We start from the raw sequence: 112,824 nt of genomic DNA, 5'->3' as shown, positions 1-112,824 counted from the left end.
CTCAGCCGGTCCTGTGGGGGTCCGGCCGGCGAGCAGGCTCGAGCATTCGAGAACCATGAGGTGGCCGACGCCGGCGGCCTCGGCGGTCAGCTCCACGCCCGGAAGGGCCGCGGCGCGGACGAGTTCGTCGTAGGCGTCGGAAAGACGTGCAAGTTGCGGTGATGCGAGATTGAGGACGTCGTGAACTGCGATGAAGTGCTGCCAGCGGCGTGCTTGCCGACGGGCGCGCCACCGGGGTGTAAGAGTCCAGCACGGTCCATAGAACGTCAGTGCGCAGCCGATCGCGCCGATAACGCCGAGAATCACGTTGTGCATCGCAAAGGCTGCGCCAATGGTGGCGAGTCCCCCGACGAGTGGGCCCTTGCTCTGCGGGCGGCACGCATTCGGATCGGCGGCAGCGCAAGGCACCTCGACCCGCTCCAACCTTTGCCCCGAGCGGATCGGTAGCACGGCAAGCCGCATGCGATCCTGCACATTTCCAGGTTAGACCGCCACGTCGGTTGCGACCTCGGGACAGCAACATTGAGGGTGGAAATGTTCAGGGGCGTACGGGTTTCGTGGTGCCGTAGGCGGTGCGGAGGGTTACCTCGAGCACCGCTTGCTGCTGTTCGGGGGTTAGTGCCCGGGGCGTGCCCAGGGACGCGGCGTCCAAGTACAAGGTGCAGGCCCATTCCAGGAGGAGGGCGTTGTCGACTGCCTCCTTCAGGGATGAGCCCAGGGTGACTGCGCCGTGGTTGGAGAGGAGGGTGGCTTGTTTGCCGGTGGAGAGGGAATCCAATACTGCGGCAGCTAGTTCCGGGGTGCCGAACGGGAAGAACGGAACTACCGGAGTAGCTCCGCCCAGGGGGAGCTGTTGGTAGTGGAGGACTGGGAGTTCACCGAGTACACAGGCGACCGCGGTGGATTTGGGGGCGTGGGTGTGGACTATCGCCGTGGTGGGCAGGGTGCGGTAGATGCCCAGGTGGAGTTCGAGTTCCGAGGTGGGGGCGAAGTCGCCGGATACGACCTCGCCGTTCAGGTCGACGATGGTGACCTGGTCTGGGGTCAGGTCGGCCAGGACTGTGCCGGTGGCGGTTATCGCTACTCGGTCGCCGAAGCGGAGGCTGACGTTGCCCGCGGTGCCGATCAGTAGGCCGGCGGTGGCCAGGTGGCGGGAGGCTTCGGCCACCTGGGAGCGTTCCGGCTGGGCATAGGGCGGCATGCGGTCAATCTACGAGATCTTGGATTGGGCTCGCATTCTTGGACCGCTTGCGCGCCGTGGGCGCTCTGATGTCAGTTCGCGTGCCAAGTGACGGCCTGGTCGAGATCTGCTCGGGTGGTGCGGAATCCGTTTGCGGCGTGGTCGGGGTCTGGGTAGCCGAAGGAGATGCCGGCGATGATTTGGCGGTGGGCGGGGATCGAGAAGTACTCGTGGAGGAACGGGGAGTACGTCGCGAGGGCTGCTTGTGGGGCGGTGGCTATGCCGAGGCTTTGGGCGGCCAGGAGGAAGGACGTGAGGTAGAGGCCGCAGTCGACGGCGCCGTAGACGCCGAGGTCGGATTCCGTCGTGAGGATGGCTACGTGGGGTGCGTCGAAGAGTTCGAAGTTGCGGAGCATTTGGCGGAGGGTGCCTTCGTGGTCGCCTCGGGGGACGCCTACGGCCTGGTAGAGGGCTGCGCCGCATTCCTTGCGGCGCTCGCGGAAGATCCCGTTGTAGGACGCCGGGAAAGGGATGTCCGTTTGGGCGGGGGTGCCTTCGATGTGGTCCAGCAACGCCTTTCGGAAGTTGCCGGTGGCGTCTGTGGTTTCGGTGATCGTCAGGTGCCAGGGTTGGGTGTTGCACCAACTGGGGGTGCGTTGGGCCAGGGTGAGGATGGATTCGATGGTGGCGCGGGGGATCGGGTCGGGGCGGAAGGCTCGGCAGGTGTGGCGGTCGGCCAGCAGTGATTCGAGGGTGGTGTAGCGGTCTGGCATGAAGGTCCCCTTTGTGAGCGGTCTCGTTTTGAGACCGGAGCAACTTGGTCTCATATTAGGACCGAATCGGTAGGATTGGTAGATGCGGTATGAGGAGCTGGCCGAGGAGCCCTGTTCGATTACGCGGGCGCTGGTGGTGTTCGGGGATCGGTGGACGTTGCTGATCCTCAAGGCGGCGTTCTCGGGGGTGCGGCGGTTCAATGGGTTTCAGTCCTACCTGGGGATCAGCAAGGGGCGACTGCTGGATCGGCTGGACCGGCTGGTGGAGCATGGGATTTTGGTGAAGCAGGCCGCGGAGACCGGGGCGCACGAGGAGTATCGGCTCACGGATAAGGGACACGATGTGTATCCGATTCTGATGGCGTTCCGGGATTGGGGAGACACCCATATGGCGCCGGACGGGCCACCGGTGTACTACCGGCATCGGGATTGTGCGGGGGAAGCGCACGTGCACCTCGAATGCGACCGGTGCGGAGTCGAACTCACCGCTCGGGACGTGACGCCGGAGGCCGGGCCGGGACTCACCGTCGATGCGGGGGAGTGACGGGCTGGTTATGGTCGGAGAGGTGTCCGGTGTGATAGTTCGGCCCACTACGGCCGATGATGAGAAGTTTTTGTGGGCAATGCTTTTCGAGGCCTCCCACGCGCGAGACCAAGGAATGTCGACCCCGGACGAGTTGCGGGAAGTACCGGCGCTGACTCGGTACGTCGAAGGGTGGGGGAGGCCCGGGGATATCGGCGTGGTCGGCGGCATGGACGGCGTGCTGTTGGGTGCAGCCTGGGTGCGGGTGTTCGACGCCGAGGAAGCCGGTTACGGCTATGTCGCGGAGGGGATTCCGGAGCTGGCCATCGGGGTGGCGCCGGAGAGCCGCGGATTCGGGATCGGCACCACCGTGTTGTCCGCACTGCTGGACAATCTGCGCCCGGTCTACCAGGGCGTGAGTTTGAGTGTGCGACTGGAGAATCCGGCGCGGAAACTCTACGAGCGACTGGGGTTCGTCGACGTCCCCGACTCCGAACACCGCAATCGCGCCGGATCCACCAGCGTCACCATGTACACGGTCTTCGACGCGGACTAGTTGAAAGGCCCTTCGGCCATGAACCGCTGCAGGTAGCGGGCGAACGCCGCCGCCTCCCCGGCCGGCCACGCGCCGAGGCTGTCGGTGATGCGGGCGGCCAGGCGCCGGCGCAGTTCTGCCACCGTACGGTTGCCCTCGTCGGTGAGAACCAGCAAGGACGCGCGGCGGTCGGTCGGGTCCGGGTCGCGGCGGATCAGGCCCGCTTCCTCCAGTCGGGTCGCCCGGCGGGTGACGCCCGAGCGGTCGAGGCCCACTTCCGCGGCCAGGTCGGCAGCACTTCGCGCGCCGATTCTGGCGAGGGCGCTGAGGATCGGATAGGTCAGTTCGTCGACCGATTCGCCGAGCCCTTCGGTGAGTGCGCTGTAAAGCTGGGTGCGGGTCGTGCGGCGGAGCAGGACGCCGAGGGCGTCGGCGATCTCGTGGCCTACTTCGTTCTCCATGCCACAACAATAGCGTGCGCGGCGCACGCATTGTGTGCTACGGTCCTCTAGAAGCGTGCGCCACGCACGCATATAGAGAAGAAGGAAGATCATGAACGACACCCGCATCGACGCCGCCCTCACCGACCTGCTGTTCAACTCCGAACTGTCCCTCGACGAGGCCATCGACCGGCACTTCGCCCCCGACTACCGCCAGCGCACCGACGGCAGCTGGGCCGACCGCACCGAATTCGCCGACCACATCGCGCATCTGCGCACCGTCGTGGCCGGCGGCTCCGTCGAGGTACACGAAGAACTGTGCAGCGGAACGAAATACGCCGACCGGCACACGGTGCAGGTCACCAAGAAGGACGGCTCCACCGTGCGCACCGAGGTCTACGTCTTCGCCGACCTGGCCGACGACGGCCGCTTCCGCCGCATCGAGGAGGTCACCCTCATGCTCGAGGGCGCCGAAGCCGACCGGAACCTCGGCAGCGCTCGCTGATACCCGCCGGACCGGCTGACCGCTACGGGAGATCGAAAACGAGGCGGCCCGGCGCGAGATAGTCGTCGGGATCGAGAAGCATCCGGATCTCCGGGCGCGTCTCCTCGGGCAGGCGGGCGAGTTCCTCGTGCAGCGGCGTGCGGAACGCCTCGCCGCGGGCGGTCATCACCGGAAACCAATTGTCGTGATGATTGGGGACGAACACCTTGGGACGCAACGCCTCCACATAGCTGCGCGGATCGCGGAGACCGTTGGTGAACTGGTTGAAACCCTGGATCGCGCCGATATGGACATCCGAGGCCGGAAGGGTGCGCAGCACATCGAGGACGTGCGGCGCCTTGTCCAGCAGCGGGCCGGAGGAATCGTGCCAGGTCAGCACGAAGTTCTCGGTGCGGAACTGGTAGAGCAGCACGCCACCCTCGGGCGCGACCAGATTGCGGGCCAGATGGCCGGCATCGCCGAGAGTCGGTGGGTGCGTGCGAATATCGCAGAGGCACGGGCGAGGACGCACCGGCGCCGAACCGTCGGCGCTCTCGTCACGGGGCGTGCGGGCGGAATGCACGTGCCGCACCGCGGTCACCGACAAGCCCGGCGCGAGTTCGAAATCGAAGCGGTCACCGGGAGCGGTCTCGTCGGAACCCAGTTCCTGACAGGACAATTCAGCGCCACCGACCTGCTTGCGTGCGGTCGCGCAGTGCGAGGGGGTGCCGTGTAGCACGGCGCCACTCGCCAGCGTGATCGGGCCCGCGTCGGCGGCATGGTCGAAATGGCCGTGGCCGATGAAGATTCCGGCCGGAGCGAGGGCGGCCACCTCGGTGGGCGTGGTCGGCACATAACCGGACGTCACGCCGCGCGGCACCCACGCATCGAGCAGCAGCACCGTACCGCCCAGGGCCACAGCGAAACTCGCGCAGCCGAACCAGGAGACGATCACCTGATCGGAACGCACCGCGCCGGTTTCGGCGTCGACGGCGTCCGGGCCGAAGAAGCGCCGCCGGGCGGCAATGGTGTCCGCCAGGGTGGGGCGGGGGAGCGGCGGCGTGGCGAAGCGACCGGTCAGGGCGGACAGGCCGTCGGTGAGAGGGCTGCTCGGCACGCGGATCCCCTTGCGTCGATATGGCGGCGGACGACCTGCCCGCCGGACTGTATTCTTCCCCGGCTCGACCGGTGCTGTCACTCCTGGTCGACGCACGGCGGTCACCCCAGGGCGCGCGAGCCCTCAGCGCACGATCTTGCTGAAGGTCAGATGCGTGACGGCCGGGGATGATTCCATTCGGCTGCATTCGTAGCCCGGTAGTCGGCCCAGGCCGTCGTACAACCGCTCGCCCCCGTCGAGCAGGATCGGCACCTGTGCGAGGTGCATCTCGTCGACGAGCCCCGCCAGCAAGTACTGCCGGACGGCGGAGGCCCCGCCGCCCAGTCGCACATCCCGCCCGCCTGCTGCGACGAGGGCATGTTTCAGAACAATGCCCAGTGGATCGTCGGTGAAATGAAAAACAGTGCCGCCCTCCACAATCAGGTCCGGACGGGGGTAGTGGGTCAGTACGAAGACGTCGTGATGGAAGGGCGGGTTCGGTCCCCACCAGCCGGGCCACGACAGATCCTGCCAATCGCCTCGTGCGGGTCCGAACATGTTGCGCCCCATGATGGTTGCGCCGATATTCGCGTCGCCCGCCTCCGCGTGATCCTGGTCGGTGCCGCGCTCACCGGTCGGAGCATGGCCGAGCAGAAGACGCCCGTAGTCGGTGTCGAAGAGCCAGGTGTGCAGTTCCTCGCCGTCGATACCGAGGGGATGATCCGGGCCTTGCGAGGGTCCGGCGACATAGCCGTCGAGCGATACGGACAGGTTGTGGACGCGAAGTTTCGGCATGATCCGCTCCTGACCGGTGGCGATGGCCCGCAATCTCTCTCAGCGTAGAAGACCTTGCGCGGCGCCGACCGCGTTATGAGGGCGGCGGGGTGGCGGCGGGCTGGAAGGTGTCCGCGCTGTGCGCATCCGTGCGATCCAGGCTGTTCGCCGCCGAGACCTGGCCGCTGACAAAGCCCTCGAGGGTCTTCGCCATGGCGTCGGTGCCGGCGAGGATATTGTCCCGGATGGTCTGATAGCCCGGTTTGCCGTCCGATCCGCCGGCGAAGTTGTGACCGTATTTGTCGTCGCCCCAGGGGCTGCCGCGGCTCGCCAGCCGTTGCTTCAATCCGGTCAGCGCGGTCTCCACGCTGTGCTGGATATCCGCGGTCTTCCTCGACGCCGCCCGCAATGCGGCGGGGTCGACCTCGACCTTGTCGGCCATCAGTACTCCTGTTCCGCTCGTGCGTCGATATCGCACAGCATCCATCGGATGAGGTTGTCGAGCCGTTCGACGATCGCGCGGCGGCTCGCGCCCACCGCCACCGGATTGTCCTGTTCGATGACGTAGCGGCCGTCGTCGGCCAGATCGCGCCACAGCAGGGACCATTCGGTCACGCCGCGTGGTCCGAACACGGACCGGCCCTGGCGGATCGTGATCTCCCCGGCGCAGTCGGCGAGCGTGGAAAGGAAAGCGCGGCTGCGCATTTCGGACTCGTAGTCATCGTCGTCATCGCGGGCCCAATCGGCGGCGGCATGGGCCGTGCGGTCGAAGTCCAACGCGATCGCGAGGCCTCCGCCGGGTTTCGCTTCCGGTAATCGGGCGACCAGGTTCGCCGCCAGATCGTGCGGATCGCATTCGATGATGCTGAAACCGCCACTGTGCCAGATGCTTTCGCCCGGGATCTGGGACACGATGCAGGCGCGAGCGCTGCGCCGTGCGCCGAGCAGGCGGATGCACTTCTCCGGATTCTCGGGCTCGGCCTCGCACCAGCCGTGCACCGTGATGAAAACATCGGGGCCGGAAATGGTTTCGGCAATACCCTCGAATTCGAAGGGCAGGCTGCCGGCCAGGTGCTCGCGGGCTTCGTGCAGCTCGCGTTGATAGTCGTCGTCGTGTTCGGTGCGGCTGGTGAAGGTGAACGGGTCCGGCAGCACGCCGCCGGCGAATCGATCGCACAGGACCTTGAACTCGATATCGGTGAAGTCCCAGTTCACGGCTCGATCACCGGCCTGCTCTTGGCGAGGGCGGGGCCGATCGCCTCATCCAGATTCGCCACGGAATCGAGATACTTCGCGCGGCGGTACTCGGATCGTCCGCCTCCCGGTGCACCCCCGCCCATCGGCGCTCCACCCATGGCTCCGCCACCCGCCATCCCGCCGGCGCCGCCGGAGTCCAGTCCGGCGCGCGGAAACAGTCGCGTGTCGGAGCGGCTCGCCGCAGCGTCCCCGGCCGTGTCCGCGGCGGGAAACGTCACGGGTGCATGCGGTTCCGGCGAGCCACCGCCGGGGTTGCCGCCCGGCAGGCCCGCGCCCGGCCCGTCGCCGCCCGGCAGACCCAGGCTCGCCGGGGCGGCGCCCGGTATGCCGGACGGGTCCAGGCCGAGCAGCTGCGCCAGCTCGTCGAGCTTGTCGGGTGACTGCCGGATCTGCGACATCAGCTGATCGATCTGGTCCTTGGGCAGGCCGAGCAGTTCGGCGACCTTGCCGGTATCGCCGGATTGCAGTGCGCCATCGAGCTGTTTCAGCGTCGAGGTGAACTGCGTCAGGTTGGCGCCGGGGCCCAGCGGCGAACCCGGTCCGCCGGGGATCCCGCTCATCGGATTCGACCCGATCGGGTTCGCGCCGAGCAGTGAACCCAGCAGGCCGGTCAGCGCGGAGAGGCCACTTCCACCGGAATTGCCGGTACTCGAAGGGATTCCGCCGAGCGGCGAGCCCGGATTCGGGAGCCCGGGAAGCGACCCCGGAGCCGTCCCGTTCGGCATGGTCGTGGGCAGCTGCGGGACGGAAGGAGCAGGCGGCCCCGAATCCGGCAGCGCGGCATTCGAACCCGGCGGCATGGTCGTCGACGGGACCGCGGGCGCCGGCGTCGATGAGTCGTCCGGGACGCTCGCCGGAATCGACTGAGCCGGAGGGCCGGATTCCGGCGGTAGACCGGCCGAAGGCACGGCGGGCGCGGAGCGACTCGCCTGCGAGGGGGCCGCGGAACCCGGGCTCGGGGGAGCATAGGCCGGGGCGCCCAGCGTATCGGGCTGTGCCGGAGCGTTGTCCGGCCCGCCGGTCGCGCTCCCCGGCGGTGAGGGCGGCGTGGTCGCGGGCGGGCTCGCCGGTGGATTCGGTGTCGGCGGGACCGGGTCCTTGACCTTCGGGCCCGGCACCACCGGCAGCACCGACGCCGAATTCTTCACGCCGGTCGCGTAGTACTTGTCGTAATGCTCGCGGTAGGTGTTGAGCGCCGCCACGCTGCTGGTGCCGGCGTGGACCGCGTACCCGGGCATGTACACCCCGGGCTGGTCCGGTGGCGGCTCGGCGGAGTGCGGCATCATGCGCGCCGTGTCGAACATCCACTCGGAGGTGTAGGTGAGGTTCGCGCCGATCGCCGACATGGCGTCCACGAGTGGTTGCGCGTCCGCCGCATACTGTTCGACCGCCGCCTGTGCGGCCGCCGACCCGGTGCCCTGCCAGTCGTTCGTGAGCGTGGACACCGTATTCGTGTAGTCACCCAGCCGATCGGACAGCTGCCCGGCGATCCACTTCCAGATCGAGCCCGCCTCCGCGATCGGGTCGGGTTTCATGGCTTGACCGAGATCGTAGAGCGGACGCCACAACCGGGATTCCTTGCTCTCGACATGGATCGTGATGGTCTCCTTCGTACCGGCGAAATTCTTGACGGCATCGGGAAAATCGCCGCCGCCCACCGCCTGCACGCTCGGCGGGGCGGCGCCGAGGTCGCCCGGAGTGGTGGGCACCGCGATCGAATCCAGTTTGTCGAACTCGGATTTCGACGCGTTCTCGGCCGCGAGATAGTTCTTGCCCGCGGCGCGGAACGTATCGGCCATATCCGTCAGCACGTGCGTGTGAATGTCCACGACATCGCGCAGCGCGGAACCGCGATCGGTGAACGCCTGCGCCAGCAACAGGCCGGAAGGCTGGCTGCCGATCTGATCGATGTGATCAAGCCTGTTGTCCACCAATATCTTCCGGAAGGCGAGCAGTTCACCGACCAGATCGGCGGCGGCCCGGGCCCCCTTCTCCGCCGCGTCCGCGGTGAACCGGAGCTGTCCGGTCTGGGCCTGCTCCTTCAGGTCGGGCCACCCGGTCCTGTCGGCGGTCGGGTCGTCCTTGTCCTCTGCTGTCACGGGATCCTCACGAAGTCTGCCCACCGGCCGCGGCCGACGAATCTGTTGTCATGGTGAAGGGAATGTCCGGGCTCCCGGCCTGGCCACCGGCGGGAGGCTGGGCGGAGCCGGGCAGCCAAATGTTCGCCGCGGGGGCAGCGGGCGCCGCATACGAGGCCGGCCAATTCGTTTGATCCCACTGCGGTTTCGGCCGGGTCTTGCCCTTCATGTCCTCGGGCTTGCCCATGGTGTCGGCTATGGGCGTCGCCGACTGCTGCGCCGCCGGCGCCGTCGAGGGCGCGGGGCTGGCGTTGGCCGAGTTGTGTACGGAGGGAGCAGGGCTGGCGTTGGCCGGGTTGTGCACCGAGGGCGCGGGGCTGGCGTTGGCCGGGTTGTGCACGGAAGGCGCCGGACCGGCCTGTGCGGCGGCTTGGACGGTGGGCGCCGGATCCGTATGAGCCACAGGGGAACCAGGTGACGCGGCCGGGCCCGCCGCCGGGCGCGGGGTGGGTGTCTCGCCGCGCGGACCGAGGGGGTTCATCTCGATCGGCGCGCCGGCGCCGGTGGTTGGCGTCCACTTTCCGGCGGTGAGTGGCCGCCCGCCGCTCGCGGGGATCTTGTCGAGCATGAACCCGCCGCGAGCCATGCCGGTCAGGCCGTTGCGGGCCATGCCGCCGACCCAGCTTGCCGGATTGCTGAAATCCCAGTTGCCGGTGACGATCCCGGCGCCCACGCCGCCGGTCGCGGTGCTGACGGCGCCGACGACGGTGCCGACGACGAACCCGCGGGCCGCGGTGCCGAAGGGCATCTTCGCGAAGGCCGCTCCGGTCAGCTTGTCGAACAACTTGCCGCCGAACTCGCCGACCAGCCGGCCGCCGATCGTGCCGAACACCGACCCCAGCACCGACGCGCCGATCTCGGTGCCGTTGATCGCCCGCCGCTCGCCCGCCACCTTCTGGAAGCCCTGCACGGGCAGGTCCATCAACACCGAGATCAGTGCCGATTCGAGCGCCTTCACGGCATATGTGCCGACGAACTTCGAGATGCCGGCGCCGACACCCATCTTGACCAGCCCGGATTCGATGAACTTGACGAGCCGATCCTCCAGCACCCGCAGGATCGACTTGGTGGCCACGATGGCGGCCTCCTCCACTATCGCCGCGGTCACCGGAAACACCCACGCCCACAAGATCTCCACGGCGAGCGCGGCCACCGAGGCGATGGCCGCGGCCTTGGTGGCCTGGATATCCGAGGCCGTGTCGAATACCGAGGTGGAGATCTCCTCCATCGCCTGGGCGAGGGCCGCTATGGACCGGTCTCCGGTGTGGAGTCCGTCGAAGGCCGCCGAGATGGCCTCGATGCCGTCGCCGGCCGGATACGCCGCCAGCGCGGCCTTTTTGGCGTCGTCGATCTTGGGCAGCAGGACGCGCAGGGCGGCCGCGGTGTCCCGCCAGTCGTCGGACATGAAGAACATGTGCTGTTCGTCGCCGTCCGGCCAGGTCGAGCCCACGATCCACCACAGCCAGCGCAGGCCCTCGGGCCACTGCATCGTCGGTGTGTAGGTCATGCGGTGCCCCGATCACCAATCCTGGTCGGAGACAAGGGAACCGGAGGCGGGTTCCGGGGCGGCCGGTGCGGATACCCGGACGTCCATGCGCGCGGGTGGCGCCGGGGGCAGCAGGAAGCCGAAATCCGGTGCGCCCTCGACGATCTCGGAGAGTTTCGGCAGGCGCGCTCGCTCGGTGCGGATCGGCGCCAGCAGTTCTTCGCAGCGGCGCCGTACCTCGGTGGCGGCGGCCTGGACCGCGGCGGTCATGGCGGCGGCGATATCGGGGTATCGAATGTCGGCGATATCGTCGGCGAATTCGGTGTGGATGAGCAGTCCGTCGGCGTTCACGGTCACCCGGATTCGCTTGTCGCAGGCGGTTGCCGTGGCCGTCAGTTCGGCGCGGCGGCGCTGCGCCTCGGCCAGTGCGTGCAGCTGCTGGGTGAATCCGTCGAGTAGGACTGCGGCATCATTGCGCAGCTGTTCGTTGGCCACTGTTCCTCCACTGTCGTGCGGGTGTTGCGCAGCTCAGTGCACGCAGGTGAATTCGCGATGGCGCGGAGGGAAACTCGTTCGCAGAACTATCATTTCCGGCTCATGCGAAGATGTAATCGCAGTCATGCGCAAGTAGCCGAGACCTTGCCGTTGCCATCGGCAATCGATCGGTGAATGTCGGAACCACACCGTGACCAAGCGGTCTGCAAATGTTCAGCCCCTTGTTAAACATCCGGCGTTGCATCGATGTCAGTGGTAGCTGAACGAAGGCTGCCGGTAGGGCAATTGGGGGCCCGTCATGTACACAGACGTGCATGTGGCCGCGCAAGATCGCGAAGACCACAAGTACACGATGCGCATCAGCCGGCTGGCGATCGACAAACTCGGCATCCGGCTGTACGACCGAGTCTCGGCGGTCCTCGCCGAACTCATCGCGAACTCCTACGACGCCGACGCCACCGAGGTGGAAGTGCTGCTGCCGTGGGGGGTCACCCTCGCCGGAACCGTCCGTGCCGCAGACGAACCCGCCTACGAGATCCACGTCTCCGACAACGGGCACGGCATGACGGCCGAGGAGGTCAACGAGCACTATCTGATGGTCGGCTCGGATCGCAGGGTCCGCACCGGCTCCGATCTCTCCCGCGATCGGCGGCGGCCGGTCATGGGGCGCAAGGGAATCGGGAAACTCGCGGCATTCGGCATCTGCCGCACCATCGAGGTGGTGACCGCCGGCAGCAACGACGGAGATCGGACCGCGCAGGGCTGGCCGGTCGCGCACATCGTGATGGATCTCAGCGACATGCTCTCCGACACCGAGAGCGACTACTACCCGAAACCCGGTGCGCTGGACGGAACTTTCAGCCACAAGCGCGGGACCACCGTCATCCTGCGCAACTTCTTCCGCAAGCGGGTCAATTCCGGCACCGAACTGAGCCGGCAGCTGGCGTCGCGGTTCGGCATCGAACGCTCCGATTGGCGGGTCGAGGTGCGCAACACCATCGGCTCGGAGAGCTTCACGCTCAGCGATCTGGCCATCGACGTGATGGAAGAGACCCGCATCGACGTCGGCCGGGTGCCGGTGCGGTTCGGCCGGAACTACCTGCCCATGTCCGGGTGGATCGCTTACTCGAAACAGCCCTACCGGGACGAAGCGATGGCGGGCGTGCGCATCTACGCCCGCGGCAAGATCGTCGCGCAGACACGGGATTTCGGGATTCCCGCGGGCTTCACCGGCGAGTTCAAACTGCGCTCGTACCTGGTCGGCGCGATCCACGTGGACTGGCTGGACGACGAAGAGGACCTGGTCCGCTCCGATCGCCAGGACATCATGTGGAACTCCCCGCGCGGTGAGGCCCTCGCGCAGTGGGGGCGGGCGCTGATCAAGGAGATCGGCAGGCTCGGTGAGAAATCCATCCGGCGACGGGTGTGGGAGGAGTTCGTGGACCGCTCCCACATTCACGAAACCCTGGAGGCCATCGCGCCGGGCGACCGGTTGTTCCGGGACTCGGTGCTCGATGCCGCGCGAATCCTGGTGGCGCACAAGGATCGTGCGTCCATGGACGATCCCTCGCACATCGAGAACATGCTGCGGCTGGCGCTGTCGCTGGGCCCGCAGCGCAGTCTGCTCGAGACGCTCAAGGAGATCGCCGAGGACGCCGATCCCGAATTGGATGTGGTGGTCGCATTGTTCGAGCGGGCCCGCGTGGCCGAGATCTATTCGCTCGGTCAGATCGCCAGTGAACGCGTCGCCGTGGTGGACCGGCTGCGCGCCCTCATCGACGATCGGCGCTCCCTCGAACGCCCCTTCCAGGAGCTCATCGAGAGCGCGCCGTGGCTGCTCGCGCCGGAGTGGACGCCGCTCGGCATGAACGAATCCCTCAAGCGGGTGCGTGCCAGCTTCGAACGCTGGTACACACAGAAATTCGGCACCCCGCTGACGACCACCACCATCGGCAGCGAGAAGCGGGAACCGGACTTCGTGCTGCTGCACGACTCCGGCGAACTGTGGATCGTCGAGATCAAGCGCATGGACTACCACCTGACCGACACCGAATACAACCGCGCGGTCAACTACCTCTACGAGCTGGACCACTTCCTCGAAGAGAACCCGCGCATCGGCGCCCAATTCCCGCGCCGCCGACTCACTTTCATCGTCGACCACATCGACCGGCTGGGGCCCGCCTCGCTGTCCTCCCTGGTCAGCGACCAGCGAGTGGACCGCCGCACCTGGCGCGAACTACTCGACTCCACCCTCCGAGCCCACCGCGACTTCCTCGAACGCGTCTACTCCATGCGTGGCGCGGACGAAGAGCCGCAAGAGGGTAGCGCCCGCGCCGGATGAGCGGGCGCGGGAAGGATTTGCCCCGGGGGTAAGGGCGCGGCCGAGGTGCGCGGCCGCAGACCGGGTGACGGCGCTCCGGCCGTCACCCGGGCCCCGGGGCCCGCCCCGCCATGGCCGGCCGTTGCCGGGTCACCTGTCGGCGGGCGATGGCCACACTCGATCTCGCCGCGTCTCCTCGGCTTTACGTAGCGGTGTGCCGAATCGTCCTGCGTCGGGAGATGTCCCGCGCTGATGTGCGGGTCGCACCGTGGGGTGCGAGGAGTCCAGCCCTGGGTGAGTGCACAGGTGATTCATGCACGTGACACCATGGGTCGCGGCGCTGATGCGGTCGCGGGCGCCCGGACGGTCGAGAAGGTTTGGAGAATGGTGCACGGCACGGTGAAGTGGTTCGACAGCGAGAAGGGTTTCGGTTTCATCCACCCGGATAGCGGCGGACCCGACGTGTTCGTGGAGTACACCGCCGTCGAGGGGGAGGGCTTCCGGTCGCTCGCCGAGGGGCAGCGGGTGGAATTCGAAGTGCGCCGCAGCAAGCCGGGTCCGGAGGCCGTGACCGTCCGCGTCATTGCCTCAGCCGACGTCTGAAGAACTCCTCCGACAGCAGGCGCGCACGATCCCGGCCGGCGATATCGTCCTCGGTGAATCGCATTGCGGCCTGCGTGAACTCGTTGCCGATGAAATCGGTGATCGGCGCGGGGACCGTGCCCGACCCCATTTCGCGGGTGCGGGATTTCAATTCCGTCAATTCGGTCACCGAGTCGCGGAAATCGGCCGGCAGTTCGCATTCCTCGAGCAAGGTCGGAAGATGCATGGGCGCCACCGCTTTATCGGGATGTTCGGTGAGCCAGCGCAAGGCCATGGCCGGCCGCAGCGAATAGAACACCTTCTTCAGCGACCGGCTGGAATCGAACAGCCGCCACTGCCGGCGGCCCAGATGCAGATAATGCCGCGCCACCCGGTTGCGATCCGCGACCGCGTCGGCGAGCTCGCGTAATTCATCCCGGAATTCCGGACTCCCGCGGTAGACGATCGGCGACATCACCCATTCGATGAGTACCGCGTTGCCCGCCACCAGGAGTCGCAGCGCCTTCACCAGATCCCAGCCGTTCACATCCAGCAGGCCGATCAGCGGCGTCTCGATGACATCGCGGCCGGGCCACGGGGTCAGGTAGTCGTCGAGGGGCCGGAGGTAGACGAACCTGCAGTCATAGTCCGAGTCGGGGGAGGGGAATCCCCATGCTCGGCTGCCGCTTTCGATGGCGAGCAGCACGGTGACGCCGTGCTCGCGCTCGATCCGGTCCAGTTCGCCGTCGATCGTCGCGACCACCGCTGGGTCCATGGACGAGGGGATGGAACGCAAGGTCATGGACGGTGAGGCTAGCCGCAGCGCGGCGGCCGGTCCACGCGATAGCCACTGCCTATGCCCCTGAAAGTAGGGGCGTGATTTGCCCGTTATAACGGAGTACTCAGTGCCGCATATGAACTGGCGCACACAATCCAAAGACTGTGTGCTGCATCACATCACGCTATCGACTCGTAACGATCACGAAATGCACCCCGATATGCCGGTTGTCAGACAGTTCGATCAAGTATTTGCAAGGAAGGCAATCTCATGATCCCCGTTATCATTGACACCGGTTCCGCTGCCCTCAACGGCGTTCTGAGCACCGGCAGTGCCGCGCTGAACGGCCTGCTGAGCACCCTGTGGACCGGCTCCTTCGGCGGCTGATTCGCTGATTGTCGACAAATTCGACTTCTGAAGACCGGCCTCGGACCCGCAGCTCCGAGGCCGGTCTTTTGCTGTGTCCATAGCAATTCAATTTCGCTTCCGATGCACATGATTCGCTGAGTGTCGGCTCAATCCGATTGCCGTGCTTTCATTCCGGCGGCGCGCGACGCTCCGAGTTGATCCTGGGTTGCGACCACCCCGCGCCGGCGTCGCCGCCGCCCGCTGTCGGATCGCCTGCCGCCCGCCGCGCGCAACCGCCGTCAAATCTGGGCGCCCGACCAGAAAATTCCTGGGATGTATACGATTCCCCAGGTCAACGCTTTGATGGCATCTGCCTACCAGGCGGTAAAGCGCCCCGATTTCCCGCCCATTAAGCTGACGCCCGTAAATCCCGGATCTCTTCCACAGGAGTACCCCACAGTGAGCCAAGCAGGCCGTCCTGTTGTTCTGATCGCCGACAAGCTCGCCCAGTCGACCGTCGACGCGCTCGGCGACGGCGTCGAGGTTCGCTGGGTCGACGGCCCCAACCGACCCGAGCTGCTCGCGGCCGTTCCGGAAGCCGATGCGCTACTGGTGCGTTCGGCCACCACCGTCGATGCCGAGGTGCTGGAAGCGGGCAAGAACCTGAAGATCGTCGCCCGCGCGGGCGTCGGCCTCGACAATGTCGACGTGCCGGCCGCCACCGAGCGCGGCGTCATGGTGGTCAATGCCCCCACCTCCAACATCCACACCGCCGCCGAGCACGCCGTCACCCTGCTGCTCTCGGCCGCCCGGCAGATCCCCGCCGCCGACGCCACCCTGCGCGAGCACACCTGGCAGCGCAGCAAGTTCAACGGCGTCGAGATCTTCGGCAAGACCGTCGGCGTCATCGGCCTGGGCCGCATCGGCCAGCTCTTCGCCCAGCGTCTCGCCGCCTTCGAGACCAAGGTCATCGCGTACGACCCCTACACCTCCCCGGCCCGCGCCGCCCAGCTGGGCATCGAGCTGCTGACGCTGGACGAGGTGCTCGAGCGCGCCGACTTCATCTCCATCCACCTGCCGAAGACGCCCGAGACCAAGGGCATGCTGAACGCGGAGACGCTCGCCAAGACCAAGAAGGGCGTCATCATCGTCAACGCCGCCCGCGGTGGGCTGATCGACGAGCAGGCGCTCGCCGACGCCATCACCTCGGGTCACGTGCGCGCCGCCGGCATCGACGTGTTCGAGACCGAACCGTCCACCGACAGCCCGCTGTTCGAGCTGCCGCAGGTCGTCGTCACCCCGCACCTGGGCGCCTCCACCGCCGAGGCCCAGGACCGCGCCGGCACCGACGTCGCCAAGTCCGTGAAGCTCGCCCTCGCCGGTGAATTCGTGCCGGGCGCGGTCAATGTGCACGGCGGCTCGGTCAGCGAGACCGTCGCCCCGTGGCTGGAGATCGTGCGCAAGCAGGGCGCCCTGCTCGGCGCCCTCGCTGACGAGCTGCCGGTCAGCCTGGAGGTCCAGGTGCGCGGCGAGCTGTCCTCGGAAGCCGTTGAGGTGCTGGAACTTTCGGCCCTGCGCGGCGTCTTCTCGGCCTTGGTCGAGGACTCTGTCACCTTTGTCAACGCCCCGCAGCTGGCCAAGGACCGCGGCCTGGCGGCCACCGTCACCACGGTGACCGAGAGCCCCACCCACCGCAGCCTGGTCGACCTGCGCGCCGTGTTCGGTGACGGCCGCACCCTGAACGTGGCCGGCACCCTGACCGAACCGCACCAGGTGCAGAAGATCGTCAACATCAACGGCCGCAACTACGACATGCGCGCCGAGGGCCTGAACCTGGCCGTCCTCAACTACGAGGACCGCCCGGGTCAGCTGGGCCGCCTCGCCACCCTCCTCGGTGACGCGGGCATCGACATCCTGGCCGCGCAGCTCACCCAGGACCTGCACGAGCCGGGCGCCACCGTCATCCTGCGGGTGCAGGAAGACGTGCCGGCCGACGTCCAGGCCACCATCGCCGAGGCCGTCGGCGCGTCCAAGGTCGCCCAGGTCAACCTGGACTGATATCCCGGCCCGGGAAAGTCATTGCCGCCGAGCCCCCTTCCGCAGTACTGCGGAAGGGGGCTCGGTCCTTATTTATCCGTGTAGGGCGCGCCGTCACCGGTTTTCTCCGATCATTGACCGATGAGAGGTAAGACGCCGCCGACGGAGCCGCTGACCGCGCGCGAACGGCGCAATCTGCTGGTCGGGTCCGCGATCATGGTCGCGGTGCTGGCGGTCGGTGTGGTGGCGTGGCTGGTGCTCGATCATCGGCCGAACTACAGCCGATCCGGAAACGGTTGTGTCACAGTGCAGTTCGCCGGAACCATGGGCGGATCGCAGGAACATGCCTGCGGGGACAAGGCACAGCGGTGGTGCAAGTCCGAATACGCCGAGCAGGGTGCGGAAGCCGACCGGGTGCAGGCGCAGTGCCGCCTCGCCGGAATCCTCCCGTCCCAGTGACTGAGAACGGTTTGCCCTGGTGGCAGCCCCTAAATCCGCACCGGCTAGGGTGACGAACGGACTCACCCAGATCCGAACGGAGCATGAATTCATGAAGCTGGCTGTCATCCCCGGCGACGGTATCGGTCCCGAGGTCATCGCCGAGGCCCTCAAGGTTCTCGATGTCGTGGTGCCGGGTGTCGAGAAGACCGAATACGACCTGGGTGCCAAGCGGTTCCATGCCACCGGTGAAATCCTCCCGGACAATGTTCTCCCGGAACTCAAGCAGCACGACGCCATCCTGCTCGGCGCCATCGGCGACCCGTCGGTGCCGTCCGGCGTGCTGGAGCGTGGCCTGCTGCTGCGCACCCGCTTCGAGCTGGACCATCACGTCAACCTGCGCCCCTCCAAGCTGTACCCGGGCGTCACCAGCCCGCTGGCCGCCAACCCCGACATCGACTTCGTGGTGGTACGCGAGGGCACCGAGGGCCCGTACACCGGCACCGGCGGCGCGATTCGCGTGAACACGCCGCACGAGGTCGCCACCGAGGTGTCCACCAACACCCGCTTCGGCATCGAGCGGGTCGTGCGCTACGCCTACGAGAAGGCCCGCCAGCGCCGCAAGCACCTGACCCTGGTGCACAAGACCAATGTCCTCACCTTCGCCGGTTCACTCTGGTTGCGCACCGTGCAGGAGGTTGGCGCCGAGTACCCCGACGTCGAAACCGCTTACCAGCACATCGATGCCGCGACTATCCACATGGTCACCGACCCGGGCCGCTTCGATGTGATCGTCACCGACAACCTCTTCGGCGACATCATCACCGACCTGGCCGCCGCCGTCTCCGGTGGTATCGGCCTGGCCGCCTCCGGCAATATCGATGCCTCCGGCGTGAATCCGTCCATGTTCGAGCCCGTCCACGGCTCGGCCCCCGACATCGCCGGCCAGTCCAAGGCCGACCCCACCGCCGCCATCCTCTCGGTCTCCCTGCTCCTGAACCACCTCGGCAAGACCGAGGAAGCGGCCCGCATCGAGGCCGCCGTCGCCAAGGACCTCGCCTCCCGCACGGCTCCGGCCTCCACTGTGGAAGTCGGCAACCGCATCGCCGCGGCGGTCTGAATCATCTGAAGGCAAACTGCCCTGCGCTTGAAATCCATTCGGGTGCAGGGCTTTCCGTGTAGCGCAGCGGTCAGTGGACGCGGGTGGGTCGTCCGGGACTTGAACTGTTGGGCAGGCAGGCTCTGTTCCGGTCGACGGGATGCTTCTCGGACGGCGCTCATTCCCTGATTGCTGCTATAGCATCGGGAGGTGTCCATCCGTCCCATGGGACGGATGGACAACCCAAAATCACTACTTCATCCTCAAAGCTTGGTCCACAGCGCTGCCACGCCGTTAGACCGCAGGAGGTTCCGATGACCGGTCGGCATACGGCCGACGAGATCGGCTTCGGCCCCTACACTGTCCTGGATCTGCACGAACTTCCAGAGGACGGTAAGGGTTTCGAGCTCGAGGACGGGTGGCTGATCGAGGTGGCAGCGGGGGCTCGGCACAACTGGATCGCTCGGCGACTGGCCCGGATCATCGAGGCTGCGGCGGCCGAGGCTCGGGCATCAGTGCTGGTACTCGACGGCGGCGAGTGGGAGATCAGTACGCCGGCCGGGGTGCGAAAGCCCGACGTGCTCGTCCTGCCCAAGGATGTCGGCCATGCTGCCATCGTCGACGAACGCCCCAAGTTGATTCCGGGGACCGAGCTGCTGCTGGCCGTCGAGGTCATTTCGGCGGGAAGCTCGAGCGAACGTACGGATCGTGTTCGCAAGGTGCGTGAGTACGCGGCGTTGGGGATTCCGGAGTACTGGATCATCGAGCATCAGCCTGAGATTCGTGTGCACCGATCGGTCCTGGAAGGCGGCTCGTACGGCTGGGAGACGGCCGTGGCGGAGGGTGCCGAGTTCGTGGCGGACCTGGACGCGGACAAGTCGATCCATATCACCTTCGATCCCGCAGCGCTCATCGAGTACTGAGATATCGCAGTATCTCTGTGGCTGGACTCTGTTCGGGCACAGGGGTTTTCTGTATGGCGGGGGGCGGGGTGGTGTGATTCGTGAGTGGTATTGCGAAACCACCTGGGGCAGTGAGACATATCGCACCATTGCATTCGGATGCGAAAACGTAACGGGGGCAGACATTCCGGATTTGCGGAGTATCAGCACACGGCGGCGGGCCCCTGCGCGCGGTCTGCGTGCGGGGGCCCGTGGCTGGGAGGTTCCTGTCAGCGGGAGTCTCTGGGGACCAAAGGGATCGCGGCCGCGGCTATGACGGCGGCCAGGACGTAGGTGATTGAGAAGCCTGCCGCGGTGATGAGGGCACCGAAGACGGGGGCCACGGCGGCCATGGCCAGATTCTGGCCGGTGTTCTGAATGCCCAATCCGCGGCCCGACCAGTATGGTCCGGCGATCTCGGCTACCGCGGTGAAGGCCAGGCCGTTATCGGTGACCGTGATGACCGAGGCGGCGATCAGGATGGGGACCGCCAGCCACCACCAGTGCGCCCAGGAGGTGAAGCCCAAGGCGGCCATGGAGATTGCGGCCGCGACGGCGACGATCCGCAGCGGGCCCAGGCGGCTGCCCACTTTGTCCGACCATTGGCCGGCGCCGATACGTCCGGCGGCGCCCAGGAATTGGATGGCGGTCATCAGCGCGCCGGCGGCCGGTAATGACCAGCCCAGGTCACGATGCAGCCACAGCAGGGCGAAGGTCCACAGGGTGCCCTGCGGGATCACCAGTAGCAGCGAGACTGCGTGAATGCGCCACAGGGTGGAATCACCGCGATAGGGATTAACGGGACGGCCTGTGTCGCCGGTGATTTCGGGCCGGGGCGGGTCCACGATGCCGATCAGGCAGGCGATCGCGCCGACACCGGCCATCACCGCCGGCACCAGAATGGCCGTCGAGAACCCGTGTGCCGCAGCGACAGCCGGAATGGTCAGGGCCGCGATGCCGACGCCCAGCGGCTGCGCGGTCTGCCGGATACCCAGCGCCAGCCCGCGCCGATGCGCCGGGAACCAGCCCACGATGACGCGCCCGCTGGCGCCGTTCGTGCTGGCCGCGCCCAGACCACCGATGAACAGCAATGCCCCCAGCGCAACGTAGTTCGTCACGGTGGCGGCGGCGACGCCCGCGATCAGCATGATGACCGGACCGGCCACCAGCACCTTGCGCTCGCCGATGCGATCCATCACGTAACCCCAGGCGATCAGCGTGCACACCAGCCCCACGGTGGGCATGGCGACCAGCAGACCGGCAGTGGCCAGCGACATTCCGCGTTCGGTCAGGGCCGGTAGCAGGAAGGGCGTGCCGTTGATGAAGACCGCGCTGGCGGCCTGTGAGAAGACGCCGAGGCCCAGCATGGTCCACCGTCTGGTCGTGCCGATCTGCGTCACGGTGGCCATGGCCCTCACCTCATGTCTCACTATATGGAACTGATGTCTTATAGTTTGAACATCGGGCCCCACGTTACACCTGAGGCGCATGGTGATTTCAGTGGCACGCTGTCTATTTGCTCACACTCCATATCTGATCTTGTTCGGGCCCTTGCGGAGACTGAGTTGCCTTGCGTATAAGTCCTTTCCACATTTCCGGCGACCCGATGCGGGCCGGTATGCCACCGGTCCCCGGAGGCATGCGGCGCACCCCGGCCCGGGCCCGCGCGCCGGCTCCCGCGCCCCCGCGGTCGGGTGCGTTCGGGCAGGTCGAAGCCGGTCGATAGGATGCTGACCATGCGCCTAGGTCGAGTTGCAAGCCCAGATGGAGTCGCTTTCGTCAGCGTCGAAGGCGACGGCGATCAAGCCGTCGTCCGGGAAATCGCCGAACATCCGTTCGGCACGCCGACGTTCACCGGTCGCAGCTGGCCGCTCGCCGATGTGCGCCTGCTCGCCCCGATCCTCGCCAGCAAGGTGGTGTGCATCGGCAAGAACTACGCCGCACACGCCGCGGAAATGGGCGGCCCCGCCCCGGCCGACCCGGTCATCTTCATGAAGCCGAGCACCTCCATCATCGGCCCGAACGCCTCGATCGTGTTGCCGCCCAGCTCTTCTCAGGTCGACTACGAGGGCGAACTCGCCGTGGTCATCGGCCGCCCCTGCAAGGACGTGCCCGCCGCCCGCGCCAATGACGTGATTCTCGGCTACACCGTCGCCAACGACGTCACCGCGCGGGATCAGCAGAAGTACGACGGCCAGTGGACCCGCGCCAAGGGCTACGACACCTTCTGCCCGCTCGGCCCGTGGATCGAGACCGCACTGGACCCTTCGGATCTGGAGATCGTCACCGAGCTCGACGGCGAGGTGAAGCAGCGCAGCCGCACTTCACTTCTCCTGCACGATATTCCGAAGCTGATCGAATGGGTATCCACCGTGATGACCCTGCTCCCGGGCGATGTCATCCTCACCGGCACGCCGGAGGGCGTCGGCCCGGTCAAGGAGGGCCAGACCGTATCGGTGACCGTCTCGGGCATCGGCACCCTCACCAATCCCGTTGCCGCCAAACGCTGATCGAGAGAGAGAAATGACTGACGTCCGGGTCCGATTCTGCCCGTCACCCACCGGCACACCCCATGTCGGACTGGTCCGCACCGCCCTCTTCAACTGGGCGTACGCGCGGCATCACGGCGGCACTTTCGTTTTCCGCATCGAAGACACCGACGCCGCACGCGATTCCGAGGAGTCCTACGCCGCGATTCTCGACGCGCTGCGCTGGCTCGGCCTGACCTGGGACGAGGGCCCGGAAGTCGGCGGCCCCTACGGCCCGTACCGGCAATCACAGCGTCGTGACATTCATCTCGATGTCGTGCAGCGGCTATTGGCGGCCGGGGAGGCCTACGAATCCTTCTCCACGCCTGAGGAAGTCGAGGCCCGGCACAAGGCCGCCGGCCGCGATCCCAAACTCGGCTACGACAATTACGACCGCGAGCTGACCGCCGAGCAGATCGCCGCCTACCAGGCCGAGGGCCGGGGCGCGGTGGTCCGCCTGCGCATGCCCGACCACGACCTCACCTGGCACGACCTGGTGCGTGGCGAGACCACCTTCCGCGCCGGCGTGGTCCCCGACTTCGCACTCACCCGCGGTAATGGCGATCCGCTCTATACGCTGGTTAACCCGGTCGACGACGCGATGATGAAGATCACCCACGTTTTGCGCGGCGAAGATCTGCTCTCGTCCACCCCCCGGCAACTCGCCTTGTACGACGCGCTGAAACGTATCGGGGTTGCCGAGTTCACGCCCGAGTTCGGACATCTGCCGTTCGTGATGGGGCAGGGCAACAAGAAGTTGTCCAAGCGTGATCCGGAGTCGAATCTCTTCCACCATCGCGACCGCGGGTTCATTCCGGAGGGTTTGCTGAATTATCTGGCGTTGCTCGGCTGGAGCATCGCCGATGATCATGATCTGTTCTCCATGGCGGAGATGGTGGAGGCCTTCGATATTGCGAAGGTTAATTCGAACCCGGCACGTTTCGACCAGAAGAAGGCCGATGCGCTGAACGCCGAACATATTCGGTTGCTGACCCCGGGTGATTTCGCTCACCGGCTCCGGGAGTTCCTCACCGGCCAGGGTCATATCGGCGCCGAGATCGACGAGAAGCTGTTCGAAACGGCGGCTGATCTTGTTCAGACCCGCATCGTCGTTCTGAGTGATGCATGGGATCTCTTGAAGTTCCTGTTCATCCGCCCCGAAGAGTTCGTCATCGACGAAGCCGCCAAGCAAAAGAACCTCGGCGCCGACGCCGGACCCGTTCTGCAAGCGGCGGTAAAGGCGCTGGAAGGCGTTTCCGAGTGGACCGCGGCCGCGCTCGAAGAAGCGCTCAAGACCGCGCTGATCGACGAACTGGGCCTCAAGCCGCGCAAGGCGTTCGCGCCCGTCCGCGTGGCCGTCACCGGCTCGCACATCAGCCCGCCGCTGTACGAGTCCCTCGAACTGCTCGGCCGCGAGGTCTCGATGGACCGCCTGAACGCCGCGCAGACGCAGACGGCCTCGAACTAGCGTCCTAAAACAGTCCCTGACCAGCCGATTTGTATATGACCGGTACCGGCCTGCTAATCTTCTTCTCGGTTCGAACGAGGCCGGGAAGCACTCACAAGGTGCAGGCCGAGTGTCCGGATCATTGGGGTATGGTGTAATTGGCAACACAGCTGATTCTGGTTCAGCCATTCTAGGTTCGAGTCCTGGTACCCCAGCTGCGAGCGCCGAAAGGCGCTCGATTGTTGTGAAGCCCAAGCGGTTACGCAACTCCTGGTCCCGTCGTCTAGCGGCCTAGGACGCCGCCCTCTCAAGGCGGTAGCGCGGGTTCAAATCCCGTCGGGACTACAAAAGCGAAGGCCCCCAGCAATGCTGGGGGCCTTCGCTTTTGCTGTCCTCTTATTTGCCGGTTACGGTGCTGCCGCCCAGCGGCATCGCGGGCATGCCGAGTTTGCGGTGGTCCCAGCTGCGGGTGCGCTCGGGGACGATGCGAATGGCCACGCGCTTGTTCAGCATGGCTTCGACATACGGCCTGGCGTCTTCGCTGTAGGGGCCGGTGTAGCGCTCCCACACACTGATACCCACCTTGAACAGGGCGTCCGGATCGTCGACCACCTCGGCGTGGCCCTCGATGGAGACGCCGCGCAGCTGGTCGTAGGTGTCGCCGGTTTCAACCATCACAGTGACGCGGGGATCCCGGCGCAGGTTCACGGCTTTTTGTGACTTCGCCTTGGTCTCGAACCAGATTTCGCCGTCTACCAGGGCGTACCACATGGCGGTCAGGTGCGGGCGGCCGCCGGCGCTCAGTGTGGCCAGCGTGATGACGCGATTGCTCTCCAGAAATTCGCTGATCTCCTGGTCGGACATCACGATCTGAGCGCGTTGATTGACTCCCATGAACCGACTGTAATTTACGCCGTATGAGCCCGGTCACAGGGTGGGAAAACCGCCGCTGAGGCCGCTGTTACCGCTGTTACCGCTGAGACCCACCCCCGAGTGTGCCCCGAGGGTGGAACGCCCGTCAGAGGCGCTTGTGGAGGGCGTCGGCGGCGGCCACCAGGTCGGCGGCCCAGCGGGCGCCCGGTCGGCGGCCCATGCGGTCGATGGGCCCGGATACCGAGACGGCCGCGACCACCGCGCCGGCGGCGTCGCGGACGGGGGCGGAGACGCTGGCCACGCCCGCGGCGCGTTCGGCGGCGCTCTGGGCCCAGCCGCGGCGGCGGACCTCGGCCAATGCGCGTTCGCCGAACACGGCCTCGGGGAGGACCGTGCGCTGGAGTTCGGGATCAGCCCAGGCCAGCAGGACTTTCGCGGCGGAACCGGCGGTGAGGGGGAGGCGGGCGCCGATGGGGACGGTGTCGCGCAGGCCGGCGGCGGGTTCCATGGCGGCCGCGCAGACCCGGGAATTGCCGTCGCGGCGGTAGAGCTGGACGCTCTCGCCGGTGATCTCGCGCAGGCGCGGCAGGATGGTGGCGGCGGCGTCCAGCAGCGGGTCGCTGGCGGTTGTCGCCAGCTCCGACAGGGCCGGGCCGGGACGCCACAGGCCCTGGCTGTCGCGGGCCAGCATCCGGTGCACCTCGAGGCCCACGGCCAGGCGATGGGCGGTGGCGCGGGGCAGGCCGGTACGGGTGCACAGCTCATTGAGGCCGCAGGGTTGCTCGGCTACCGCGTGCAGGACCGCCATGGCTTTGTCCAGAACCCCGATGCCGCTATGCTGTCTCATAGAACGATATTAGCGTCTCACATGTCGGGAAATGCAAACCGGGCTCACCCGCCCGCACCGCACCCGGTCCGATCGAGGCGCGAGCCCCCGCGTCACAGCCCGATGCGGGTTTGTCTATCGAGAGGTGATGGAGATATGGCCGACCGGCCACGCACTCTGGCGGAGAAGGTCTGGGACCAGCACGTCGTCGTTCGCGGCGAGGGTGAGGGCGCGAACCGCGAACCCGACCTCATCTACATCGACCTGCACCTGGTGCACGAGGTCACCAGCCCGCAGGCCTTCGACGGCCTCCGCGCCGCCGGCCGTCCCGTGCGCCGGCCGGATCTCACCATCGCGACCGAGGACCACAACGTCCCCACCATCGATATCGACAAGCCGATCGCGGATCCGACTTCGCGCACGCAGGTCGAGACGCTGCGCCGCAATTGCCAGGAATTCGGTGTGCGCCTGCACCCGATGGGCGATATCGATCAGGGCATCGTGCACGTGGTCGGCCCGCAGCTGGGCCTGACCCAGCCGGGAACCACGGTGGTGTGCGGTGATTCGCACACCTCCACGCACGGCGCGTTCGGCGCGCTGGCCATGGGTATCGGCACCTCCGAGGTGGAACACGTACTGGCGACACAGACTCTGTCGCTGCGCCCCTTCAAGACCATGGCCATCAATATCGATGGCACATTGCCCGACGGCGTCACCTCCAAGGACGTGATTCTCGCGGTCATCGCGCAGATCGGCACCGGCGGCGGTCAGGGCTATGTGCTGGAGTACCGCGGCGAGGCCGTGCGCGCCATGTCCATGGAGGCCCGGATGACCATGTGCAACATGTCGATCGAGGCCGGCGCCCGCGCGGGCATGGTGGCTCCCGACGAGGTCACCTATGAATTCCTGAAGGGCCGCCCGCACGCCCCGCAGGGTGCGGACTGGGATGCGGCCGTGGCCGCCTGGGACGCGCTGAAGACCGAGGAGGGCGCGGAATTCGATGTCGAGGTGCATCTCGACGCCTCGGCGCTGACCCCGTTCGTCACCTGGGGCACCAACCCGGGACAGGGCCTGCCGCTGGGTGAATCGGTGCCGGACCCGGAGCAGATCTTCGACGAGAACGAGCGTGCGGCCGCCGAGAAGGCGCTGCAGTACATGGATCTGAAGCCGGGTACGCCGCTGCGTGAGGTGCCGGTGGACGCCGTTTTCGTGGGTTCGTGCACCAATGGCCGGATCGAGGATCTGCGGGCCGTCGCGGACATTCTGCAGGGCCGACAGGTCGCGGACGGTGTACGCATGCTGATCGTGCCCGGTTCCATGCGGGTGCGCCTGCAGGCGGAAAAGGAGGGCCTGGGCGAGATTTTCACGGCCGCGGGCGCGGAATGGCGCCAGCCGGGATGCTCGATGTGCCTGGGTATGAACCCGGATCAGCTTTCGCCCGGTCAGCGCTGTGCCGCGACCTCGAACCGGAACTTCGAAGGGCGCCAGGGCAAGGGCGGTCGCACGCATCTGGTTTCGCCGCTGGTCGCGGCGGCGACGGCGGTGCGCGGAACCCTGTCCTCACCTGCGGATCTGAACTGATCCCGGGCTTTTCCCGGGCATTCCAGGTCAGCCGCAGCCAGCCCTCTTCGGCCACAACAGACTCAGGAGAATCACGATGGAAGCCTTCAAGGTCCACAAGGGGATCGGCGTTCCGATGCGCCGATCCAATGTCGACACCGATCAGATCATTCCGGCGGTGTATCTGAAGCGCGTTACCCGAACGGGTTTCGAGGACGGCCTGTTCGCCGCATGGCGGACGGATCCGAACTTCATTCTGAACGTCGAGCCCTACAACCGGGCCAGTGTGCTGGTCGCCGGTCCGGATTTCGGTACCGGATCCTCACGTGAGCACGCCGTTTGGGCCTTGAAGGACTACGGGTTCCGGGTGGTCATCTCCTCCCGCTTCGCCGACATCTTCCGCGGGAACGCGGGCAAGGACGGCCTGCTGACGGCTCGGATGGCGCAGAGCGATGTGGAATTGCTCTGGAAGTTGCTCGAGGAACAGCCCGGTTTGGAATTGACGGTGGACCTCGAGACACGCACCGTGGCGGCCGGAACGGTCGTGTTGCCGTTCGATATTGACGACTACACGAGGTGGCGTCTGCTGGAAGGGCTGGACGACATCGGGCTGACTCTGCGGCACGAGGGCGAGATCACCCAGTTCGAAAACGCAAGGCCGACATGGAAACCCGCTACCATTCCGGCCCGTATTTCGCAGACGTAATCATTGATGGCGGTTAGCTGAACACCCTCTAACCCGGTAGCTGGGCGTGTGCCATGTCTCATCAAAATAGGCGTGGCACATAGACTCTTGCCCGGAAAGGGTTTACCGTGGTACCTAGTCGGTCCGACGACGGGCCATTTAGTCTGCGGAGGATTCAATGAACAAGGCGGAACTGATCGATGTTCTGACCGAGAAGTTGGGTACTGACAGGCGCACCGCTACTGCTGCAGTCGAGCAGATGGTAGACACGATCGTGCGTGCTGTGAACAAAGGTCAGAGCGTCACCATCACGGGATTCGGTGTCTTCGAACAGCGTAAGCGGGCCGCGCGTGTTGCTCGTAACCCCCGTACCGGCGAAACCGTCAAGGTGAAGCCGACTTCGGTGCCGGCCTTCCGTCCCGGCGCTCAGTTCAAGGCGATCATCGCCGGCAAGCAGAAGATCGCGTCGAGCGGCCCGGCCGTGAAGCGTGGTGTGGCTGCCCCGGTTTCGGGCAAGGCGGGTGCGAAGAAGACCACCGCCAAGAAGACCGCCAAGAAGGCAGCGACGAAGGCTCCGGCCAAGACCACGGCCAAGAAGGCGGCTTCCAAGGCTCCGGCCAAGAAGGCCACCGCCAAGAAGACGACTGCTGCGAAGAAGGCCACCACTGCAAAGAAGGCCCCGGCCAAGGCCACTGCCGCCAAGAAGACCACTGCGGCCAAGAAGGCCCCGGCCAAGAAGGCCGTGAAGGTCACCGCCAAGAAGACTGCGAAGAAGGCTCCGGCCAAGAAGACCGCCGCCAAGCGCACTGCCCGTCGCTGACGAGCAAGCGGTCTGTGCGCCTCTGATACAGAGCGCATTGCCCGTCCCTGACGGGTTTTCGACGCAGGACGACATGTGAGACGGCCCGGCATCGCCGGGCCGTTTCGCATGTCAGGGGCCGGAAATGGCCGGGCCGCGCGGGAATTCGGCCGCCGCCGGAAGCGGATGATCCCGGTGAACGAGATACGTTCTTCTCAGTTAGCCGGAAACGGTCGTGAAACCCCGTGTGCCAACCGGTTATTACCGGGATTCTCTCCGCGAAAATCGCTATGGCCGAATATCGGTGGGAGCGAGCGCCTTATCCAGGTGATCCGCCGCCACCAATCGCCCCCGGTGCAATGACAGCACCCAGACACTGCCCTTGCGATTACGCGCCGGCGGCAGCGTGACGCCGTCCATGGCGGCCCACCACTCCACCAGATCCGGAATCACCTTGCCCTGACTGCAGATCACCCGCACCGAGTGCTCATCGACCAGCTCACGGGCCCGTTTCCGGGCCGTGTCCGGCGCTGCCGCATAACCACTTTCGGAGAACAGCGGCTCCAATTCGATCTCGGCGCCGAGCTGTTCGGCCAGCGGGGTAACGGTTTGGACACAGCGGGCCGGTGGGGCGGAGACGATTTCGGCCGCGCCGAAGGCGAGCAGGTTCGGCACCAGCTCGCGAGCCTGTGCGCGACCGGCCTTTTCGAGCGGCCGCTCGTCGTCGTCACCGGCGAATCGGTCCTTACGGCCCGCCTTGCCGTGCCGCACGAGCAGCAGCGTGGAGGTCTCGGCCGGGAGGCGCAGGAAATTGCGGAGGATGGTGCGATCCATGGGGTAGGAGACCGCGTCCATGACGCCGTGCGGGGTCTGCCAATCCAGCACGTCGACTTCCGGATTCGGCTCGAACTCGCCGTCGAGGACGCGGGCCGCCCAGTAGTCCACCCGCTTGAGCTTGCGATGCCCGGTGACCGGATACGTCACATGGCCGAGATAACGACCCAGGCGCGAATTCAGGCCGGTTTCCTCGGTCACCTCGCGGGCGGCCGCGACCACCGGGGTCTCGCCGGGATCCAATTTGCCCTTGGGCAGCGACCAGTCGTCGTACTTGGGCCGGTGCACGAGGGCCATCTCGGGTTCGCCGTCCGGGCCGGGGCGCCACAACACCGCCCCCGCGGCAAGGATATTGGCGGTGACCCGGGGGTCGGTATATCTGGCAGCGGGGGCGGTGTCGGGTCTGCTCACTGGTGATCCGGCCGTCGCAGTCGCATGAGGTATTCCTGATGGTCGCGAATGTCCTCGCCGGCCACGGCGGGATCGGGCTGGGCCTGCCAGCCGCCGTCGGCCTGCAGCACCCAGCAGCGGGTGTTGGGGTGCAGGGCGGAGTCGAACACCTGACCCAGCCGATCGGCCAGCTTCGGATCCTTGACCTGGGCCAGTACTTCCACGCGCCGGTCCAGATTCCGGTGCATCATGTCGGCGCTGCCGATCCAGTACTCGTTCTGCGCCTGGAAATGCAGCACGCGCGAATGTTCCAGGTAGCGGCCGAGAATCGAGCGCACCTCGATATTCTCGCTCATCCCGGGCACGCCGGGGCGCAGGCCGCAGATTCCGCGCACCACGATCTGCACCGGCACGCCGGCCTGGGAGGCGCGGTACAGCGCGTCGATGACCTGTTCGTCGACGATGGCATTGGCCTTCAGCCGGATTCGCGCGTCCTTGCCCTCGGCGGCGAGCTGGATCTCGCGGTCGATGCGCTCGATGATCCCGGCCCGCACGCCGATCGGCGCCACCAGCAGATTGCGGTAGTTGGCCTTTCGGGAGTACCCGGTCAGCGAGTTGAACAGGTCGGTGAGGTCGGCGCCGATCTCCGGTGCGGCCGTGAGCAATCCGACATCTTCGTACAACCGGGCGGTCTTCGGATTGTAATTACCGGTGCCGATGTGGCAGTAGCGACGGATGGTGGCTCCTTCGCGCCGCACCACCAGGCAGGTCTTGCAGTGTGTCTTGAGGCCGACGAGGCCGTAGACCACGTGCACGCCCGCCTGTTCCAGCGCCCGCGCCCATTTGATGTTGGCCTGCTCGTCGAAGCGGGCCTTGATCTCCACCAGGGCGACGACCTGCTTACCGGCCTCGGCGGCGTCGATGAGCGCGTTGACGATGGGGGAGTCACCGGAGGTGCGGTACAGGGTCTGCTTGATGGCCAGCACCTGCGGGTCGGCGGCGGCCTGTTCGATGAATCGCTGCACGCTGGTGGAGAAGGAGTCGTACGGGTGGTGCACCAGCACATCGCCCTCGCGCAGGGCGGCGAAAACGTTTCGCGGCGTTTCCCGTTCGCCGAAGGCGGCCGGGGTGGCGGGTACGAACGGGGCGTCCTTGAGCATCGGCCGGTCGACGCCGTACACCTGCCACAGGCAGGACAGGTCGAGCAGGCCGGGCACCTGGATGACGTCGGCGGGATCCACGTCGAGTTCGCGCAGCAGCAGATCGAGCATGTGCTCGGTCATATCGTCGGAGACTTCCAGCCGCACCGGGGATCCGAAGCGGCGCCGGGCGAGTTCGCGTTCCAGGGCCTGCAGCAGGTCCTCGTCGCGGTCCTCCTCGACCTCCAGATCGGCATTGCGGGTGATCCGGAACGAATGCTGTTCCACCACTTCCATTCCCGGGAACAGCTGATCCAGGTGGGCGGCGATCAGCTCCTCCATGGGGAGGAAGGCGGCCATGTTGGTGGCTTGTGCCGCAGCGGATTCCCGCACCGCCGAATCCCGGCTGGCGTGCTGGGCGGCCTCGCGGGCGGTCGGGGTGCGGCGGACCCGGACGAAGCGGTCCACATTGTCGGGCACCTTCACGCGGGCGAAGTGCTCGCCGCCGGTGGCCGAATCCTTCACTGTCACGGCGAGATTCAGGCTCAGGCCGCTGATGTAGGGGAACGGGTGCGCCGGGTCCACCGCGAGCGGGGTGAGCACCGGGAAGACCTGATCCTGGAAATACCCGGAGAGACGCTGCTTCTCGGTGTCGTCCAGGTCGGTCCAGCGGATGATGGCGATGCCCTCGCCGGTCAGGGCGGGCAGCACCTGATCGAGGAAGACATTGGCGTGTCGCACCGCGAGCTTCTGGGTGCGCTCGGCGATCATCTCGAGCTGCTCGGTGGGGGAGAGCCCGTCGGCGGAGCGCACCGACAATCCGGTTTCCGCGCGGCGCTTCAGGCCGGCGACGCGGACCATATAGAACTCGTCGAGGTTCGACGCGAAAATGGCGAGGAATTTCGCCCGTTCGAGGAGCGGCTCCGATTGATCCTCGGCGAGGGCGAGCACGCGGGCATTGAAGTCGAGCCAGCTCAGTTCCCGGTTGACGTACCGATCCTGGGGCAAACGCGTCTGCGTGGCTGGGGTGGGCGCCGGGGTTGCCGCGGGCGGTGCCGCGGGTAGCAGCGGCGATTGCTTGACGGTATCCGTATCGCTCACTCTCACGATCATTCCTTATGTCGCGGGTGGGGTGCCGAAGTGACACCGTCCATTGCAGCGCAGATCACGCCCGGTCAGCGAACTGAAGACCGGGCGCTGTGCACATCTTCCTTTGCTTGACACGCCCGCGACACGCCGATTTCATTCAGCAGCGCGCGGGTTGCCTCCCCAACGCCGAGCGCGACGGCGCGCTCGAGATCGACAGCGGTGTCGACGTCCTGACGCAGACCCGGCCATTCGCCGAGCAATTCGATCGCGCCGGCGGCAATGTGCCGCCGGGCCGAATCCCGGCCGAACAGCGGATCCAGCGACTGTGGATCACGCGCCAGCAGGGCCACCGTGCCGCTGCCCTCGTGATCGGCCACCACCGCGCGCGGCTGCGTCGCGGCGGCCAGCACCTCGGCCAGTTCCTGCGGGCGCATGGCGGGCAGATCCGCTTGCAGGGCAAGCAGATCGACGGTGCCGTGGCGCTCCCGGACCGCCGCCGCCCCGGCCGCCAGCGCGGCATTCAAGCCGCCGTGGCCGTTGCGGGTGAATTCCGTTGCGGGCGGCTCGGGATGCACCTGGGCGCCCAGCCGGTGCACCAGCTCGGCGACCGTGGGATCGGGGGTCACCACGGTGACCGAGGCGATCCCCGGGGTCGCCACCGCGGCGGTCACGGTGTCGGCGAGCATGGCCAGTACCAGCCGCGGCCGCTCCTGCGCGGGCAGGTGATCGGCCAGCCGGCTCTTGGCGAGCCCGAGATTCTTCACAGCGATGATGGCATGCACGTGCGTACCGGCCCTCCTGGAACCATTCGTGTCACTGCACCCAGCCACGCGCATGCCGGAAATCTTCCCACCCGAAAGTGTCCGGTGTGTGAGCGGTGTCGGGATCGGCGGAGTCGGTGCACGTGCGCGACCTATATTGATCTGATGGCTAGGGCAGCGGTACTGGGAGCGGGGTCATGGGGGACCTCCTTCGCGAAGGTGTTGGCGGAAGCGGGAACCGAGGTCACCATGTGGGCCCGGCGGCCGGAGGTGGCGCAGACGCTCGCGAACGAGCATCGCAATCCCTGGTATCTGCCGGATGTCGAACTGCCGCCGATCGCGGCCACCCACGATCCGGCGGTCGCGCTGGACGGGGCCGACATCGTGGTGCTGGCGGTGCCCTCGCAGTCGCTGCGTACCAATCTGGCCGAGTGGAAGACCCTCATTCCGGGTGATTCGACGCTGCTGAGCCTGGCCAAGGGCATCGAAACCGGCACCCTGCTGCGCATGAGCCAGGTGATCGCCGAGGTCACCGACGCCGATCCGAGCCGGATCGCCGTGCTGTCGGGGCCGAATCTGGCGCGGGAGATCGCCGAGCGGCAGCCCGCCGCCACCGTGGTCGCCTGCACCGACGCCGGGCGCGCGGAAGCCGTGCAGCGGGCCAGCGCCACCGGCTATTTCCGGCCGTACACCAATACCGACGTGATCGGCTGCGAGATCGGCGGCGCCTGCAAGAACGTGATCGCGCTGGCCTGCGGCATCGCCTCGGGAATGGGCTTGGGCGACAACTCCGTTGCCAGCCTGATCACCCGCGGACTGGCCGAGATCATCCGGCTGGGCGTGGCGCTCGGCGCGGAACCGGTGACCTTCGCGGGCCTGGCCGGGGTCGGCGATCTGGTCGCCACCTGCACCTCGCCGCTGTCGCGCAATCGGTCCTTCGGGCATGTGCTGGGCGCCGGCGGGACCATGGAGACCGCGCAGCAGGCGACTCATGGCCAGGTCGCCGAGGGTGTGAAGTCGTGCACATCGGTGCGGGCGCTGGCCGAGAAGCACGGCGTGGAAATGCCGTTGACCACGGGTGTGCACGGGGTCTGCCACGAGGGTCTGTCCGCGGCGGATGCGGTCGGGCAGCTGCTGGGCCGCCGGCTGAAGTCGGAGTAGCCGCCGCCGCGCGCCGGGATGGCCGCCGAATAGCACGGCATAACACGGCGGTCCGGTACGACCGTGTAACACTGCCGCCGCACCCGACCGGGTACGGTTCCCGGCATGACCAACAGGATCCGGGTGGCGGTGGTTTTCGGTGGCCGAAGCAACGAGCATGGCGTCTCGTGTGTCTCGGCCCGGACCGTACTGGGGAACCTCGATCCCGAACGCTACGAGGCGGTGCCGATCGGCATCACCCGCGACGGCACCTGGGTGCTCGGCAACGGCGACCCCCGCGCCCTGAGCCCGCAGGGCCGGGCGCTGCCCTCGGTGGATGCCACCGGCGCCGCGCTGACCCTGTCCGCCGATCCGTCGCGACCGGGCAGCCTGGTGCCGCTGGACGGGGCCGAAACCGTGCTCGGCAGTGTGGATGTGGTGTTCCCGGTGCTGCACGGCGCCTTCGGTGAGGACGGCACGCTGCAGGGCCTGCTGGAACTGGCCGGGCTGCCGTATGTCGGGCCCGGCGTCCTGGCCAGTGCGGCCGGCATGGACAAGGAGTTCACCAAGAAACTCCTTGCGGCCGAAGGACTTCCGATCGGCGATCAGGTGGTGCTGCGGCCCGGGGTGCAGACCCTGTCGGACGAGGACAAGCAGCGCCTGGGACTGCCGGTGTTCGTGAAGCCCGCCCGCGGCGGATCCTCCATCGGCATCACCAAGGTGGACGGCTGGGACGCGCTCGACGCCGCCATTGCCATTGCCCGCCAGCACGATCCGAAGGTGATCGTGGAGGGCGCCATCGTGGGCCGCGAAGTCGAGTGCGGCGTACTGGAATTCCCGGACGGCCGGGTGGAAGCCAGTGTGGTGGCGGAGATCCGGATGCCCGAGGAGACGCCGGACGGCCCGGAGTTCTACGACTTCGACACCAAATACCTCGACGACGTCTGCGAGTTCGACGTCCCCGCCAAGCTGGACGACGATGTGTCGCTGCAGATCCGGGAACTCGCGGTGCAGGCGTTCCGCGCCCTGGACTGCCAGGGCCTGGCCCGCGTCGACTTCTTCGTCACCGAGCAGGGCCCGGTCATCAACGAGATCAACACCATGCCGGGCTTCACCTCGATCTCGATGTACCCGCGCATGTGGGATGCCGCCGGCATCGACAATCGCACGCTGGTGAGCACCCTCATCGAAACGGCGCTGGCCCGGGGCACCGGGCTGCGCTGACGGCTCAGTTGGGCAGGGGGTTCGGGTCCAGCGGCTGCTCGGGGATGGCCTTGCCGATGGCGTCCGAAACCTCTTGCAGCGGAGTCGCTCCGGCATTGTCCGGCGTGGTCAGCGCGATATAGGTGCCGCGGTCCACGGCCCACCAGGTGCCGGAGGTGACGCCGGTGGTCTGGTCCCGCACCTCGAACCAGCTGACCCCGTTGACCACCTGCAGCGGCGAGGCCTTGTTGAACTCCAGGGGGCGTTCCAGGCCGCAGCGCAGCACGATGCTGTTCCCGCCGTCCGGCAACTGCCACGCCTGGGTGGCGGGCGGGGCGGGCTGCACCAGTTCGGATTTGGTGTAATCGCCGATCTTGTCCGGCAGTCCGCCCATCAGGGTCGTGCACTGCGGGCCGTTCGCGGCCGGGGCGGACACCGCGCCCAGCGCGAGCGGATCCCGCGAGGGATGCCGGTTGGCCAGCACACCCATCACGAGCACGCCGACGACCAATGCGACGGGTAGCGCGATAGCGGTGGCGATCAGCGCGGGCGACCGCTTACTCGAGTACTCGGCGTCCGCATCCTCGGTCGCGGCCTCGGGGGCGTCCGAAGTCTTCGCGCGGGTCTGCTTGTCGTCGACCGTGTCCCCGGCCTTCGCGGCGTCGATCGGTTCCTGCCCGCCCGCTGCTCCCGCGCCCTCTTCCTGGTCGGGCGTGCTCGGTGCTGCTGCGTCGCTGCCGCGGGTGTCGTTGCTCATCCGGTTGCCGGTCCCCGATCGTGCCGTGCCGGGGCGCACGCGTCCCGGCTGGTGGTCGTCGATTTCGGGTTCGAGGGTACCGTTTCCGGGTCAGCCGTCCGCATCACACTCTGTCCCGAGGAGACCGTCATCACCGCCAGCAGTCCTGCCCGCACCGTTCGCGAGCTCGGGGAGTTCGCGCTGATCGCGCGCATCAATGCGGGGCGCACCCAGGCCCCGGGCGTGCTGCTGGGTCCCGGCGACGACGCGGCGGTGGTGGCCGCGCCGGAGGGACGGTTCGTGGTGACCACCGACATGCTGGTGCAGGACCGGCATTTCCGGCTGGACTGGTCGAGTGCGCGGGATATCGGGCGCAAGGCGATCGCGCAGAATGCCGCGGACGTGGTGGCCATGGGTGCGGTGCCGAGCGCGTTCGTGGTGTCGCTCGGGTGCCCGGCCGACACCGCCGTGGATTTCGTCACCGACCTGGCGGACGGCATGTGGGAGGAGGCGGCGCGGGCGGGCGCGTCGATCGCCGGCGGGGATATGGTGCGCAGCCCGGTGCTGATCGTTTCCGTGACGGCCTTCGGTGACCCGCGGCGCGCGCCGATCAAGCGGTCGGGTGCGCGCGTGGGGGACGTGGTCGCGGTGGCCGGGAAGCTCGGCTGGTCCGGGGCGGGCCTGGCGGTATTGTCGGCCGTCGCCGCGCGGCCGGGCGGGGCGAGCGTCGCGCCGGTCGATCTCGGAGAGTTCAGCGAGTTCGCCGATGTGGTTGCCACGCACCGGGTTCCGCAGCCGGTGTACGACGCGGTGCTGGATTTGCCGGATGACGTGGAGATCACCGCGCTCACCGATGTCTCCGACGGCCTGCTGGCCGATCTGGGGCATATTGCCGAATCGTCCGGTGTGGCCATCGATCTGGCGGCCGCGGCGCTGCACGATCCGGGGCTGGATGCGGTGGGCAAGGCGCTGGGCGTCAACCCCCTTGACTGGATTCTGGCGGGCGGTGAGGATCACGCGTTCGCCGCGACCTTCACCGATTCGAGTGATTTGCCGGAAGATTGGACGGTCGTCGGCCGGGTCGCCGCAGGCGCGGGCGTGACGGTGGATGGAACCTCTCGGTCCGGACCATCCGGTTGGGAATCCTTCGCATAGCAGGCCCCGGTTCCGCCGTGAAACTCGACACGATAAGTTTTCCCGACATGGGCGCCAAACCACTGTCGGAGGTCATAGATACGGGCTGGGCCGAGGCCCTCGAGCCGGTGACCGACCGCATCGCCGCGATGGGTGAATTCCTCCGCACCGAAAACGCCGAAGGGCGTGGCTATCTCCCCAAGGGGGAGAACGTGCTGCGCGCCTTCCAACGGCCGTTCGACAAGGTCCGGGTCCTCATCGTCGGCCAGGATCCGTACCCGACCCCCGGCCATCCGATGGGCCTGAGTTTCTCGGTGGCCCCGGATGTTTCGCCGGTACCGCGGAGCCTGGGCAATATATTCTCCGAGTACACCAAGGATCTCGGCCTTCCGACGCCGTCCAACGGTGATCTGTCGCCGTGGTCCGATCAGGGCGTGCTCATGCTGAACCGAGTCCTGACCGTGCAGCCCGGCCAGCCGGCCTCGCATCGCGGCAAGGGCTGGGAAGCGGTGACCGAGCAGGCGATTCGCGCCTTGGTCGCGCGGGAGCAGCCCATGGTGGCGATCCTGTGGGGACGCGATGCGTCCACTCTGAAGCCCATGCTGGGCGCTACGCCCTGCATCGAATCGGCCCATCCGTCACCGTTGTCGGCGTCGCGGGGGTTCTTCGGATCCCGTCCGTTCTCCCGTACCAACGAATTGCTGGGTACCCTAGGGGCCGCGCCGGTGGACTGGCGTCTGCCCTAAACGCGTAACCGTTGACCTGATTCAGGAGCATGTACATGCAGAAGAAGACTGCCCGTGGTGTTTTCGTCGCGCTGGCCGCGGGGGCCGCGCTCGCCGCTGTTCCGGCCGCCGCCAATGCGGAGCCGCTGACACTGGCGCCCGCCCCCGCGGAGACCGCCCCGCAGGCCGCCGCGCCGGTGGGGAGCCTGTTCGATACCAACAGCGTGAGCGGGCTGTCCTCCAATGTGACCTCGCGGGTCGCCTGCATCTTCCAGTCGATCAGCCAGAATGTGGACTGCATCAACGGCCAGAACTAGGCCCGGCGCAGCATCCGCACTTGTGCTGCGGGAGTGAAGGCTTCGACTCGGCGCGCGCCGTCGAGTTCGAAGCCGTTCTTCTTGTAGAAGGCCTGTGCGCGGGGGTTCTCCTCGAACACCCAGAGTGAGGTGTCCTCCGTCCGCGACAGCACCGCGTCCATCAGATCCTGCGCCACTCCGGTGCCGTAGTAGGCGGCGCGCACATACATGGCATTGAGTTCCTGTGCGGCGGGCGGGCTTTCCTCCCGGGCCGGGCTGCTACAGGCGAAGCCGATGACGATATTGTCGGCGACCGCGACCACCATGCGGCCTGCGGATTTGATCCGGATGCGTTCCCATGCCTCGGCGCGCCTGCCGATATCGAAGGCGTCCAGCATGTCCTGGGGCACCAGGCCCTGATAGGCCTCACGCCAGCAGGCGACGTGGCAGGCCCCAAGACTGTAGGCGTGCACTGCCGCCAGCGGGACGACATTCCAGTTACGCAATTCCGCCCCCGAGTGGTCGATCGTTCCGGGCACAAGCAAAAGCCCCGGACCCATTCTGGGTGCCGGGGCTTCTGAGGTGAAGCTGATTAACCGCGGACGACCTTGCCGGCCTTCAGGCAGGAGGTGCACACGTTCATGCGGCGGGTGTTGCCGGGGGCAACCTGCGCGCGCACGGTCTGGATGTTCGGGTTCCAGCGACGGTTGGTGCGCCGGTGCGAGTGCGAAACCGACTTACCGAAGCCGGGGCCCTTGGCGCAAACGTCGCAGACGGCAGCCATAGTCGCGAGCTCCTTCATGTCATGTGGGGACGCGCTGCAAGATATACAGCGTGTCCGAAATCTAATGTCTTGGACGTGCCAGCCAGTGGATCACTGGCGACGCTGTGCCGATTCCGACAGAGTGCGGTATCAGCTGCCGCGTCAGGCAACCCTGCAAGAGTAACCAACCTGTATCGGCGATGTCCAATTGCCCCCTGCGCGGTGACCGGTGTGCGGCGGCTCGCCGGTGGTATTCGCTACTCGAATGCCAGGTGACGGCGCGATGTCGGGGTGCACGACTAGGCTGGCGGCCGGGGTTTGTACAGCTGTGTGGCCGGAAGGCCCGGTGTGGCGGAAGGACGGTGACGGTGCCCGGGGTAGGGGATGCGCTCGACGGTACTGCGCTGCTGCGCTGGGCTCGGCTCAGCCTGGCCGCCCTGGAACGCCACCGCGACGAGATCAACACCCTCAACGTCTTCCCGGTCGCCGACTCCGACACCGGCACCAACCTCCTCGCCACCATGCGCGCGGCCGTCCGCGCCGGCGAAGCGGCGGTACCGGCCGCGGTAGGTGATGGTGATCACGTTCGGTCCGGCCACCCGGGTGTGCCCGGAGTGGCCGTGGCCGCGGATGATCCGCTCCACGTGGACGTGACGAAACGCGCTGCGGGTGCCGGCGAGGCCGTATCGACCGGTGATCAGGAGGTCGTGCCGACCGGTGATCGCACGCTCTCGGCCCGCGAGATCGCGGCGGCGATGGCGCGGGGCGCGACGGCCGGGGCACGGGGGAATTCGGGGATCATCCTGTCGCAGGTGTTGCGGGGTATTGCCGACGCGGCGGCCGATGGGCCGTTGAGTGAGCGCACCTTGCGGGTCGGGCTGCGGCGGGCGGCACGGTTGGTGCGGGAGGCGCTGAGTTCTCCGGTCGAGGGGACGATGCTCACGGTGCTGGATCGGGCTGCCGAGCGGGCGGCCGATTGCCCGGAGCATTCGCTCGAGGCGGTGGCGCTGGCCGCGGCGGATGGTGCGGCGAAGGCTTTGGGGGAGACGCCGGCGCAGTTGGGGGTGTTGCGCGAGGCGGGTGTGGTGGACGCGGGGGCGCGTGGATTGCTCGTGCTGCTGGATGAACTGGTTGTGATCTCGGGTGGGGTCGCGCCCGCTCGGCCCGCATACGCGCCGGTGTCGCCGTCGACCGCGGGAACGCGCGGGCGGGAGTCCGGTGCCGCGGGCCTCGGTGGCGTGGCCCGGCCGGGCGGGACGGTGCCGGCCCTCGGCGGCGGGGGGCGTGCGGCGGAGCTGGATCGGCCGGGTGGCTCGGATGTGGTTGCGGGCGAAGCGAATTCGTGGGTGGCTACGCCGCAGTACGAGGTGATGTTTCTGCTGCGGGAGACCGATGAGGGGCGGACCCGGCGGCTGCGGGATCGGCTTGCGGAGCTGGGGGATTCGGTGGTCGTCGTCGGCGACGGGGCGGGTGGCTGGTCGGCGCATGTGCATTGCGCGGATGCCGGGGCCGCGGTCGAGGCCGGGATGGCGGCGGGGATATTGAGCGGTATCCGGATCGAGTGGCTGGCGGTGTCGGCGCATGCGGCGGCCGGTGATCGGGGGATTCTGGCTGTTGCCAACGGAAGCGGGGCCGTGCGGTTGTTCGAGGATGCGGGTGCGGCGGTGCTGGAGGGGGATGTGACTGCCGAGGCGCTGCTGGCGGCGATCCGGCGGATGTCGCAGCGCGAGGTGCTGGTGCTGCCGAACGGGGCGCTGCCCGCGCACGAGCTGGTGGCGGTGAGTGTGGCGGCCCGTGACGGTCAGCGCGATGTGCTGATGCTGCCGTGCGGGTCGATGGTGCAGGGGCTGGCGGCGCTGTCCATGCACGATGGGGGCCGGATGGCGGTGGACGACGCGTTCGCCATGTCGGAGGCCGCCGCCGGAACCCGTTGGGGCGCACTGCGGATCGCGCCGGAGCGGGCGCTGACGATTGTCGGCACCTGTGCGGCGGGCGACGGTCTGGGTTTGGTGGGGCACGATGTGGTGGTGATCGATTCGGATGTGCGGGGCGCCGGGCGCACGCTGCTGGATCGAATGCTGGGCCTCGGCGGGGAATTGGTGACGATGCTGGTCGGCGCCGAAGCGCCGCAAGGGCTTTCGGAAGAGCTGGCGGACCATGTCGCCGCGGCCTTCCCGGGCGTGGAGGTGGTGGTGTATCCCGGCGGTCAGGCCGGTGATCTGGTGCAGATCGGGGTGGAATAGATGGCGACACTGGCTGATCGGCTCGACTACGTGCTCGGGGTGAAGGCCGCCGAGCCGCTGGGCGAGGCGTTCGACATGCAGACCGTGGAGGATCTGCTGCGGCACTATCCGCTGCGCTATGCCACCCAGGGGCAGCCCCTCACCGAGGAGGCGCCGGAGGAGGGGCAGCACATCACCGTGATGGGCCGCGTCACCAAAACCGAACTGCGGCCCATGAAGAACCGCAAGGGCAGCCTGCTGAAGGTGGCCCTGGACACCGGCGACGCCCGCCCGGTGGAGATCACCTTCTTCAATGGCGACAAGGTGCGCTACCTGGTCAAGGAGGGTGTGCGCGCCATGATGTCGGGCACCGTGCACTGGTGGCGCCCCGACCGCTGGAACCTCTCGCATCCGGACTATCTGATCCTGCCCGATAAAGAGGACGGCTCGATCGAGAACCTCACCTCGGTCCGCGGCGGCGGCGCATTGCGCGGGCTGGCGGCGAGCGCGAAAGGCGCGGGCGGCGTAGATGTCTCGTTCTTCGAGCGGGAGTTCATCCCGGTGTATCCGGCCACCGCGAAGGTGCAGAGCTGGGATCTGCTGCGCTGCGTGCGGCAGGTGCTCGATCAGCTCGACCCCATCGACGATCCGCTGCCCGAATCACTGCGCACCGAGCACGACCTGCTGCCGGTATCGGACGCCCTGCGCCTGATCCACCTACCCGAGCACAAGGCCGATATCGAACAGGCCAGGGGCCGTTTGCGTTTCGACGAGGCCCTGGCCCTGCAGCTGGTGCTGGCCGAACGCCGCCACCAGGTGGAGGGCCGCACCGCCAAGCCGTGTGTCCCGCGCACCGACGGCATCGCCGCCGCGTTCGACAAACGGCTGCCGTTCGAGCTGACCGAGGGCCAGCGCACCGTCATCGACGAGATCTCCGCCGACCTGTCCCGCAGTCACCCCATGCATCGGCTGCTGCAGGGCGAGGTGGGTTCCGGTAAGACGATCGTCGCCCTGCACGCCATGCTGCAGGTGATCGACAACGGTCAGCAGTGCGCGCTGCTCGCCCCCACGGAAGTGCTTGCCTCGCAGCACTTCCGGTCCTTGAAGAACATGCTCGGCGACCTCGGCTCGGCCGGTGAACTGGGCGCCGCGGATCTCGCCACCAAGGTGGTGCTGGTGACCGGCTCCATGTCCGCGGGCCAGAAGAAGGCGGCGCTGCTGGACGCGGTCACCGGTGAGGCCGGTCTGGTGATCGGCACGCACGCGCTGATCCAGGACAATGTCGACTTCTTCGATCTCGGCATGGTGGTGGTCGACGAGCAGCACCGATTCGGCGTCGAGCAGCGGGATGCCTTGCGCGCCAAGGCCAAGAACGGCATCAGCCCGCACCTGCTGGTGATGACGGCGACCCCGATTCCGCGCACCATCGCCATGACGACGCTCGGCGATCTGGAAACCTCCGTCCTCACCCAGCTACCCCGGGGCCGTTCCCCGATCACCTCGAAGGTGGTGCCCGCCAAGGTGAAACCCGCCTGGGTGGACCGGGCCTGGGAACGCATCCACGAGGAGGTCGAGGCGGGCCGACAGGCGTACGTCGTCTGCTCCCGCATCGGCGACGACGAGGAGAACGGAAAAGCGAAGGGCCGCAAGAAGGCCGAGGAGGAGAAGGAGGGCCCCACCACCCACTCCGCCCTCGACATCTACGAACTCCTCCGTACCGGTCCCTTGAAGGATCTGCGCGTGGGTCTCCTGCACGGCCGCCTCCCCTCCGACGAGAAGGACCGTGTCATGCGGGCTTTCAACGACGACGAGATCGACGTCCTGGTCTGCACCACGGTCGTCGAGGTCGGCGTCGACGTCCCCAATGCCACGGTCATGGCCATTGTCGATGCCGACCGCTTCGGCGTCAGCCAGCTCCATCAGCTCCGCGGCCGAGTGGGCCGGGGCAAGCACGCCGGCCTGTGTCTCCTGATTACAGAGACCAATCCGGTCGGTACCGCCATGGCCCGCCTGGAAGCGGTGGCGGGCACCACCGACGGCTTCGAACTCTCCGTTCTCGACCTGCGTCAACGCCGTGAAGGCGATGTCCTGGGCTCCGCCCAGTCCGGCACCGCCCGTAGTCTCCGCCTGTTGTCCCTCCTGGACGATCTCGAAGTCATCACCGCCGCCCAGCAATTGGCCCGCGAAGTGGTCGAATCGGATCCCGGTCTGGAGAACCATCCGGGCCTGGCCCGCATGATGCATGCCGCGGTCGACGGCGAACGCCTGGAGTACCTGGCCAAGTCCTGACCGTACCGCTGGAGGTGGATCGGCCGACCTCCTCCAGAGGTATGCGGTCCCTACTCCGGGGCGGGATGCCCTGGACCACACTGTGGCCCGAGCTGCGTGCACAATAGCCGGCCGGTGGGGCCGGCCCTACGCACTCGACGGAGTCGAACGGGTTCCGGCCACGGCCAGGCGGCCCGTGGTGAGGACGCCGGCGAAAGCGGCTGCGATCAAGAGCATCGGCCACAACAATTGCTGGGCGAAGGTCATGCCGCCGAGGATCGCTACGGCGATGACCATGCCGGATTGGCGACTGGTGTTGAGGAGGCCGGCGGCGGTGCCGGCTACCGGGGCAGGGCTGAGGTGCATGGCGGCGGCGCTGAGGGATGAGGCGAGAACGCCTGCGGCGTAGCCGATCAGGGCGGTGGGGGCCATGGCGGCGACGAGGTTTCCGCTCAATGACAGGACCGCGGAGGCGGTGGCGCCGATCAGGCCGAGGGCGGCGGTCAGGACGATAGCGCGGTCACGCCGGGATGGGTTGATGATCAGGGCGGTGACGTTGCCGAGGAACCAGCTGATGCAGCAGACCAGGAGGACGTAGCCGGTGTGTTCGGCGGTGAGGCCGTGTTTGCGTTGCAGGAAGAGGGCCAGCACCAGCAGGGAGCCGTAGGAGGCGAATTGGTAGCAGCCGCCGGCCAACGCCACCAGGAGATACGGTTTGTTGCGGGAAAGCTCGGGTGGCACGGTCGGATTCGTGGAGCCGAGTTCGATGCGGAGCAGGCCGGCGGCCGCGAGGACGGCGAGCACGGCGGCCGCGGCGAGGAGCCAGGCAGGCCATTCGCCGTGGCGGCCTTCGATGAGGGCTGCCGCGACGGCGGTGAGCAGGACGCAGAGCAGAATCTGGGAGGCCGGATTCACCTTGCGCCGCACGGTTTCCGGCGCGTCGGAGAAGCGGCGGAGCATCCAGAGGGCGATCAGGCAGATGGGGACGTTCACCGCGAACATCCAGCGCCAGCCGAGGTAACCGGTCACCAGGCCGCTGAGCAGCGGCGAGGAGGCGATGCCCACGCCTCCGACCACGCCCCAGGCGCCGATCATGCGGGCGCGGCGTTTCACGTCGGGTATGCCCTTGCCGAGGATGGCGAGGGTCATGGGCAGGGCGAAACTGGCGCTGGCGCCCTGCAGGATTCGCGCCCCGATCAGTTCGGGGCCGGTGGTCGCGGCGGCGCAGAGGGCCGAGGCGACCAGGAAGACGGTCAGCGCCAGCTTGTAGACCTTCGCCGCGCCGAGGCGGTCACCGGCGGCGCCGGAGACCATGAGGAACACGCACAGCGGAATGGTGTAGCCGTCGAGGAACCATTGGCCCGAGCCCGCCGAGGCGTGCAGTTCGCCGGTGATGGTCGGCAGGGCGACATTGACCGCCGACGCGTCGAAGGCGACCAGGAAGTTGCCGATGCTGACGGCGATCACCCCGGCGAGGCCGAGCTGGGCGGGTAGCGGGGGAGCGGAAGTGCTTGTGGCACTGCCGGACTCGGTGAGGTGGCGGATCTCGGTCATGATCGCTGTCCCCTGGCGAGTAGTTCAGCGGGTAGTTGCGAGGCGTAGATGGTCCGGTGGATGGGTGTCGGTACTCCGGCTGCCCGGCCGAAGCGCAGCACCGCGCCGTTCTGGTACTCCAGTTCGGAGGGCCGCCCGGCCGCGAGATCGCGTTGCATGGACGAGGTGGTGTCGGGGCTGAATCCGAAGTACACCTTCATCATCCGATCCACATCGTGCTCGCCGAGTGCGATGCCGCGGGCCCGCGCCACGTCCAGCACCTCCACCATGGCCGCTCGAACCAGTTCGGCGGTAGTGGGTTCCGTGCGGGTGATACCGACGGGTTGCCGGGCCAGCGCGCCGACACCGCCGTAGGAGGAGATCAGCATCAGTTTGCGCCACAGCGTGGCCTCGATATCCGCGGAGCGGGTGACACCGATCCCGGCGGCCGCGAGTGCCGCGGCAACCGCATCGTTTCGCTGACGGGCCGCGCCGGATTCCGTTGCGAGCGGACCGATCTCCACGGTGGCATGCGCTCCCAGACATCGCACCGCCCACGGCCCGACCCGCTGTGCGATGACCACGCAGGTGCATCCCAGAATCGCTTCCGCCCCCAGCGACTCGGCGAGATCACTGCCCGCCTCGACGCCGTTCTGCACCGGCAGCACGGTCGTGTCCGGTCCCATCAGCGGCCGCAGCGCCACCGCCGCCTCGGCCACCTGCCAGGCCTTGACCGCCACGACGATCAGGTCCGCGGGTCCGGCGTCGCCGGGCACCGCCGCGACCGCGCGCACGCCCGGCGCCGGAATCTCCACGCCCCCATGCCCGAGCACCAGTGGTCCGGCCGCCGCGGCCGTGACGGTGTCCGCCCGGCCGACGACGGTGACCCGATGCCCGGCGCGGGCGAGTACGGCCGCGAAGTACAGCCCCATCCCGCCCGCACCGAAGATCGTGATGTTCATCAGGCCACTGCAGCCTCGACGTCGACCGGATCGTGGGCGTCGATCAGGCGCGGGGAGAATTCTCGATCTCGAAGAGCTTCCAGAGCGAAGTGCTGAACTTCGTCCAGCCGGACCATATCCCGGTAAAAGTCCTCGATATTCTCGACCAGTTCATCGAATTCCCTCTGCTTGCGCTCGAACAGTTCGTCCATGTGTGCGGCGAGCCGCTGGTACACGTCGTTGACGTAGTCGTCGTCGGCGAGGACCCGGGGATCCATGCCGCGTTCGGCGAGGATCTGCCGGATGTAGGTGGGGAACAGGCCGATCCGGTTGAGGAAGTAGTCGACCGGTCGCGCCACGCCCAGGTAGTCCGGGACATTGACGATGCCCGCGTTCTCGTTGCGGACCAGGAAGCCGCTGACGGGACGGTAGGGGCTGGGCGAGGTCAGGAAGACCACCTCGGACAGCCGGGCCGCCTCGCTCAGCTTCTCGATATCGAGGGCGCCGTCGGTGACGCCGATATTGTTGTCCTCGAAAGTGGCGGCGATGCTTTCGATCTCGGCGAGCCCGGCCCGGTTGCCGACACCGGCCACACCGCCCTCGATCATCTGGAAGCCGTGGAACACCGAGGTCAGCGAGTTGGCGGTGCCCAGCCCGCGGTCATCGTGGCCGTGCAGGTAGAAGGTGAAGTCGGGATTGTCGTGCACCAGGTTGGCGGCCAGCACGGCGGTGGCGTCGGGGACCAGGGTGCCGACCGAGTCGTTGATCCGGACCAGTGAGATGCCCTGCTGCCGGCAGCGTTCGATCTGCCGGTTGAGGTGTGCGTACTTGTCCTCGTCGACGGTGATCGAGAAGGCGTTGAGCAGGCTGGACCGCAGCTTGCGCACGCCGATGCCGTGCAGTCGTTCCACGACGCGCTCGAAAAGCTGGTGCTCCGAGTCGATTTCGATCATGCCGATGCTGACGTAGATCTCGCTCAGGTATTCCGGCGGCAGTTCCTTGGCCAGCTGCTCGATGAGCGGCTCCCAGGTCTTGAGCGTCAGGTTGAACGAGAACTGTGCGGCGTCGGGGATCCGGCCCACCAGGAATTTGTCGTCCAGCACCGAGCGCACGAAGGCCGGTTCGGTAATGCCCGAGCCCACGTCGATATCCGTCACACCGGCATTGGTGACCGCTTCGATGAGCGCCAGCTTGCCCTTGTCGCTGGCGCCGTAGGGGGCGCGCTCACACCCTTCGCGAATGGTTTCGTCGGAGATCGCCTTGATGGAGAAGTTCTGGTAACGCGGCTGGTGGCCGGCAGGGAAGGTCAGCACAGCATTGCTCCTTGTGAGAGTGATGGGTGGAGATTCCGAAAGTCAGTGCGATACAGCTTCTTCGGCGCCCACTCCGGTGAGGGCTCGCACTTCCATTTCGGCGTATTTGCCGTCGTCGCGCTCCTTGGAGAGCAGCGCGCCGAGCGCACCCAGCAGGAACGAGGCCGGGATCGACACCAGGCCGGGATTCTGCAGGGGGAACCAGTCGAAGTTCGCGTGCGGGAACATCGCCTTGGCATTGCCGGATACCGCGGGCGAGAACGCGATCAGCGCCACCGCGATCCCGCCGCCGCCGTAGATGCTCCACAGCGCGCCGCGGGTATTGAACCGTTTCCAGTACAGCGAGTAGAGAATGGTCGGCAGATTCGCCGAGGCCGCGACCGCGAAGGCCAGCGCCACCAGGAAGGCCACATTCTGGTTCTTGGCCAGAATGCCGCCGGCAATGGCGATCACGCCGATGACGACCGAGGTGATCCGGGCGACCCGGACCTCCGCGTTCTTGTCGTCGATCCGATCCTTCTTGATGACGTTCGCATAGATGTCGTGGGCGAAGGACGCCGACGCCGTGATCGTCAATCCGGCCACCACCGCGAGAATGGTGGCGAACGCGACCGCCGACACGACGCCGAGCAGCACCGGTCCGCCCAATTCCTGTGCGAGCAGCGGCGCGGCGGCATTCTCCTTCCCGGGTGCGGCATTGATCTTGGCCGGGCCCACCAGAGCGCCTGCGCCGTAACCGATCACCAGGATGAACAGGTAGCAGGCGCCGATCAGCCCGATGGCCCAGACCACCGACTTACGGGCCTCTTTCGAGGTCGGCACGGTGTAGAAGCGCATCAGGACATGCGGCATGCCCGCGGTGCCCAGGACCAGTGCCAGGCCCAGTGACAGGAAGTCGAGCTTGGAAGTGGCGCTGGCGCCGTACTTTCCGCCGGGGGCGAGCAGGTTCGCCCCCTTCGGTCCGCCATTGTCCACGGCGCCCTGCAGCAGGTGCGAGAAGTCGAAGTTGTATTTGCCGAGCGTCCACGCGGCCATCCCGGCGGCGGCCGCGATCAGCAGGACGGCCTTGATGATCTGCACCCAGGTGGTGCCCTTCATGCCGCCGACCAGCACATAGATGATCATGACCACGCCGACCACGGAAATGACCACGGCCTGCCCGGCATCGCCGGAAATGCCCAGCAGCAGCGACACCAGAATGCCCGCGCCCGCCATCTGCGCCAGCAGATAGAACAGGCTGACGGTGATCGTGGAAGTGGCGGCCGCCGCGCGCACCGGCCGCTGCCGCATGCGGAAGGCGAGCACGTCGCCCATCGTGAATTTGCCGGTATTGCGCAGCAGTTCGGCCACCAGCAGCAGCGCCACCAGCCAGGCCACCAGGAATCCGATGGAATACAGGAAGCCGTCGTAACCGTAGACGGCGATCGACCCGGTGATGCCGAGGAAGGTGGCGGCCGAAAGATAGTCGCCCGCAATGGCGATACCGTTCTGGCGGCCGGTGAAGGCCTGCCCGCCCGTGTAATAGTCCTTGGCGGTACGGGATCCGCGGCCGGCCCGGAACACCACGATCAGCGTGACCGCGACGAATACTCCGAAGATGCCGATATTGAGGGGCACATTGCTGCCCTCCAGTCCGGAATTCACCACCGGCCCCCGTCCACGTCCTCGCGGATCCGGTCCGCGAGCGGATCCAGATTGCGGTGGGCGTACCGCACATACAGCCCGGTGATCGCGAAGGTCGAAACGAACTGCAGCAGCCCGAAAACCAGCCCGACGGTGATATTGCCGGCCAGCTTGACCGACATGAAGCCGTGCGCGTAGTCACCCAGTACGACATAGAGCAGATACCAGCCCAGGAACAGCCCGGCCACGGGAAAGACGAAGCCGCGCAGGCTGCGTCGCAGCAGATTGAATTCGGGGCTGGCGTGTACGCGGGTCCATTCCTCGGATTCCGCGAGCTCCCGATCGGTGCTCGTCACCGGACCTCCCTGGCGAGCGTTTGTGATTGACATGAATCACGCTAGGAAAATCCGGAAAGGCCCGGAACAGTTGACCGACGAACCGTCAGCGGCTGCGACGAGTGGTCCGTGAACGACCGTTCGGCCGCGACGAACGGTCATCCTCATCCAGGTGCAGCCGCAACATGGCAGACAGCGCCCCGGCCGGCGGGAGACCCAGCAGGGACACCCCGATCATGGTGCCGAACGCCAGCGGAACCGACAGCGGCGCAGGCTGTGTCGCGAGCACGGCCGGCCAGCCGGACAGCGACGGCGCCAGCACCGTCACGCCGATGGCCGTGGAGGAGACCAGCAGTCCCACCAGCACCCCGGCCACCGCGCCCGCCGTCGTCAACCGCGCCCACCAGATACCGAGCACCAGCAGCGGCGAAAACGTCGACGCCGCAACGGTGAACGCCCACGTCACCAGAATCCCGGCATCGAGGCGGGCGGCCGGCAGCGCCAGCAGCAGCACCGCGGCCGCCGACAGCACCACGGTGACCCGCAATCGGCCCAGTCCACCGGTGCCCAGATCGTGTGAGATCGCGCCGGAGACGGCCAGCAGCAGCCCGAGCGAACTCGTCATGATGGCGGCGAAGGTGCCCGCGGTGAGCAGGGCGGTGAAAAAGTGCCCCTGCCAGCCGGTATCGACATGCATGGGCAACGCCACCACGACGGTGTCGGTCTCACCCGACAGGTACAGCTTCGGCACCAGCACCCCGCCGAGCACGCCGTAGATGCCGGGAAACATGTAGAACAGCCCGATCAGCGGAATGGTCAGGGCGGCGGTGCGGCGGGCGGCGCGACCGTCCGGGCTGGTGTGGAAGCGCATCACCATATGCGGCAGCCCCATGGTGCCGAGCACGGTCGCGAACAGCACGGCCAGCGTGCCCAGCAGCGGATACCCGTAATTGCCGACATCGAACAGCGGCCGCTGCCAGGTGGGACTGCCCGGCACGTCGAGCCCGGTGAGGTGCGGGGTGGGCGCACCGGCCGGGAAGATCACCGTCTGCCCGGCATGGAAGTGCTGCCCGCCCGCCCGCACCTCGTCCCGGAAGACCACCGTCGTGGTGCGCGGAAAGTGGCTGAACTCCACCGGATGCAGCGCCTGGGTGCGCACCGCCGCGCCGACGCTCACCAGCAGCCAGATCGCCGGGACCACGAAAAACGCCACCTTGAGCACGAATTGGAAGGCCTGCACATAGGTGGCCGCCCGCATTCCGCCCAGCGCCAGCGTGACGCTCACCGCCGCCGCGGCCAGCGCCACCCCCACCCAGTACGGCGTCCCGCTCACCACACTGAGCACCAGGCCCGAGGCCCGGAACTGCGGCACCAGGTACAGCGTGCTGATCACCAGCACCACCACCGCCGAAAGCCGGCGCAGCGCCGGCGATCCCAGCCGGGCCTCGGCGAAATCCGGCACCGTCAGCGCCCCCGAACGCCGCATGGGCGCGGCCACCAGCACCAGCATGAGCACATACCCGGCCGCGAATCCGACCAGGTACCAGAGCGATCCGACGCCGTCCTTCACCACCAGCCCGGCCGCGCCGAGGAAGGACCCCGCCGACAGGTACTCACCCGAGACCGCGGCCGAATTCACCAGCGGCGGCATGCGCCGCGACGCCACCAGGAAATCCGAGGTCGTGCGCATGGCCGCCACCCCGCGCAACCCGATCAGCAAGGTCGCCAGCATCACCCCCGCGGCAGCCACCACTCCGACCATCAACGACCCCGCTCCACCGCCTCCGCACGCCGCAGCTGCCAGCCGCCCAGGGCCGCCAGCGCCGGATAGGGCAGCAGCCACAACATGATCCACGACACCGGAATATCGAACACCCGCACCCGATCCAGGCCGGGAAAGACGCTGAGCGTCACCGGAATACCGATCAGCAGCACCGCCAGCAGGGCCAGCGCGGGAATCGCCCGCCGCCGCTGCGCGCGGTAATTACGCAGGGCCCGGTCGGTATCGGTCACCGCCGGCAGGGTGAGCTGCCGGGGCGGGCGGCGGTGGCCGCGGGCCTGCGCCAGGCGGGTCTGCGGGCTCATCACGGTGGCGCGGCGGGCCATCACGGTCGCCCGTTCTCGGTGCGGCGGGCCGCGTGCAGCAGGCGCTCGCGCAGTTCGCGGGCGTGCCGGCGGCTGACGGGGACATCGCCGAGCTCGGTGCAGGCCCGCAGCCCGTGCACGGAATCGGTGCGCAGTTCCCGGATGGCGTCCACGGCCACCAGGAAACCCCGGTGGGTGCGCACGAATCCGGCGCTCTCCCAATACTCCTCGAGCCGGGAGATGGGCATGCGCACCAGGTGCGCGCCGGAGGCGGTGTGCAGCTTCACGTAATCACCCTGGGCTTCCACGAATTTCACCTCGCTGCGGCGGATATAGCGGGTGCGGCCGCCGCTGTCCACGGGCAGCGCGGACATGGCGTCGGCGAGATCGGGGGACACCGTCGTGACCGGGGCCTCCGGCAGCATGCGCAGCACCTTGGCGAGGGCGGCCGAAAGACGTTCGGCGCGTACCGGTTTGAGCAGATAGTCGACCGCGCCGAGACCGTAGGCGGCCACCGCGTGCCGGTCGTGGGCGGTGACGAAGACGATGATCGGCGGGTCGGACAGCCGGCCCAGCAGATTCGCCAGCTCCAGCCCGTCCAGGCCGGGCATCGAGATATCCAGGAACACCGCGTCGAAACGCTCGTTCTGGATGCGCCGCAGAGCGTCCAGCGTGGTACCGGCGGTGGCCGCCTCCTCGATCTCGGGGGCCTCGCGCAGCAGCCGGGTGAGGTCCGCCAAGGCGGACGGCACATCGTCGACCGCCAGGACGCGCAGGCGGGGCACGGTTCTCGTCATGACGGCAACACTCCCGGCTGGGACAGGGGAACCCGGACCAGCACCCGGGTCCCGGCATCGCGCTCGGTCTCCACGACCAGCCCGTACCAGGGCCCGTAGGCGGTGCGCAGCCGCCGGTCCACATTGCTCAAGCCGACCCGGCCGGTGGCCTTACCGGCCAGCAACGCCGCCACCTCCGCCGGGGCCATGCCCACCCCGTCGTCCTCCACGCTGATCACGCAGTCGCCATTGCGGGCCTCGCCCTGTACCTGCACGGTGCCGCCGCCACCGAGCGGTTCGAGGCCGTGCCGAATGGCGTTCTCCACCAAGGGTTGCAGCACCAGATACGGCAGCGGCACCGCCAGTACGTCGGGCACGACCCGGATCTGCACCTGGAGTCGCTCACCCATCACCGCCCGCTGCAATACCAGATAGGTCTCGATGGCCTCGAATTCGTCGGCGACCGTGGTGTATTCGCCGTGCCTGCCCAGGCTGTAGCGCGCGTAGTCGGCGAAGTCCAGGATCAGATCGCGCGACAGTTCCGGATCCGACCGCACCGACGAGGCGATCACCGTCAGCGCGTTGTACACGAAATGCGGTGACATCTCCGCCCGCAGCGCCCGCAGCTCCGCGCGCGCCGCCTCCTGCGCCGCGACTTCCAGCCGCCCGCGCTCCAGCGCGTTCTCCACCAGCCAGGCGGCCTCGCGCACCGCCTTGCCGGCGCTCGGCCCGTCCACCACGAGGACTCCGGTCACCTCGTGGTCGACGATCAGCGGTACCGCCGCCAAACCCGGCTTCCCGGTGAACCTTTCACTGTGCAGGGCCGCCGCCGCCAGTTCCAGCGCGGCCGCCTCGTCCACCGGCTGACCCGACCATTCCACGTCTCCGGACAGGCCGGCCAACCCCACCGCATGCACGCCGAGCAGCCAGCGCAATCGACGCGCGGCCGCCCGCCCGCCCGCGCCGGCCGGGCCTTCGCTCAGATGCACGGCCACCTGCCGTGCGACGCTCAAAACCGCGATCGGATCGACGGGTCCGTCCCGTCGCAACCAAGTCGGCACGTCGGTGACCCCCTAGCCGTCGACCCCGAACTTCGATCATAGATCGACCGCACCAACCGGTCCACCGCAGGGAGAACTCGGAAGATGTTGCTACCGAACATCATTCACCGAAGATATATTTCCCGTGCGCGAAATTCGGACGGGTGTGGCGGCGCCCGCGTCCCCGATCGTGTGTCCAGGCGCCGCGAACGGGTTCACACCTCGAGGTCTTCTTCGATGCCCTTGAGCCGGTGGCGGGCCAGCGCCAGGTTGGCGCGATTCCGATCGAGGGCCAGATAGAGGAACAGGCCCTTGGACTTGCGGCCCGTCATCGGGCGGATGACGTGGTATTGGCTGCTCAGGGTGATCAGGATGTCTTCGATTTCCTCATTGATGCCGAGCTGTTCGATGGTGCGCATCTTCGAGCGCACCACCTCGGTATTGCCGGCCGCGGCGACCTGCAGGTCCAAGGCCTTCGAACTGCCCAGCATCCCGAGCGCCATACCGCTGTTGTAGTCGACGACAGCGGCGCCCAGGGCGCCGTCTATCACCATCATGTCCTTGAGGGCCAGATCCATATTGGACATGTTCATTCCTTTCAATCGGTGTTTCGGTGTTCTCATTTGGTGTCGGTCATCTGATCTGTCCGGTTGGAGTTGGTGATCGCCGCCAACTGCGCGGCGATGGTCCGGGCCGCGGGCCGCGATTCGAGGTGGAGGCGGCCGACATTCACGCCCGGGCCCGCGAGCACGGTGAGCGACGCGGTCCAACCGGCCGCGTAGATGACCACATGCCCCTCCGCGCTGTCCACCACCACCTCCTGGAAACCGCCACCGTGCGCGGTGACCGAAAGCCGGTGCGACAGCGAGAGATGCGCGGCGGTCAGCGCGGCCATTCCGGTGGGCTCGATGTGTGCCGGCAGATCGTGTGCGATGAGCAGCCCGTCCGTGGACGCCACCAGCGAACCCATCAGCTGCGGAACGCGTTCCCGCAACGTCCGCAGCTCCGCCAGCACCGCCGCATTCGGTTCGGGTCCGGACATGGTCACTTTGGTCAACCTTCCTATCAATCCGATCCGCCTCTTGCGCGCGGTCACGCCAGGTCCTCCAAGGCCGCCTCCCTTTCCGTTCGCGCTGCGTGGTTACGCAGGCTGCCTCCTTCGCGCCTGACCCGTTCATGCCAGCTCCTCCAGGGCCGCCCGCAGGCGGACGAGTACGTCGCGGTCCGGCGGTTCCCACCGATCGGGGACGGCGACCGAGGTCGCCTGCCGGACCCGGCGTCTCAGGGGTGGGGCCTGCGATTCGGGCCGTGTGGGTACCGACAGCACGGGGTCGGGCAGCACGGGTTCGGACAGCACCGCGCGCACGGGATCCGGCAGCACCACCACGACCGGCGGCTCGACCAGCCCCGCCGCGGTCAGCTCGCGCACCGCCAGCAGGCAGCCGTAGGTGGTGCGGCCCAGGTCCCGGGCGATTCCGGCAATGCTGCGCCGGGCATCCGCGGCGGCGAGCACCTCGGCCTGCCCGCCGGTGAGCACCACCCGCCGGCGCCGCACCCGCCGGATGGGCACCACCGGCGCCTGATCGACCAGGGACACCGGCCACGGCGGAGCGCCCGGATCCCCGCGCCGCCGGCATTCGTGCAGCAGTGCACCCGGACTGATGCGGCAGGCGGCGGCCAGCCAGTGCGGCGGCCCGGGCCGGAATTCCAGCGGTGCGGGCGCGGCGAGCAGAAAGTAGGCGGCGTCGAAAACCGCCAGCAGCGCGAAGGTTTCGAGCCGTGATCGAGCCAGCAGGCCACCCGGATCACCGGCGCGGGCGCGCCGCCATTCCTCGACCGTCGCGACCCCGGCCTCGATGAGCAGCCGATCCAATCCGGTGGTGTGCGGGCAGTCTGCCGCGGTCACCGCACCGTCCACCAGGTGGATAGCTCCCGCTCCCGAATGCAGTGTCCCGGTGCACCGTTGTTGTTCCAGCCGTTGCAGTTCGAGTGCGAGTTCATCGCGCATGACTGTCCTCGGCGAATTCCTCGAGAATCGCGCGGAGCTGGAATCGCGCTAAACCGAGATTGCCTGTCTCGTCATCGAACAGCACATGCACGAACAAGCGTCCGTCGAAGTCGCCGTTGATCATATTCAGTAGGTGATATCCGTGGGTGCCGGCGATGATGATCGCGGTGATGTCATCGCCCGGGTGACCGGTGGCGAGGGCGGGACAGGTGAGCACGGCGCGCACCACATCGGTGGCGGCTGCGGCGTCTTCGTGCTGGTCCACGAGGTCGTGCCGCCCGGCGGCGGCAATGGCGAGCCCGCTGGCCCCGTCCACGAGGGTGGCGCTACGGGCGCCCGGAATGTCCATGATGAGTTTCAGGCATCCATCGATACCGAGCACCGCGCCACCGCTTTGTTCAGAAGACTTCGAGCGATTGCCGAGGCTACACACGGTGACCAGTTGATGTCCGGCAAATTCGCGACTTCATTGCGCGGGCAAGGTATTTCCCCTGGAGCCGGGCGAAGAATACCTTTTGGTATTCAATACCCGGCGGTATTAGGTTTGCTGGACGCGGAATTCGGTTTGCTGACGCGCTGCCGGAACCGGATCGAAAAGATTGCCGGGCACGACTTCAGCGCGGCAACCGCGGATACGGCAGATCCGAACTCGTGTTCTCGGTGATGGCGAGCGGCCGGCCGATCTGCGGGAAGGCACGCTGCGCACAGTTCGGCCGCTCGCACACCTTGCACCCCGCCCCGATCGGCACCGCCGCCGCCGGATCGTCGAGCTGCAGGCCCTTCGCGTAGATCAGCCGATCGGCGTACTCGATATCGCAGCCCAGGGCAATGGCGAATTCCTTGCCGCCTTGGCCGAATCCGGTCGGCGGGGGCGTCGTGGTGCGCGCGATCCAGAGGTAGCGACGGCCGTCCGGCATGGCGGCGACCTGCGTGAGCATGCGGCCCGGATGGGCGAACGCCTCGTGCACCACCCACAGCGGGCAGCTGCCGCCGACCCGGGAGAAGTGAAAAGCGGTGGCGGACTGGCGTTTCGAGATGTTCCCGGCGCGATCGGCGCGAATGAGGAAGAACGGCACCCCCCGATGCCCCTGCCGCTGCAGGGTGCTCAGCCGGTGGCAGACGGTTTCGAAGCCGACCTCGAAACGTAGGCTGAGCAGGTCGATATCGTAATGTAGCTCCTCCGCCGAGCGCAGGAACTTGCCGTACGGCAGGACCAGCGCGCCCGCGAAGTAATTGGCCAGCCCGATCCGGGCCAGTGTGCGGGATTCATCGGTGAGCGACGGGGTTTCGTCCAGTACCTCGTCGAGCAGATTGCCGTGCAGCAGGAAGGCGAGGGTGGTGGCGATCTGGAAGGCGCGCTGCCCGGGGCGTAGTCGCCGCGCGAGAGTCAGTGTGCGCGTTTCCGGTTCGTAGTGCCGCTTGGGGATATTGGGATCGGCCCCGTCGCCGCGGACCAGGACGGTCACGCCGGCGCGTTCCTCGGCGACCCGCGCCAGCTGGCGATCCAGGGAGCCGATGGTGAGCCCGCTGTCCTCGAACAGCCGCTCGGCGGCGAGATCCAGCTGGGCGATGTGATTGTGGTGGTCGTAGAAGAAGTCGCGGACGTCCTCGTAAGGCATGGGGACCCCGGGGGCGCCGGTGGGGGTGGCGACCTTCGACGATAAAAGATCCAACTGGTCGGTCGCCGCGCGTAGTCGGCGATGCATGGCCACAACGATTTTCGCGACCTCCGGCATGCGGGTGGCCAGATCCTCGACCTCCGCCACCGGCGCCGCATTACCGCCCGCCGCCTCCACCAGAATCTCGTGCAGATCCGACACCAGACGGGCATCGGAGTCGGCGGCGAAGAACTGCACATCCAGATCGAAGGTGGAGTTCAGTTTCAGCAGCACCGGAATGGTGAGCGGTCGCTGATCACGCTCGAGCTGGTTGAGGTAGCTGGGGGAGAGATCCAGGGATTTGGCCAAGGCCGCCTGGGTCATCCGCCGTTCCTCGCGCAACCGCCGTAGTCGGGCACCCGCATACATCTTGCGCACAGTGCAGGATGGTACCGATTCGGCTTCGCAAACATCGCAGTATCGAGTGGACTCGCCGCGATTTCCCCGATTGTCCGAGGCACTCGCCGGTCCGGTGTATCTGCGTAACATGCGAATTCGATGCTACGGGCGGCTCCGCGCGCGAGTACTCATCGTACGTGTACCCACTCGGCGGCGTGCGTGAACCATATCCGGAATGTTTGCCGAAGGCAGCGGATGCCACCCGGAACCGGATGCGCCTGGAGTTCGCCGGGCCCGGACCTCCCGGATCCCGGCCCGCGCGCCGGCGCCTCCGGACCGGTGCGCTGCTTAACAACTCGGCCAATCGGAACGGGCGTACGGCACGCACCTCACCGGCAGGCATGTGTCCGGGTGATTAACAGGAATTCGCAATCCGGGCGGCCGCTCTGTGAAGATTCCTGGGAACGGGATTCGATGCCCGTTCCGTATCCGGAGACAGGTACCTTAGGCGAATGTTCTCCAAAGTCCTGGTCGCCAACCGCGGCGAGATCGCCATTCGCGCCTTCCGCGCGGCGTATGAGCTCGGCACCGGAACAGTTGCGGTGTTCCCGTACGAGGACCGCAACTCCGTCCACCGGCTCAAGGCCGACGAGGCGTACCAGATCGGCACACCCGGACACCCCGTCCGGGCCTACCTGTCGATCGAGGAGATCATCAAGGCGGCCAAGAGCGCCGGAGCGGACGCCATCTACCCCGGATACGGCTTCCTCTCCGAGAACCCGGACCTCGCGGCCGCCTGCGCGAGCGAAGGCATCACCTTCATCGGACCGTCCGCGCACGTACTGGAACTGACCGGTAACAAGGCCCGCGCCATCGCCGCCGCCAAGGCCGCCGGACTGCCGGTACTGAACTCCAGCGCACCCTCCGCCGACGTGGACGAACTGCTGGCCGCCGCCGAGGACATGGAATTCCCCGTCTTCGTCAAGGCCGTCGCCGGCGGCGGCGGGCGCGGTATGCGCCGCGTGGCCGACCCGGCCCAGCTCCGCGAATCCATCGAAGCCGCCGCCCGCGAGGCCGAATCCGCCTTCGGCGACGCCACCGTCTTCCTCGAACAGGCCGTGATCAACCCGCGCCACATCGAGGTGCAGATCCTCGCCGATCAGCAGGGCAATGTGATCCACCTGTACGAGCGCGACTGCTCGCTGCAGCGGCGGCATCAGAAGGTCATCGAACTCGCGCCCGCGCCCAACCTGGATCCCGCACTGCGCGAACGCATCTGCGCCGACGCCGTGGCCTTCGCCGAGCAGATCGGGTACAGCTGCGCGGGCACCGTGGAATTCCTGCTCGACGAACGCGGCAAGCACGTCTTCATCGAGATGAATCCGCGAATCCAGGTGGAGCACACGGTGACCGAGGAGATCACCGATGTCGACCTGGTGCAGGCCCAGATGCGCATCGCCGCGGGCGAGACACTGGAAGACCTCGGCCTGAGCCAGGATTCGATCCAGATTCGCGGCGCCGCGCTGCAATGCCGCATCACCACCGAAGACCCGGCCAACGGCTTCCGGCCCGACACCGGCCGCATCACCGGCTACCGCTCCCCGGGTGGCGCCGGCGTGCGCCTCGACGGCGGCGCCAATGTGGGCGCGGAGGTCGGTGCGTACTTCGACTCCATGCTCGTCAAGCTCACCTGCCGCGGGCGCGACTTCCGCACCGCCATCGCGCGGGCGCGCCGGTCCGTCGCCGAGTTCCGCATCCGAGGCGTCACGACCAATATTCCGTTCCTGCTCGCCGTGCTGGACGATCCGGACTTCCGCGCGGGACGGGTCACCACCTCGTTCATCGACGAGCGGCCGCAACTGCTCACGCTCAAGAGCTCGGCCGACCGCGGCACCAAGATCCTGCAGTACCTGGCGGACGTCACCGTGAACAAGCCGCACGGCTCGCGGCCCACCAAGCTGTACCCGCACGACAAGCTGCCCGCCCTCGACCTGACCGTGCCGCCGCCCGCCGGGTCGCGGCAGCGACTCCTCGAACTCGGGCCCGAAGGCTTCGCGCGGTGGCTGCGCAACCGGGAGGGCGTGGCCGTCACCGACACCACCTTCCGCGACGCGCATCAGTCGCTGCTCGCCACCCGCGTGCGGACCAATGGCCTGCTCGACGTCGCCGGGCATGTGGCGCGGATGACGCCGGAGCTGCTGTCGATCGAATGCTGGGGCGGCGCCACCTACGACGTCGCACTGCGATTCCTGTTCGAGGATCCCTGGGAGCGGCTCGCGGCGCTGCGCGAGGCCGTGCCGAACATCAACCTGCAGATGCTGCTGCGCGGCCGCAACACCGTCGGCTACACCCCGTACCCGGAAAAGGTCACGCGCGCATTCGTTTCCGAGGCCACCGCCACCGGTATCGACATCTTCCGCATCTTCGACGCGCTCAACAATGTCGACCAGATGCGGCCCGCCATCGACGCGGTACGGGAAACCGGCACCGCGCTGGCCGAAGTCGCCATGAGCTACACCGGCGACCTGTCCAATCCGGACGAGAACCTCTACACCCTCGACTACTACCTCAAGCTCGCCGAGGAGATCGTCGACGCCGGGGCGCACATCATCGGCATCAAGGACATGGCCGGCCTGCTGCGCGCACCGGCCGCGCACACGCTGGTCACCGCGCTGCGGCGGGAATTCGACCTGCCGGTGCACGTCCACACCCACGACACCCCCGGCGGACAGCTGGCCACCTATCTCGCCGCCTGGCAGGCCGGCGCCGACGCCATCGACGGCGCGTCGGCGCCCATGGCGGGCACCACTTCTCAGCCCGCGCTCTCGGCAATCGTTGCGGCAGCGGCCAATTCGCCGTATGACACCGGCCTGAACCTGCAGCATGTGTGCGACCTCGAACCGTATTGGGAGTCGCTGCGAAAGGTCTACGGGCCCTTCGAATCCGGGCTGCCCGGCCCGACCGGCCGCGTCTACCACCACGAGATTCCGGGCGGGCAGCTGTCGAACCTGCGCCAGCAGGCCATCGCCCTCGGCCTCGGCGACCAATTCGAGGAAGTCGAAGCCAAATACGCTGCGGCGGACCGGCTGCTGGGCCGCCTGGTGAAGGTCACTCCCTCCTCCAAGGTGGTCGGCGACCTCGCGCTCGCATTGGTCGGCACCGGCGTGGACGTGGAGGACTTCGCCGCGGATCCGGCCCGCTACGACATCCCGGATTCCGTAATCGGTTTCCTCCGTGGCGAACTCGGCACCCCGGCCGGCGGCTGGCCCGAGCCCTTCCGCAGTCGCGCCCTCGCGGGCCGCGGCCCCGCCAAGCCGGAAACCCGGCTCACCGCCGAGGACGAGGCCGGCCTCAACGGTTCGTCCGATGAACGCCGCGCCACCCTCAACCGCCTCCTGTTCCCCGGCCCCACCGCCGAATTCCTCGCCCACCGCGAAAAGTTCGGCGACACCACCGGACTCTCCGCCAACCAGTTCTTCTACGGCCTGCGCCACGATGAGGAACACCACGTCCAGCTGGAGAAGGGCGTCATCCTGCTGATCGGCCTGGAGGCCATCTCCGAGCCCGACGAGCGCGGCATGCGCACCGTCATGTGCATCCTCAACGGCCAGCTCCGCCCCATCACCGTCCGTGACCGCTCCATCTCCAGCGAAGTCCCCGCCGTCGAGAAGGCCGACAAGACCAACCCCGGCCACATCGCCGCGCCGTTCGCCGGCGTGGTCACTCTCGCGGTCTCCGAAGGCGATTCGGTCTCGGCGGGCGACACCATCGGCACCATCGAAGCGATGAAGATGGAAGCCGCCATCACCGCTCCCCGCGGCGGCACCGTCCGCCGGGTGGCCATCGCCAAGGTCCAGCAGGTGGAAGGCGGCGACCTCCTGGTCGACGTCAACCTCACGGAGGCCGCGGCCGAATGACCCGGATTGTCGCGGGCACCGCGGGCGGGCGCCGGCTACGCGTACCGCCCGCGGGGACCCGCCCCACGTCCGATCGTGTCCGCGAGGCACTGTTCAGCGTGCTGCACGCGCGCATGGACTTCGACGGCGCGCGAGTCCTGGACCTCTACGCGGGGTCGGGCGCGCTCGGCCTGGAAGCGTTGTCCCGCGGCGCATCCCATGCGCTGCTCGTCGAATCCGACAAGAAGGCCGCGGCAATCATCCGCGGCAATATCGGCGACCTCGGATTGCCTGGTGCGGAATTGCGGCCGGGCGCGGTGGCGAGCGTGCTCGCCGGGCCCCCGCCCGAGCGCTACGACCTGATCTTCTCCGATCCGCCCTACGCCTTCGACATCACCGATGTCCTGAGCGACCTCCGCGCGCTGGTGTCCGGCAACTGGCTGCACGAGGGTGCGATCGTGGTGGTGGAACGCTCCCTCCGATCGCCCGAACTGTCCTGGCCCCCGGAGTTTTCCGCGCTGAAGTCGCGCACCTACGGCGAGACCCGCATCGACCTGGCCGAGTACGAACCGGTCTGACGCGCCCTGCTAGCGTTCGACCATGGCTGGAGCAGTGTGCCCCGGGTCGTTCGACCCGGTGACCAACGGACATGTCGATATCTTCGCCCGGGCGGCCGCGCAATTCGATGAGGTCGTCATCACGGTCGTGGTCAATCCGAACAAGCAGGGCATGTTCACCATCGACGAGCGGATGGAGATGATCCGCGAGGTGACGGCGCACCTGCCCAATGTGCGCGTCGAATCCTGGCGCGGACTGCTGGTGGACTTCGCCAAGCAGCAGGGCCTCACCGCCATCGTCAAGGGCCTGCGCGACGGCAACGACTTCAGCTACGAACTGCAGATGGCCCAGATGAACCGGAAACTCACCGGCGTCGACACCTTCTTCATCGCCACCAGCCCCGCCTACGGCTTCGTCTCCAGCTCCCTGGTCAAGGAGGTCGCGGCCTACGGCGGCGATATCGCCGACCTGCTACCGCCCACCGTCCACAAGCGCCTCCTCGCCCGCCTCGCCGAACGCAAGAACTGAACCCGGCCACCCGCGCGCGGCCGGGCGCACTGCTTTCGCCCACCGTCCGATCACAGCGGCACCAGCCGGACCCGGCGGGAATCCGGCGCCGCCGCGGGCTCGATGCGGCCGTCGGGCCGTAGCGGCCGCTCCCGGGACAGGGCCGCGCGCAGCCGCCGGCCCACCCGATCATGGACGAGGTCGTCCCAGGTCCAGCGCACCACCTCGAAACCCAAGGCACGCAAGTAGTTCTCCCGGATCTGCTCCCGATGCACGGCGGTCGCGACATCCTGCCCCGGCCCGAGCAGCCGGCCGTGCCGGATCGGCCCGTCGAACTCGCACAGCACCCCCGCGGCCTCGTAATAGAAATCCACCCGCCCCACGAAACGCCCATCCGGCGTGAGCACATTGCCCTGCGAGCGGGGGAGCGGCAGCCCGTGCCGCCGGATCATGATGCGGCTCAACGACTCCCCGATACTCTGGCTGCGCCCGTCGATCAGCCCGACCACCCCCTTGGCCTGCGCGATCCCATGCCGCCCGGCCGCCCCGGCCAGCTCCCGCGCCAGCTCATCCCCGGTGATCCCGAACGCCCCCGCCAGCGCGTCCCCCGCCACCACCGCCGCATCGACCGGCAGCGTGAGCGCCAGATCGATGACAGTCCGCACCGGTGTCGTCACCAGCAGTCCGTCCACCTCGGCCGCCGAATCCAGCGGCGACCCATGCACTTTCGCCAACGCCCTGACCCGCCCGCCACCCCGCCGATTCCGCGTCACGCACACCCGCTCCAACGGCGTCCGCCACAATGTGGTCCCGTACAACACCGCCGCCGACTGATGGCTCACCACGGTCTGCTCACACATATCCGCCACCACCGCATCGATGAGCAGCCGATGCCGCTCCCGCCGCCCCGGCGCCGAGGCGGTATCCGATGTCCCGTGCCCGGTGATCTTCCGCAATACGGAACCGTTTGCCGCACACTGCCTTCCCGTAGCGGAGGCGCGTCGAGCTCCGGCCCGGTTCGTGCGTCCACCGCTCGCCCGCGTGCTCATTCCGCCTCCGGACGCGGGCGTGGGCGGCGGCGGGCGGGGTGGGCGCAGGTGGTGGGGCGGTCGGGGAGGTGCGGGGGTCTCGGGCCGGGTGTATTGCGGCGTCCCCCAAGGCATCCGCGCCGTTGCTCCATATCGGGGCCCCTTTCGTCGTTGGATGCCCGGTTTGACGCAGACACGACGAAGGCGGTTCCGGCGACATACCGGAACCGCCCGAACGGGATTCGGCAGGGGTCAGAAGACCCAGAGGCGGAGAGTGAGGAAGCGGAGCGTGCCGACGGCGGCTGTGATGAGCACCACCGCAATGGCTTCCGCTATATCGTCGAGTCCGGGTGCGGCCACCGTGAGCAGGGCCAGTGCGCCCGAGCTGATAGCGAGGCCGGCCAGCGCCAGCGCGCCGCCCTCCACTTGCGCCGTGTACCAGCGCACCCGGTCGGCCGCATTGAAGGTCAGGCGCCGATGCAGCTCATTGGCCACCGCGGTGCTCACGATCGAGCCGATCAGGTTGGCCACCTGCGGGCCGTCCCCGTGCAAGGCCAGGAAGAGCAGGACATAGCCGACATTGCTCAGCCCGCCGACCAGGGCGAAGCGAATGAGCTGCGCCACTACATGTTCGCTACGAAGCCATTCACCGATACGTGCGAGCCGCCGAGTCACCGTGTACCGCACAACGTCGTAGACATACGCGGTCGCGAACCCGGGTACGGGTACGACGGCCCGCTCCTGGACATCGAGGACAGCCATTGTCTTTCCCATCGAACAGGTCGAGCGCGCGCACAGGGTCACCGCCGCGGCTCGACACTTTCCTGCCGTATGAATTTAACATCAAATGGAGGGGTTTCCTCCACTTGATTTTGTGGGATGGGAAACAGTGCGCGACACGCCGTGTCGGACCTTGTTGACAGCGCGAAGGCAGGCAGACTGGCGGAAGCGGAGTGTCTCGCCGTGAGTCCTGGCAGGAGAGTGGGGTAGCACATGTACCGGGTATTCGAAGCGCTCGACGAACTCGTGGCCATCATCGAAGAGGCGCGCGGCATTCCACCGACCCGCAACTGCATCGTCCCGCGCGGTGAAGTGCTCGAGCTCCTCGACGACGTCCGCGAGGCCCTCCCCGGCGAACTCGACGACGCCCAGGACGTGCTCGACCACCGCGACAAGATCGTCACCGACGCCCGCGTCGGCGCCGAGACCACGGTCAAGACCGCCAACGAACAGGCTCACCACACAGTCACTTCCGCGCGTGACGAAGCCGACCGCATCCTCGCCGACGCCAAGGCGCACGCCGACCGCATGGTCGCCGAGGCCCGCGCCCACGCCGACCACCTCGTCGCCTCCGCCGAGGCCGAGGCCGAACGTGTTGTCGCCGACGGCAATCAGGAATACGAGACGGTCACCACTCGCGCCCGCACCGAGGCCGACCGCGCCGTCGCCGCAGGCCAGGCCTCCTACGACCGGTCGGTCGCCGACGGCAAGGCCGAACAGGAACGCCTCGTCTCCGCCACCGAAGTGGTCCGCGCCGCCCACGCCGAATCGGCCCGCCTCATCGACACCGCCCAATCCGACTCCGACCGCCTCCGCCAGGAATGCGACGACTACGTCGACGGCAAGCTCGCCGACTTCGAGGAAACCCTGCACAGCACCCTCCGCATCGTCGGCCGCGGCCGCCACCAGGTGCGCAGCGGCAGCAGTGTCCCGGACTACTCCTCCGAGTTCCGCCCCGAGAGCAGTGCGGGATTCCGTCCCGAGAGCACGGGGTTCCGGCGCTGAGCCGCTCGTTTGGGTCATAAGCACACGCTTCGGTATTGTTGGGTGGTTGCCCATTCCACACCTAGCGTGAGTGAGTCCTTCCATGCCTGCCCAATCCGGTAAAGCCGCGCGTCCTCGTCGTCAGACGATCGACGCTGGTTTCCTGCTGGACACACGCAGTCTCGGACGCAAACCCGGATCGCTGCGTGCCGTGCATCGCACCCACAACACCGGCGAGCGGATCGGCCTCGACATGGTCGCCATCCCCGTCGGCGCCGAGATCGAGATGGATCTCACAATGCAGTCCGTCTCCGAGGGCGTGCTCGTCATCGGCACGGTGACGGCGCCGATCGAAGGCGAATGCGGGCGCTGCCTCGAATCGTTCACTGACGAGATCGAACTGCAGCTCACCGAGCTCTTCGCCTACCCGGACAGCACCACCGAGCAGACCACCGAGGAAGACGAGATCCACCGCCTGGTCGACGACATGATCGACCTGGAACCGGTGATCCACGACGCCGTCGGCCTGGAGCTCCCGCTGCAGCCGCTGTGCGAACCGGACTGCGCCGGACTCTGCCCGGAATGCGGCGTACGGATGGCGATTGCGGGTTCCGACCATGGTCATGAGATACTTGACCCTCGCTGGGCCGGGCTCGCGAATTTCGCTGTCACCGACGGTACTGCCGTCGATAGTTCCAGCCCTGGTACCGGTGCCGATGGCACCGTACCGACCCCGTCAGCCGAAACTGATTCAGAGGAGAAGTAGTCGTGGCCGTTCCGAAGCGCCGGATGTCCCGTAGCAACACCCACTCGCGGCGCAGCCAGTGGAAGGCCACCGCGCCGACCCTGATCACCTGCCCGAACCGGGCTTGTGGTCAGAAGACCCTGCCGCACATCGCCTGCCCGTCCTGCGGCACCTACAAGGGCCGTCAGGTCACCTCGGCGATCTGATTTCGCCGATTCTGCCGACCGTGACCGCCAGCAAGGACGCGGCGGACCTTCCCGCCGTGGGTGACAGTGCCGATCATGCCAGCCTGCTCGAGGCACTCGGCGTGGACGTACAACCGGATTTGTTGCGCTTGGCGCTGACACACCGGTCGTACGCCTACGAGAACGGTGGGCTCCCCACCAACGAGCGCCTCGAATTCCTGGGTGACTCGGTGCTGGGCCTGAGCATCACCGAACGCCTGTACCTGGAGCACCCGGACAAGTCCGAGGGCGAACTCGCGAAACTTCGTGCGAGCGTGGTCAATATGCACGCGCTCGCCGAAGTCGCGCGCGGTCTCGGCGCGGGCGGTCTCGGCCGGCACCTGCTACTCGGTAAGGGCGAAGAGCTCACCGGTGGCCGGGACAAGCCGAGCATCCTCGCCGACGGCATGGAATCGCTGCTCGGCGCCGTGCATCTCGAGCACGGCATCGACACGGCACGCGACGTCGTCCTGCGCCTGTTCGCGGAACTGCTCGAACGCGGACCCCGCATGGGGGCCGGACTGGACTGGAAGACCAGCCTCCAGGAGCTGACCGCCGAACGCGGCATCGGCGTGCCCAGCTACGAGATCACCTCCACCGGACCCGACCACGACAAGGAGTTCACCGCCACCGCGGTGATCGGCGGGAAGGGTTACGGCCAGGGGGTGGGCCGCTCCAAGAAGGAAGCGGAACAGAAGGCCGCCGGCGCGGCGTATCAGGCGTTGAACGCCGAACACGCAGCCGGGGAAAAGGCCGACGGTAACGCATCGAAGAGCTAGGGCGTCATGCCTGAACTTCCCGAGGTCGAAGTCGTACGGCGCGGGCTCGCCGAACATGTGGTGGGCCGCGTCGTCGACAATGTGACCGTCAAACATCCGCGCTCGGTACGGCGGCACGCGTTCGGCGCGGAAGACCTCGCCGGCCGGCTCACCGGACTGCGCGTCGAATCCGCGCAGCGGCGCGGCAAATTCCTGTGGCTCACCTTCGACGAGCCCGATACCGCACTCGTCGTGCACCTCGGCATGAGCGGGCAGATGCTGGTGCAGCCCGCGGACGCGCCGCTGGAGAAGCACGCGCACATCATCGCCACCCTGGACTCCGGCGCCGAACTACGGTTCGTGGATCAGCGGACCTTCGGGGGCTGGCAGGTTTCCGATCTGGTCGAGGTGGACGGGACGCTCGTGCCCGAACCCGTCGCGCATATCGCGCGGGACCCGATGGATCCGCTCTTCGACCCGGATCGGGTCGTGCAGAAGTTGCGCGGCAAGCAATCAGAGATCAAGCGGCTGCTGCTGGATCAGACCGTCGTCTCCGGGATCGGCAATATCTATGCCGACGAAGCCCTGTGGCGGGCCGAGCTGCACGGTGAACGGGTGTCGGCCAAGCTGACCAAGCCCGCATTGCAGAGTCTGCTCACCGAGACTCAGGCCGTCATGGGTGAAGCCCTGCACGCCGGTGGAACCTCCTTCGACGCGTTGTACGTGAACGTGAACGGTCAATCCGGGTATTTCGAGCGCTCGCTCAATGCCTACGGCCGCGAGGACGAACCGTGCCGGCGGTGCGGTGCGCTCATGCGCCGGGAGAAGTTCATGAATCGTTCTTCCTTCTCCTGCCCGCGTTGCCAGCCCCGGCCCCGCGGCTGAAAAACCCCGTCCGACCGGCTGACAAGCCGTGCCACGGACCTCACCGTCGCTGCCGAAGCACGGTGCGCGGGGTGCGAAGTCGGTTCGAGCCTCCCTATCGAAGGCTTTGAGGCGCTACCTTTTTGACAGCGGCATGTGTGGTGCCGGCTGGAGGAACGAATGCGCAAACTGACCTACTACGTCTCGGCCACCATCGATGGGTTCATCGCCACCGAGGACGGCTCGGTGGACTTCTTCCCCGTCGGGGGCGATCACAGCCCCGCGATCATCGCCCAGTACCCCGAAACCCTGCCCACCAAGGTGCGCCAGGTACTCGGACTGGACAGCAAACCGTGCCAGAACTTCGACACCGTCGTCATGGGCCGCAAGACCCACGACTTCGGCGTGCGCACCGGCACCTCGAGCCCCTACGCGCACCTACGCCAGTTCGTGGTGTCGCGCACTTTGCCCGAAGCGCCGGATCCGGATGTCGAACTCGTCGACGGTGATCCGCTCACCCGCATCCGGGAACTCAAGCGGGAGAAGGGACTCGGCATCTGGCTGTGCGGCGGCGGGGAACTCGCGCAGACGCTGCTGCCCGAGATCGATCAGGTGCTGCTGAAGCTGTACCCGATCGTGCTCGGTTCGGGGCGCCCGCTGTTCGGCGCCGGTGCGCGTTTGCCCGAGCCCACTCGGTTCCGGGTGCTCACCAGCCGCGTCTTCGAAGACGGTGTGGCGTTCATCAAATACAGCCGGGTGCGCTGAAAACTGTTGCGGGCCCTACTGCGGGATGCGGTGGGGCACGAAGGTCGAGGTGTCGTCGGTGATGAGGCCGACCGTCTCGCGGATGCCAAGCCCGGCGGAGGTGTCGCCGACGATCCAGGCGCCCAGCACCGGGCGCATACCGTCGAATTCCGGTAGCGGGTCCAGCAATTGGTAGACGTAGCCTTCCTCGCCGTAGACGCCGCCGGTGGCGGTCTCCAGGCCCGCGCCGACGATCGTCATGTTCGCGCCCTCACGGCCCAGTTTGGGTTTGCGAATGTATTCGGTGAGTTCGTGCGGGTCGTCGAGGTAGGCGGGCAACAGGTTCGGGTGGCCGGGGTACATCTCCCACAGCACCGCCAGGATCGCCTTGTTGGACAGCAGCGACTTCCACAGGGGCTCTATCCACATGGTCTGCGGGAGCGACTTCACCACCCGCTGGCCGAACTCGTCGTCGAGGGCCCACTCCCACGGGTACAGCTTGAAGAGGGCCTCGATGGGGGCCTCGGCCAGATCGACGAAACGGTCCAGCTCCGTGTCGTATCCGACATCCTCGATGGGCAGGGCGGTGGTGTCGAAGCCGGCCTCGGCGGCGGTCTCCTGCATGTAGGCGGTGGTGACATTGTCCTCGCCCGAGGAGTCCGCGCTCGACCAGCTGAAGTGCAGGCGTGCGGTGGGGAGCGTCTCACGCATCTCACCCCAGCGTTCGACCAGCTTCTCGTGCAAGGAGTTCCACTGATCGTCGTCCGGGTGGGTGTCGGTGAGCCAGTGCCACTGCACGATTGCCGCCTCCAGCAGGGAGGTGGGGGTATCGGCGTTGTACTCCAGCAGTTTCGCCGGGCCGCGACCGTCGTAGCGCAGGTCGAAGCGGCCGTAGATGTGCGGGTCGGAACGCTTCCAGGAGTTGGCGATGTGCTCCCAGGTCCATTGCGGCAGACCGAAATCCGCGAAACGCTCGGTCACGATGACCTGTTCGACGGCGTGCAGGCACATCGTATGCAGCACCTCGACCTGGGCCTCCATGGCCAGGATCTCGGCCATGTCGAACTCGTAGTGCACGGATTCGTCCCAATACGGCCGGGGCTGACCGTTGGTGTCCATGCCCGGTGACCCGTAGACCAAACCCTGGCTCTCGATGATCCGCTGCCAGCCCGGTCGCGGGGCGCTGCGCACTCGACGCACTAGGAACCTCCGTGTAGCCGCGCGCCCAGTCCGCCGCGCTGAATCGTGCTGCCGCTCTTGGTCTTGACGGTCGCGCCGCTCGGGGCGGTGATGGAACCGCCGGTCGGTGCGTGACCGATGCTTCCGGTGCCGCCGTAGTAGTAGCGGTAGGAGTGGCCCGCCAGGAAGAAGAAGCCCGGATTGATGCCGCTGCCACGGTTCTCCGCGTCCGAACAGTAGTTGTCCGGGACGACGATCTCCTGATTGTCCGACGTCGCCGTCACGGTCTGCCCGTTGCCGATCGGCACCTGCTCACCCTGCTTGGCGACCACCGTGCAATACGCGGTCACCTCGGGCCCGTTCCACGCGTCGTACGCCAGATACCCGGCCCCGACCAGCGCGGCCACACCCACAATGGCGCCACCCCCTATGAGCAGCTTCTTCCGATTCCGCCGCTTCGTCTCGGCCGCTTCGGCTTCCGCCAGTGCCTGCGCCTCGGCCCGCTTCCGCGCCTTCTCCCGGGCCCGCGCCTCCGCCACCGTGGGCGGCCGCGGCCGCGTCACCCCCGCCTCCTGCACCTCGATCTTCCCCCGCCGCGGCGGCGCATCCTCCACGCCGGGCATCGGGTTCGCGGATTCCACCGCAGGCACCGGCATTTCGAACGCCGGCGGATACCCCAGCGGCGGCACCCCGAGATGATGCGGCTCCCCGTGCGGCGCCGCACCACCGGGTAGGTCGGGTTCCGCGCCACCCGGATACGCGAGCGTCGGCTGGTACCCACCGGCCTTCGGCGATTCATCGGCGAAGGGGTTGGTCAACTGCGGCCCGCCGAACTGTCCTGCGGGCGTGGATGGTTCCCATCCGAACGGAGTGGTCGGCTGCGGGCTGCCCTGTGCGTCGCCGGGGGCCGGCCGGCCGGGGGTCGTCGAATCGTCTTCGGCGGGTGTGGGTTCGCCCGGGCGGGGGCGTGCGGGTGGGGTGGTGGGTTCGTGGGGGTATGCCGCTTCGCCCGGGTGGGGGGTGTTCGGGGCGTCGCCGGGTGCGCCGTTGGGGTGGTCACTGGACATGGTGCGACTCCCTGGACTGTGTGCGCACTATCGTTCTTCGAATCCTGACATGCCGCCCTGGGCGGCACTCCAGTCTTCCACTACCAGGTTTACCCGTCCCGGTGATTCTCCGGAACGTAGCAGTTCCAGGAGCTTTGCGCAGCGGTCGCGGGGGCCCTCGGCGATGACGTGGACGCGGCCGTCGCGGTGGTTGCGGGCGTAGCCGGTGAGGGCGAGTTCCAGGGCGCGGGAGCGGGTCCACCAGCGGAAGCCGACGCCCTGGACGTCGCCGTGCACCCAGGCGCTGAGACGGGCCTGGTCAGCGGTCATTCGTCGACGGTGAAGGTCAGATTGATGGTGGTGCCGGCCTTGAGGGTCCGGCCGACCGTGCACACCTTGTCGATGGCGCGCTGCGCGGCCACCAGCAGGCGCTCACGCGCGTCCTGATCGAGTTCGCTGAGGTCGAGTTCGAACTGCTCGGTGAGCTCCGGGTAGACCTCGTTCTCGCGGTCGGCGTCGCCGGAGACGCGCACGGTCGAGTCGAAGTCGTCGCCGAGGCGGCGGGACAGCGTGAAATCGGCGCTCAGGCCGGTGCAGCCCGCGAGGGCGATCTTCAGCAACTCGCCGGGCGTGAAGGCGCCGGGCACGCCCGCGGACGCGATGAGCACCTCGCCGCCGCGATTGTTGCGCCCGGTGTAGGCCCGGGTCCCGGTGCGCTCGGCCCACAGTTCGACCGGCTGATCGGCCGTCGCGGGAACGGTGGACTGGGGTGCGGCGGTCTGCTCGGACATGTCTAGATCCTCCCATTGGCTCCGGAAGTGGCTGCCGTGGGTACGGAACGCGGATTCGATCAGCGGAATTCCGTCACCGGGCTCGGCACGAGGCTCACAGGCCCGCCACGACCTCCGGTGTGACGGAGGTCAATCCGTCCGTGGCCACGAAGGAGGCGAGGGCCAGCGCGTCGGCGGCGGGCGGGTACTTCGGGTGCGGGACCGCGATGACCGTCATGCCCGCGGCGTGTGCCGCGCGGAGGCCGTTGCTCGAATCCTCGATGGCCACGCACTGTTTCGGGTCGATGCCCAGTCCGGCCGCTGCCGCCAGGTAGCCGTCCGGCGCGGGCTTGCCGCGTTCCACCTCCTCGGTCGAGACAGTCGTCTTGAACAGATCGGTGACGCCCATGTGGTCGAGCACGACATCGATGAGCCGGCGAGGAGAGGAGCTGGCCAGCCCGAGGGTGTAGCGGGCCGCGAACGTCCGCACCGTCTCGACCGCACCGGGCATGAGCGGCAGGTGGCCGGCGTAGCGGGCGGCCATGCGGGAGATGACATCGTCGGCCACCTCGGCCGGCGTGCGGCGGCCGTCCAGCAGATCGGTGCTGAGGTACTCGGCCCATTCGGCGGTGCTCATGCCCATGAGCCGGTCCTGGGTGTCGGCGAGCCAGCGGCCGTGCAGTTCGTCGATATAGGCGCGCCGCACCTCCTCCCAGATGGGCTCGGTGTCGATGAGTACGCCGTCCATGTCGAAAACGATTGCCGCAACAGCCATGTGCACCATCCTCTCGCGCCGGTGTCCACTGGCTGGGATCACCCCGCCGAACCGCATCGCGAACCCGATCCGATGGTTAGCGTCCGAAGCGGAAGACGCGCTGTCCAGTGAATAACGAGGTGACCCGTGAGCGCGGTCATGAACATCTACGATCCCGGGCTCTACGTGGACGGCCCGATCCACGAGATCTTCGCCGAGTTGCGGCAGACCCGGCCGGTGTACTGGCAGGACATGCCCGGCGAACCCGGCTACTGGGCGATTCTCAAGCACGCCGATCTCGCGCACGTGGCGCGGAATCCGCACTTGTTCTCCGCCGAACGCGAGGGCGTGATCCTGGAGAACCAGCCCCCGGAACGACTCGAGCAGACCCGCAACATGCTGCTCATGATGGATCCCCCGCGGCACACCGAATACCGCCGCCCGCTCGCCGAGCACTTCAAGGCGCGTGTGGTCGGCGAGATGGAGGACCGCGTAAGGGAACTGACCCGCGCCCTGCTCGACGGCGTCGACGGCGACGTGGAGTTCGTGCACGATGTCGCGGGCGTACTCCCCAGCCAGGTGGTGGGTGGCCTGTTCGGAATTCCCGCGCAGGACTGGCCGAGTCTGCGGCAGTGGGCGGAACAGTCCACCAGTCAGCAGGATCCGGAGTTGGTCGGCGATTTCGATGTGCAGGCCGAACTCACCAATATGGCCATCTACGCCATCCGGTTCAGCATGCAGCGCCGGTCGGTCGCGCCGCAGGCGGACCTCACCTCGCTCATCCTGGCCGGGACCTTCGGTGGAAAAGCCATGTCGGACTTGGAGTTCGGCAGCTTCTTCACCCAGCTGGTGACCGCGGGCAACGACACCACCAAGACCATGCTGTCCTCGGGATTGCGACTGCTGCTGCGACATCCGGAGCAGCTGGCCGCGCTGCGGGCCGACCCGGGCCTGATTCCCGGTGCGGTGGAAGAGATCCTGCGATTCGCGAACCCGCTGCACTACTTCCGCCGCACCGCCACCGCCGATACCGCGATCCGCGGCGTGCCGATCAACGCCGGGGACAAGGTGGCCATGTGGTACACCTCGGCGAACCGCGACGAGGAGGTGTTCGCCGACTCGCAGCGCTTCGATATCCGGCGAAACCCCAACCCGCACTTGTCCTTCGGGTTGGCCCAGCACTTCTGCCTGGGCGTGCACCTGGCCCGGCTGGAGGGGCGGGTGTTCTTCGAGGAACTGCTCGCGCGCTTCCCGCGCATCGAGCAGACCGGTGACTCCCGCCGTATCCGATCCAACCTGAACAATGGCCTGAAGTCGTTGCCCGTCCGCCTGACCCGCTGAATACGGGTCAGGACTGGAAGCGGTAGCCCATGCCCGCCTCGGTCAGCAGATGCTTGGGCTGTGACGGATCGTCCTCGAGTTTGCGCCGCAATTGCGCGAGATAGACCCGCAGGTAATGGGTTTCGGTGGCGTAGGACGGTCCCCACACCTCGCGCAGCAGTTCGCGGCGGCCGACGAGTTTGCCGCGATTGCGGACCAGCATCTCCAGTACGCCCCATTCGGTGGGGGTGAGGTGCACGTCGTGGCCGTGCCGGGTGACCTTCTTGGCGGCGAGATCCACTGTGAAGGAGGCGGTTTCGATCACCGGTTCGGCGGTGTCGGCGGCGGTGCCGGCCGAGCGGCGGACCGCCGCGCGCAGGCGGGCCAGCAGTTCGTCCATGCCGAAGGGTTTGGTGACGTAGTCGTCGGCGCCCGCGTCGAGGGCCTCCACCTTGTCGGAGGAGTCGGTGCGGGCAGACAGCACGATGACCGGTGCGGTGGACCAGCCGCGCAGGCCCTGCAGCACCTCGATGCCGTCCATATCGGGCAGGCCGAGGTCGAGGACCACGACATCGGGGTGTTTCTCGGCTGCCGCACGCAATGCCGCGGCCCCGTTGGACGCGGTCGTCACCTCGTAGCCGCGGACCGACAGATTGATGCGCAGGGCGCGCAGAATCTGTGGTTCGTCATCGACCACCAGGACTTTCGTCGGCGCCGGCGCCGTGTTGGTCACTCGTTCTCCTGTTCATCGCCCGCAGTCGGATCGCCTGCGGGTAGATCGATCACCATTGTCAACCCTCCGCCGGGGGTGGGTTCGGCGTGGACAGTGCCGCCCATGGCGTCCACGAAGCCGCGGACCACGGACAGGCCCAGGCCGACCCCGGTGGAATTATCGCGGTCGCCGAGCCGCTGGAACGGCTCGAACAACTGATCCTCCAGGCCGGTCGGTACGCCCGGTCCCGAGTCAACCACGGTGATGGCCACTCGCTTCCCGATACGCTCCGCCGTGACCCGTACGGGTGTGTCGGTGGGGGAGTACCGCACCGCATTGTCGATGAGATTGGCCAGGACGCGTTCCAGCAGGCCGGGATCCGCCCGCACCGCGGTCGTGCCCACCTCGACCTTCACCCGGTCGATGGCCACCCGGCGCAGTCCGCGCGTGCCCATGCCCATCAGCGCATGATGCACCACCTCGTCGAGGTAGATCTTGCGGTTCTGCGGTTTGATCACCCCGACCGCGAGCCGCGAGGAATCGAGCAGATTGCCGACCAGCGCGGTCAGCTGATCCACCGACTCCTCGATGGTCTCCAGCAGTTCGGCCGTGTCCTCGGGTGAGAATTCCACATCGTCGCTGCGCAGACTGGAGGCCGCCGCCTTGGCCGCGGCCAGCGGGGTGCGCAGGTCGTGGCTGACCGCCGACAGCAGTGCGCGCCGCAGCTTGTCCGCCTCCATGACGGCGCTGGCCGCGCTCGCCTCTTCCTGTAGCTGTTTCTGATGTACCAGGCCCGCAGCCTGATTGGCGACCGCGCCGAGCACGAGGCGGTCTCCGGAAGTGAGTGGACGACCCTTGAACAGCAGCCAGTGCATATCGTCGCCTGCTTCCAGAGCGGTTTCGGCGTCGGCAACCTTGGTCGGCGGGTGTTCGCCGACCGTGGCAATGACCTCGTCATCGGTGACCAGCGCGACCGCATCCTGGTTGTAGGTCTCGCGGGCACGTTCCAGCAGGTCGGGCAGATCGGCGCCGTGCAGCACCGAACCGGCGAACAGCGTCAGCAGTTCGGCCTGGCGAGAAGCCTTGCGCGCCTCCCGCGTTCGTTTCGCGGCCACATCCACCAGCGCCGCCACCGCGACCGCCACCACCAGCAGCACCACGATGGTGAGGAAGTTGTCGAGCTGGGCGATGGTGAGGCTGTAGCGCGGACTGGTGAAGAACCAGTTGAGCAGCAACCCCGACAACAGGGCCGAGAGCGCGGCCGGCGCGACACCGCCGAACAGCGCGACCACGATGACGCCGATGAAGAACAACGCGGACTCGCCGCTCAGATCCAGCCACCGGTCCAGCCAGAAATAGGTGACCAGGCAGACCAGCGACGGCACCACGATCGCCGCCGACCAGGAACGCAGCTGGCGTTCGCGATGGGTGAGGGCCGACCAGCGGAAGCTCTGCTTGGCCTCCTCGTGGGTCACCATGTGCACGTCGATCTTGCCGGACTCCTGCACCACGGTCGCGCCGATGCCCTCGTCGAGCATGCGCGCCCAGCGGGAACGCCGCGAGGTGCCGAGCACCAACTGGGTGGCGTTCACCTGGCGTGCGAAGTCCAGCAGCGTATTGGGGACGTCCTCACCGGTGATGGTGTGCAGGCTGGCGTCGAGGCTGGTGGCCAGGTCGCGCAGCCGGGTCAAGCGCTGGTTGGAGACGCCGGCCAGGCCGTCGCCGCGCACGATGTGCACCACGATCAATTCGGCGCTGGATTTGGCGGCGATGCGGCTGGCGCGGCGGACGATGGTCTCCGATTCGGGACCACCGGTGACGGCCACGACCACGCGTTCGCGGGCCTCCCACGTCGCCGTGATCTTATGGTCCGCACGGTATTTCGCGAGCGCGGCATCCACCTGATCGGCCAGCCACAGCAGTGCGAGCTCGCGCAGCGCGGTGAGGTTGCCGGGGCGGAAGTAGTTGCGCAGCGCCGCATCGACCTTGTCGGCGGCGTACACGTTGCCGTGGGAGAGCCTGCGGCGCAAGGCTTCCGGGGTGATATCGACCAGCTCGACCTGATCGGCGGAGCGAACCACCCAGTCCGGCACGGTTTCCCGCTGCACGATCCCGGTGATCTGCTCGACCACGTCGTTGAGGCTCTCCAGGTGCTGCACGTTCACGGTGGACACCACGTCGATGCCCGCGTCCAGCAGTTCCTGTACGTCCTGCCAGCGCTTCTCATGTTTGCTGCCCGGCGTGTTGGTGTGCGCGAGCTCGTCCACGAGCACGACGGCGGGCCGGCGGCGCAGGACGGCGTCCACATCGAGTTCCGGCAGCGTGGTGCCGCGGTATTCGAGCATCTTGGGCGGAATCCGTTCGATACCGCCCAGCATCTCCGCGGTCTTGGACCGCCCGTGCGTCTCGACCACCGCGGCCACGACATCGCGCCCACGCTCGAGTCGCCGATGCGCTTCGGAGAGCATCGCGAAGGTCTTCCCCACACCGGGGGCTGCGCCGAGGTAGATGCGTAGTTGGCCGCGTTTCACTCGTCCATCATTGCGTGTCGGGTGCGTTCGCTCGGCGGGGCCGCACGAACGGCACTACGATTTCCCCCGGACGTGGCCATGGCCCGCAGGCACAGTGCGCCGCCGAGGAAGCCGAGGATCACCATCAGGGTGACGGCGAGGTCCGGCAAGGTCGTCTCCTTAACTCGAATGTGTGGCCGAGGCCCGGCCGGCTGCGGATGGGGTCGGCCGGGCCTTCCTCTGTCTACCGTCGGAGCTGCTGAAACGGCTCGCACTGACGGTTTCTATACGGCCCGGCCACAGGATGTTGACAGCATCTGTGCGCCACGCCACGGGACCCTGTAAGCAGGCCGTCAATGCGCACCTCTGGGACGCTAAGAACCCGTAAAGGACCTCGATCCTGCTCAAACCGGGCGCTTGACTCACTCCCGGCGCATCTCGAATGCGTCTTGAAAGAGGAAGGTTTCGAGAAATGTCCGTCGTGGTGTTCACACTGCTGACCGTGGCGATCTTCGCCCTGTTCGGCTTGATCCAACGCGGGGTGGAGAAGCTGTGACTCAGAACATTATCGGTCTGGTCCTGGCCATCGGCATCGCCGTCTACCTGATCGCGGCTCTGCTGTATCCGGAGAGGTTCTAGGTGAGCACCACTACCGCAGGGATCATCTTCGCTGTATCCCTCGTCGTCGCGCTGGCTCTGGTACACGTCCCGCTGGGCGACTACATGTACCGGGTTTACAGCAGCGAGAAGCATTCTCGGGCCGAGAAGGGCATCTACAAGCTCATCGGAGTCCAGCCCGGCGTCGAGATGACCTGGGCCGTCTACGCACGCAGCGTGCTCGCCTTCTCGGCGGTCAGCCTGCTGTTCCTGTTCTTCCTGCAGCTACTGCAGGGCCACCTGCCGTTCTACGGCCACCCGAGCACCAAGATGACCGGGGATCTGGCGTGGAACACCGCGGTCAGCTTCGTCACCAACACCAACTGGCAGAGCTACGCCGGTGAGTCGACCATGGGTCACGTCGTGCAGGCCTGCGGCCTCACGGTGCAGAACTTCGTGTCGGCCGCCGTCGGTATCGCCGTCGCCATCGCGCTGGTGCGTGGTTTCGCCCGCCGGCACACCGGTGAACTCGGCAACTTCTGGGTGGATCTGGTGAGGGGAACCATCCGCATCCTGCTGCCGATGTCGATCATCTTCGCCGTCGTGCTCGTCGCGGGTGGCGTGATCGAGAACCTGCACGTCTACGACCAGGTCGCGCAGACCGTCGGCAATACGGGCAAGCAGACCCTGCCGGGCGGGCCCGTCGCCAGCCAGGAGACCATCAAGCTGCTCGGCACCAACGGCGGCGGTTTCTACAACGTCAACTCGGCGCACCCGTTCGAGAACCCGACCGCGTGGACCAACTGGCTGGAGATCTTCCTGCTGCTGGTCATCAGCTTCTCGCTGCCGCGCACCTTCGGCCGCATGGTCGGCTCGAAGAAGCAGGGCACCGCGATCGCGGCCGTCATGGCTTCGCTGGCCCTCATCAGCGTCACGCTGATGAACCTCTTCCAGCTGCAGCACCACGGCACCGTGCCCAGCGCCATCGGCGCGTCCATGGAAGGCGTGGAAAGCCGCTTCGGCGTATCGAATTCGGCGACCTTCGCCACCGCGACCACCCTCACCTCGACGGGTGCGGTGGACTCGGCGCACGACTCCTACACCAGCCTCGGCGGCATGATGACCATGTTCAACATGCAGCTGGGTGAGGTGGCGCCCGGTGGTACCGGTTCGGGTCTGTACGGCATGCTGATCCTCGCCGTCATCACGGTGTTCGTCGCCGGCCTGATGGTCGGTCGTACCCCCGAATACCTGGGCAAGAAGATCAACCCGCGCGAAATCAAGCTCGCCGCTTCGTATTTCCTCGTCACGCCGTTGATCGTGCTGACCGGCACGGCCATCGCGATGGCGCTGCCGGGTGAACGCGCGGCCATGGCCAATACCGGGCCACACGGCTTGTCGGAAGTGTTGTACGCCTTCACTTCCGCCGCCAACAACAACGGTTCGGCCTTCGCCGGCATCGGCACCAATACGCCGTGGTGGAACACGGCGCTGGGCCTGGCCATGATCTTCGGCCGTTTCGTCCCCATGATTTTCGCGCTGGCTCTGGCCGGTTCGCTGGCCTCGCAGGGCTTCACCCCTGCCTCCGAGGGCACGCTGCCGACGCACCGTCCGCAATTCGTGGGAATGGTCGCCGGTGTGACCGTCATCCTGGTCGCACTGACCTTCCTGCCCATGCTGGCGCTCGGCCCGCTCGCTGAAGGAATCCACTCATGACCACAACACTCGATTCCGCGCCGGTGAAGGACGCGCAGCCCAGCCGCAAGAGCGGCGTCAAGGGCGGATTCTTCGATCCGAAGATGCTGCTCAAGTCGCTGCCGGACGCCTGCAAGAAGCTCGATCCGCGCACCATGTGGCGCAATCCGGTGATGCTGATCGTCGAGATCGGCGCGGTGTGGACCACGGTCCTCGCCCTCGTCCATCCGACCTTCTTCGCCTGGGCCATCGTCGTATGGCTGTGGCTGACGGTGATCTTCGCCAACCTGGCCGAGGCAGTAGCCGAGGGCCGCGGCAAGGCGCAGGCAGATGCGTTGCGCAAGGCCAAGACCGACACCGTCGCCCGTCGCCTGAAGGACTGGGCGCCCGGCGGCCGGGTCGTCGAGGAAAGCGTTCCGGCTCCGGAACTGCAGCGCGGCGACTTCGTGGTGGTCGAGGCCGGCCAGGTCATTCCCGGTGACGGTGATGTCGTGGAAGGCATTGCCTCCGTGGACGAATCGGCCATCACCGGTGAGTCCGCGCCCGTCATCCGCGAATCCGGCGGTGACCGCTCGGCCGTGACCGGCGGCACCACGGTGCTGTCCGACCGCGTCGTCGTCAAGATCACCCAGGAGCCGGGCGGCTCGTTCATCGACAAGATGATCGCGCTCGTCGAAGGCGCCTCGCGGCAGAAGACGCCGAACGAGATCGCGCTGAACATCCTGCTCGCCGCGCTCACGATCATCTTCGTGTTCGCGGTGGCGACCCTGCAGCCGCTGGCCATCTTCTCGAAGGTCAACAACCCGGGCGTGGGCGACAACCAGACCCTGGACATGAACGGTGTCACCGGCATCGTCATGGTCTCGCTGCTGGTCTGCCTGATCCCGACCACCATCGGCGCGCTGCTGTCGGCGATCGGTATCGCCGGTATGGACCGTCTGGTGCAGCGCAATGTGCTGGCCATGTCCGGTCGTGCCGTCGAGGCCGCCGGCGACGTCAACACCCTGCTGCTGGACAAGACCGGCACCATCACCCTCGGCAACCGTCAGGCTGCGGACTTCGTGCCGGTGCCGGGCATCACCGCGGACGAATTGGCCGATGCCGCACAGCTTTCCAGCCTCGCGGACGAGACCCCCGAGGGCCGCTCCATCGTGGTGTACGCCAAGACGGCGTACGGCAAGCGGGAGCGCACCCCCGGTGAGCTGACCGGCGCCACCTGGGTGGAATTCACCGCCCAGACCCGCATGTCGGGTGTGGACCTGTCGGACGGTCACCAGCTGCGCAAGGGCGCGGCCAGCGCCGTCACCGAATGGGTGCGGTCGCAGGGCGGCGAGGTTCCTGCCGAACTGGGCCAGGCCGTGGACGGCATCTCCGCCTCCGGTGGTACACCGCTGGTCGTCGGTGAGGTCGTCAAGGGCAAGCCGCGTGTGCTGGGCGTCATTCACCTGAAGGACGTCGTCAAGCAGGGCATGCGCGAGCGGTTCGACGAGATGCGCAAGATGGGCATCCGCACCGTCATGATCACCGGTGACAACCCGTTGACCGCCAAGGCGATCGCGGACGAGGCCGGTGTGGACGACTTCCTCGCGGAGGCGACTCCCGAGGACAAGCTGGCGCTCATCAAGAAGGAACAGCAGGGCGGTCGTATGGTCGCCATGACCGGTGACGGCACCAATGACGCGCCCGCGCTCGCGCAGGCGGACGTCGGCGTGGCCATGAACACCGGTACGTCGGCGGCCAAGGAAGCCGGCAATATGGTCGACCTGGATTCCGACCCGACCAAGTTGATCGAGATCGTGGAGATCGGCAAGCAGTTGCTGATCACCCGTGGTGCCCTCACCACGTTCTCGATCGCCAACGACATCGCCAAGTACTTCGCGATCATTCCCGCGATGTTCGTGTCGCTGTTCCCGGGCCTGGACATTCTGAACGTCATGCGGCTGCACTCGCCGCAGTCGGCCATTCTGTCCGCGGTCATCTTCAACGCGATCGTCATCGTGGCGCTGATTCCGCTGGCGCTGCGCGGCGTGAACTACCGTCCGTCGAGCGCGTCGAAGCTGCTGAGCAGGAACCTGTACATCTACGGCATCGGTGGCATCATCGCGCCGTTCATCGGGATCAAGCTCATCGACCTGATCATCCAATTCTTCCCGGGGATGTCGTAATGCGTATGTCAACCTGGATCCGTCAACACGTCGCGGCGCTGCGTGCGCTGCTGGTGCTCACGGTGATCACCGGCCTCATCTATCCGGCCGTGGTCCTGGGTATCTCGCAGATTCCCGGACTGAAGGACAAGGCCGACGGCTCGCTGATCAACAAGGACGGCAAGCTGGTCGGTTCCAGCCTGATCGGTCAGGCGTTCACCGACGGCAAGGGCAATGCGCTGGTGCAGTACTTCCAGACACGGCCCTCGAACTCGGCGCCCGCGGATGGCAGCATCCCGGACGGCTACGACCCGACCAACACCTCCTTCGGCAATATGGGCCCGGAGTCCGTCGTGGACACCCTCGACCCGTCCGACCCGAAGAAGGACAAGCAGGCCCTGCTGAGCACCGTGTGCTCACGCAGCCTCGCGGTTGCCACGCTGGAAGGCGTGGACGGCCACCGGCCGTTCTGCACCGGCGGCAGTCCGACCGACTCGGCCAGTGTCGGTTCGGTGCTGGCGGTCATCGGCCCGCGCGACGCGCACGGCAATGTCGAGCACCCGACCAAGGTGATCAGCATCAACGAGGCCTGCTCGATCGATCCGAAGAACCCGACCAAGCCGTTCCAGCAGGCCTACAAGGGCGTCACGGTGGAATGCGCCCAGCGCGGCGTGGACTACTCCGACGGCCAGATCGTCCCGATCCGCGGCGATGCCTCCGTCGACACCGCGGTGCCGACCGATGCGGTGACCGCCTCGGGTTCGGGCCTGGATCCGCAGATCTCCCCGGCGTACGCGGCCATCCAGGTGGCCCGGGTCGCCAAGGCGCGCGGCGTTTCCGACGATCAGATCAAGGCGATGGTCGATTCCCACACCACGGGCCGGGCTCTCGGCTTCATGGGTGAGAAGACGGTCAATGTGGTTCAGCTGAACTACGACCTCGACAGCAAGTACCCGTTCAAGGGCTAGTTCCCGCGGACGACACGGGCCCCGGCCACTCCACGAGAGTGACCGGGGCCCGCCGCATTTCACCATCGGATACTTCACAACGATGGGGGGCGTATGGATTCGGTTAAAAATCCGTACCGGCCCGCATGGCCCCCGTCAACAGCCGGCGACCAGGGGGTCCCGCGGACATAGCGTCGGGTAATGAACAACCCCGCGGATGAGCTGTCCGCACTGCGTGCCCTGGTGAATCATCGCGGTGTCGTCGAAGTTATGGATCTGCTCGTGCAGGGCCCGCATACGGTGCGCGAACTCCGTGCCGCGCTGGGGATGCGGCGGCCCGGAGTCTCGCGGGTGCTGCGGGTGGCCGCCGCCTACGGGGTGATCACGACGGACGGGTCCGGCAGCTGGGACGAACCCCTGAGCCTGGACGGTCCCATCCGGTTGACCGGAAGTGGCTGGCGCATAGTCGAACTACTGTCCAGCTTCGCGGTGTGGGAAGCGCTGTATCAGCGCTCGAACCCCGTGCGCGAGAACTGAACCGGCTCACCACCAGCCCAGGATCGGCTCCAGCTGCTTGCCCAGTTCCGGTGCGAGCGAACGCGAATAGCTCGCGGTGAGGTGATGCTCGTCGTGGTAGATGAGGATATTGCCCTCCACCACCGTGCACTGGTCCGGTTCGCAGACCGCATTGTTCAGGTCGATGAGATGCAGGTTCGGGAAGGCCGCCGCCGGGCCCGCCGCCGGGTTCTCCGGTGACAGGGCATCGTCGCGCTTCATGCCGCAGCTGACGCGGTTGCCGCCGCCCGCCAGGCAGTCGATGGCGCGGTAGCGAATGCCATTGCGGCGCAGCCACGGCGTGTCGCGGATGCCGACCACGTGCAGGCCGCGATCCTGCAGCGCCGACCAGACGTCCACATAGTCCTGCGGGACCTCGTCGCCGCCATTGTCGGCGGGGCGGGTGGCGGTGGTGAACACCCAGTCCGGCTTCTCCGCGGCGAGCCGATCGAGCACCTCGGCCGACCAGTCGCGGCAGTCCGGATTGTGCTGGCCCTTGTACATGGCATCGTCGGCCACGGTGAGCGGGCAGCCCATCTTGAGAAAGACCTCGATGCGGAAGCGATGCTGTTCGCCGAGGATCTGCAACGCCGGAATCCAGTGCTCGGCATGCGAATTGCCGACCACCGCGAGCACGCGCGGCGCGTTCTTGTCGCCGTAAGTACAGGTGATGACCGTGCGGGTGTCGAAGTCGGAGATGCAGCCGTCGCGGGTCGGGTAGGCGATATCGGCGGGAGCCTCCTGCACGGTGGGCCGCATGGGCGCCCGCGGCACCAGCGCGTTGTCCGTGAGTGCCGCCGCGCCAGGGTATTTGGCGGGATCCAGTTCGCCGACCGCGTGCGCGTTCGCACTGTTGGTCCACTGCCAGGCCAGCGTGGAGGCGAGCAGCAGCACGCCGACCGTGCTCACCGCGACGCCGGCCAGGATGCGGGCGCGGGCGGGGAGGGTCGGGGTGGCGCGGATGCGCAGCGGCTCCTCGACGAAGCGGTTCGTCGCGTAGGCCAGGACCAGCGAAACCGCGATGATGACCGTGCCACCGAGGATTCCGGCCCGGCGCTGATGCACTTCACCCAGATAGAAGATGAGAATCGGCCAGTGCCACAGGTACAGCGCGTACGCGAAACTGCCCAGCTTCACCATCGGCCGGGTGGCGAGCAGTCGGTTAACCATTGGCTGATCCGAGGTCGCCCGGCCGGAGCCGGCGAGGATCAGCGCGGCCGCGGCGAGGACCGGAATCAAGGCGGCCGGACCGGGGAACACCGACGAACCGTTGACCAGCCACCCGCACACGGCGATGGCGGCGATACCGGCCCAGGCGAAACCCTCGCGAATCAGGCTGGGCAGGTGCACATATGGTGCGGCCAGCGCCAGCAGCGCACCGGCCAGGGGTTCCCAGGCGCGGGCGAAGGTGTCGTAGTAGTTCCAGCCCTGCTGAGTGGAGACACCGTGCGCGGCATAACAGAACGAGGCCACCACGATGACCCCGAAGATCACCGCGAGCGCCACCCGCAGCACCCCGCCCGGGCCGAGCCGGTGCAGGATCGGAAACCGCACCGCCGTGCGCGCCGAACCGAATCGAATCGCGGTGCGGCACAGCCACGCCACCGTGGCCACGATCAGCAGCATGCCCAGGTAACTCTGCCCCTGCACCGACATCGACCACAGGTGCTGCAGCGGGCTCACCGAAGGATCGGCGGCCAGATAGTCCGACCAGGACAGCGCCAGATACCAGTTCTGGTAGTAGAACAGCGAAGCCAGCGTCTGCGACGCGATATCCGACCAGCGGGTATGCGGCATCAGCACCACGGCCGCCACCACCACCGCGCACAGCACCACCACCATCGCGGGTAATAGTCGGCGCAGCGTGCGTTTCAGGGTGGCCGGGACGCCGACGGCGCCCGCATCGGACCGGCGCACGAGCATGCCGGTGAAGAAGAAGCCGGACAGGACCAGGAAGACGTCCACGCCGCCGGACACGCGCCCGAACCAGATGTGGAAGGCCACCACGAGGGCGATCGCTATGCCGCGTAGGCCATCCAGGTCCAGCCGGTAGGTTCCGGCGCTGGCGGGCTTCACCGGCGCGGCCTCGGGGCCGCTCTCCGGCGTGGTCGGCTGATCGGTGCTGGATATGGACATGGCGGCGACCATTGTCGCTTCCAGGTTGCTGAATCTCCCAATCGCCACACAGAAGTTGACCGTACTGTGCCCATTCCGCCAGGTCAGGAGAATGCGAAGTAGCGTAGCCAGAGATACGGCGCCGCCACTATGACGGTGATCGCGGTCACCACGACGCCCTTGCGGGTGAACTCCCAGAACGAGATCGGATAGTCCGATCGGCGGGCGATCCCGAGCATGACCACGTTCGCGCTGGCGCCGACCGCGGTCAGATTGCCGCCCAGATCCGCGCCCAGGGCCAGCGCCCACCACAGGGCGTGGCCCTTGGATTCGTGGTCGATGGACTCGACGAGCTGCGCCACCAGCGGGCTCATGGTCGCCACGTACGGGATGTTGTCGATGACGCCCGACAGCACCGCCGACACCACCAGGATCAGCATGGTCGCCACCAGTGCGTCTCCGCCGGTCAGGTGGGTGGCGTACTCGGCGAGCCGCCGGATCACCCCGGTCTTCACCAGCGCGCCGATCATCACGAACAGGCCCGCGAAGAACAGCAGGGTCTCCCATTCCACCGCGGACAGGTAATCGTGTTGCGGCAGACCGGAAATCAATACCAGCGCACCCGCGCCCAGCAGGGCGACCAGGGCGGGTTCCACTTCGAAGTACGAGTGGCCGAAGAAGCCGGCGAATACGCACAGCAGCACGACGCCGCACTTGATCAGCAGTTTCGGGTCGCGGATGGCCTCGCGCTCGTTCAATTGCATGATGTCGGCGGCGCGTTCGGGGTCGACCGTGAAGCTGCCGCGGAACAGTCGCGGCAGCACCAGCGTGAACACGACCAGTTCGATCAGCACGATCGGGGTCATATTGGCCACGAAGTCGTTGAAGGTCAGGCCGCCGCGGCTGCCGATGATGATGTTCGGCGGGTCACCGATGAGGGTGCCGGCGCCGCCGATATTGGAGGCCAGCACCTCGGCGATGAGGAACGGCTGCGGCGGCACCTCGAGGCGCTCGCACACCAGCATGGTGACCGGCGCGACCAGCAGCACGGTCGTCACATTGTCGAGGAAGCCCGAACCGGTGGCGGTGATGAGGACCAGCAGGATCATCACCCGCAACGCGGAACCCTTGGCGCGCTTGGCCGCCCAGATGGCGGCCCATTCGAAGACACCGGTCTGCCGCAGCACGCCGACGATGATCATCATGCCGAGCAGCAGGTAGATGACGTTCCAGTCGATACCCGTCTCGTGCGAGTAGAAGACATCGTCGGAGTCGACGATCCCGGCCGCGATCACCACGCCCGCACCGCACAGCGCGGCGGTGGTCTTGTGCACGCGTTCGGAGGCGATCAGCGTGTAGGCGATCGCGAAGACCGCAATGGCGACGACGGTCACGGAGACCGCCGTAGCGGGTTCAGCAGGCCAGTGCGACTTCCAGTAGCCGCGAGGAGGTGATGACCCCGAGCAGCTTCTTCCCGTCCTGCACGGCCACCAGCGGCGACTTGTACCGCGCCATCAGCGCCGCCACCTCGACGATATTGTCGTCCGCCTTGGCGGCGGGAATCTTGGTGAGCCGCTCCGGGATCACGTCGCGCACCTTCTTCCCGCGCAACCGCTGCACCACCTGCCCGCACATGCTCTCGTTGAGCACCCCGGCCAGCGACGGATCGTCCTGCACATACTTCGGCACGATGAACAACACCACCTGCGAGGCCGGCAACACCGAATGCGGCACTCCGGCCGCATCCGTGACCAGAATTCCCGGTAGCCGGTGTTCGGCCAGCAGCTTCGCCGCGTCGATCGCGTCGGAGTCCAAATCGATCACCGGGTATTCCTCGGCCATCTGAGCGGCATGCATAACTGCAGGATACGACGCCTTGCCGGGGTTCCACGTGAGCAGAATACGTCAAGATCGAATAGTCGAGTGACGATGAAACCCGCAGGTCACTCGCTATTCACAGAACGTGACGTGGTGCGCCGGCGTGCGGATTCCGTCAAGATCATTCCAGGGCGGCCTAACATCGGAGTGGTGAAGACAGCCGATCTGGGCGCGAAACTGTTGCGTACCCGCTGGTTTGTGCGGGCTCCCATCGGATTGTTCCGCGCCAGACTGGGATTCGTGTTCGGGGGACGGCTGCTGCTGCTCGAGCATCTCGGGCGTAAGTCCGGACGGTGGCGGGATGCCGTGGTGGAGACCGTGGCCCGGCCGAAACCGGACACCGTCGTCATCGCGTCCGGGTTCGGGACCGGCGCGCAGTGGTATCGAAACCTGCAGGCGCAGCCCGAATGCCGGGTGAGCATCGGCGGCCGCTACCGTGCCGCCGCCGTGGCCCGGACCCTCGCCGATACCGAAGCGGTGTCGGTGCTGGCCCGGTACAAGTGCGAGCATCCGCGGGCGTACCGGGAATTGAGCGGCGTCATCGAGGCTGCCATCGGAGGCAGCATCGATGAGGTGCCGCTGGTGGAACTCACCCTGCGCGGCTGAGGAATTCGCGGCCGCGGGTCAGTGGTGGAGCGGTTCCATGTGCAGCGGGACGCCGAGGCGGTTCCACATATTGATCTGTGCGGTGACCGCTACCAGGCCGGCGCGTTCGCCTTCGGTGAAGTGCTTCTCGACGGCCGCCCAGACCTCGTCGGTGACGCCGTGGCGGTCGAGCCGGGTTGCGGCCTCGGCGTAGTCGAGCGCGGCCTTCTCGGTGTCGGTGAACTGTGCGGACTCCCACCAAGCCGTGAGGTGCGCGAGGCGCAGGTCGGTTTCGCCGGCCTTGCGGGCCTCGTCGGTGTGCATGTCGATGCAGTACAGGCAGCCGTTGAGCTGGGAGACGCGCAACTTCACCAGGTGCCGCACGGTGGCGTCGAGCGGGCCGTTGATGATGGCGATCTCGGCGGCGACCCAGCCCTTGTAGACCTCGGGGGCGACCTCGGCCATGTTCATGCGCTGCATGATGTCGTCCTTTCATCCTTCGAAATCGGATACGCACACTGGACGAGACGGTGCGGCGCTACGTGACGGGCGCCGGCTTGTGAAGCCGGTCACTCACCAGCGCGGTGACCACACCCAGTATCAATGCCGCGCCATGGATATTCGCCGCCGCCACCAGCACCACACCCACGACCACCGGCAGCGCCGCGGCCGGACGGCGCAGATCCACGCCACGGGCGACGAGCAGCCGCGACGGGCCGATGAACAGTGCGCACGCGACGATCGCGGGTAGCAACGCCCACGCCGACAGGGTGGCGAACATGTCCGCGCTCCACACCGCCACCGCCACGGCCGCCCAGTCCGGCAGCCCGGCGTCCCGCCGCCACAGCGCCACCGCGAGGCCCGCGGCCAGACCGCAATTCGCGATCGAATTGCCGCCGCCCACCGGTTGCCACGCGTATGCGATGAACTCGACGGCCACCCCGACCCCGAAATACTGCACGGCCCACCGGAACCGGGGAAGTACCTGCTCGGCCAGCGCGCCCAGCACGGCCAGGAAGATCAGATTCACCAGCGTGCCGCCGACCCCGCCGTCCTGCACGAACAGCGCGGTCACCGACCGCCACCAATCCCCGTGCAGCCCGGCCGGAGTCCGCTCCAACCCCGCCAGCACCCCGGGCACCGGCCACTGCAGAACGTTCACCACCGCCGTCACCGCGAACACGGCACTGGTCAATGCCGGAAAGCGCCGCAACCCGATTCGATCAAGCACAAGCACATGCGCGAGATTAACCAGCGATCGAGGCAACAGCAGACCCGAGTCGGTCCGCCGCACCGGCGTCGGGCAGAAAACCATCCGAGGCAGACCGCCGCGCGGGCTCTCGCAGCGGCTACCGCGCCGGCCCGATGACCGGGCTGGAGCCCCATTCGCGGGTTTGCCGCGATTGTGCGAAAAGGGGCGTCGCAGACAATAATCCGCTCGTGCTTGCAGTCGCTCTGATCGCGCTCGGTGTGCTGTGCTTCGTCACCGGTCCCGCCCTCGCCCTGATCATCGTGTTCGCCGTGCGAGGCTCCGTCCGCGAGGCCGCCGCCCGCGGCGGGCGAGGCGGGGCGGCCCGCCCCCTTGCGCGGGCCGCCCCGGCGATCACGGCCGCGTGAGGGCGGCGTAGCGGGCGATGTGCTGGTCGGTGGTGCCGAACTCGTACTGGACGGCGGTGAGGCGCTTGAAGAAATGGCCGATGGCCAGTTCCTCGGTCATGCCCATGGCGCCGTGCAGTTGCACCGATTCCTGGCCGATGCGGCGGGCCGCGCGGCCTATGGTGGCCTTGGCCGCGGAGGCGGCGCGGGCCCGCTCCGGCGCTGGAGCGTCCAGTTTGAGGGTGACCAGATAGGTTGCGGCCACGGCCTGTTCGAGTTCCAGGAGCATGTCGACCATGCGGTGTTGCAGGGCTTGGAAACTCGCGATGGGGACGCCGAACTGCCGGCGCTGCTTGGTGTATTCGACGGTGTCGGCCAGTACCTTCCGCATGGCGCCGACGGCCTCCGCGCAGACCGCCGCGATGGCTTCGTCCACGGTCGCCGCGATGGCCTCGGACGCATCCGCCGGCAGCAGGGCATCGGCGGGCAGACGCAGCTGTTCGAAGGTGAGGTCGGCGGCCTGGCGCTCGTCGATGGTGCGGTAGTTGTGCGCAGTGATGCCGGCGGGCGGGTGCGCGGGGTCGTAATCGACTGCGAACAAGGCGATTTCGCCGTCCACGGTCGCCGAGACCAGCAGGTGGGTGGCGAGCGGTGCGGAGGTGACCACCGTCTTGACGCCGGTGAGAATCCAGTCCTCACCGTCCTTTTCGGCGGTGGTGGCGACCTTCGTGTAGTCGTAGCCGGAATGCGGTTCCAGCGCGGCGAATCCCGTGATGACCTCACCGGCGACAATGCCGGACAGCAGATCCTCGGCGCGTTTGCCGGTGGCGCGACGCAGCAGGCCGCCGCCCACCACCACGGTGTCCACATACGGTTCCAGTACGAGGGCGGCGCCCAGCGCCTCGGCGATGATCATCGTCTCGACGGGTCCGCCGTCGATGCCGCCGGCGGATTCGGGCAGGGCCGCGCCCAGAACGCCGACCTCGTCGGCGAGTCCACGCCACAGGTCCGGCTGCCAACCGGCCCCGACACGGGCTGCGGCACGGCTGTTCTCGAGGTGATAGCGGGCCGCGAGGAACTCCGTGACGGTGTCGCGGAGGAGTTCCTGTTCGGCGGTGAAAGTGAAGTCCACGACTACAATCCCAGGGTTGCTTTGGCGATGATGTTGCGCTGAATCTCATTGGAGCCGGCGTAGATCGAGCCGGCGCGGTCGTTGAAGTAGCGCAGCGGCGCGACCGCCTGCCACTCCGCGCCGGTCACGAAACCGTCCGCGGGCGGGACGAACTCGGCGATCGGGCCGCCCGGCATGACGGCGTGCGGCTGATAGGCGCGGCCGCGCGGGCCCGCCGCCTCCAGGGCGAGTTCGGTGAGCGCCTGGCTCAGTTCGGTGCCCAGGATCTTGATGGTGGACGCGGCCGGACCGGGATCTTTACCGCTGGAAACCAGTGACAGCGTGCGGTATTCGAGGATCTCCAGCACATCCGCGCGCAGCCGGGCATCGGCCAGCTTGGCGGCGAAGGCCGGATCGTCGATCAGCGCACCGCCGTTCGGGCCGATCGCCGTCTGCGCGGCCTGCGCCAGCTCCTCGGCCATGACCTGCAGGGCCGGAGCGGCCGCACCGCCGCCGCGCTCGAAGTTGAGCAGGAACTTGGCGACGGTCCAGCCGTCGTCGATCGCGCCCAGCACGTTCGCCTTCGGCACCCGGACCTGGTCGAAGAACACCTGGTTCTGCACCTGCTCGCCGGAGGTCATGACCAGCGGCCGGATCTGGATGCCTGGCGTACGCATATCGATGAGCACGAAGGTGATGCCCTGCTGCTTCTTGGCCTGTTTCGAGGTGCGGACCAGGGCGAAGATCCAGTTCGCCGCGGTGGCGTGGGTGGTCCAGATCTTGGAGCCGGTGACCACGAGGTCCTCGCCGTCGGCGACGGCGGCCATGCTCAGTGAGGCCAGGTCCGAACCCGCCTCGGGTTCCGAATAGCCCTGGCAGAAGAAGACTTCGCCGGTGAGGATGCGCGGCAGGAAGAACTCCCGCTGCTCCGCGGTGCCGAACGCCATGATGGCGTGCGAGACCATGCGGATGCCCATGGGGGAGAGGTTGGGCGCGCCGGCCAGGGTGCATTCGCGGCCGAAGATGTAGTGCTGGGTGAGGCTCCAGTCACATCCGCCGTACTCGACGGGCCAGGCCGGGGCGGCCCAGCCGCGCTCGTGCAGGATGGCCTGCCATTCCATGCTGGCTTCGTGATCGGGGTAGACACTCGTCGCCAGCCGGCCTGCCCGGCGTAGATCATCGGTTAACTTCTCGTCGAGGAAGTGTCGTACTTCGTCGCGAAATGCCAGATCGGCAGGGGACCAGTCCAGATCCACGGTGACTCCTTGTCAGAGAACTGGCACTAACCATCTCACCGGGTACGGCCCGCTGGCAAATGTGCAGGCACCCGCCCTCACATTCTGCCCAGGTCTGTTTCGGGGGTCTCGGGGGCAGAGCCCCCGAAAGCCCCTTCACCCGCGAATCCGGGGGTGATTGACATTCCAAAGTGGAGGTTTATCATTGGATGCATACATTCCAATGTGGAACGTATCTCCGAGAGGATGCGACATGGACATCACCACCGGCACCCGCGCCTCCGACGCAGAGCGTGCGCAGGTCGCCGACCAGCTCGGCCGTCACATGTCAGACGGCCGCCTCGACCTCGCCGAATACAACGAACGCCTCACGCGGGTCTACGGCACCGCCACCCGCGATGACCTGGAGCTGGTCCTGCGGGACCTGCCGAAACTGTCGAAAACCACTGCCGCGCAGGCCACTTCGCGCACCCGTCTGCCCATCTGGCAGCGGATCGAAGGCAGCTCCTGGCTCGGCGTCAGCGTGCTGTGCCTCGCCATCTGGGCCGTGATCTCCCTCGCGGCACACGAATTCACCTACCCCTGGCCGGTGTGGGTCATCGGCCCGTGGGGTGCGGCGCTGGTCTTCCGGGTCGTCATGGGCTGGGAATCCGCCGCCTGGCAGCGCCTCCGGACCCGCTGAGCATGCGGTCATGTCGGGCTATCCGGTACTGCTGGCATCACACGTAATGGTGGGCACCGCCGGGCTGCTGCTCGGCCCCGTGCTCGCGTGGGCCGACGCACGCGCCTGGCGGCAGGCCCGCGGCCTCGGTGACTGGTACCTGGGAGTGCTTGCGGCCGTATGTCTTACGGCCACCGGCATGGTGCTGTGGCATCGCCACGACCTGTGGTGGCTGATTCCGGTCTCGGCGCTCACATTCACGCTCGGCGTGCTGGGCCGGCGGGCCGCCGGACGCCCCGCGGCCTGGACCCATGCCTATGTGCACGGACTGGGCGGTTCCTATATCGCCTTGTGGACCGCCACCCTCGTCGTGGCCTTCGCCATCGACGGCCCCCTGTACGGCTCGGCTCAGCTCATCGCCTGGCTCGGGCCGACCCTCGTCGCCCTGCCGCTCCTCGAGCTCTGGCGGCGGCATCTCCCCTCGCCCGCCCTCGCCCGGACCCCCTGACCTGCCCCCGAATACGGAGCAGCCCGGCGTATCTACATACGCCGGGCTGCTATGCAGGCTCGCGAATTACGCGGGCTTGATGTTCTCCGCCTGCGGGCCCTTCTGGCCCTGCGCGATGTCGAAGGAGACCTTCTGGCCCTCCTGCAGCTCGCGGAAGCCCTGGGAGGCGATGTTCGAGTAGTGCGCGAAGACGTCGGGGCCCCCGCCGTCCTGCTCGATGAAGCCGAAGCCCTTTTCCGCGTTGAACCATTTCACGGTGCCGGTAGCCATTGAGCGACCTTTCCTTTTCTGGGTGAATCCGCACCTTGCGGATCCGGTGTCGCCGTTCAGTACCACTGAAAAAACAAATACGCGCCTGCTGGGTGTCTTGCAGGCGCGTACAGAAGTCTGTGAGAACCACAATTGCAACGGCTAGAGCCTACCTGATCTTTCGCTCATCCGACGAATCGCCTGTAGCGACGGCGTTTCACCGCACCCGCCGAACGCGCTTCCCGGCATACCCGGAGCAACCGGGGGTGAGGGGGTAGTCTGAGCCGCTGTGCACCTGAAGAGTCTGACGCTGAAGGGTTTCAAGTCCTTTGCGTCCGCGACGACGCTGCGATTCGAACCGGGGATCACCTGCGTGGTCGGGCCCAACGGCTCCGGAAAATCGAATGTCGTCGATGCCCTCACCTGGGTCATGGGTGAGCAGGGCGCGAAGGCGCTGCGGGGCGGGAAGATGCAGGACGTCATCTTCGCCGGAACCACGGGGCGCGCGCCACTCGGTCGCGCGGAAGTGACGCTCACCATAGACAACTCCGACGGGGTGCTCCCGATCGATTACTCCGAGGTGTCGATCACGCGGCGCATGTTCCGCGACGGCGCCGGCGAGTACGAGATCAACGGGAACACCTGCCGGCTCATGGACGTGCAGGAACTGTTGAGCGACTCCGGTATCGGGCGCGAGATGCACGTCATCGTCGGTCAGGGGCAGTTGTCGGCGATCCTGGAATCGCGGCCCGAGGACCGGCGCGCCTTCATCGAGGAAGCCGCGGGTGTGCTCAAGCATCGGCGGCGCAAGGAGAAGGCCGTCCGCAAGCTGGATGCCATGCAGGCCAATCTGGCTCGCCTCACCGACCTCACCACCGAACTACGCCGGCAGTTGAAACCGCTCGGCCGGCAGGCCGAGGTGGCGCGCCGCGCCGCGACCGTGCAGGCCGAACTGCGGGACTCGCGACTGCGATTGGCCGCCGACGACCTGGTCACGCGGCGGCGTGAACTGGAGAGTCAGCAGAGTAAAGAGGCCTACGCGCGCGAGCAGCACGTCAATGTGCAGGCCGAACTGGATGCCGCCAATGCGGCGCTGGCGCAGCAGGAATTCGAGCTGTCGCGGCTGACCCCGAGCGCGGAGGCCGCGGCGCAGACCTGGTTCCAGTTGTCCGCATTGACCGAACGTGTCAATGCGACTATCCGGATCGCGCGAGATCGGGCGCGCAATCTCACCATTGAGCAACCGACCGGTACCGGACGTGATCCGGAACAACTGGAACGCGAAGCCGAACGCGTCGAAGCCGAAGAAGCCGAACTGCTCGCCGCCGTCGAGATGGCCACCGAAACCCTCGAAGCCGCACGCGATCAACTCCACGAACGCGAACAGGCCGCCAAGGCCGCCGAACAGGCCCACCTCGCCGCCGTCCGTGCCATCGCCGACCGCCGCGAAGGCCTGGCCCGCCTCTCCGGCCAGGTCGACACCCTGCGCAGCCGCGCCCAATCCGTGGACGGCGAAATCGCCCGCATCTCCGCCTCCATCGCCGAGGCCCGCACCCGCGGCGCCGACGCCGACGCCGAATTCGAGTCCGTCCAGGCCGAATTGAGCGAACTCGACGCCGGTGAGGCCGGCCTCGACGCCCAATACGAACACGCCGCCCAAGCCCTCGAACACGCCGACCAGCGCGTCAACGAACTCCGCGAAAAGGACCGCGAGGCAGGCAAACGCGTCGCCTCCCTCACCGCCCGCATCGAAGCCCTGAACATGGGCCTCCGCCGCAAGGACGGCGCCGCCTGGCTCCTGGAACACCGCACCCACGGCCTCCTCGGCCCCCTCTCCGGCCTGCTCCGCGTCCACACCGGCTTCGAAACCGCCGTAGCGGCCGCCCTCGGCCCCCTCGCCGACGCGGTAGCCGCCGACACCGCCCCCACCGCCCACGCCGCCGTGCACGCCCTCAAGGAAGCCGACGGCGGCCGCGTCGCCCTCGTCTATTCGGGCTCCGGCCCGACCGTCGATGCCGGTGTGGGGCAGACCGGTTCGCCGCTGCCCGGATCGGCGCGGTGGCTGGGCGAGGTGGTGGACTGCCCTGAGCATCTGCGGGCGGCCATCGGCGCGCTCACGGCGGGTATCGCTGTGGCGGAGGATCTTGCGACGGCGACGCAGGTGGTTGCCGCGCGGCCGGAACTGCGGGTCGTGACCCGCGACGGGGATCTGACCGGGCCCGGGTGGGTGCTGGGTGGGTCCGAGCGGGTGCCGAGTCTGCTGGAGGTGCAGGCCGACATCGACTCCGCCAGCACCGAACTCGCTTCGTGGCAGCGAAAGGCCGAGGAGCTGGAAGCGGCGCTGGCCGGAGCGCTCGCGGAGCAGACCGATCGCAAGGAAGCGGTCGATCACGCGCTGCTGGCCCTGCACGAATCCGATCAGGCGCTGGTCGCCATCTACGACCGGCTGGGACGACTCGGGCACGCCGCGCGCAGCGCGCAGACCCAGTGCGAGCGACTGCTGGCGCAGCGCGCCGACACCGAAGCCGGACGCGAGGAAACACTTTCGCGACTGGCCGAGCTGGAGGACCGGCTGCGGCATTCGGAACTCGAACAGGACGGGATGGATCCCGAAACCGCGGGCACCGAATCCGCGGGCCTGCTGCGCGAGGAGGCCGCCGCCGCCCTCGCCGAGGCCCGATCCATGGAGGTCGAGGCCCGGCTCGCCGTGCGCACCGCCGAGGAACGCGCCGAATCCGTGCGCGGCAAGGCGGATTCACTGCGCCGCACCGCCCGCGCCGAACGCGAGAACCGCGCCCGCGCCGAACGCGCCCACGCGGCCCGCCGGCAGGCTTCCGCGGTCGCCGCGGTGGTCGCCGAAGCCGCGGAGAAGATCGCGGCCGAACTCGAGCTCGTGGTGGCCCAGGCCGCGGCCCGCCGCGACGAATTGGTCCGCCGCCGCACCGAATTCGCGGCCCAGGTCGACCAGACCAAGGAACGCGCCCGCGCGCTCGCCACCCAGCTGTCGCAGCTCACCGACGCCGTGCACCGCGACGAGGTGGCCCGCGCCCAGGCGGCCCTGCGCATCGAACAGGTCGAGACCACCATCTCCGAACAGTTCGGCATCTCCCTCGACGACCTCATCGGCGAATACGGCCCGGACGTCCTCATGCCGCCCACCGCCCTCGAACTCATGGAGTACGAGCAGGCCAAGGAGCGCGGCGATCAGGTCAGCGAACCGCAGCCGATGCCCTACGACCGCGCCAGCCAGGAACGCCGCGCCAAACGCGCGGAAAAGGACCTCACCACCCTCGGCAAGGTGAATCCCCTTGCGCTGGAAGAGTTCGCGGCCCTCGAGGAGCGCTACAACTTCCTCGCCACCCAGCTCGAGGACGTCAAGAAGGCCCGCCAGGACCTCCTCGACGTGGTCGCCGAGGTGGACGCCCGCATCCTGCAGGTCTTCACCGAGGCCTACGAGGACGTGGAACGCGAATTCGTGCACGTCTTCAGCAAGCTGTTCCCCGGCGGCGAGGGCCGCCTGCTGCTCACCGACCCCGTCAACATGCTCGCCACCGGCGTCGAGGTCGAGGCGCGCCCGCCGGGCAAGAAGGTCAAGAGGCTGTCCCTGCTGTCCGGCGGCGAGAAATCCCTTGCCGCCGTGGCCTTCCTGGTCGCGATCTTCCGCGCCCGCCCGTCACCGTTCTACGTCATGGACGAGGTCGAGGCGGCCCTGGACGACACCAACCTGCGCCGCCTCATCACCCTCTTCGAGCAGCTGCGCGAGAAGAGCCAGCTCATCGTCATCACGCACCAGAAGCCCACGATGGAGATCGCGGACGCGCTCTACGGCGTGAGCATGCGCGGTGACGGCATCACCCAGGTCATCTCCCAGCGCTTGCGCGGCGAGAACTTGGTCGGCGCCGCGGCGAGCTGATTCGCCGCCGGTGCTCGGCGGCAGCGGATTTCAGGCGGACGGGCGGATCAGCTCGTCCGCCAGCCACTGCGCGATCCCGGCGGTGAAGGGCGGCCGCAGGCCGAGCACGATATGCCGGAAGCCGGCGTCGACGACCGCGTCGATCGCCTTGCGTGTCTCGGCGGGATCGTCATAGTCGACGGGTACGTGCACCGATCGGGTGATCTCGGCCGGATCGCGGCCGATCTCGGCGCAGTAGCGGTCCAGGATCGCACTGCGTTCCGCGAGATCGGCGGCGTCACCGCCGCCCGGGATGTTCCAGAGGTCGGCATGTTCGGCGACCACGCGCAGGACACCGGAGGAGCGGCCGGCGATCAGGATCGGCGGATGCGGGCGCTGTACGGGTTTCGGATTGCCGAAGGCGCCGGTCAGGTCGTAGTAGGCGCCGTGGAAATCGAAGGGCTGCGGCTCGGTCCATTCCTTCCGGATGATCGTGCAGGCCTCGGCGAGACTGCCCACGGCATACTTCGCATCGTGGTAGGGCAGGCCGTGCGCTTCGTATTCACGCCGGGCCAGTGGATGGCTCGGGCGGGATCCGGCGCCGATGCCGAAGTCGAGCCGTCCGCCGGAGACGATGTCGACGGTGGTGGCGATCTTCGCCAGCACCGCGGGCGACCGGAATCGATTGCTGGTCACCATGATTCCGAGTCGTAGCCGCCGGGTTTGCGCGGCCAGGGCCGAGAGCAGGGTCCAGCCTTCGAATATCGGGCCGTCGGGTGGGCCGCCGATCGGCATCAGGTGGTCGAACAACCATGCGTGCTCGATCGCGGGGATGGCGTCGGCCTCCTGCCAGACGCGCTGGATGTCCTGGTATCCGACCTGCTGGGGTGCGGTCGCGATGCCGAAGCTGAGTGCGGGATTCGTCATGTCGTGCCTGTCCTTCCGTGCTGTTCACGGCTGGTTTCGAAGCAATCGGAACAGTGCTCCGATAATGATACGGAGCACTGTTCCGTTTTGGCAAGCGGTGCGGCGCGACGACGGCCCGGCTAGCCCGCCAGTCGCGACTTCAATTGCGCGGCACCGGTTTCGGTGAGCCAGGTTTCGAAGGTCCGCAGGGACGGCAAAATCTCGCGCAGGGCGGGGATATCGGCGTGCCAGCCCTCGTCCTCCGTCCGGGACACCTTCCAGACCCGCGCGACCTGCTCGCCGATAGTGGCGGCCTCCGATTCGGGAACCTCCTCGTAGCGCAGGGGATAGCCGGTGTACTCGCTGATCAAGGCCGTCGCGGCGGCGAAGGACAGGTCGTCGCCGGCCAGCTCCAGCACTCGGCCGTGGAAGCGGTCCGGGTCGAGGAACGCCAACTCCGCGAAGGCGGCGATATCGTCGAGCGCGATCATCTGCACCGGCTTGCCGGCCGGGAACAGGTGCCGATGCACACCATCGGCGATACCGTCCACCGGGCTGCCCTGCATCAGATAGTTCTCCATGAAACGGACCGGACGCAGGACCGTCCAGCGCAGCCCGCTCGCTCGCAAGGCCGCCTCGATGCGCCGCTTTCCCTGTGCGCCCCAGTTCGCTTCCTTCTTGAACGAGGCGACACCGGTGAAGACCACCTGTTCGACCCCGGCCTGCAGGGCCGCCGCGATCACCGCCTCCCCGCGCCCGGCCTCCACTTCGACATTCCAGCCGGACGGCCCGAAGACCGCGGGCGGCACCAGGAATACCGCGCGAGCGCCGGCCACCGCCGGACCCAATGTCTCGGGCGCGTCGAAATCACCGACCGCCACCTCCGCCCCCAGCGCGGCAAGCTCCTGCGCCACGGCGGATTCCGGATCGCGCACCAGGATGCGGACCGGCCGGCCCGCTGCCAGCAGCCGGCGCGCGGTGGCGCCGCCCTGCTGGCCGGTGGCGCCGGTGATCAGAACGAGATCGTTCCGAGCAGACATGTTCACCCTGTTTCTTCGGTAGTATTCGGGTCGGTCGACCCGTATCCGAACGCTAGATGCGCACGAAACCGGTTGGCGAGCACCGGAAAGGAACCGCGTAACGAAATGTCCGCGCCCACCCTGCCCCGCACCGGTTCCGGCCCGCGCGCCGACGCCCGCCGCAACCGCGCCCTCGTCCTCGCCGCCGCCCAGCGCGTCCTCGCCGAACGCGGCACCTCGGTCTCATTGGCCGAGGTGGCCCGTCGGGCCGGCGTCGGCGCGGGCACCGTGTACCGGCATTTCCCCACCAAGATCGCACTGGTGGAAGCCGTCATGCAGCAGCGCATCGACCGGCTCACCGCCGTGGCGCTGCGCCATCGGGGCGCACCCGACGCCGGCGCGGCCTTCTTCGCCTTCTGCACCGAAGTGGTGGTTTCCAGTCACCGCAATCAGGCCGTCTGCGATCTCATGGGCGAGGACGGCTGGCCACGGGAGCTCATCCGCGATGCCGGCACCCGCTTCCATACCGCCATCTCGGACCTGCTCGCCGCCGCTCAGCGGCAGGGTGCCGTGCGGGCGGGCATCGAGCTCTCCGATGTGCTCGCCCTGTTCACCGGATGTGTTGCCATCCAGCGCCTCTCGACCGAGCCCGGCCTGTCGCGTCCCGCCGCCCTGGTCCTGGATGCCCTGCGCGCCGACCGCGGGACCGCCGCCGTAACGAAAGTCGAAACAACCCCCGCGGTGCGTGACGGAAGTCGCCGCCGTAACGAAACCCCGGCCACCCACTGCCCGATGTGCGCGGCCCCGGTCCGCCCGACCGCCACCGGCCGCCCCGCTCGCTACTGTTCTCCCGCCTGCCGCCAGAAGGCCCATCGACGCCGCCACGCAACGACATCGGCGACTTCGCCCATGGGTGACGTTGCCGGGTAAGGGCTTCGAGCGATTCGCCGCGGAGACTGCACGCCGATAGCGCCGACGGCCGCCTGGTCATGGCGGGTGGCACCAGGTGCCGCACGATCGGCAGCGGAATCCGCGCCGCTCTCAGTCGCGCGAATCACCCTGTGCGCGTATGCCGTCCAGGATGATGCCGATGACGCGTTCGATGGTGTCGGGGCGGGATGCGGTGTGGGCGGGGATCTGCAACATCATCAGCACTTCTATATCCGGCAGGCCGATATCCGGGCGGAGATCGCCGTCGGCGTGCGCGTGATCGATCAGCTGCCGCAGCTGATCGAACAGCACGTTCCGGGTCTCCGTCACGGCCGGGTCGTCCTTCACCAGCTGATGCGCGGCGGGTTCGATGGCCGCGGCCTGTGCGCCCAATTGCATTTCGGCGCATTCACGCAGTACTCGGCACAGGGCCGACCAGGCCGTGGGCTCTTCCCGCCGGGCCGTCGTCACCAGCTCGACGATATTGGCCATGTGCGCCTCCGCGGTGGCGGTGAGCAGGGCGTCGCGGTCGGGGAAGCGGCGGTAGAGGGTGCCGACGCCGACGCCCGCCCGGTCGGCGATGTCCTTCATGGGCACGTTCGAGCCGCGTTCGCAGAACACCTCCAGGGCGGCCCGCAGGATCTGGTCGCGATTGCTGCGGGCGTCGGCGCGCAACTGGTCGGCCGTGGTCCTCACCTCCGAACAAGTGGACGAAATTCTTCCGCTTAGCGTAGCATCGGTCTAAGCGGACGAAATGCGTCCACTTATCTCGATCGGGGAGTAGTCGTGAAGACATCGGTATTGATCTCCGGAGCCGGCGTGGGCGGCTCGACGCTCGCTTACTGGCTGGCGGACAACGGATTCCAGGTGACCGTGGTGGAACGCGCAGGCGCGCAACGATCCAGCGGCAACCCCGTCGACGTGCGCGGACCCGCTATCGACGTGGTGAACCGGATGGGCGTCATGCCCGAATTGCGGAAGGCGGCGACCTCGGTGGACCGCATCAGCTTCGTCGACGCGAAAGGCGCGGTCCGCGCCTCGGTCCGCACGGGCGGCTCGAGTGACGGCGCCGGGGGAGAGGTCGAATTGCCGCGCGCCGAGCTGGCCGCCGTCCTGCTCGGGGCGGCCCGCGATCGGGCCGAAATCCGGTGGGGCGACACCATTACCGGCCTCGCCGACGACGGCGATCGGGTAGCCGTCACCTTCGCCGGATCAGCGCCCGCGACCTACGACTATGTGATCGGCGCGGACGGCCTGCACTCCGGGGTACGCCGCCTGGTCTTCGGCGAGGAGCCGGAGTTCGTGCGGCACAAGGGGATGTATGTGGCGACGCTGCCGGTCGAGCACGCTCTCGGCGAGGAGCGCGAGGTGGTCATGTACAACACGCCCGGGCGGTCGGTATCCGTGCATCCGGCGGGTGGAAAACCGCTGGCGGCCTTCATCTTCCGCGGCCCTGAAACGCCCGGCTACGACTATCGGGATACGGCACAGCACAAGCGGCTCGTCCATGCGGCCTACGCCGGGCGCATGGGCGCCTTCGGCGGCCTGCTCGAGCAGGTGAGCGCCGCCCCGGACCTGTACTTCGACGCCGTCTGCCAGGTCCGCATGCCGTCCTGGTCGCGTGGCCGGGTCGCCTTGCTCGGCGACGCCGGATCCAGCCTCTCCCTGTTCGGCGACGGCTCCACCCTCGCCATCGCCGGCGCGCACACCCTCGCCGAGGAACTGACCCGCACGCCCGCGGACCCGCACACCGCCTTCACCCGCTACGAAGAGCGGCACCGTCGCCTGCTCGCCCCCAAGCAGCGCGGCTTCCGCCTGGCCGGAGCCCTGATGGTGCCGGCGAGCCGCCCGGGAATCCTGGCCCGCGACGCGGTGGTGCGACTGCTGCCGCGGATCTGATCGGGTGCCGGTCAGAGTAGGTCGCTGACGTCGTCGGGGACGTCGACCGCGTATTTGCGGAGGGTCTCCATGGGAACCACCTCCAGGGCGTTCTCGTGGGTCGCGGCCAGGATCACCGGTGCGGCCACTCCGTCCTCGTGGGCGTGCAGCCAGCGCACCGCCACCACGCACCAGCGGTCGCCGGGCTGCAGGCCGGGGAAGTTGTTCTCCGGCCGCGGGGTGATGAGGTCGTTGCCGATCGATTTCTGGTGCTCCAGGAATTCCGCGGTGACCACGGTGCAGACGGTGTGGCTGCCAAGATCTTCGGGCCCGGTGCTGCAGCAGCCGTCCCGGTAGAAACCGGTGAGAGGATCGGTGCCACACTCCTCCAGCGGTCCCCCAAGCACATTTCGATCGTTCACGCCGCCGATCCTATTGTCTCGGTGTCGCATTCGCCGCTCCTTCCGCACTGTGGTGCGTTGTTGAGCAGACCGGTCGGTAGTTGTTCGGATTCGAACCACCCCACCCGGCGTGTCCGCCGCTCCTGCGGCGTACATCTGTGATAGATGACACTGCTCTCCGACGCGTCGGTAGGTGTGTGAATCGGGCATACAACTGCCTCTGAAAGGATGGGGGCCGTGACGACTGCAGAAGTATGGATTCTCCTCGCCGCGATCGTTGCGGTCCTGCTCGTGGCGCTGGTTGCCGGTTATGCCCTGAACAAGCGCCGCCGTATCTCGCTGACCCCGGAAGCTGCCGAAACCCAGGAGCTGACCGACCGGTCCGGCGGCTACACCGCAGCCGGAGGATTCAGCTTCAGCCAGGGCGCCACCAAACCCGCCCCCGAACCCGTCCGCCTCGAGCGCACCGACGACGAGGGCCAGCCCCACATCGGTGACGACGCGGCAATCCCACGCGACGCCGCCAAACGCACCATCACCAACGTCCCCCTGCCCGACCCGGAACAAGGCCCCGAGGCCGCCCCGGAGACCGGGAAGTCCGTCACCCCCGCCGAATCCGGCTCGCCCTCCGCGAGCGATGTCACGCCGGCCACCGCGAGCGATTCCGCGGCAGCTGCCGATGATGAGTCCGCCGACATCGAGAACCGGACCGCCACCGCGGCCACCGGCACCGACTCGGGCACTGTCGCTGAGCCGTCCGCTGCCACTGCCGACGGCACCTCCGATATCGCGGCCGTCGAAGCCGAGGTCGCCGCGGTCGAGGAGCTCGAGGCCGAGGCCGCCGAAGCGGGTTACGCCGCAGCCGAAGTCGCTGCTGCCGCCGGCGCTGCTGTCGCCGCGCGTCCCGCGCCGGCCGAAAAGGCCGAACCCGCCGAGGTTTCCGGGCCGCGCGACGAGATCGACCCCACCACGGGCCGTCTGACCCGGCTGCGCGGGCGGTTGTCCCGCTCGCAGAATGCCGTCGGCAAGTCGCTGCTCGGTCTGCTCGGCGGTGGTGATCTCGACGAGGATTCGTGGGAGGAGATCGAGGACACCCTCGTGATGGCCGATCTCGGCACCGCCAGCACCGCGAAGATCGTGGACCGGTTGCGCGAGGAGATGGCGTCGCGCAGTGTGCGGACCGCCGCGGACGCGCGGGCCGTCCTGCGCGAGGTGCTGATCGAGGCGTTGCGGCCGGAGCTGGATCGTTCGATCCGGGCGCTGCCGCACGACGATCACCCGTCGATCCTGCTGGTCGTGGGCGTGAACGGCACCGGAAAGACCACCACCACAGGCAAATTGGCGCGGGTCCTGGTGGCCGACGGCCGGCGGGTGCTGCTCGGCGCGGCGGACACCTTCCGGGCGGCGGCGGCCGATCAGCTGCAGACCTGGGGTGAGCGGGTCGGCGCGGACACCGTGCGCGGCAAGGAGGCCGCGGATCCGGCGTCGGTCGCGTTCGACGCGGTGACCGAGGGCATCGAGCGCGGCGTGGACGTGGTGCTCATCGATACCGCGGGCCGCCTGCACACCAAGACCGGCCTGATGGACGAGCTGGGCAAGGTCAAGCGTGTGGTCGAGAAGAAGGCGAAGGTCGACGAGGTCATCCTGGTGCTGGACGCCACGGTCGGCCAGAACGGCCTGACGCAGGCGCGTGTCTTCGCCGACGTGGTCGATATCACGGGTGTGGCGCTGACCAAGCTGGACGGAACGGCCAAGGGCGGCATCGTGTTCCAGGTGCAGCATGAACTCGGCGTCCCAATCAAACTGGTCGGTTTGGGCGAGGGCGCGGATGATCTAGCTCCCTTCGAGCCCGGCGCCTTCGTCGACGCACTACTCGGTTGAACCCCGACTACCAGCGCGAATCCATCGAACAAAATCATCCTCACAACACGGTCGTAACACTGGCGCGATCCGGGAAACCTGACTGCAACAGTGCACTCTCATCCGTTCACCTACGCGAAACGCCGCAGGATCACGGCTGAAACACCGACTGACGAATCTCATTGCAGGCTTTATCGCAGGTTGCTGCAGAGCCAGATGATGAGGAGGACAAAAGGTGCCGTACCCCTTGACCGGCTTGCCGGACACCGGTGACACCGCATGGATGCTGGCGAGTTCCGCGCTCGTTCTGCTGATGACCCCTGGACTGGCGTTCTTCTACGGTGGCATGGTCCGTAGCAAGCACGTGCTCAACATGATCATGATGAGCGTCAGTGCCATGGGCATCGTAGGCGTGCTCTGGGCTATCTACGGATTCTCGGTTTCATTCGCCAACAACAAATTCGGACTGATCGGCGATCCCACACAATTCTTCGGACTCAAGGGCATGATCGGCCCTGACGCGGCGGCCAAGACCGCGTCCGCGGCCGAAGTCGACATCCCGCTCGCCGGCAACACGCACATCCCGATGACCGTGTTCGTCGCCTTCCAGCTCATGTTCGCGATCATCACCGTCGCCCTGATCTCGGGCGCGGTCGCCGATCGCCTCAAGTTCGGTGCCTGGGCGCTGTTCGCCGCGGTGTGGTCCACCATCGTCTACTTCCCGGTCGCGCACTGGGTCTTCGACAGCAACGCCACCGACGCCAACGGCAACATCGTGCACGAGGGCGGCTGGATCCTGAACAAGCTGCACGTGGTCGACTTCGCGGGTGGTACCGCGGTGCACATCAACGCCGGTGCCGCGGGTCTCGCCCTCTGTCTGGTGCTCGGTAAGCGCAAGGGCTGGCCGAAGACCCCGATGCGGCCGCACAACCTCCCGTTCGTCATGCTCGGCGCCGGCCTCCTGTGGTTCGGCTGGTTCGGATTCAACGCCGGTTCTGCGCTGTCCTCCAACAACTCCGCCGGCTCCACCTTCCTGACCACCACCTTCGCCACCTGTGCCGCCATGCTCGGCTGGCTGCTCGTGGAGAAGCTGCGTGACGGTCACGCCACCTCGCTGGGCGCCGCGTCCGGTCTGGTCGCGGGCCTGGTCGCCATCACGCCGTCCTGCTCCTCGGTGAACGTGCTCGGCGCGCTGGCCGTCGGCGCGATCGCCGGTATCGTCTGCGCGCTCGCGGTCGGCCTGAAGTACAAGTTCGGCTTCGACGACTCGCTCGACGTGGTCGGCGTGCACATGGTCGGCGGCATCATCGGCACCCTGATGGTCGGCCTGGTGGCCACCTCGCAGGCGCCGGCCGGAGTCAAGGGCCTGTTCTACGGTGGCGGTGTCGATCAGCTGTGGCGTCAGGCCGTGGGTGCGGGTGTGGTGCTCGCCTACTCGTTCATCGCGACCCTCATCATCGCCCTCGCGATCAAGTACACGATCGGCCTGCGTGCTTCCGAAGAGGAAGAGGTCGAGGGCATGGACGAGTCGGAGCATGCTGAAACGGCATACGATTTCGCTGCTGTGGGTGGTACGGCGCGTACCGCCGCCGTCAAGGAGGCATGACGAAAATGAAACTGATCACTGCGATCGTCAAACCGTTCACGCTCGAGGACGTCAAGACCGGGCTGGAGCAGGCGGGCGTGCTGGGCATGACCGTCAGCGAAGTCCAGGGCTACGGTCGCCAGAAGGGCCACACCGAGGTCTACCGCGGTGCCGAGTACTCGGTCGACTTCGTACCCAAGGTCCGCGTCGAGGTGGTCGTGGATGACGCCTCCGTCGAAAAGGTAGTCGAGGTGATCGTCGAGGCCGCCCGCACCGGAAAGATCGGTGACGGCAAGGTCTGGGTCACCCCGGTGGACGCGATCATTCGCGTCCGCACCGGCGAACGCGGTTCCGATGCGCTGTAAATAGAAGACGGATCCAGTGGCGGCCCCGGCCTCCCGTCGGTGTCGAACCGGCGGGAATGCCGGGGCCGCCCCCGTGCAGGCGATGAACTGAATTGAGGGTGGTGGGTTGTGGGTTTCCAGGCACGCGACGACAGGATCGCCAACGGCGAGAAAGTCTCCGCGAACGGTGAGAAAGTCTCCAGTGGGGCATCGGATCTGGTCCGGGCTCGCGACCAATTGCTCATCGAGGCCGGCGGACCCGAAGGGAACGGGCGCAATGCGCGCCTCGACCCGGAAGCCCTGCGACAGGCCATGGTCGACCTGTTCGAACTGTGGCTGACCACCAAGGGCCACGAGGTCGGCATCACCGCCGACAGCGGACTCGCCATCGTCGCGGTGGGCGGCCTGGGCCGGCGCGAGATGCTGCCGTACTCGGATCTGGATCTGGTGCTGCTCTACGACGACGTCGACCCGCAACGGGTCGCCGAGGTCGCCGATCAGCTCTGGTACCCGCTCTGGGATGCGCACATCAAGCTCGACCACAGCGTTCGCACTGTCCCGCAAGCGCTTCGGGTCGCCGCCGACGACCTCACCGCCGCGCTGGGCCTGCTCGACGCCCGGCACATCGTCGGTGACGAAGGCCTGAGCACGCTGCTGATCAGCGGGGTGCGCCGGGACTGGCGGGCCGGAATCCGTTCGCGCTTCGAGGAACTCATCGCCCAGACCGAAACCCGCTGGCGGCGCAGCGGAGAGATCGCGCACCGCGCCGAACCCGATCTCAAGAACGGGCGCGGCGGCCTGCGCGACATCCAGCTGCTGGACGCCCTCGCCATCGCACAACTGACCGACGCCATGCCGGGGCTCGGTCCGGAGGTGCCCGGCGGCGGGCTGAAACAGGCGCATCGCCGCCTGCTGGACGTGCGCACCGAACTACATCGGGTAGCGGGCCGGGCACGAGATCAGTTGCGCGCCCAGGACGCCGACGAGATCGGCGCGGCCCTGCGCATCGGGGACCGCTTCGACCTCGCCCGCACCCTGAGCGATGCCGCCCGCACCGTCAGCTATTCGACCGATGTCGGGCTGCGGACCGCGGGTAACGCGCTGCCGCGGCGCGGCCTCGCGCGCCTGCGCCGCGTCCCGGTGCGGCGACCACTCGATGAGGGGGTGGTCGAGCACGCCGGTGAAGTGGTGCTGGCCCGCGATGCCCGCCCGCAGCGCGATCCCGGTCTGATCCTGCGCGTGGCCGCCGCCTCCGCGCAGACCGGATTGCCCATGTCCGCAACGACATTGAACCGCCTCGGCGAGGACGCGCCCGAGCTGCGCGAGCCGTGGCCCAAGGAGGCGCTCAACGATCTGCTGGTGCTGCTGGGCGCGGGCCGCGGCACCGTCGACGCCATCGAGGCCCTGGACCGGACGGGCCTGTGGGGCAGGCTGTTTCCGGAATGGGGTGTGGTGCGCGACCTTCCGCCGCGCGACGCCATCCACACCTGGACCGTGGACCGGCATCTCACCGAGGCGGTCGCGCAGGCGGGTGCGCTGTCGACCCGCGTCGCCCGCCCGGATCTGCTGCTGATCGGCACCCTGCTGCACGATATCGGCAAGGGCCGCACGGAGGATCACAGTCTGGTCGGCGCCGAGCTGGCCGTCTCCATCGGCAAACGGCTGGGCTTGTGGCCCGCCGATGTGCTGACGGTGTCGGCCATGGTCCGGCATCATCTGCTGCTGCCCGATACCGCGACCCGCCGCGACCTGAGCGATCCGGAGACGGTGAACATGGTCGTGAAGCTGCTCGACGGGGATCCGCAGCTGCTCGAATTGCTGCACGCCCTGGCCGAAGCGGACGCGCTGGCGACCGGGCCCGGGGTGTGGAACGACTGGAAGGCTTCGCTCATCGGCGATCTGGTGCGCCGCTGCCGGATGGCCATGGCGGGTGAGGAGCTGCCCGCGCCCGAGTCCATTCCGGCGGAGTTGCGCCGGCGGGCGGAAGCCGGTGGCGTGCACGTGGATCTGGAGCCGGGGGAGGGCCGCTACCACCATGTGGTGACCGTGGTCGCGCCCGATACTCCGGGGCTGCTCTCCGATGCGGCGGGCGTGCTGGCCCTGCATTCGCTGCGGGTGCTGTCGGCGAATCTGACGAGTGTGGGTGAATCGGCCATCGACACCTTCGTGGTGGCGCCGCGGTTCGGTGATCCGCCGGACCCGGGTCTGCTGCGCCAGGAATTGATCCGGGCCATCAATGGCGAGCTGGATCTGGGGACGGTGCTGGCGCGTAAGGAACGGGAGGCGGGCGGTACCCAGCGCAGCCCGTATGCGCAGGCGCAGCCGCGGGTTTTCTGGATCGAGACGGCGGAACCGGGCCGGATTCTGCTGGAATTGCGGGCCGAGGATCGGATCGGATTACTGAGCCGGCTGGCGGCGGCGCTGGCGGATGCGGGCGTGAATGTGTCGTGGTCGAAGGTGGTGACCATGGGTTCGGTGGTGATCGACACCTTCTGCCTGGATCTGGGGGCCTCCGACACGCCGCAGCGACGGGCGGAAATCGAGGAGGCGGTGCTGTCGGTGGTGCCGCCACAGCAACCGAAGAAAACGTCCGAAGCGGACACAGAAAACGGATCTACCTCTGTTTTCTGACCGATCGCCAGGCTGTGGGATTAACTGGCAAACCTCGTGTTTGCCAGTTAATTAGATCGTTGCGAGCAATTTGCTGAAATACCGATCAAGTGACCGGCATCACACCCTAATATCGCTTTCGGCCCAAGCTGTCGCAAGCATGAGGGGAGCAGGTCGGTGGCAATTGAAGTTGTTTCGGCGTCGATGATGACGAGCGATATGACCTCGCACATCGCCCGCTGCGTCGGCGGCGACCGCTGGGTCGTTTCCTGGCTGCCCGGCCGCACCCTCACCGGGCAGCAAGCTGTGACCGCCATGACCATCGCCTCCACGGTGGCCGAACACGAACCCACGCCCGCCGAATGGGCGATGGTCGACGGACTCGCCCTGGAACTGGGCCTGACCGCCCGCGAGGCGGTGTTCATGGTGGCCAGCGAGAAGCACGACCTACGCCGCATCGCACCGATCGCGCCCCGCCCGCGCGACCTCGAGTAGCAGCCGGTACAACAGCACTGCTCCGGTCCCACTACCCTGGTATGACGAGTGACAGTCCCTCGAGAATCCAGGAGCGCGATCGGTGTTCGAATCCCTTTCCGACCGGTTGACCGGTGCCCTCAAGGATCTGCGCGGCAAGGGGCGGCTGTCACCGGCCGATATCGACGCGACCGCGCGTGAGATCCGGCTCGCCCTACTCGAAGCGGACGTCGCCCTCCCCGTCGTACGCACCTTCATCGCCAAGGTCAAGGAACGCGCCAAGGCCGCCGAGGTCTCCGCGGCGCTGAACCCGGCCCAGCAGGTCGTCAAGGTCGTCAACGAGGAGCTCATCGCCATCCTCGGCGGCGAGACCCGGCGCCTGCAGTACGCCAAGAACCCGCCGACCGTCATCATGCTCGCGGGTCTGCAGGGTGCCGGTAAGACCACCCTCGCGGGCAAGCTCGCCAAATGGCTGAAATCCCAGGGGCATACGCCGCTGCTCGTCGCGTGTGACCTGCAGCGCCCCGGCGCGGTCACGCAGCTGCAGGTGGTCGGTGAGCGTGCGGGCGTGCCCGTATTCGCGCCGCACCCCGGCACTTCCATCGGTGGTGGCGAGAATCCGCTCGGCGTCTCGGCTTCCGACCCGGTCGATGTCGCGCGCGCCGGTATCGAAGAGGCGAAGCAGAAGCAGTACGACATCGTCATCGTCGACACCGCGGGCCGCCTCGGTATCGACTCCGAGCTCATGTCGCAGGCCGCGGGCATCCGCGATGCCGTGAACCCGGACGAGATCCTGTTCGTCCTCGACGGCATGATCGGCCAGGACGCGGTCTCCACCGCCGAGGCCTTCCGTGACGGTGTCGGCTTCACCGGTGTCGTGCTCACCAAGCTGGACGGCGACGCCCGCGGTGGCGCCGCGCTGTCGGTGCGTGAGATCACCGGCCAGCCCATCCTTTTCGCGTCCACCGGTGAGAAGCTCGAGGACTTCGACGTCTTCCACCCGGACCGCATGGCCAGCCGCATCCTCGGCATGGGCGACCTGCTCACCCTGATCGAGCAGGCCGAACAGGTCTACGACGCGCAGCAGGCCGAGGAGGCCGCCCGCAAGATCGGCTCCGGCGAGCTGACCCTCGAGGACTTCCTCGACCAGATGCTGGCCATCCGCAAGATGGGCCCGATCGGCAATCTGCTCGGCATGCTCCCCGGCGCCGGCCAGATGAAGGACGTCCTCGCCCAGGTCGACGACAAGCAGCTCGACCGCGTGCAGGCCATCATTCGCGGCATGACCCCTGCGGAACGCGCAAACCCGAAGATCATCAACGCCTCCCGCCGCCTGCGCATCGCCAATGGCTCCGGCGTCACCGTCACCGACGTCAACCAACTGGTCGACCGCTTCTTCGAAGCCAAGAAGATGATGGGCGCCATGAGCCGCCAAATGGGCTTCCCCGGCGCCCGCGGCGGCAGCAAGAACACCAAGAAGGGCAAGAAAGGCAAGAAGGGCGGCCGCGGCCCCACCCCGCCCAAGGTGCGCGGCGGCTTCCCCGGCATGCCCGGCCTCCCCGGCGGTATGCCCGCCGGCATGCCCGACATCTCCAACCTCCCCGCCGGCCTCAACGAACTCCCCCCGGGCCTCGAGGGAATCGACCTCTCCCAGTTCAACTTCCCGAAGAAGTAGCGAACAGCACAACGAACGCCCGGCCGGATCTCCCGGCCGGGCGTTCGTCGTTCATGCCGGGCCGGACAGGCCACCGGACTTGCGCGACCTCATCCCCGACCAACTGCCCGAACAGTTCCGCGGCCTCCCGGAAGTCGCCCTGGACCCGGATTCCCCGACCTCGTCGCCGCACCGGGCCGACCGGGCGGCGCCGGGACATCACCGAAAGGCATTGGGCGCCAGGCGGACCCGGTGTGCTCCGCAGGCGCACCGGGTGTAGGTCACCAGTCCCTCCGAGGTGACATGCCGGGACAAGACGCGGAAGGGCCGGTCCATCGGCCAACCGCACCGGGGGCACGACGCGGGCTCCGATTCCTGTGCGGTCGTCGAATGGTCGATGTTTCGGTGCTGGGCGTCTGATCCGGTCATGTGGTCAGTTTTCGCTGCGGCGTAGGGTTGGGTCCATCGCATAGTTCCGCATCGAAACGTTCGGAAATGTCACATGATTGATCCGCGGCTGCAGACATTGCGGGTGCTGCGCCAGCACGGGACCGTCACCGCGACGGCGGCCGCGCTGCACCTCACGCCGTCCACCGTGTCGCAGCAATTGCGGGGGCTGGCGCGGGAACTCGGGGTGGAACTGCTCGAACAGGTCGGGCGGCGGGTGCAATTGACGGCTGCGGCGCATGCGCTGTTGCGGCATGCGGATCTGCTGGCGGCCCAATCCGAGCGGGCGCGCGCGGAATTGGCCGCGCACCGGACAGGTATTGCGGGGGTGCTGCGCATCAGCGCCATGCCGACGGCGTTCACCGCCCTGGTTGCCCCGGCCGCCGCGCGGCTGCGGGATGCCAATCCGGGGTTGGCGATCGAACTCGTCGAGGACGAGTCCGTTCACTGCTTCGATCTGCTGCTGGCCGGGGACACCGATATCGCGTTCGTGCTGCCCGCGCCCGGCACGCCCGCACCCGATGATTCGCGCTTCGACCAGCGGGTATTGCTCGAAGAACCGATGGATCTGCTGGTGCCCGCAGGGCATCGGCTGGCCGGGCGCGAGAGCGTCGAACTGGCCGAGGTGGCCGCGGATCCGTGGATTTCGGGGCGGGAGTGGATCACTCACCATCTGGTGGTGTCGTCCGCCTGCGCGGCCGCCGGGTTCACGCCCCGGATCGTCGGCCGGACAGTGCATTTCAACGGTGTCGCGGCCATGGTGGCGAACGGTTTCGGGGTCAGCCTGATCTCGCGGCTGGCGTTGATCCCGCCGGGGATGGCGGTGGTCCGGTTGCCGTTGCACGGTGACACGGTCCCGATCCGCCGCCATCTCACCGTGGTGCGCCGCGGCGCTCGGGAGCATCCGGTCATCGCCGAAGGGCTGCGGGTGATCCGGCAGGTCTGCCACGCCCGCACCGACGTGACCGTGCTCGACGAGTAGGCCGTCGGGCCCGCCGAGTAGCTTGTTCTGTAGCGAGACAGAGCCTGCGAGGCGAGGAGGCGGTATGCGTCTGCACTTCCGCGGGGTGGTGCTGCCCGGCGAGGACGTCCGTGATCTGTGGGTGCACGACGGCCTGGTGTCCTTCGCGCCGATCGCGGACGCCGACACCGTGCATGCCGCCGGCTGGATCGTCCCCGGCCTGGTCGACGCGCACTGCCACGTCGGCATCAAATACGGTGGCGGCCACGAGGATTCCGACGGCGCCGTCGCCCAGGCCGAGGTCGAACGGGATGCGGGCGCCCTGCTGCTGCGCGACGCCGGTTCCCCCATCGACACCCGCTTCCTCGACGACCGCGAGGACCTGCCCCGCATCATCCGCGCGGGCCGCCACATCGCCCGCCCCAAACGCTACATCCGCGAACTCGGCATCGACCTCGACGACGAACGCGACCTCCCCGACATCGTCGCCGAGCAGGCCCGCCGCGGCGACGGCTGGGTCAAGATCGTCGGCGACTGGATCGACCGCGCCGTAGGCGATCTCGCCCCCCTCTGGTCCGACGCGATCCTCAAGGAAGCAATAGGCGCCGCCCACCGCGAGGGCGCCCGCGTCACGGCCCACGTCTTCGGCGAGGACGCCCTCCCCGGCCTCCTCGAAGCCGGCATCGACTGCATAGAACACGGCACCGGCCTCACCGACGACACCATCGACCTGATGGCGCGCAACCAGATCGCCCTGGTCCCCACCCTCATCAACATCGACACCTTCCCCGGAATAGCCGACAGCGCAACCAAATTCCCCGCCTACGCCGCCCACATGCGCGACCTGCACCGCCGCTCCCGCGACACCGTGGCCAAGGCCCACGAGGCAGGCGTCCCCATCTACACCGGCACCGACGCCGGCGGCTCCATCCGCCACGGCCTGATCGCCGACGAGATCATGGCCCTGTCCGGTGCCGGCTTCTCCGCCCACGACGCCCTCGGCGCCTCCGCCTGGAACGCCCGAGCCTGGCTCGGCCACCCCGGCATCGAACCGGGCGCCCCCGCGGATTTCGTGGTGTACCAGGAAGATCCGCGCCAGAATCTCGCCGTCGTAGCGTCGCCCGCGTGGGTAGTGCTGCGCGGCCGCGTCTACGACCGCCGGGACCCGGTGACCGCGAATCGGTAGGTGAATCCGTCTCCGCGGGACCGTCTTTCGCTGCGATTACGATCACGTCCTCCGTAATAGCGGACATTTCGGTCATCGAACGGTGGGGGACACCTTGCACGACAATCGATCCGACCCTCCCCTCCCGGCCGCGCCGCCCGACCCGGCGCAGCCGAGCGAACCCGTGCTGCCACCAGAGCCGCGGCAGTCCTGGGCGCGGCGCTGGTGGGTGCTGGTGGTGCTCGCGGTAGTGATCGTGCTCGGTGGTGCGGCGGTGCTCGTCGCCGCCTTGACGACGCAGCCCGAACGGCTCGCCTTCCCGATCGGCGGGTGTGTCTCCCTCGACAATGCCGCCGCCGTGGACGCGGTTCCGGTCGAGTACGACTGCGCCGACAGCTATAAGGCGCAATACCGGATCACAGCTCGCGAGCAGGTCGTGTACCCGATCCCGACGGCGTGCGTGAAGTACTCCGAGGCGACGAAGGCCGTATTCCCGCCCGCCGACCCGGGCAGCAAGCCGAAGGTGGTGCTGTGTCTCGCACCCACCCGCTTCAACACCTCGGATCCCGGCCAGTTGCAGCCCGGTGACTGCATCGACGTGCAGAAGTCCGGCGACATCATCAACCGCGTGGACTGCGGATTCGCGCCGA

At 67.6% G+C, this 112,824-nt stretch carries 109 protein-coding genes and 2 tRNA genes (2 of these 111 only partly in view); 54 read left to right on the top strand and 57 right to left on the bottom strand.

The genetic code is table 11. The features are described 5' to 3' along the window. The 3 genes from ACIP5Y_RS04115 to ACIP5Y_RS04105 all read right to left on the bottom strand — a co-directional run. On the bottom strand, positions 1-474 hold the 5' portion of the coding sequence (locus ACIP5Y_RS04115; protein WP_400347386.1) for a hypothetical protein. The gene continues 216 nt to the left of window position 1, outside the view; the window shows 474 of its 690 coding nt (coding positions 1-474); it begins with the start codon at positions 472-474; its stop codon lies off the left edge, out of view. 64 nt (positions 475-538) lie between these two features. After that, positions 539-1,201 carry a class II aldolase/adducin family protein gene (locus ACIP5Y_RS04110; protein WP_400347383.1) on the bottom strand — a complete coding sequence of 221 codons (663 nt, stop codon included), beginning with the start codon at positions 1,199-1,201 and terminating at the stop codon, positions 539-541. A 71-nt stretch (positions 1,202-1,272) separates the two neighbouring features. Continuing rightward, positions 1,273-1,953, bottom strand: coding sequence for a nitroreductase (locus ACIP5Y_RS04105; protein WP_400347381.1), 681 nt, complete (start codon positions 1,951-1,953; stop codon positions 1,273-1,275). A gap of 82 nt (positions 1,954-2,035) precedes the next feature. Here ACIP5Y_RS04105 and ACIP5Y_RS04100 point away from each other — a divergent pair, with 82 nt between their 5' ends. Next, positions 2,036-2,497, top strand: a complete 462-nt coding sequence (locus ACIP5Y_RS04100; RefSeq protein ID WP_400347379.1) for a winged helix-turn-helix transcriptional regulator — start codon at positions 2,036-2,038, stop codon at positions 2,495-2,497. Positions 2,498-2,612: 115 nt separating this feature from the next. After that, on the top strand, positions 2,613-3,032 hold the full coding sequence (locus ACIP5Y_RS04095) for a GNAT family N-acetyltransferase (protein WP_400347377.1): 420 nt from the start codon (positions 2,613-2,615) through the stop codon (positions 3,030-3,032). Here the strand turns inward: ACIP5Y_RS04095 and ACIP5Y_RS04090 are convergent. After that, entirely contained in the window at positions 3,029-3,472 is a 444-nt protein-coding gene (locus ACIP5Y_RS04090) for a MarR family winged helix-turn-helix transcriptional regulator (protein WP_400347375.1), read from the bottom strand. The two genes, ACIP5Y_RS04095 and ACIP5Y_RS04090, sit on opposite strands and share 4 nt — an antisense overlap. Before the next feature lie 91 nt (positions 3,473-3,563). Between ACIP5Y_RS04090 and ACIP5Y_RS04085 the strand changes: the two genes are divergently transcribed. Continuing rightward, complete coding sequence (locus tag ACIP5Y_RS04085) at positions 3,564-3,956, top strand: nuclear transport factor 2 family protein (RefSeq protein WP_400347373.1); 393 nt, start codon at positions 3,564-3,566, stop codon at positions 3,954-3,956. A gap of 22 nt (positions 3,957-3,978) precedes the next feature. Here the strand turns inward: ACIP5Y_RS04085 and ACIP5Y_RS04080 are convergent, their stop codons facing one another. From ACIP5Y_RS04080 to ACIP5Y_RS04050, 7 genes are all read right to left on the bottom strand, one after another. After that, positions 3,979-5,052, bottom strand: a complete 1,074-nt coding sequence (locus ACIP5Y_RS04080) for an MBL fold metallo-hydrolase (RefSeq protein WP_400347371.1) — start codon at positions 5,050-5,052, stop codon at positions 3,979-3,981. A gap of 123 nt (positions 5,053-5,175) precedes the next feature. After that, positions 5,176-5,826 (bottom strand): dihydrofolate reductase family protein, encoded by a 651-nt coding sequence (locus tag ACIP5Y_RS04075; RefSeq protein ID WP_400347370.1) that lies wholly within the window; start codon positions 5,824-5,826, stop codon positions 5,176-5,178. 73 nt (positions 5,827-5,899) lie between these two features. After that, positions 5,900-6,247, bottom strand: a complete 348-nt coding sequence (locus ACIP5Y_RS04070; protein ID WP_400347368.1) for a hypothetical protein — start codon at positions 6,245-6,247, stop codon at positions 5,900-5,902. After that, on the bottom strand, positions 6,247-7,020 hold the full coding sequence (locus ACIP5Y_RS04065) for an ESX secretion-associated protein EspG (RefSeq protein WP_400347366.1): 774 nt from the start codon (positions 7,018-7,020) through the stop codon (positions 6,247-6,249). Before ACIP5Y_RS04065 ends, ACIP5Y_RS04070 begins: the two co-directional genes overlap by 1 nt. Next, the gene (locus ACIP5Y_RS04060; protein ID WP_400347364.1) at positions 7,017-9,161 is read right to left on the bottom strand and encodes a WXG100 family type VII secretion target; all 2,145 of its coding nucleotides are present in this window, start codon (positions 9,159-9,161) and stop codon (positions 7,017-7,019) included. The genes ACIP5Y_RS04065 and ACIP5Y_RS04060 overlap by 4 nt, the downstream gene beginning before the upstream one ends. A 7-nt stretch (positions 9,162-9,168) precedes the next feature. Next, on the bottom strand, positions 9,169-10,707 hold the full coding sequence (locus ACIP5Y_RS04055; protein ID WP_400347362.1) for a hypothetical protein: 1,539 nt from the start codon (positions 10,705-10,707) through the stop codon (positions 9,169-9,171). Positions 10,708-10,719: 12 nt separating this feature from the next. Continuing rightward, the gene (locus ACIP5Y_RS04050; protein ID WP_400347360.1) at positions 10,720-11,181 is read right to left on the bottom strand and encodes a YbaB/EbfC family nucleoid-associated protein; all 462 of its coding nucleotides are present in this window, start codon (positions 11,179-11,181) and stop codon (positions 10,720-10,722) included. Between the two features lie 298 nt (positions 11,182-11,479). On the opposite strand from ACIP5Y_RS04050, the gene ACIP5Y_RS04045 reads away from it, so the two are divergent. Together ACIP5Y_RS04045 and ACIP5Y_RS04040 are read left to right on the top strand one after the other, a co-directional pair. Then, positions 11,480-13,522: an ATP-binding protein gene (locus ACIP5Y_RS04045; protein WP_400347358.1), complete on the top strand. Its 2,043-nt coding sequence runs from the start codon at positions 11,480-11,482 to the stop codon at positions 13,520-13,522. Between the two features lie 363 nt (positions 13,523-13,885). Continuing rightward, positions 13,886-14,104: a cold-shock protein gene (locus ACIP5Y_RS04040; protein WP_397002815.1), complete on the top strand. Its 219-nt coding sequence runs from the start codon at positions 13,886-13,888 to the stop codon at positions 14,102-14,104. Here the strand turns inward: ACIP5Y_RS04040 and ACIP5Y_RS04035 are convergent. Then, entirely contained in the window at positions 14,082-14,885 is an 804-nt protein-coding gene (locus ACIP5Y_RS04035; protein WP_400347356.1) for a DNA polymerase beta superfamily protein, read from the bottom strand. The two genes, ACIP5Y_RS04040 and ACIP5Y_RS04035, sit on opposite strands and share 23 nt — an antisense overlap. A gap of 783 nt (positions 14,886-15,668) precedes the next feature. Between ACIP5Y_RS04035 and serA the strand changes: the two genes are divergently transcribed. From serA to ACIP5Y_RS04015, 4 genes are all read left to right on the top strand, one after another. Next, positions 15,669-17,267 carry a phosphoglycerate dehydrogenase gene (serA, locus tag ACIP5Y_RS04030; protein ID WP_400347354.1) on the top strand — a complete coding sequence of 533 codons (1,599 nt, stop codon included), beginning with the start codon at positions 15,669-15,671 and terminating at the stop codon, positions 17,265-17,267. A 120-nt stretch (positions 17,268-17,387) separates the two neighbouring features. Next, positions 17,388-17,705: a hypothetical protein gene (locus tag ACIP5Y_RS04025; protein WP_400347352.1), complete on the top strand. Its 318-nt coding sequence runs from the start codon at positions 17,388-17,390 to the stop codon at positions 17,703-17,705. Between the two features lie 91 nt (positions 17,706-17,796). Then, positions 17,797-18,804, top strand: a complete 1,008-nt coding sequence (locus ACIP5Y_RS04020; RefSeq protein WP_400347350.1) for a 3-isopropylmalate dehydrogenase — start codon at positions 17,797-17,799, stop codon at positions 18,802-18,804. A 293-nt stretch (positions 18,805-19,097) separates the two neighbouring features. Next, positions 19,098-19,706, top strand: coding sequence for a Uma2 family endonuclease (locus ACIP5Y_RS04015; RefSeq protein ID WP_400347349.1), 609 nt, complete (start codon positions 19,098-19,100; stop codon positions 19,704-19,706). A 248-nt stretch (positions 19,707-19,954) separates the two neighbouring features. On the opposite strand, the gene ACIP5Y_RS04010 is transcribed toward ACIP5Y_RS04015, so the two are convergent. After that, on the bottom strand, positions 19,955-21,133 hold the full coding sequence (locus tag ACIP5Y_RS04010; RefSeq protein WP_400347347.1) for an MFS transporter: 1,179 nt from the start codon (positions 21,131-21,133) through the stop codon (positions 19,955-19,957). Positions 21,134-21,460: 327 nt separating this feature from the next. Here ACIP5Y_RS04010 and ACIP5Y_RS04005 point away from each other — a divergent pair, with 327 nt between their 5' ends. The 4 genes from ACIP5Y_RS04005 to ACIP5Y_RS03990 all read left to right on the top strand — a co-directional run bounded on the left by ACIP5Y_RS04005 (position 21,461) and on the right by ACIP5Y_RS03990 (position 24,044). Next, positions 21,461-22,234: a fumarylacetoacetate hydrolase family protein gene (locus tag ACIP5Y_RS04005; protein WP_400347346.1), complete on the top strand. Its 774-nt coding sequence runs from the start codon at positions 21,461-21,463 to the stop codon at positions 22,232-22,234. Between the two features lie 13 nt (positions 22,235-22,247). Then, complete coding sequence (gene gltX / locus ACIP5Y_RS04000; RefSeq protein WP_400347344.1) at positions 22,248-23,720, top strand: glutamate--tRNA ligase; 1,473 nt, start codon at positions 22,248-22,250, stop codon at positions 23,718-23,720. Positions 23,721-23,842: 122 nt separating this feature from the next. Next, positions 23,843-23,914: transfer RNA gene (locus ACIP5Y_RS03995), tRNA-Gln, on the top strand. A gap of 57 nt (positions 23,915-23,971) precedes the next feature. Further along, positions 23,972-24,044: transfer RNA gene (locus ACIP5Y_RS03990), tRNA-Glu, on the top strand. A gap of 51 nt (positions 24,045-24,095) precedes the next feature. Here ACIP5Y_RS03990 and ACIP5Y_RS03985 read toward each other — a convergent pair. Next, positions 24,096-24,593 carry a pyridoxamine 5'-phosphate oxidase family protein gene (locus tag ACIP5Y_RS03985; protein WP_400347342.1) on the bottom strand — a complete coding sequence of 166 codons (498 nt, stop codon included), beginning with the start codon at positions 24,591-24,593 and terminating at the stop codon, positions 24,096-24,098. A 124-nt stretch (positions 24,594-24,717) separates the two neighbouring features. Then, positions 24,718-25,419, bottom strand: coding sequence for an IclR family transcriptional regulator (locus tag ACIP5Y_RS03980; protein ID WP_397002797.1), 702 nt, complete (start codon positions 25,417-25,419; stop codon positions 24,718-24,720). 135 nt (positions 25,420-25,554) lie between these two features. Between ACIP5Y_RS03980 and leuC the strand changes: the two genes are divergently transcribed. The 3 genes from leuC to ACIP5Y_RS03965 all read left to right on the top strand — a co-directional run bounded on the left by leuC (position 25,555) and on the right by ACIP5Y_RS03965 (position 28,463). Then, positions 25,555-26,979 carry a 3-isopropylmalate dehydratase large subunit gene (gene leuC, locus ACIP5Y_RS03975; RefSeq protein WP_400347340.1) on the top strand — a complete coding sequence of 475 codons (1,425 nt, stop codon included), beginning with the start codon at positions 25,555-25,557 and terminating at the stop codon, positions 26,977-26,979. Between the two features lie 76 nt (positions 26,980-27,055). After that, entirely contained in the window at positions 27,056-27,664 is a 609-nt protein-coding gene (gene leuD / locus ACIP5Y_RS03970; RefSeq protein ID WP_400347339.1) for a 3-isopropylmalate dehydratase small subunit, read from the top strand. A gap of 157 nt (positions 27,665-27,821) precedes the next feature. Then, on the top strand, positions 27,822-28,463 hold the full coding sequence (locus ACIP5Y_RS03965; RefSeq protein WP_400347337.1) for an HU family DNA-binding protein: 642 nt from the start codon (positions 27,822-27,824) through the stop codon (positions 28,461-28,463). A 267-nt stretch (positions 28,464-28,730) separates the two neighbouring features. Here ACIP5Y_RS03965 and ACIP5Y_RS03960 read toward each other — a convergent pair whose 3' ends face one another. The 3 genes from ACIP5Y_RS03960 to cofC form a co-directional block, all read right to left on the bottom strand. Beyond that, positions 28,731-29,687 (bottom strand): NUDIX domain-containing protein, encoded by a 957-nt coding sequence (locus tag ACIP5Y_RS03960; protein WP_400347335.1) that lies wholly within the window; start codon positions 29,685-29,687, stop codon positions 28,731-28,733. Then, positions 29,684-31,918 (bottom strand): RNA degradosome polyphosphate kinase, encoded by a 2,235-nt coding sequence (locus tag ACIP5Y_RS03955; protein ID WP_400347334.1) that lies wholly within the window; start codon positions 31,916-31,918, stop codon positions 29,684-29,686. Before ACIP5Y_RS03955 ends, ACIP5Y_RS03960 begins: the two co-directional genes overlap by 4 nt. A gap of 62 nt (positions 31,919-31,980) precedes the next feature. After that, positions 31,981-32,739 carry a 2-phospho-L-lactate guanylyltransferase gene (cofC, locus tag ACIP5Y_RS03950; RefSeq protein ID WP_400349118.1) on the bottom strand — a complete coding sequence of 253 codons (759 nt, stop codon included), beginning with the start codon at positions 32,737-32,739 and terminating at the stop codon, positions 31,981-31,983. Positions 32,740-32,820: 81 nt separating this feature from the next. On the opposite strand from cofC, the gene ACIP5Y_RS03945 reads away from it, so the two are divergent. Beyond that, positions 32,821-33,816 (top strand): NAD(P)H-dependent glycerol-3-phosphate dehydrogenase, encoded by a 996-nt coding sequence (locus tag ACIP5Y_RS03945; RefSeq protein ID WP_400347332.1) that lies wholly within the window; start codon positions 32,821-32,823, stop codon positions 33,814-33,816. Between the two features lie 105 nt (positions 33,817-33,921). Next, positions 33,922-35,019, top strand: a complete 1,098-nt coding sequence (locus ACIP5Y_RS03940; RefSeq protein WP_400347330.1) for a D-alanine--D-alanine ligase family protein — start codon at positions 33,922-33,924, stop codon at positions 35,017-35,019. A gap of 4 nt (positions 35,020-35,023) precedes the next feature. Here ACIP5Y_RS03940 and ACIP5Y_RS03935 read toward each other — a convergent pair whose 3' ends face one another. Then, positions 35,024-35,755 carry a DUF3515 domain-containing protein gene (locus tag ACIP5Y_RS03935; protein WP_400347328.1) on the bottom strand — a complete coding sequence of 244 codons (732 nt, stop codon included), beginning with the start codon at positions 35,753-35,755 and terminating at the stop codon, positions 35,024-35,026. 129 nt (positions 35,756-35,884) lie between these two features. On the opposite strand from ACIP5Y_RS03935, the gene ACIP5Y_RS03930 reads away from it, so the two are divergent. The 3 genes from ACIP5Y_RS03930 to ACIP5Y_RS03920 are packed head-to-tail and all read left to right on the top strand — an operon-like array spanning position 35,885 to position 37,910. After that, positions 35,885-36,889 (top strand): thiamine-phosphate kinase, encoded by a 1,005-nt coding sequence (locus ACIP5Y_RS03930; RefSeq protein WP_400349116.1) that lies wholly within the window; start codon positions 35,885-35,887, stop codon positions 36,887-36,889. Positions 36,890-36,936: 47 nt separating this feature from the next. Further along, positions 36,937-37,614, top strand: a complete 678-nt coding sequence (locus ACIP5Y_RS03925; protein WP_400347326.1) for a uracil-DNA glycosylase — start codon at positions 36,937-36,939, stop codon at positions 37,612-37,614. A gap of 35 nt (positions 37,615-37,649) precedes the next feature. Continuing rightward, positions 37,650-37,910 (top strand): hypothetical protein, encoded by a 261-nt coding sequence (locus tag ACIP5Y_RS03920; RefSeq protein ID WP_400347324.1) that lies wholly within the window; start codon positions 37,650-37,652, stop codon positions 37,908-37,910. On the opposite strand, the gene ACIP5Y_RS03915 is transcribed toward ACIP5Y_RS03920, so the two are convergent. Further along, a complete protein-coding gene (locus tag ACIP5Y_RS03915; RefSeq protein WP_400347322.1) occupies positions 37,907-38,428 on the bottom strand; it encodes a GNAT family N-acetyltransferase in 522 nt (173 codons plus the stop codon). The genes ACIP5Y_RS03920 and ACIP5Y_RS03915 overlap by 4 nt on opposite strands. Before the next feature lie 53 nt (positions 38,429-38,481). Beyond that, on the bottom strand, positions 38,482-38,673 hold the full coding sequence (rpmB, locus tag ACIP5Y_RS03910) for a 50S ribosomal protein L28 (RefSeq protein ID WP_011210730.1): 192 nt from the start codon (positions 38,671-38,673) through the stop codon (positions 38,482-38,484). A 347-nt stretch (positions 38,674-39,020) separates the two neighbouring features. Here rpmB and ACIP5Y_RS03905 point away from each other — a divergent pair, with 347 nt between their 5' ends. Beyond that, positions 39,021-40,895, top strand: a complete 1,875-nt coding sequence (locus tag ACIP5Y_RS03905) for a DAK2 domain-containing protein (RefSeq protein WP_400347319.1) — start codon at positions 39,021-39,023, stop codon at positions 40,893-40,895. Continuing rightward, complete coding sequence (gene recG, locus ACIP5Y_RS03900; protein ID WP_400347317.1) at positions 40,896-43,163, top strand: ATP-dependent DNA helicase RecG; 2,268 nt, start codon at positions 40,896-40,898, stop codon at positions 43,161-43,163. A 126-nt stretch (positions 43,164-43,289) separates the two neighbouring features. On the opposite strand, the gene ACIP5Y_RS03895 is transcribed toward recG, so the two are convergent. The 14 genes from ACIP5Y_RS03895 to ACIP5Y_RS03830 form a co-directional block, all read right to left on the bottom strand. Further along, complete coding sequence (locus ACIP5Y_RS03895) at positions 43,290-44,696, bottom strand: MFS transporter (RefSeq protein ID WP_400347316.1); 1,407 nt, start codon at positions 44,694-44,696, stop codon at positions 43,290-43,292. Continuing rightward, a complete protein-coding gene (locus ACIP5Y_RS03890) occupies positions 44,693-45,637 on the bottom strand; it encodes a ketopantoate reductase family protein (protein WP_400347315.1) in 945 nt (314 codons plus the stop codon). The genes ACIP5Y_RS03895 and ACIP5Y_RS03890 overlap by 4 nt, the downstream gene beginning before the upstream one ends. Further along, positions 45,637-46,929 carry a 2-isopropylmalate synthase gene (locus tag ACIP5Y_RS03885; RefSeq protein ID WP_400347313.1) on the bottom strand — a complete coding sequence of 431 codons (1,293 nt, stop codon included), beginning with the start codon at positions 46,927-46,929 and terminating at the stop codon, positions 45,637-45,639. The genes ACIP5Y_RS03890 and ACIP5Y_RS03885 overlap by 1 nt, the downstream gene beginning before the upstream one ends. A 42-nt stretch (positions 46,930-46,971) precedes the next feature. Beyond that, positions 46,972-48,576 (bottom strand): cation acetate symporter, encoded by a 1,605-nt coding sequence (locus ACIP5Y_RS03880; RefSeq protein ID WP_400347311.1) that lies wholly within the window; start codon positions 48,574-48,576, stop codon positions 46,972-46,974. Next, the gene (locus tag ACIP5Y_RS03875) at positions 48,570-48,908 is read right to left on the bottom strand and encodes a DUF485 domain-containing protein (RefSeq protein WP_400347309.1); all 339 of its coding nucleotides are present in this window, start codon (positions 48,906-48,908) and stop codon (positions 48,570-48,572) included. Before ACIP5Y_RS03875 ends, ACIP5Y_RS03880 begins: the two co-directional genes overlap by 7 nt. Before the next feature lie 85 nt (positions 48,909-48,993). After that, positions 48,994-50,649, bottom strand: a complete 1,656-nt coding sequence (locus tag ACIP5Y_RS03870; protein WP_400347307.1) for a cation acetate symporter — start codon at positions 50,647-50,649, stop codon at positions 48,994-48,996. Further along, positions 50,649-50,993 (bottom strand): hypothetical protein, encoded by a 345-nt coding sequence (locus tag ACIP5Y_RS03865; RefSeq protein ID WP_400347305.1) that lies wholly within the window; start codon positions 50,991-50,993, stop codon positions 50,649-50,651. The genes ACIP5Y_RS03870 and ACIP5Y_RS03865 overlap by 1 nt, the downstream gene beginning before the upstream one ends. Then, complete coding sequence (locus ACIP5Y_RS03860; RefSeq protein ID WP_400347303.1) at positions 50,993-51,769, bottom strand: LytR/AlgR family response regulator transcription factor; 777 nt, start codon at positions 51,767-51,769, stop codon at positions 50,993-50,995. The genes ACIP5Y_RS03865 and ACIP5Y_RS03860 overlap by 1 nt, the downstream gene beginning before the upstream one ends. Then, positions 51,766-52,761 carry a sensor histidine kinase gene (locus ACIP5Y_RS03855; protein ID WP_400347301.1) on the bottom strand — a complete coding sequence of 332 codons (996 nt, stop codon included), beginning with the start codon at positions 52,759-52,761 and terminating at the stop codon, positions 51,766-51,768. The genes ACIP5Y_RS03860 and ACIP5Y_RS03855 overlap by 4 nt, the downstream gene beginning before the upstream one ends. 242 nt (positions 52,762-53,003) lie before the next feature. Next, on the bottom strand, positions 53,004-53,375 hold the full coding sequence (locus tag ACIP5Y_RS03850) for a hypothetical protein (RefSeq protein ID WP_400347299.1): 372 nt from the start codon (positions 53,373-53,375) through the stop codon (positions 53,004-53,006). Between the two features lie 32 nt (positions 53,376-53,407). Further along, positions 53,408-53,830 carry a roadblock/LC7 domain-containing protein gene (locus ACIP5Y_RS03845; RefSeq protein WP_400349114.1) on the bottom strand — a complete coding sequence of 141 codons (423 nt, stop codon included), beginning with the start codon at positions 53,828-53,830 and terminating at the stop codon, positions 53,408-53,410. Positions 53,831-53,962: 132 nt separating this feature from the next. Beyond that, positions 53,963-54,796 carry a hypothetical protein gene (locus ACIP5Y_RS03840; RefSeq protein WP_400347297.1) on the bottom strand — a complete coding sequence of 278 codons (834 nt, stop codon included), beginning with the start codon at positions 54,794-54,796 and terminating at the stop codon, positions 53,963-53,965. Continuing rightward, positions 54,786-55,178, bottom strand: coding sequence for a hypothetical protein (locus tag ACIP5Y_RS03835; RefSeq protein ID WP_400347296.1), 393 nt, complete (start codon positions 55,176-55,178; stop codon positions 54,786-54,788). The genes ACIP5Y_RS03840 and ACIP5Y_RS03835 overlap by 11 nt, the downstream gene beginning before the upstream one ends. 232 nt (positions 55,179-55,410) lie before the next feature. Then, positions 55,411-56,832: a short-chain fatty acyl-CoA regulator family protein gene (locus ACIP5Y_RS03830; RefSeq protein ID WP_400347294.1), complete on the bottom strand. Its 1,422-nt coding sequence runs from the start codon at positions 56,830-56,832 to the stop codon at positions 55,411-55,413. Positions 56,833-57,305: 473 nt separating this feature from the next. Here ACIP5Y_RS03830 and ACIP5Y_RS03825 point away from each other — a divergent pair, with 473 nt between their 5' ends. The 3 genes from ACIP5Y_RS03825 to coaD are packed head-to-tail and all read left to right on the top strand — an operon-like array spanning position 57,306 to position 61,775. Then, positions 57,306-60,710 carry a pyruvate carboxylase gene (locus tag ACIP5Y_RS03825; protein WP_400347293.1) on the top strand — a complete coding sequence of 1,135 codons (3,405 nt, stop codon included), beginning with the start codon at positions 57,306-57,308 and terminating at the stop codon, positions 60,708-60,710. Next, positions 60,707-61,267: a 16S rRNA (guanine(966)-N(2))-methyltransferase RsmD gene (gene rsmD / locus ACIP5Y_RS03820; RefSeq protein WP_400347291.1), complete on the top strand. Its 561-nt coding sequence runs from the start codon at positions 60,707-60,709 to the stop codon at positions 61,265-61,267. Before ACIP5Y_RS03825 ends, rsmD begins: the two co-directional genes overlap by 4 nt. Before the next feature lie 22 nt (positions 61,268-61,289). Then, entirely contained in the window at positions 61,290-61,775 is a 486-nt protein-coding gene (gene coaD / locus ACIP5Y_RS03815; protein ID WP_400347289.1) for a pantetheine-phosphate adenylyltransferase, read from the top strand. A gap of 50 nt (positions 61,776-61,825) precedes the next feature. On the opposite strand, the gene ACIP5Y_RS03810 is transcribed toward coaD, so the two are convergent. Beyond that, the gene (locus ACIP5Y_RS03810; protein WP_400347288.1) at positions 61,826-62,710 is read right to left on the bottom strand and encodes a hypothetical protein; all 885 of its coding nucleotides are present in this window, start codon (positions 62,708-62,710) and stop codon (positions 61,826-61,828) included. A 324-nt stretch (positions 62,711-63,034) separates the two neighbouring features. Further along, complete coding sequence (locus ACIP5Y_RS03805; protein ID WP_400347286.1) at positions 63,035-63,544, bottom strand: GtrA family protein; 510 nt, start codon at positions 63,542-63,544, stop codon at positions 63,035-63,037. 231 nt (positions 63,545-63,775) lie between these two features. On the opposite strand from ACIP5Y_RS03805, the gene ACIP5Y_RS03800 reads away from it, so the two are divergent. The 6 genes from ACIP5Y_RS03800 to ACIP5Y_RS03775 all read left to right on the top strand — a co-directional run bounded on the left by ACIP5Y_RS03800 (position 63,776) and on the right by ACIP5Y_RS03775 (position 67,902). Beyond that, a complete protein-coding gene (locus ACIP5Y_RS03800; protein ID WP_400347284.1) occupies positions 63,776-64,567 on the top strand; it encodes a DivIVA domain-containing protein in 792 nt (263 codons plus the stop codon). A gap of 82 nt (positions 64,568-64,649) precedes the next feature. Further along, positions 64,650-65,312: a YceD family protein gene (locus ACIP5Y_RS03795; protein ID WP_400347282.1), complete on the top strand. Its 663-nt coding sequence runs from the start codon at positions 64,650-64,652 to the stop codon at positions 65,310-65,312. 2 nt (positions 65,313-65,314) lie between these two features. Continuing rightward, positions 65,315-65,497 (top strand): 50S ribosomal protein L32, encoded by a 183-nt coding sequence (gene rpmF, locus ACIP5Y_RS03790; RefSeq protein ID WP_397002724.1) that lies wholly within the window; start codon positions 65,315-65,317, stop codon positions 65,495-65,497. 20 nt (positions 65,498-65,517) lie between these two features. Further along, a complete protein-coding gene (rnc, locus tag ACIP5Y_RS03785) occupies positions 65,518-66,294 on the top strand; it encodes a ribonuclease III (RefSeq protein WP_400347279.1) in 777 nt (258 codons plus the stop codon). A 6-nt stretch (positions 66,295-66,300) separates the two neighbouring features. Further along, complete coding sequence (gene mutM, locus ACIP5Y_RS03780) at positions 66,301-67,158, top strand: bifunctional DNA-formamidopyrimidine glycosylase/DNA-(apurinic or apyrimidinic site) lyase (RefSeq protein WP_400347278.1); 858 nt, start codon at positions 66,301-66,303, stop codon at positions 67,156-67,158. Between the two features lie 159 nt (positions 67,159-67,317). Further along, the gene (locus ACIP5Y_RS03775; RefSeq protein ID WP_400347277.1) at positions 67,318-67,902 is read left to right on the top strand and encodes a dihydrofolate reductase family protein; all 585 of its coding nucleotides are present in this window, start codon (positions 67,318-67,320) and stop codon (positions 67,900-67,902) included. Between the two features lie 15 nt (positions 67,903-67,917). Here the strand turns inward: ACIP5Y_RS03775 and ACIP5Y_RS03770 are convergent, their stop codons facing one another. The 5 genes from ACIP5Y_RS03770 to ACIP5Y_RS03750 form a co-directional block, all read right to left on the bottom strand. After that, the gene (locus ACIP5Y_RS03770; RefSeq protein WP_400347275.1) at positions 67,918-69,081 is read right to left on the bottom strand and encodes a glutathionylspermidine synthase family protein; all 1,164 of its coding nucleotides are present in this window, start codon (positions 69,079-69,081) and stop codon (positions 67,918-67,920) included. Further along, complete coding sequence (locus tag ACIP5Y_RS03765; protein ID WP_400347274.1) at positions 69,081-70,127, bottom strand: hypothetical protein; 1,047 nt, start codon at positions 70,125-70,127, stop codon at positions 69,081-69,083. The genes ACIP5Y_RS03770 and ACIP5Y_RS03765 overlap by 1 nt, the downstream gene beginning before the upstream one ends. A gap of 27 nt (positions 70,128-70,154) precedes the next feature. Then, positions 70,155-70,436, bottom strand: coding sequence for an acylphosphatase (locus ACIP5Y_RS03760; RefSeq protein ID WP_397002712.1), 282 nt, complete (start codon positions 70,434-70,436; stop codon positions 70,155-70,157). Continuing rightward, the gene (locus ACIP5Y_RS03755) at positions 70,433-70,897 is read right to left on the bottom strand and encodes an OsmC family protein (RefSeq protein ID WP_400347271.1); all 465 of its coding nucleotides are present in this window, start codon (positions 70,895-70,897) and stop codon (positions 70,433-70,435) included. Before ACIP5Y_RS03755 ends, ACIP5Y_RS03760 begins: the two co-directional genes overlap by 4 nt. Positions 70,898-70,991: 94 nt before the next feature. Then, positions 70,992-71,651: an HAD family hydrolase gene (locus ACIP5Y_RS03750; protein ID WP_400347269.1), complete on the bottom strand. Its 660-nt coding sequence runs from the start codon at positions 71,649-71,651 to the stop codon at positions 70,992-70,994. Positions 71,652-71,777: 126 nt separating this feature from the next. Between ACIP5Y_RS03750 and ACIP5Y_RS03745 the strand changes: the two genes are divergently transcribed. Further along, the gene (locus ACIP5Y_RS03745; protein WP_400347267.1) at positions 71,778-72,971 is read left to right on the top strand and encodes a cytochrome P450; all 1,194 of its coding nucleotides are present in this window, start codon (positions 71,778-71,780) and stop codon (positions 72,969-72,971) included. Positions 72,972-72,978: 7 nt separating this feature from the next. Here ACIP5Y_RS03745 and ACIP5Y_RS03740 read toward each other — a convergent pair whose 3' ends face one another. The 3 genes from ACIP5Y_RS03740 to ACIP5Y_RS03730 are packed head-to-tail and all read right to left on the bottom strand — an operon-like array spanning position 72,979 to position 76,342. Further along, positions 72,979-73,683, bottom strand: coding sequence for a response regulator (locus ACIP5Y_RS03740; protein WP_397002703.1), 705 nt, complete (start codon positions 73,681-73,683; stop codon positions 72,979-72,981). Beyond that, positions 73,680-76,193 carry an ATP-binding protein gene (locus ACIP5Y_RS03735; RefSeq protein WP_400347265.1) on the bottom strand — a complete coding sequence of 838 codons (2,514 nt, stop codon included), beginning with the start codon at positions 76,191-76,193 and terminating at the stop codon, positions 73,680-73,682. Before ACIP5Y_RS03735 ends, ACIP5Y_RS03740 begins: the two co-directional genes overlap by 4 nt. Then, the gene (locus ACIP5Y_RS03730; RefSeq protein WP_400347264.1) at positions 76,190-76,342 is read right to left on the bottom strand and encodes a hypothetical protein; all 153 of its coding nucleotides are present in this window, start codon (positions 76,340-76,342) and stop codon (positions 76,190-76,192) included. Before ACIP5Y_RS03730 ends, ACIP5Y_RS03735 begins: the two co-directional genes overlap by 4 nt. A gap of 382 nt (positions 76,343-76,724) precedes the next feature. On the opposite strand from ACIP5Y_RS03730, the gene kdpF reads away from it, so the two are divergent. The 5 genes from kdpF to ACIP5Y_RS03705 all read left to right on the top strand — a co-directional run bounded on the left by kdpF (position 76,725) and on the right by ACIP5Y_RS03705 (position 82,092). Further along, complete coding sequence (gene kdpF / locus ACIP5Y_RS03725) at positions 76,725-76,811, top strand: K(+)-transporting ATPase subunit F (protein WP_400349112.1); 87 nt, start codon at positions 76,725-76,727, stop codon at positions 76,809-76,811. Continuing rightward, complete coding sequence (gene kdpA, locus ACIP5Y_RS03720) at positions 76,812-78,485, top strand: potassium-transporting ATPase subunit KdpA (protein ID WP_400347262.1); 1,674 nt, start codon at positions 76,812-76,814, stop codon at positions 78,483-78,485. After that, the gene (gene kdpB / locus ACIP5Y_RS03715; protein WP_400347260.1) at positions 78,482-80,629 is read left to right on the top strand and encodes a potassium-transporting ATPase subunit KdpB; all 2,148 of its coding nucleotides are present in this window, start codon (positions 78,482-78,484) and stop codon (positions 80,627-80,629) included. The genes kdpA and kdpB overlap by 4 nt, the downstream gene beginning before the upstream one ends. Then, positions 80,629-81,576, top strand: a complete 948-nt coding sequence (locus tag ACIP5Y_RS03710; protein WP_400347259.1) for a potassium-transporting ATPase subunit C — start codon at positions 80,629-80,631, stop codon at positions 81,574-81,576. Before kdpB ends, ACIP5Y_RS03710 begins: the two co-directional genes overlap by 1 nt. A 180-nt stretch (positions 81,577-81,756) precedes the next feature. Beyond that, complete coding sequence (locus ACIP5Y_RS03705; protein ID WP_400347258.1) at positions 81,757-82,092, top strand: hypothetical protein; 336 nt, start codon at positions 81,757-81,759, stop codon at positions 82,090-82,092. 6 nt (positions 82,093-82,098) lie between these two features. Here ACIP5Y_RS03705 and ACIP5Y_RS03700 read toward each other — a convergent pair whose 3' ends face one another. From ACIP5Y_RS03700 to ACIP5Y_RS03690, 3 genes are all read right to left on the bottom strand, one after another. After that, positions 82,099-84,246, bottom strand: a complete 2,148-nt coding sequence (locus tag ACIP5Y_RS03700) for an acyltransferase family protein (protein WP_400347257.1) — start codon at positions 84,244-84,246, stop codon at positions 82,099-82,101. Between the two features lie 83 nt (positions 84,247-84,329). After that, positions 84,330-85,619: an SLC13 family permease gene (locus tag ACIP5Y_RS03695; protein ID WP_400347255.1), complete on the bottom strand. Its 1,290-nt coding sequence runs from the start codon at positions 85,617-85,619 to the stop codon at positions 84,330-84,332. A 19-nt stretch (positions 85,620-85,638) separates the two neighbouring features. Then, the gene (locus ACIP5Y_RS03690; RefSeq protein WP_400347253.1) at positions 85,639-86,082 is read right to left on the bottom strand and encodes a CBS domain-containing protein; all 444 of its coding nucleotides are present in this window, start codon (positions 86,080-86,082) and stop codon (positions 85,639-85,641) included. Positions 86,083-86,253: 171 nt separating this feature from the next. Between ACIP5Y_RS03690 and ACIP5Y_RS03685 the strand changes: the two genes are divergently transcribed. Continuing rightward, positions 86,254-86,709, top strand: coding sequence for a nitroreductase family deazaflavin-dependent oxidoreductase (locus ACIP5Y_RS03685; protein ID WP_400347251.1), 456 nt, complete (start codon positions 86,254-86,256; stop codon positions 86,707-86,709). 18 nt (positions 86,710-86,727) lie between these two features. On the opposite strand, the gene ACIP5Y_RS03680 is transcribed toward ACIP5Y_RS03685, so the two are convergent. Then, positions 86,728-87,168 (bottom strand): carboxymuconolactone decarboxylase family protein, encoded by a 441-nt coding sequence (locus ACIP5Y_RS03680; RefSeq protein WP_400347250.1) that lies wholly within the window; start codon positions 87,166-87,168, stop codon positions 86,728-86,730. A gap of 58 nt (positions 87,169-87,226) precedes the next feature. Then, positions 87,227-87,925 (bottom strand): rhomboid family intramembrane serine protease, encoded by a 699-nt coding sequence (locus ACIP5Y_RS03675; RefSeq protein WP_400347248.1) that lies wholly within the window; start codon positions 87,923-87,925, stop codon positions 87,227-87,229. A gap of 203 nt (positions 87,926-88,128) precedes the next feature. Here ACIP5Y_RS03675 and ACIP5Y_RS03670 point away from each other — a divergent pair, with 203 nt between their 5' ends. Further along, complete coding sequence (locus ACIP5Y_RS03670) at positions 88,129-88,305, top strand: hypothetical protein (RefSeq protein WP_400347246.1); 177 nt, start codon at positions 88,129-88,131, stop codon at positions 88,303-88,305. On the opposite strand, the gene ACIP5Y_RS03665 is transcribed toward ACIP5Y_RS03670, so the two are convergent. After that, positions 88,292-89,416 (bottom strand): acyl-CoA dehydrogenase family protein, encoded by a 1,125-nt coding sequence (locus ACIP5Y_RS03665; protein WP_400347245.1) that lies wholly within the window; start codon positions 89,414-89,416, stop codon positions 88,292-88,294. The genes ACIP5Y_RS03670 and ACIP5Y_RS03665 overlap by 14 nt on opposite strands. A 2-nt stretch (positions 89,417-89,418) precedes the next feature. Next, a complete protein-coding gene (locus tag ACIP5Y_RS03660) occupies positions 89,419-90,651 on the bottom strand; it encodes an acyl-CoA dehydrogenase family protein (RefSeq protein ID WP_400347243.1) in 1,233 nt (410 codons plus the stop codon). A gap of 232 nt (positions 90,652-90,883) precedes the next feature. Between ACIP5Y_RS03660 and ACIP5Y_RS03655 the strand changes: the two genes are divergently transcribed. Next, positions 90,884-91,312 (top strand): DUF1707 domain-containing protein, encoded by a 429-nt coding sequence (locus ACIP5Y_RS03655; protein ID WP_400347241.1) that lies wholly within the window; start codon positions 90,884-90,886, stop codon positions 91,310-91,312. A 10-nt stretch (positions 91,313-91,322) separates the two neighbouring features. After that, positions 91,323-91,799: a hypothetical protein gene (locus ACIP5Y_RS03650; protein WP_400347239.1), complete on the top strand. Its 477-nt coding sequence runs from the start codon at positions 91,323-91,325 to the stop codon at positions 91,797-91,799. A gap of 66 nt (positions 91,800-91,865) precedes the next feature. Here ACIP5Y_RS03650 and ACIP5Y_RS03645 read toward each other — a convergent pair whose 3' ends face one another. Continuing rightward, on the bottom strand, positions 91,866-92,069 hold the full coding sequence (locus ACIP5Y_RS03645; RefSeq protein WP_194898450.1) for a cold-shock protein: 204 nt from the start codon (positions 92,067-92,069) through the stop codon (positions 91,866-91,868). A gap of 268 nt (positions 92,070-92,337) precedes the next feature. Here ACIP5Y_RS03645 and smc point away from each other — a divergent pair, with 268 nt between their 5' ends. Then, a complete protein-coding gene (smc, locus tag ACIP5Y_RS03640) occupies positions 92,338-95,961 on the top strand; it encodes a chromosome segregation protein SMC (RefSeq protein WP_400347238.1) in 3,624 nt (1,207 codons plus the stop codon). A gap of 30 nt (positions 95,962-95,991) precedes the next feature. Here smc and ACIP5Y_RS03635 read toward each other — a convergent pair whose 3' ends face one another. Further along, positions 95,992-96,867, bottom strand: coding sequence for an LLM class flavin-dependent oxidoreductase (locus ACIP5Y_RS03635; RefSeq protein ID WP_400347236.1), 876 nt, complete (start codon positions 96,865-96,867; stop codon positions 95,992-95,994). Between the two features lie 119 nt (positions 96,868-96,986). After that, entirely contained in the window at positions 96,987-97,886 is a 900-nt protein-coding gene (locus ACIP5Y_RS03630; RefSeq protein WP_400347234.1) for an NmrA/HSCARG family protein, read from the bottom strand. Positions 97,887-97,991: 105 nt separating this feature from the next. On the opposite strand from ACIP5Y_RS03630, the gene ACIP5Y_RS03625 reads away from it, so the two are divergent. Beyond that, a complete protein-coding gene (locus ACIP5Y_RS03625; protein WP_400347232.1) occupies positions 97,992-98,795 on the top strand; it encodes a TetR/AcrR family transcriptional regulator in 804 nt (267 codons plus the stop codon). Between the two features lie 111 nt (positions 98,796-98,906). Here ACIP5Y_RS03625 and ACIP5Y_RS03620 read toward each other — a convergent pair whose 3' ends face one another. Next, positions 98,907-99,491, bottom strand: coding sequence for a TetR/AcrR family transcriptional regulator (locus ACIP5Y_RS03620; protein WP_400347231.1), 585 nt, complete (start codon positions 99,489-99,491; stop codon positions 98,907-98,909). Between the two features lie 90 nt (positions 99,492-99,581). On the opposite strand from ACIP5Y_RS03620, the gene ACIP5Y_RS03615 reads away from it, so the two are divergent. After that, positions 99,582-100,694 (top strand): FAD-dependent monooxygenase, encoded by a 1,113-nt coding sequence (locus tag ACIP5Y_RS03615; protein WP_400347229.1) that lies wholly within the window; start codon positions 99,582-99,584, stop codon positions 100,692-100,694. An 11-nt stretch (positions 100,695-100,705) separates the two neighbouring features. Here ACIP5Y_RS03615 and ACIP5Y_RS03610 read toward each other — a convergent pair whose 3' ends face one another. Further along, positions 100,706-101,095, bottom strand: a complete 390-nt coding sequence (locus ACIP5Y_RS03610; RefSeq protein WP_397002655.1) for a DUF2237 family protein — start codon at positions 101,093-101,095, stop codon at positions 100,706-100,708. 216 nt (positions 101,096-101,311) lie between these two features. On the opposite strand from ACIP5Y_RS03610, the gene ftsY reads away from it, so the two are divergent. The 9 genes from ftsY to ACIP5Y_RS03565 form a co-directional block, all read left to right on the top strand. After that, entirely contained in the window at positions 101,312-102,955 is a 1,644-nt protein-coding gene (gene ftsY / locus ACIP5Y_RS03605) for a signal recognition particle-docking protein FtsY (RefSeq protein ID WP_400347227.1), read from the top strand. Positions 102,956-103,217: 262 nt separating this feature from the next. Further along, on the top strand, positions 103,218-104,540 hold the full coding sequence (locus ACIP5Y_RS03600; protein ID WP_400349109.1) for an ammonium transporter: 1,323 nt from the start codon (positions 103,218-103,220) through the stop codon (positions 104,538-104,540). 5 nt (positions 104,541-104,545) lie between these two features. Continuing rightward, positions 104,546-104,884, top strand: a complete 339-nt coding sequence (locus ACIP5Y_RS03595) for a P-II family nitrogen regulator (RefSeq protein WP_040811017.1) — start codon at positions 104,546-104,548, stop codon at positions 104,882-104,884. A 135-nt stretch (positions 104,885-105,019) separates the two neighbouring features. After that, complete coding sequence (locus ACIP5Y_RS03590) at positions 105,020-107,494, top strand: [protein-PII] uridylyltransferase (RefSeq protein ID WP_400349107.1); 2,475 nt, start codon at positions 105,020-105,022, stop codon at positions 107,492-107,494. A 156-nt stretch (positions 107,495-107,650) separates the two neighbouring features. Then, the gene (locus ACIP5Y_RS03585; protein ID WP_400347226.1) at positions 107,651-107,968 is read left to right on the top strand and encodes a hypothetical protein; all 318 of its coding nucleotides are present in this window, start codon (positions 107,651-107,653) and stop codon (positions 107,966-107,968) included. Between the two features lie 82 nt (positions 107,969-108,050). Next, positions 108,051-109,622, top strand: a complete 1,572-nt coding sequence (gene ffh / locus ACIP5Y_RS03580) for a signal recognition particle protein (RefSeq protein WP_400347225.1) — start codon at positions 108,051-108,053, stop codon at positions 109,620-109,622. Positions 109,623-110,103: 481 nt separating this feature from the next. After that, a complete protein-coding gene (locus ACIP5Y_RS03575; RefSeq protein WP_400347223.1) occupies positions 110,104-111,030 on the top strand; it encodes a LysR family transcriptional regulator in 927 nt (308 codons plus the stop codon). 64 nt (positions 111,031-111,094) lie between these two features. Beyond that, the gene (locus ACIP5Y_RS03570; RefSeq protein ID WP_400347221.1) at positions 111,095-112,195 is read left to right on the top strand and encodes an amidohydrolase family protein; all 1,101 of its coding nucleotides are present in this window, start codon (positions 111,095-111,097) and stop codon (positions 112,193-112,195) included. Between the two features lie 94 nt (positions 112,196-112,289). Beyond that, on the top strand, positions 112,290-112,824 hold the 5' end (the start) of the coding sequence (locus ACIP5Y_RS03565; RefSeq protein ID WP_400347219.1) for a hypothetical protein. It continues 602 nt past the right edge of the window; only the first 535 of its 1,137 coding nucleotides appear in the window; its start codon is at positions 112,290-112,292; its stop codon lies off the right edge, out of view.

The sequence above is a fragment of the Nocardia sp. NPDC088792 genome (assembly GCF_044750615.1).
Classification (GTDB): domain Bacteria; phylum Actinomycetota; class Actinomycetes; order Mycobacteriales; family Mycobacteriaceae; genus Nocardia.
The sequence above is the reverse complement of the archived record's forward strand: the minus strand, read 5'-3'. Positions and strand labels throughout refer to the sequence as shown.

What these genes read in the sequence shown, in the direction of transcription:
- ACIP5Y_RS04110 (WP_400347383.1), bottom strand. Translation starts at nt 1,201, where the DNA reads ATGCCGCCCTATGCCCAGCCGGAACGCTCCCAGGTGGCCGAAGCCTCC.
- ACIP5Y_RS04105 (WP_400347381.1), bottom strand. Translation starts at nt 1,953, where the DNA reads ATGCCAGACCGCTACACCACCCTCGAATCACTGCTGGCCGACCGCCAC.
- ACIP5Y_RS04100 (WP_400347379.1), top strand. Translation starts at nt 2,036, where the DNA reads ATGCGGTATGAGGAGCTGGCCGAGGAGCCCTGTTCGATTACGCGGGCG.
- ACIP5Y_RS04095 (WP_400347377.1), top strand. Translation starts at nt 2,613, where the DNA reads ATGTCGACCCCGGACGAGTTGCGGGAAGTACCGGCGCTGACTCGGTAC.
- ACIP5Y_RS04090 (WP_400347375.1), bottom strand. Translation starts at nt 3,472, where the DNA reads ATGGAGAACGAAGTAGGCCACGAGATCGCCGACGCCCTCGGCGTCCTG.
- ACIP5Y_RS04085 (WP_400347373.1), top strand. Translation starts at nt 3,564, where the DNA reads ATGAACGACACCCGCATCGACGCCGCCCTCACCGACCTGCTGTTCAAC.
- ACIP5Y_RS04075 (WP_400347370.1), bottom strand. Translation starts at nt 5,826, where the DNA reads ATGCCGAAACTTCGCGTCCACAACCTGTCCGTATCGCTCGACGGCTAT.
- ACIP5Y_RS04070 (WP_400347368.1), bottom strand. Translation starts at nt 6,247, where the DNA reads ATGGCCGACAAGGTCGAGGTCGACCCCGCCGCATTGCGGGCGGCGTCG.
- ACIP5Y_RS04055 (WP_400347362.1), bottom strand. Translation starts at nt 10,707, where the DNA reads ATGACCTACACACCGACGATGCAGTGGCCCGAGGGCCTGCGCTGGCTG.
- ACIP5Y_RS04045 (WP_400347358.1), top strand. Translation starts at nt 11,480, where the DNA reads ATGTACACAGACGTGCATGTGGCCGCGCAAGATCGCGAAGACCACAAG.
- ACIP5Y_RS04040 (WP_397002815.1), top strand. Translation starts at nt 13,886, where the DNA reads ATGGTGCACGGCACGGTGAAGTGGTTCGACAGCGAGAAGGGTTTCGGT.
- ACIP5Y_RS04035 (WP_400347356.1), bottom strand. Translation starts at nt 14,885, where the DNA reads ATGACCTTGCGTTCCATCCCCTCGTCCATGGACCCAGCGGTGGTCGCG.
- ACIP5Y_RS04025 (WP_400347352.1), top strand. Translation starts at nt 17,388, where the DNA reads ATGAGAGGTAAGACGCCGCCGACGGAGCCGCTGACCGCGCGCGAACGG.
- ACIP5Y_RS04020 (WP_400347350.1), top strand. Translation starts at nt 17,797, where the DNA reads ATGAAGCTGGCTGTCATCCCCGGCGACGGTATCGGTCCCGAGGTCATC.
- ACIP5Y_RS04015 (WP_400347349.1), top strand. Translation starts at nt 19,098, where the DNA reads ATGACCGGTCGGCATACGGCCGACGAGATCGGCTTCGGCCCCTACACT.
- ACIP5Y_RS04010 (WP_400347347.1), bottom strand. Translation starts at nt 21,133, where the DNA reads ATGGCCACCGTGACGCAGATCGGCACGACCAGACGGTGGACCATGCTG.
- ACIP5Y_RS04005 (WP_400347346.1), top strand. Translation starts at nt 21,461, where the DNA reads ATGCGCCTAGGTCGAGTTGCAAGCCCAGATGGAGTCGCTTTCGTCAGC.
- gltX (WP_400347344.1), top strand. Translation starts at nt 22,248, where the DNA reads ATGACTGACGTCCGGGTCCGATTCTGCCCGTCACCCACCGGCACACCC.
- ACIP5Y_RS03985 (WP_400347342.1), bottom strand. Translation starts at nt 24,593, where the DNA reads ATGGGAGTCAATCAACGCGCTCAGATCGTGATGTCCGACCAGGAGATC.
- ACIP5Y_RS03980 (WP_397002797.1), bottom strand. Translation starts at nt 25,419, where the DNA reads ATGAGACAGCATAGCGGCATCGGGGTTCTGGACAAAGCCATGGCGGTC.
- leuC (WP_400347340.1), top strand. Translation starts at nt 25,555, where the DNA reads ATGGCCGACCGGCCACGCACTCTGGCGGAGAAGGTCTGGGACCAGCAC.
- leuD (WP_400347339.1), top strand. Translation starts at nt 27,056, where the DNA reads ATGGAAGCCTTCAAGGTCCACAAGGGGATCGGCGTTCCGATGCGCCGA.
- ACIP5Y_RS03965 (WP_400347337.1), top strand. Translation starts at nt 27,822, where the DNA reads ATGAACAAGGCGGAACTGATCGATGTTCTGACCGAGAAGTTGGGTACT.
- ACIP5Y_RS03955 (WP_400347334.1), bottom strand. Translation starts at nt 31,918, where the DNA reads ATGATCGTGAGAGTGAGCGATACGGATACCGTCAAGCAATCGCCGCTG.
- ACIP5Y_RS03945 (WP_400347332.1), top strand. Translation starts at nt 32,821, where the DNA reads ATGGCTAGGGCAGCGGTACTGGGAGCGGGGTCATGGGGGACCTCCTTC.
- ACIP5Y_RS03940 (WP_400347330.1), top strand. Translation starts at nt 33,922, where the DNA reads ATGACCAACAGGATCCGGGTGGCGGTGGTTTTCGGTGGCCGAAGCAAC.
- ACIP5Y_RS03935 (WP_400347328.1), bottom strand. Translation starts at nt 35,755, where the DNA reads ATGAGCAACGACACCCGCGGCAGCGACGCAGCAGCACCGAGCACGCCC.
- ACIP5Y_RS03925 (WP_400347326.1), top strand. Translation starts at nt 36,937, where the DNA reads ATGGGCGCCAAACCACTGTCGGAGGTCATAGATACGGGCTGGGCCGAG.
- ACIP5Y_RS03920 (WP_400347324.1), top strand. Translation starts at nt 37,650, where the DNA reads ATGCAGAAGAAGACTGCCCGTGGTGTTTTCGTCGCGCTGGCCGCGGGG.
- rpmB (WP_011210730.1), bottom strand. Translation starts at nt 38,673, where the DNA reads ATGGCTGCCGTCTGCGACGTTTGCGCCAAGGGCCCCGGCTTCGGTAAG.
- recG (WP_400347317.1), top strand. Translation starts at nt 40,896, where the DNA reads ATGGCGACACTGGCTGATCGGCTCGACTACGTGCTCGGGGTGAAGGCC.
- ACIP5Y_RS03895 (WP_400347316.1), bottom strand. Translation starts at nt 44,696, where the DNA reads ATGACCGAGATCCGCCACCTCACCGAGTCCGGCAGTGCCACAAGCACT.
- ACIP5Y_RS03890 (WP_400347315.1), bottom strand. Translation starts at nt 45,637, where the DNA reads ATGAACATCACGATCTTCGGTGCGGGCGGGATGGGGCTGTACTTCGCG.
- ACIP5Y_RS03870 (WP_400347307.1), bottom strand. Translation starts at nt 50,649, where the DNA reads ATGGTCGGAGTGGTGGCTGCCGCGGGGGTGATGCTGGCGACCTTGCTG.
- ACIP5Y_RS03865 (WP_400347305.1), bottom strand. Translation starts at nt 50,993, where the DNA reads ATGGCCCGCCGCGCCACCGTGATGAGCCCGCAGACCCGCCTGGCGCAG.
- ACIP5Y_RS03860 (WP_400347303.1), bottom strand. Translation starts at nt 51,769, where the DNA reads ATGACGAGAACCGTGCCCCGCCTGCGCGTCCTGGCGGTCGACGATGTG.
- ACIP5Y_RS03850 (WP_400347299.1), bottom strand. Translation starts at nt 53,375, where the DNA reads ATGTCCAATATGGATCTGGCCCTCAAGGACATGATGGTGATAGACGGC.
- ACIP5Y_RS03845 (WP_400349114.1), bottom strand. Translation starts at nt 53,830, where the DNA reads ATGTCCGGACCCGAACCGAATGCGGCGGTGCTGGCGGAGCTGCGGACG.
- ACIP5Y_RS03840 (WP_400347297.1), bottom strand. Translation starts at nt 54,796, where the DNA reads ATGCGCGATGAACTCGCACTCGAACTGCAACGGCTGGAACAACAACGG.
- ACIP5Y_RS03825 (WP_400347293.1), top strand. Translation starts at nt 57,306, where the DNA reads ATGTTCTCCAAAGTCCTGGTCGCCAACCGCGGCGAGATCGCCATTCGC.
- rsmD (WP_400347291.1), top strand. Translation starts at nt 60,707, where the DNA reads ATGACCCGGATTGTCGCGGGCACCGCGGGCGGGCGCCGGCTACGCGTA.
- coaD (WP_400347289.1), top strand. Translation starts at nt 61,290, where the DNA reads ATGGCTGGAGCAGTGTGCCCCGGGTCGTTCGACCCGGTGACCAACGGA.
- ACIP5Y_RS03805 (WP_400347286.1), bottom strand. Translation starts at nt 63,544, where the DNA reads ATGGCTGTCCTCGATGTCCAGGAGCGGGCCGTCGTACCCGTACCCGGG.
- ACIP5Y_RS03800 (WP_400347284.1), top strand. Translation starts at nt 63,776, where the DNA reads ATGTACCGGGTATTCGAAGCGCTCGACGAACTCGTGGCCATCATCGAA.
- ACIP5Y_RS03795 (WP_400347282.1), top strand. Translation starts at nt 64,650, where the DNA reads ATGCCTGCCCAATCCGGTAAAGCCGCGCGTCCTCGTCGTCAGACGATC.
- mutM (WP_400347278.1), top strand. Translation starts at nt 66,301, where the DNA reads ATGCCTGAACTTCCCGAGGTCGAAGTCGTACGGCGCGGGCTCGCCGAA.
- ACIP5Y_RS03775 (WP_400347277.1), top strand. Translation starts at nt 67,318, where the DNA reads ATGCGCAAACTGACCTACTACGTCTCGGCCACCATCGATGGGTTCATC.
- ACIP5Y_RS03765 (WP_400347274.1), bottom strand. Translation starts at nt 70,127, where the DNA reads ATGTCCAGTGACCACCCCAACGGCGCACCCGGCGACGCCCCGAACACC.
- ACIP5Y_RS03760 (WP_397002712.1), bottom strand. Translation starts at nt 70,436, where the DNA reads ATGACCGCTGACCAGGCCCGTCTCAGCGCCTGGGTGCACGGCGACGTC.
- ACIP5Y_RS03755 (WP_400347271.1), bottom strand. Translation starts at nt 70,897, where the DNA reads ATGTCCGAGCAGACCGCCGCACCCCAGTCCACCGTTCCCGCGACGGCC.
- ACIP5Y_RS03750 (WP_400347269.1), bottom strand. Translation starts at nt 71,651, where the DNA reads ATGGCTGTTGCGGCAATCGTTTTCGACATGGACGGCGTACTCATCGAC.
- kdpB (WP_400347260.1), top strand. Translation starts at nt 78,482, where the DNA reads ATGACCACAACACTCGATTCCGCGCCGGTGAAGGACGCGCAGCCCAGC.
- ACIP5Y_RS03710 (WP_400347259.1), top strand. Translation starts at nt 80,629, where the DNA reads ATGCGTATGTCAACCTGGATCCGTCAACACGTCGCGGCGCTGCGTGCG.
- ACIP5Y_RS03705 (WP_400347258.1), top strand. Translation starts at nt 81,757, where the DNA reads ATGAACAACCCCGCGGATGAGCTGTCCGCACTGCGTGCCCTGGTGAAT.
- ACIP5Y_RS03700 (WP_400347257.1), bottom strand. Translation starts at nt 84,246, where the DNA reads ATGTCCATATCCAGCACCGATCAGCCGACCACGCCGGAGAGCGGCCCC.
- ACIP5Y_RS03690 (WP_400347253.1), bottom strand. Translation starts at nt 86,082, where the DNA reads ATGCATGCCGCTCAGATGGCCGAGGAATACCCGGTGATCGATTTGGAC.
- ACIP5Y_RS03680 (WP_400347250.1), bottom strand. Translation starts at nt 87,168, where the DNA reads ATGCAGCGCATGAACATGGCCGAGGTCGCCCCCGAGGTCTACAAGGGC.
- ACIP5Y_RS03655 (WP_400347241.1), top strand. Translation starts at nt 90,884, where the DNA reads ATGGACATCACCACCGGCACCCGCGCCTCCGACGCAGAGCGTGCGCAG.
- ACIP5Y_RS03650 (WP_400347239.1), top strand. Translation starts at nt 91,323, where the DNA reads ATGTCGGGCTATCCGGTACTGCTGGCATCACACGTAATGGTGGGCACC.
- ACIP5Y_RS03645 (WP_194898450.1), bottom strand. Translation starts at nt 92,069, where the DNA reads ATGGCTACCGGCACCGTGAAATGGTTCAACGCGGAAAAGGGCTTCGGC.
- ACIP5Y_RS03635 (WP_400347236.1), bottom strand. Translation starts at nt 96,867, where the DNA reads ATGACGAATCCCGCACTCAGCTTCGGCATCGCGACCGCACCCCAGCAG.
- ACIP5Y_RS03630 (WP_400347234.1), bottom strand. Translation starts at nt 97,886, where the DNA reads ATGTCTGCTCGGAACGATCTCGTTCTGATCACCGGCGCCACCGGCCAG.
- ACIP5Y_RS03625 (WP_400347232.1), top strand. Translation starts at nt 97,992, where the DNA reads ATGTCCGCGCCCACCCTGCCCCGCACCGGTTCCGGCCCGCGCGCCGAC.
- ACIP5Y_RS03600 (WP_400349109.1), top strand. Translation starts at nt 103,218, where the DNA reads ATGCTGGCGAGTTCCGCGCTCGTTCTGCTGATGACCCCTGGACTGGCG.
- ACIP5Y_RS03595 (WP_040811017.1), top strand. Translation starts at nt 104,546, where the DNA reads ATGAAACTGATCACTGCGATCGTCAAACCGTTCACGCTCGAGGACGTC.
- ACIP5Y_RS03575 (WP_400347223.1), top strand. Translation starts at nt 110,104, where the DNA reads ATGATTGATCCGCGGCTGCAGACATTGCGGGTGCTGCGCCAGCACGGG.
- ACIP5Y_RS03570 (WP_400347221.1), top strand. Translation starts at nt 111,095, where the DNA reads ATGCGTCTGCACTTCCGCGGGGTGGTGCTGCCCGGCGAGGACGTCCGT.